This window comes from Sphingomonas prati (assembly GCF_014643515.1).
In the GTDB taxonomy this organism is placed as follows: Bacteria; Pseudomonadota; Alphaproteobacteria; order Sphingomonadales; family Sphingomonadaceae; genus Sphingomonas_R; species Sphingomonas_R prati.
Genome location: NZ_BMJP01000001.1, coordinates 1 through 115,343, shown reverse-complemented (window position 1 = coordinate 115,343; position 115,343 = coordinate 1). Strand labels below are relative to the sequence as shown.

Below are 115,343 nucleotides of genomic sequence, written 5' to 3'. Positions count from 1 at the left end.
CAGGCGCTGGATCGCTGGCGCGACTTTATCGGACGAGAATGGGCGATCGAGCCTTGCGACAGTGCTTCGCAAGGCCCTTCCCCGCTGAATATCGAAGGGTTCTGACGACCATATGAGCGACAACGAAAAGCCGAAGCTTGGTATGCGCGCACCGCTTGGTGTCCGCCGCACGGTCGAAACGGGCAAGGTGAAGCAGAGCTTCAGCCATGGCCGTTCCAACACCGTGGTGGTGGAGGTCAAGAAGGCGCGCGTGTTCCGCAAGCCCGGCGAGGCGGAGCCTGTGGTCGAGCAGGCGGCACCCGAACCCGTGGCGGCACCCGAAGTGGTGGCCGCGCCGGCGCCGGTCGCGGCACCCGTTGCGGCACCTGCCCCTGCACCGGAGCCCGTTGCGGCCCCGGTCGCCGAGCCTGTCGCCGAGGCACCTGCCCCGGTCGCCGAGGCGGCACCCGAGGCGCCCGCCGCGGCACCGGCCTTCCCGCCGCCGCGTGCCTTCACGCCGGTTGCCAAGCCCGTGCCGACGCCGCCCCCGGCGCCTGCTCCCGTGGTCGAAGCCGCGCCGGAGCCGGTCGCGGCACCCGAGCCGACGCCTGCACCGAAGCCGGTGACCGCAACCCCGCGCCGTGCCCCCGCCCCCGTGCGGACCCCAGCGCGTCAGGCGGCCCCCGCCCGCAACCCGGGTAACGACCTGCTCAGCCGGCAGGAACGCCAGGCCAAGCTGCTGCGCGAGGCCGAAGAGGCCCGCATGACGGCGCTGGAGGAAGCGCGCCGTCGCGAGGATCGTCTGCGTGCCGAGGCCGCGGAAGAAGAGAAGCGCCGGATCGAGCAGAACAAGCTGGCGGCCGAGAACCCGACGGCGGCCCCTGCCCCCGCCGCGGCACCGGCCGCCCCGGCGGCTGCCGCAGCCGCGCCAACCGGCGAAGCCGCGCAGGCCGAAGCCGGTGCGGATGGGCGTTTCCCGCCGCCGCGTCGCTTCACGCCGCTGCCGACCGCACCGCGTCCGGCCGCAAAGCCCGTGTCGCGCGAAAAGAATGCCGACGAGCGTCGCCAGTCGGGCAAGCTGACCGTCACGCGCGCTCTGGACGATGGTGCCAGCGCCCGCACCCGCTCGCTCGCCGCGCTGAAGCGCAGCCGCGAGAAGGCCAAGGGGTCGGGCAACAGCGGTCCGTCGATCAAGCAGGTTCGCGACGTGAACGTGCCGGAAGCGATCACCGTGCAGGAACTGGCGAACCGCATGGCGGAACGCGGGGCCGACCTGGTCAAGGCGCTGTTCAAGATGGGCATGCCCGTCACGATCACGCAGACGATCGACCAGGATACGGCGGAGCTGCTGGTCACCGAGTTCGGCCACAACATCAACCGCGTGTCGGACAGCGACATCGACCTGACGAGCCACGAGGAAGTCGATTCCGACGACACGCAGGTCACGCGTCCGCCGGTCGTCACGATCATGGGCCATGTCGATCACGGCAAGACCTCGCTGCTCGACGCGCTGCGCGGTGCGAACGTCGCATCGGGCGAAGCGGGCGGGATCACCCAGCATATCGGCGCCTATCAGGTGACAGTGAAGTCGGGGAACAAGATCACGTTCCTCGACACGCCGGGCCATGAAGCGTTCAGTGACATGCGTGCGCGCGGCGCCAACATCACCGACATCGTCGTGCTGGTGGTGGCCGGCGACGACGGCATGCGGCCGCAGACGATCGAGGCGATCAGCCATGTTCGCGCCGCGGGCGTGCCGATGATCGTGGCGATCAACAAGATGGACAAGCCGGGTTCGGATGCGTCCAAGATCCGCCAGGCGCTGCTGCAGTACGACGTGCAGGTCGAGGAAATGGGCGGCGACGTCCAGGACGTGGAGGTTTCCGCGACCAAGAAGACCGGGCTGGAGGAGCTGATCGACAAGATCGAGCTGCAGGCCGACTTGCTCGAACTGCGTGCCAACCCGGATCGTCCGGCCGAGGGTACCGTGGTGGAAGCGACGCTCGACAAGGGCCGTGGTGCGGTTGCGACCGTCTTGGTCGGGCGCGGCACGCTGCGCGTCGGCGACATCTTCGTGGTGGGTGCCGAGAGCGGCAAGGTCCGCGCGCTGATCGACGACAAGGGCAAGAACGTGAAGCTCGCGCTTCCGTCGATGCCGGTGCAGGTGCTGGGTCTGACCGGCGTGCCGTCGGCGGGTGATCCGCTGTCGGTGGTCGAGAATGAGGCGCGTGCGCGTGAAGTCGCGGATTACCGTGCCAGCGTGATCCAGCAGAAGCGGACCACGTCGGCCCCGGCCAATCTCGAGACGATGTTCTCGGCACTCCGCGAAAAGCAGGCGCAGCAGTTCCCGCTGGTCGTCAAGGCGGATGCGCAGGGCTCGGTCGAAGCGATCGTGGCATCGCTCAACAAGATCTCGACTGACCTCATCCAGGTCCGGATCCTGCATTCGGGCGTGGGCGGCATCACCGAAAGCGACGTGTCGCTGGCGGCGGCGTCGCGTGCCCCGATCATCGGGTTCAACGTGCGTGCGAACAGCAAGGCACGCGAACTGGCGACGCGGGACGGCGTGGCGCTCAAATATTACGACGTCATCTACGACCTGCTGGACGAGATCCGCGCCGCGATGGCCGGGCAGCTTGGGCCGGAGTATCTGGAGCATGTCGTCGGTCGTGCCGAAATCCGCGAGGTCTTCTCGGCGGGCAAGCATGGCAAGGCAGCGGGTCTGCTCGTGGTCGAAGGCTATATCCGCCAGAAGCTGCGTGCCCGCGTGCTGCGCGACGACGTCATCATCTACAACGGGTCGATCTCGTCGCTCCGCCGGTTCAAGGACGACGTGCCGGAAGTGCGCGCAGGTCTGGAGTGCGGTATCACGATCGAAGGGTCGACCGACATCAAGGCGGGCGACATCGTCGAGACGTTCGAGGTCGAAGAGCGCGAACGCACGCTGTAAGCGCTTCGCGTTTGCCGCTCTGTTCCGTCCGTCATCCCGGTTGCCGGGATGACGGACGAATGGTGTCCGGCTAGATGGGGGTCATGCTCAAGCGTGATCCCGTCACCCTGCTTGCCCGGATCGCGTTCGCGCCGATCCACCTGTTGTTCAGCGGGATGATGATCCTGATGACGCTGCTGATGCCCCCGCGGCGTCACGACTGACTGGAGTACCGCCATGCGCCCCACCGAAACATCCGAAGGCCGGTCGGTCCGGGCGCTCCGCGTGGGCGAACAGGTGCGCCATGCGCTGTCCGAGGTGCTGATGCGCGGCGACGTGCATGACGACGTGCTGACCAAGCACAGCATTTCGGTAACCGAGGTGCGGATGTCCCCCGACCTGCGCCACGCGACCGCGTTCGTGAAGACGCTGGGCGAGGCGGACGAGGCGGTGATCCTGAAGGCGCTGCGCACCAACACCGCCTATCTCCAGAGCGAAGTCGCGCGCCGCGTGAACGCACGGTTCGCGGCGAAGCTGAAGTTCCTGTCGGACGAAAGCTTCGACGAAGGCAGCCATATCGATGCACTGCTGCGTGACCCCCATATTGCCCGAGACTTGGGGTCCGATTGACCGGTTCACTGGTAAGACGTATCTTACCAATATGAACGCGCGCACCAGATTGTCGTCGAAGGGACAGATCGTCATTCCGAAGGACATTCGGGATGCACTGCAACTCGAACCTGGCGAGTTCCTCGACATTGTTCGGGAGGGCCGCCGCATCGTCCTGCAGGCCGCCGAGCCGGCGCGCGGGAAGATCAGCTACGCGGAGTTCCGGCGGCGCATACCGCGGCATGAAGGTCCGGCGGTGACGATCGAGGAAATGAACTCTGCGGTCGACGCCATGTTCACGGCGAAGGGCCGCGAATGAGGTCTGTCGATACGAATGTCGTCCTGCGGCTGATCGTCGCGGATGACAAGGCTCAGGTGCGCGAGGTCCAGACGCTCCTACAGAACGAGGTTCTGCACGTTTCGCTGACCGTCCTGATCGAGGTCGAATGGGTCCTGCGGAGCGCCTATGGCTGGAGGCGAGAGCGGACGGCCGAGGTTCTGACGGTGCTGACCGATCTGGACGGCCTGGATGTCGAGGAAGCCGCGATGGTTCGCTGGGCGGCGGGCCGCCTCGCCGAAGGTGCAGACTTCGCGGACATGATCCATCTGGTCGCGGCGCGCCACATGAGCGGCTTCGTAACGTTCGACCGGTCGCTGGCACGCGGAGCCGGCGAAGACGCCCCCCTGCCTGTCGAAACATTGGGCGTGTCCTGATGGCGAAGCTGTATTTCTACTACGCGTCGATGAATGCGGGGAAGTCGACGATCCTGTTGCAGTCGAGCTTTAATTATCGCGAGCGGGGGTTGGAGACGATGTTGTTCACCGCGGCGCTGGATGACCGGTACGCGGCCGGGATGATTACGTCGCGGATCGGGTTGTGCGCGCCCGCCATGACGTTCGATCGCGAGACCGCGATCCGCGCGTGTGTCGAGGCGCAGCATGCGGCGACCCCGCTCGCCTGCGTGCTGGTGGACGAGGCGCAGTTTTTGACGCGGGCGCAGGTTCTGGAGTTGGCGCAGGTTTGCGACGAGGTCGGGATACCGGTACTCGCCTACGGGCTACGCACCGATTTTCGGGGGGAGTTGTTCGAGGGGAGCGCGCATCTGCTCGCGCTGGCGGACACGCTGACCGAGATCAAGGCGATCTGCGCGTGTGGGCGGAAGGCGACGATGAACCTGCGCGTCGATGCGGGCGGGCGCGGGGTGCGCGACGGGGATCAGACCGAGATCGGCGGGAACGATCGCTATGTCGCGCTGTGCCGGCGCCATTATATGGAGCAAAGCCGTGCAGGCTGACCTGAACCGCCTTATCGAGCCGATCGATGCGCCCGGGCTGCATCTTGAACAGCTGGAGGACGCGCACCGCGAACCGCTCCGCGCGCTGTGCCCCGCGGACGATCCGGTATGGGACATCTATCCGGTGTCCTACGCGCCGGACCGGTTCGACGAGAGTTTCGCCGCGATGCGCGCCGATCAGGGGCGGCGGCCGTTCGCGCTGTTCGCCGATGGCGTCATGGTCGGCATGTCGGGTTATCTGAACATCAGCATCGCGAACCGTGCGGTGGACATCGGCGGCACTTACTTGACGCCGGCGGCGCGTGGGACCGGGCTGAACCGGCGGATCAAGCATCTGCTCATCGGCCGTGCGATCGAGGCGGGCTTTCACCGGATCGCGTTCCGTGTCGACCTGCGCAACGGCCGGTCGATGGCGGCGGTCGAGAAGCTGGGCGCAGTGCGGGAGGGCGTGTTGCGGCGCGAGCGGATTACCTGGACCGGCCACGTCCGCGACACCGCGGTCTATTCGATCCTGGCGGACGAGTGGTCGCCTTCGTGAACGGCTGGCTGGTGATCGACAAGCCGCTCGGCCCCGGATCGACGCAGATCGTGTCGGCGGTGAAGCGGGCGCTGCGAAGCGGCGGCTATGCGAAGGTGAAGGTGGGCCATGGCGGCACGCTCGACCCGCTGGCCACAGGCGTGCTGCCGATCGCGCTGGGCGAGGCGACGAAGCTGGCCGGGCGGATGCTCGATGCGGACAAGGCGTACGACTTCACGATCGCGTTTGGGACGGCGACCGATACGATCGATCTGGAGGGCAAGGTCGTTGCGACGTCCGACGTGCGGCCGACTTTGCCTGAGTTGCTGGCGGTGCTGCCGCGCTTTACCGGGCCGATCGAGCAGGTGCCGCCGGCGTATAGTGCGATCAAGATCGACGGGGAGCGCGCCTATGATCGGGCGCGGGCGGGCGAGACGTTCGAGATCAAGACGCGTGGCGTTACTGTGCATGCGCTCGAGGTTGTGGCTCCGCCTGAGGGTGCCTCGACTGCGCTCGGGATGGACGGGGTTGAGGGACTATCGGAGATCAGTCTCACCGCGCGTGTGTCGAAGGGCACTTATATCCGGAGCCTCGCGCGGGACATTGCCGAGGCGCTCGGGACCGTCGGCCATGTCACCATGCTCAGGCGCACCAAGGCCGGGCCGTTCGTGCTGGGTCAGGCGATATCGCTGGACAAACTGGCCGATCTGGGACAGGACCGCGCCGTGCATCATGCACTCCTGCCGTTGACGGCGGGGCTGGACGACATCCCGGCCTTTTCCGTCACCCCCGATCAGGCAGGTGCGCTCCGCCAGGGGCGCAAGCTGATCGGGATCGCCGTACCACCCGGCCTGCACCTCGCGCTCGACGCCGGCACCCCCGTGGCGCTGGTCGAACAGGGCGAAAGCGGGATACGGGTCGTGCGCGGTTTCAATTTAGTCGATGTCGAGGACATAGCATGACGATCACCGCAGAACGCAAGACCGCCCTCATCGCCGAACATGGCCGCAGCGAAGGCGACACGGGCAGCCCCGAGGTCCAGATTTCGATCCTGACCGAGCGGATCGTCAACCTGACCGAGCATTTCAAGGGCCACGCGAAGGACAACCACTCCCGCCGCGGCCTGCTGATGATGGTGAACAACCGTCGCAGCCTGCTCGATTACCTGAAGAAGAAGGATGCGCAGCGCTACACCGATCTCATCGGCAAGCTCGGCCTCCGCAAGTAAGGAAAAGGCGCCGAAAGGCGCCTTTTTCATATCCCCGCGGCATGCGGGGATCCAGTTCCACGGTCGATCGGAACTACCGCCTACGCGGGGTACGGACGACCGCAGATAGGACGAACGGCAATCCGGCCATCGTCCACAGGGGGCCCCCTGGGCATCCCGAACCGCGCGGGCCGGTCATCGTCCGCACCGACCCAAATGGGGTCGGATAGAGGCCCCGGCCGCATCGGGCGTGCCGGAAATCCTGAGGAAACCGAATGTTCGATATCCAGAAGAGCGAAATCCAGTGGGGCGGCCAGACGCTGACCCTGGAAACGGGCCGCGTTGCCCGCCAGGCCGACGGCGCGGTCCTCGCGACGCTCGGCGAGACGGTCGTGCTGTGCGCGGTCACCGCCGCCAAGTCGGTCAAGGACGGGCAGGACTTCTTCCCGCTCACCGTCCACTACCAGGAAAAGTACAGCGCCGCCGGCCGCATCCCGGGTGGCTTCTTCAAGCGTGAGCGTGGCGCCACCGAGAAGGAAACGCTGACCAGCCGCCTGATCGATCGTCCGATCCGCCCGCTGTTCCCGGAAGGTTTTTACAACGAAATCAACGTCATCTGCCAGGTTCTGAGCTATGACGGCGAGAACGAGCCCGACATCCTGGCGATGATCGCCGCGTCGGCCGCGCTCACCATTTCCGGCCTGCCCTTCATGGGTCCGATCGGCTGCGCCCGCGTCGGTTACAAGGACGGCGAGTACATCCTCAACCCGTCGAACGAGGCGATCAAGGACAGCGATCTGGACCTGATCGTCGCCGCCACGCATGGCGCGGTGATGATGGTCGAGTCCGAAGCAAAGGAGCTGTCGGAAGACGTCATGCTCGGTGCCGTCGTGTTCGCACACGACGCCAGCCGGCTGGTCATCGACGGCATCATCGATCTGGCCGAAAAGGCCGCGAAGGATCCGTGGGAGCTGCCGGTTGCTGAGGACGCGAGCGACCTGAAGAAGCAGGTCAAGAAGCTGATCGGCAATGGGCTCGAAAAGGCCTACAAGCTGACCGGCAAGGCTGACCGCGTCGCCGCGATCGCCGAAGCCAAGAAGGCGATGCACGAGCATTTCAAGGATGCCGATGCACTGACGCGCCTGAAAGCGAACAAGCTGGGCAAGAAGCTGGAAGGCGACATCGTCCGCACGGCGATCCTGAAGGAAGGCCGCCGCATCGACGGACGCGACACGAAGACCGTGCGCCCGATCGAATCGATGGTCCACTTCCTGCCGCGCGCGCATGGCTCGGCACTTTTCACCCGCGGCGAGACGCAGTCGATCGTCACCACGACGCTCGGCACCGCCGATGCGGAGCAGATGATCGACGGCCTGAACGGGCTGCATTACGAGCGCTTCATGCTGCACTACAACTTCCCGCCCTACTCGGTCGGTGAAGTCGGCCGCTTCGGCGCGCCCGGCCGTCGCGAGATCGGCCACGGGAAGCTCGCCTGGCGCGCGCTGAACCCGGTCCTGCCGACCAAGGAAGAGTTCCCGTACACGATCCGCGTGCTGTCCGACATCACGGAGAGCAACGGCTCCTCGTCGATGGCGACGGTCTGCGGCGGTTCGCTGGCGATGATGGATGCGGGCGTTCCGCTGAAGCGTCCGGTGTCCGGCATCGCGATGGGCCTGATCCTGGAAGGCAAGGACTTCGCCGTGATCTCCGACATCCTCGGCGACGAGGATCATCTCGGCGACATGGACTTCAAGGTCGCTGGCACGTCCGAGGGCATCACCAGCCTGCAGATGGACATCAAGATCGCCGGCATCACCGAGGAGATCATGAAGGTCGCGCTCGCGCAGGCGCATGAGGGCCGTGCCCATATCCTGGAGGAGATGGCCAAGGCGCTCGACACCACCCGGACCGAGCTGTCGGCGCACGCGCCGCGGATCGAGACGATGACGGTGCCCAAGGAGAAGATCCGCGAGATCATCGGCACCGGCGGCAAGGTGATCCGCGAGATCGTCGCCACCACCGGCGCGAAGGTCGACATCGAGGACGACGGCACGATCAAGATCGCATCGTCCGACCCCGAGAAGATCGCGGCCGCGCGCAAGTGGATCGAAGGCATCACGCTGGAAGCCGAGATTGGCAAGATCTACGACGGCAAGGTCGTTAACCTGGTCGACTTCGGCGCGTTCGTGAACTTCATGGGCGGCAAGGACGGTCTGGTCCATGTGTCCGAGATCAAGAACGAGCGGGTGGCCAAGGTCTCCGACGTGCTGTCCGAAGGGCAGGACGTGAAGGTCAAGGTCCTCGAGATCGACCAGCGCGGCAAGGTGCGCCTGTCGATGCGCGTCGTCGATCAGGAAACCGGTGCCGAGCTGGAGGACACCCGTCCGCCGCGCGAAGCCGGCGACCGTCCGGATCGCGGCCCGCGCCGTGAAGGCGGCGGTGGCGGTGGCGACCGTGATGGTGGCCGTGGCCCGCGTGGCGGCGGTGGCGGCGGCGACCGCAACGATCGCGGCCCGCGTGGCGGCGGCGGCGGCGACCGTGGTGGCGACCGTGGCCCGCGCCGCGACCGCAACGACGGCGACCGTCCGGATCGCGGCGGCAGCAACGAAGAGACGACCTTCGCACCCGCGTTCCTGACGCGCGAAGACTGATCTTCGTCAGCCTTGCTACGAAGCGAAAGGGGGTCCCGCGGGGCCCCCTTTTTTGTGTTCGCGGCTTGTGGCCTTACCGATCTAGAAGCGCGTCTTAACGGTCAGGCCGTAGGTGCGCGGATCGGCGGGTTGGCCAACGATCAGGCCGGTGCTGCCCGACTGGGTGGCGAGGATGTCGTAATAGTTCTTGTCGAGCGCGTTGCGGACCCAGCCGAACACGTCCCAGCCCTCCGCCACACGCGCGCCCGCGCGGAAGTTCGCGACCGCGTAGCCCGCGATGTCGGTGTAGGCGGAGCGCGAGGGATTGGACGAGAATTTCGAGCGGTAGTTGCCGTCGAACGCCGCGTAGACCTGCCCCTCCCGCCCGAAGAACCTCGCCGGGATGTTGTATTCCGCGCCGTAGGAGGCGGCCCATTTCGAGATGCCGGGCAACCACTGGCCGGAGATGTCGCAGTTGGCGGGGCTGAGGCCACCGGGCGTGCCGGGGGCGCTGGGCGTCTGGCCGGCGGTGACCGTCGTGCCGCCGGACAGTTCGGGCGGGCACGGGGCGTCGACGAACTTGACGTACTCGTGATCGGTGAAGGCGCCGCTGGCATAGACGGTCAGCCGCTCGCTCGGCCGCATGAAGAAATCCGCCTCGATCCCGCGGACCCGGACTTTGTCGGCGTTGGCGAGGTAGCCGCGCAGCACGCCGAGCTGGCCGTTGGTGACGGTGGCCTGATAATTGCCGATCTCGGTCCAGAAGGCGGCCAGGTTGAACGTCGCGCGGCGATCGAACAGCTGGGTCTTGAGGCCGAGTTCGTAATGGTTGACGTTCTCGGGCTTCACCGTCTGGGTGGCGAGGATCGGGCGGTTGTTCGCATCAAGCGGCAGGCCAGCGAGGTTGATGCCGCCGGACTTGAAGCTCTTCGCATAGGTCGCGTAGCCGAGCACATCCCGCGCGAATTCGTAAGAGGCGGTGAAGTCGCCCGACACGTTCCAGTCGGCGAATTTCGGATTGTAGCTTTGCGGCGGCAGCGTCGCGCACTGATCGCGCAGGATCGTGTTGGTCGACGGGATGACAGTGCAGTCGATCGCGACCCCCTGCCCGTTCGTCACGACCGAGACATAGTTGCCGGACTTCCGGTCGTAATTGACGCGCAGGCCGGGTTGCAGCTTCAGCCGGTCGGTGACCTTCCAGCTGACCTGCCCGAACGCGGCGAGGCTGGTGGATTTGAACAGGATGTCGTTGGACGAGGTCAGGCCGTTCAGCACCGCGGGGTTGTTCGCGTTCGCGCTGGTCGGGTTGAGCAGCCAGCGGCTGGCGGCGGCGCCCTGTTCCTGCACGCCGGTGGTGTGCTGTTCCTGGTGATAGGCGAACAGGCCGGCGACATAGTCGATGCGGTCGCCCGACACGGCGTAGCGCAGTTCTTGCGAATATTGGTCCTGCTTCGACGGGTTGTTCGACCGTGTCGTGATCGGCAGGCCGGTGAAGTCGCGGTCGTTGGACGGCTGCCAGTTCCAGAAGCGCCAGGCGGAGACCGAGGTCAGCGTGCCCGGCCCGACATCCCATTCCGCGCGCAGCGAGGCACCACCGATCTCCTGGAACGCGTCGAGTGGCGTGTCGAGATCGGTCACCCGGTCGAACGCGTTGGTGCTGGGCGGGGCATAGCCTAACGCGGCGGCGAGGCCGGCGAACTGGCGGTTGAGCGGGCGTTGCGTGGCGCCGGTCCGGACGTAGATCTGCGCACAACATTCCGGGTTCTGGCGGTTATAGTCGCCGGAGAGCGTGAGCTTCAGCGCGTCGGTCGCGCGCCAGAGAAGTGAGCCGCGGAAGCCGAGATTGTCCTGTTCGTTGACGCGCCGGCCGCTGGTGACGTTGTAGATCGTGCCTTTGCGCTCGGTGGTCGAGGCCGCGAGGCGGATCGCGAGTGTGTCGGCGATCAGCGGGCCGGAGACCGATGCCTTGGCCTGGACGAAGCCGAGATTGCCGACGGTGGCCTCGGCGCGGCCCTCATATTCGAAACTGGGGGCGCGCGTGGTGATGTTGATCGCGCCGGCGGTGGTGTTCTTGCCGTAGAGCGTGCCCTGCGGCCCGCGCAGCACCTCGACCTGTTCGACGTCGAGAAAGTCAAACGTCGCAGCCGCGATGCGGCTGTTGTAGACCTGGTCGATATAGACGCCGACGCCCTGTTCGATGCCGTCATTGGTGAGGCCGAACGGCGCGCCGAGCCCGCGGATGTTGGCGGCGGAGTTGCGCGGGTTGGTCGAATAGAATTGCAGCGACGGCTGTAGCTGGGTGAGCTTGGCGACGTTGAAGCTGCCGGTGGCCTCCAGCGCGCGCGCGTCGACGACCGAGATGGCGAGCGGGACACTCTGCACATTCTCGCTGCGGCGGCGGGCGGTGACGAGGATGTCGAGCGGGTTGGGCGTGGTTGCGTCCGGGGTTGCCGCGGATGGTGTCGGTGCGGCTGGTTCAGTGGTGACCGGTTGCGCGGCGGAGGCTGGCTGGGCGAACGCGGTGAGTGCCGAGCCGGCGCAAAGGATGGTTCGGAATGTCATGGTAGGCCCCCTGGTCATACACGCAGCGTGACCCGCCCCCCGTCACGGCCCGACGTCGTGAGGGGAGCGGGTCGGAGGCAAACGGCCTCCGGAAGAGATGATGGCATCATTCACAACCGGATTGGTAGAGATAAAAGTTTGCGGGGAGAAAATCGGCATTGTCGACGGTGTTTGGGCCTTGCGCGTCGTTGATCCGCACTCAGTGGCAATGTCAGTTCCCGCCCCGTCCCGGTTGAAGCATGGTCGCTCCTCATCGCCACGGCCTGCCTCCTATGATGCAGGCGCAGCTCCCTTCATGCCCAACCATCCAGACCGGGCGACCACCGCCCGCACCATCTGATGGCAACAATTCGGGGCCGATCGCCGTAGCAGTCCTGCGATAACGACTATCCTCGACGCCCCCAACCTGTACCCTGTCCCCTCCATGCGCACGGGGGGACACAGGCCATGACGACATTCGCACGCAGCTGGCGACACGGCACTGCCGCACTCGCGCTCGCCGCCGCCGGCGTGACTGCCACGCCAGCCGCCACGCAGCCGACCGTCGTCAAATCCAGCCCCGACGGCGCGCTGCTCCCGACCTCCGTCGATCAGGCCACCGGCCGCATCCTGCTGACTCTGCCCGCGCCCGCCGCGGACGGCACGATGGGCCGATTCCTTTATTCCGCCACGCTCAAGACCGGGCTCGGCTCCGCGCCGATCCGGCTCGACCACGGCATGCTGTCGCCGACGCAGTTGCTGGCCTTCCGCCGGCTGGGCCGGAAGATCGCGGTCGTGTTCGAAAACCCGCGCTACACCGCGGCCGGCGGCCCCGACATCGCCCGCGGCGTGCGTGAAAGCTTCCCGACCAGCCTGATCGAACTCGTCGATATCGTCGCAACCACGCCCGCCGGCGGCGTCACGATCGACATCGCCCCGCTCCTCACCCACGACGTCCTCAACATCGCCGGCGCGCTGAACGAACAGGCCAAGGGCTTCAAGCTCGTCGACGCGCTCAGCGCCGCCGACCCCGCCTCGGTCCGGGTCTTTCCCGACAACATCGAACTGGAGGCGGTCCAGACCTACGCCTCCGATAGTCCGGGGGACGAGGTCGACACCATTGCCCCCGACGGTCGCCAGGTCAGCTTCACCGTCCACCACTCGCTCGTCCGGCTGCCCGCACCGGGCTTCGTGCCGCGGCGGTTCGACATCCGCTCCGGCGCGCACGCGACGCAGGTCTATGATTTCGGCACGCCGCTCGGCGACGATATCCTGCTGCAACATGCCAACCACTTCCGGCTGGAGAAGCTCGATCCCGCCGCCGCCCGCTCGCGCGTCCGCAAACCGATCGTCTTCTACATCGACAACAGCGCGCCGGAACCGATCCGCACAGCGCTGGCCGAAGGCGTCGCGTGGTGGAACCAGGCGTTCGACGCGGCGGGCTATATCGACGCGTTCCAGGTCCGCATCCTGCCGCCCGGCGTCGATCCGCAGGACGTCCGCTACAACATCGTCAACTGGACGGAGCGCCAGACGCGCAGCTGGTCCTATGGCGGCGGCGTCATCGACCCGCGCACGGGAGAGATCATCAAGGGCAATGTCGTGCTCGAAGGGTTGCGCCTGCGCCAGGACATCATCCTGTTCGAGGCGCTCGTCGGGGCGAACCAGACCGGCACCAACGGCCCGAACGACCCGATCCGCGTCTCGCTCGACCGCATCCGCCAACTCGGCGCGCACGAGGTCGGCCACGCGATCGGCTTCGTCCACAATTTCGCCGCGAGTACGCAGGACCGCACCTCGGTCATGGACTATCCCTTCGCGCGCATGACGCTGAAGGACGGCCGGATCGACCTGTCGGACGCGTACGCGACGGGCATCGGCACTTGGGACAAATACACCGTCGACTGGCTCTACGGACAGCCCAAGCCGGGCGTCGACGTGAACGCGGACGCCGCGCGGAAGGCCGCCGCCGCATCGAACCTGCGCTTCCTGACCGACATCGACGGTCGCTCCAGCGATCTCGCCGTCCCGAACGACAATCTCTGGACGGAGGGCGCGGACGAGGCCCCCGACCTGACCCAGATGATGGCCGTCCGCCGCGTCGCGCTCGCCAACTTCGGCCCCGGCGTCCTCCGCGCGGGCGAACCGCTCGCCAACCTCCGCCGCAAGTTCGTCCCCGTCTGGCTGCTCCACCGGTACGAGATCGCCGCGGTCGGCAAGCTGATCGGCGGCGTCGACTACAGCTACGCGGTCGCGGGCGGCGGCAGCCCCGAACCGACCCCCGCCGCGGCCGACAAGCAATCCGCGGCCCTCGACGCGCTGCTCGCCACGCTGTCCGAACGCGAACTCGCCATCCCCGGCCCGCTCGCGCTTATGCTCTCGTCCGGCGTCAACGGCCGCGCCGATCCGCAGTTCGATACGGAGGTGTTCGGCAACGCCGGTGGCGCGGTGTTCGACCCGCTGGTCGCCGCCGACGTCGCGGCACAGGTGACGCTCGAAACGCTGCTCGCCCCCAGCCGACTGACGCGTGTCCGGCTCCAGCATGACCGCAACCCAGCGCTGCTCGGGCTCGACGACCTGCTCGACCGCCTGACCCGCGCCGCGATCGACGATCGCCGCACCGCGGTCGGCCGCCGCGTCGCGCATCGCACGATCATGACGATGGCCCGCACCGCGCGCGATCCCGTCACCTCGATCGACGTCGCCGCTATCCTCGACGGCCGCCTTACGGCGCTGGCCGATCGGTTCGCCACCGCCAAGGGCACCGACGAAGACGCCGCCTGGTCGCGCAGCATCGCCGCCACCCTGCGCGACGACGACGCCCTCATGCGCGAAATCGGCAAGGGCGGCCGCGCCGTGCCCGCGATCCCCCCCGGCATGCCGATCTGATCCGGCGGTCTTGGCGGCAACCGTCGCAGGCGATAAAGAGACCGGGACAAGCCATAAATGGCATTCCAGGGGGAGACTATTGATGACCGACGCACCTCGCCGCGCCTTGGCCCGCACCACGCTTGGCGGCGCCGCCCTCGCCTGCCTCGCCGTTGCGTCCGCGGCCGGTGCGCAGACCACCAATAACGCCCCCACCGCCGCCGCGGCGCGGACCGACGGTCCCGCCGCGCGCCCCTGGATGAACGCCACGCTGACCCCGGACGCGCGCGTCGACCTGCTGCTGAAGGAGATGACGCTCGACGAGAAGCTCCAACTCACCTTCGGCTATTTCGCAACCAGCGCCGACTGGCTGAAAACGCCGACCAAGAACTGGGCCTATCCCAAGGACGGCTTGCCCGGATCGGCCGGCATCGTCCCCGGCATCCCGCGGCTCGGCATCCCCAACCAGTGGCAGACCGACGCCGGTGTCGGCGTCGCCAGCCAGCGCGGGCCGACGCCGCGGCTGCGCACCTCGCTGCCGGCCGGCATCGCCACCGCCGCCACCTGGAACCCGGAGGTCGCCGAGGCCGGCGGCGCGATGATCGGGAACGAGGCGCATCTCTCGGGCTTCAACATCATGCTCGCGGGCGGGATGAACCTGCTCCGCGAACCGCGTAACGGCCGCAACTTCGAATATGGCGGCGAGGATCCGCTGCTCGCCGGCGTCATCACGGGGCACGAGATCAAGGGCATCCAGTCGCAGCACGTCGTGTCGACGATGAAGCATTATGCCTTCAACGGTCAGGAGACGAACCGCTTCACGATGGACCACCGCATCGGCGAACAGGCCGCGCGCCAGTCCGACCTGCTGGCGTTCCAGATCGCCAACGAGGTCGGCCAGCCCGGCTCGGTCATGTGCGCCTACAACCGCGTCAACGGCGCATACGCGTGCGAAAACAACTGGTTGCTCAACACCGTGCTGAAGACCGACTGGGGCTTCAAGGGCTATGTCATGTCCGATTGGGGCGCGACCCACTCGACCAGCGAGGCGGCCAACGCCGGGCTCGACCAGCAATCCGGCTGGGCGTTCGATCGCAGCGCCTATTTCGCCGACGCACTGCGCGAAGCGGTCAACAACGGCCATGTGACCGAGGCCCGCGCCAACGACATGGCGCGCCGTGTGCTGTGGGGGATGGTCTCGGTCGGTGCGCTCGACACGCCGGTGCAGGGCGACCGCGCGACGACGATCGACTATGCCGCCCACGCCGCCGTGACCCGCACCGATGCCGAGGAAGGCATCGTCCTCCTCAAGAACACGCCCGGCCTGCTGCCGCTGGCCAAGACCGCCCGATCGATCCTGCTGATCGGCGCGCATGCCGATCTCGGCGTGCTGTCGGGCGGCGGTTCGTCTCAGGTCTATTCTTACAACGCGCCCACCAACGGCCTCGTCGTGCCGGATGCCTACCCCAGCGGCTTCCCCGGTCCCAAGCTCTACCACGCCTCCTCGCCGATGAAGGCTTTGCAGGCGCGCACGAGCGCCACCGTCACCTATCTCGACGGCAAGGACGTCGCCGCCGCCACCGCTGCGGCGCGCAAGGCCGATGTCGTGATCGTGTTCGGCGAACAGTGGACCGGTGAATCGCTCGACGTGCCGGACCTCAACCTGCCGGACAAGCAGGACGCGCTGATCGCCGCCGTGGCCCGCGCCAACCGCAAGACGGTCGTCGTGCTCGAAACCGGCGGCCCCGTGCTCATGCCCTGGCTGTCGAACGTCGGTGCGGTGCTGGAGGCGTGGTATCCGGGCACCGCCGGCGGCGAGGCGATCGCCCGCGTCCTGACCGGAGAGGTGAACCCGTCCGGCCACCTCCCCGCCACCTTCCCCGCCTCCGTCGCGCAACTTCCGCGTCCGAAGCTGGAGGGCGATCCCAAGCTCGACCGCGACGCGCACCCGATGGGCAATTACGACATCGAGGGTGCGGCGATCGGCTACAAATGGTTCGACCGGACCGGCGCGAAACCGCTGTTCCCGTTCGGCTACGGCCTGTCCTACACCAGCTTCGCCATGAGCGGGCTGGCCGCCTCGCCCGACGGCAAGACCGTCAAGGCCAGCTTCCAGGTCCGCAACACCGGCGCGGTGGCCGGCAAGACCGTCGCGCAGCTCTACGTTGCCGGTGCCGGCTGGGAAGCCCCCAAGCGCCTCGGCGGCTTCCGCAAGGTCGCGCTGGCTCCCGGCGCCAACGAAACGGTATCGCTGACCATCGACCCCCGCCTGCTCGCCACCTACGACACCACCACCCACGGCTGGCGCATCGCGGCGGGCGACTACAAGGTCATGCTCGCGACGTCGGCAAACGACGTGGTCCAGACCGCCACCGTCCGCCTGGCCGCGCAGACGCTGGACAAAGCGGGCAAGTAACCCCGCCCCCGCCCGCCAACGTGCCCCGGCGAAGGCCGGGGCCTAGGTGCAACAGCATGTCGATAAACAGAAGGGCGGGATGAGTGTCAGGCAGCTAGGTCGGCGAACTCAAGCCAACCTCCAACCCCGTTTGGTTCGAGCTTGTCGAGAACTCCCCGCCGTTCTCGACAAGCTCGAACCAAACGGAACTGTACGTATCCCCAAAAAACCGCTCCTCCTGAGTAGCTGAGCGAAGCCGAAGACCCGTATCGAAGGACGGGTCCCACCCGCCGTATCAATCCCCGCCAGACATCAGAACCCTAAGCAGCCCCCGAATACCCGGCCAACCTGAGCGCACCGTCCAGCGTATCGCCCAGCGGCGCGCTCAACCGCGCAACCGTCCGCGCGCGCAACCACGGACTCATCCGCGGTGCCAGACCGCCCACCAGCGTACACCGCGCAACCCCGCGTTCGAAGATCGTCTCGATGAACCGCTCGATATGGCTTGCCGCCTGTTCCACGATCGACCGGGCGATCGGGTCGTTCGCCTCGGCATAATCCATCACCAGCGGCGCGAACATGCCGTAATCGCGCGGCGTCGCCTGATCCATCCAGGCGATCGCCCGCGCCGTGTCATGCTCGAACTGCTCGGTCACCGCCGCGCTCAACGGCGTCTTGCGCGTCCGCCCGTCGAGCGCCCGCAACGCATGCCGCATCGCGCTCAGCCCCAGCGCCGCCGCACTCCCCTCGTCCGAAATCGGAAAGCCGTAGCCGCCGATCGTGAAGTCCTCCCCATCGATCCGCAGCTTCGCCGCGCTCCCCGTCCCGATGATCAGGATCGCCCCGTCCTGCCCGCCATGCGCGCCCAGATTGGCGATCTGCGCATCGGTCGCGAACGCCACCGATGCGAAGCCGAAGTCGCGCGCCTCCAGCGCCGCCCGCATCCCCATCCGCGTGATCCCGGCAATGCCCATACCCGCGCGGATCGTGGCGCGCTCCACCTCCGACAATCCCGCCTCGTCGATCGCCTGCCCCGCTGTCGCCATCAGCGTCGCGTACAGCGCCTCGATCCCGATCCCGGCATTCGCCGCCCCCGCGCGACCCTGCCCGATCACGCGCCCGTCCGCGTCGACCAACCGCGCCCGGCAATTACTGCCCCCCGCATCGATGCCGATATAATAGGTCATGCCGGATCTCCCTCCACGGTCGCGTCCTGCCAGCCGCGCCCACGCGCCGTCTGGCCGATGCCGGGGTTCAACTGGTTGCGCGGATCGATCCCGCGATAGAAATCGGCCAGCGCCGGCCGCGCCACGTACAGATGCCCGACATTATGCTCGGCCGGGTATTGCGCGCCACGCGCATCGAGCAGCGCCCACACCGCATGCTCGAACGCCAGCGGATCGGTCCCCTTCCGCACGACATAATCCTGATGAAACACGTGGCAGAAGAAGTGCCCGTAATACAGCGCATGGACCACCTGGCTTTCCAGCTCCGCGGGCAAGGTCTCGACCCACTCCCGCGTATTGCGCGGCAACGCCACGTCCAGTGCCACGATATCCTCGACCTCCGCGCCGTGCACCGCGCGATACCGCACCGCCGCCCCCGCCGCGACGAAGCGGTGCAGGAACGCCTTCGCACCCTCCGCCTCCGTACAGACGAAATGGTCCGCCACCGCATCGCCCGGAAACAGCCGCGCCAGCAACGCCCGAGCTGGCCCGACCTGCTCGCGCGGCACCTTCAGGATCAGGTGATGGCCGAACCGCTCGCGGTACGCCCGCATCCGCGGCGGCAGGTGATCGGGCAGGAACCGCCCCGCCCATTGCATCACCCGGTCGCTCAGCCCCTCGCGCAGCCGATCGACCCGCGCCTTGGCCGCGAACAACGCCGGCAACCGGTCCGTCCCGAGCCGCTCGATCGCCACGAACATGTCGCGGCCATAACGGTCCGCCACGTCGAACGCCGTCCGGTCCATATACTCGCCCGCGATCGGCAACGTGTCGAAATCGCGCAGCATCGTGCGGCGCAGCTCGGTCAGCCGGTCCGGGTCGTTCGTCCCGATGTAGAAGCTCGTCGTGCCCTCTTCTCGCACAAACGTGTCCAGCCGCACCGCGAACACGATCAGCTTGCCGGCACTCCCCGCCGCCTCGAACAGACACCGCGGATCGGCATTGAACCGCGCCGGCGCAGCGCTGTCGATCTCGCGGACATGCGCGGCATAGCCGTGATCATGCGCCCAGCGATCGTCCGCCGCCGCCACATCCGCATCATCCAACTGCCACGCATCGAGCCGCCCGAGGACCGTCTCCGGCGCATCGCCGAGCGCGATGCCGAGATGGTTCACCAGCCGCAACACCCCGTCCGGCCCTACCTGTCCGAACAGCGCCAGCTGCGTAAAAGCCGGCCCGCGCCGGATCAGCGCACCGCCCGAATTGTTGCACACCCCCCCGATCACCGACGCGCCCAGGCACGACGACCCGATCACCGAATGCGGCTCCCGCCCATAAGGCCGCAACGCCTGTTCCAGCCCGTACAGCGTCGTCCCCGGCAGCGCGACGACCTGCTCACCCCCGCGGATCACATGCAGCCCGGCCAGCCGGGTCGTGCTGATCAGCACCAGCCCGCCGGGATAGTCCCCGCCATCCGGCGTCGATCCACCGGTCAGCCCGGTATTCGCCGCCTGCACGATGATCGACACGTCCGCCGCCACGCACGCCTGCGCCACGCGCCACAGCTCGACCAGGCTCCCCGGCCGCACCACCGCGATCACCGCCCCGTCGCCGGTCCGGTATCCCTTCCGATACCGCGCCGTCGCCCGATCCTTGGTCAGCACATGCCGCCGCCCGACCAGCCTACGCAGCGCGATCACAAGCTGCGTCTCGCGGAGGGTCGGGCCGGTCACCTTACTGCGTCTGCACTTCGTCGTCGGTCATCAGGTCGTCCCCGTCCAGCCAGCGCACGATCTCGCGCGCCGCCGAATGATCGATCCCCACATAACGCGCCCGCAACCGATCGCGCCGCGCACCCAGCCGATCGAGCCCGACATCCTGCAACGCGGGCAGATCCTGCTGCAACAGTTCCACAAACGCATCGCCCAGCAAAGCCCGCGCCGCCACCCCGAACGCCGCGCCATAGGCATAATCGTCACCTTGCACGTACAACATCGGCAACGTCAGCGCGGGCAGGCACCCGAGATGGGCCTGGATCGTCGGGTTGATCGCATGCCCGGACAGATGCGCCGCGATCCCCGCCGGCCGCCCGCTGAATGCCCGCAGGTGCAGGAACCGCGACATCCGCGCACCGTCGTTGACCGGATAATTGTCCCACAGGCACACCGGCCGCCCCAGCTCCGCCGCCACCCGCGCCAGATGCCCGCTGCCGATCTCGCGCGAACACACCTCCTCGCCGGTCCAGTACACCTGCACCGCCGGGTCCAGCCCACGCCCCAGATCGCGCAAATAGTCGCGAGGCCGCACCCCGAACACGACGTCCAGCACCGGATCGTCGGAATAATAGGTCGGGCAGGTATAGACCCGCGTCGCGCGCGTGCGTCCTGCGCAGAAGTTTACGACCTCCACCTGCCGCGCCGCCAGTTCAGGCATGTCGCCGCGCAGATCGTCGAACAGCACCGCCAGATCGTCGATCCCGATCGCATCCAGGTCCGCGATCCGCCGCGCCAGGTCCACGCGCACCTCGGCGTCGAACGGATGGGTCGCCCCGACCGGCGTGATCGCCATGCCGAACCGCATTCCCGCCGCGCGCACCTCGGCCGACAACCGGACCAGCGCCTCGGTCTCCGCCGCATCATGCCCGACCCGCCACGTCCGCCGCAGCGCCCGATCGCCCTTCGGACCATAATGGTAGAACGCATAACCCGCCCCGGCCAACGTCGCGACGACATGGCTTCGCTCGGCCACGCTCCAGACCCGCCCGAACCGCCCCTCGATCATCCCCAGTTCGGGCGCGCGCACCGTCATACGCGGTGGTCCATAGAATGGCCCGCGATCCACGTCGCGCACACCTGCCGCTCCGCATCGATATGAACCAAGTCGGCGCGCAGCCCCGCCGCGATCGTCCCGGTCTCATCGTCGATCCGCAGGAATCGCGCCGGATTGCCGCTCGCCATCCGCGACGCGTCGACGATGTCGCATCCCAGCATATCCATCGCATTGCGCAACGCATCGACCATCGTCAGCGCGGAGCCCGCCAGCGTCCCGTCCGGCCCGCGACAGGTCCCGTCGACCACCCGGATCGCCTGCCCCATCAGCGTGAACGCATCGCGCGTCCCGCCCACCGGCGGCATCGCATCGGTCACCAGCATCGCGCCCGCGATCCCCCGCGCCAGCAACGCGACGCGCAATGCGGCGGGGTGGACATGCAGCCCATCGACAATCAGCCCAAAATGGCTCGCGCGATCCTCCAGCGCCGCGCCCACCATCCCCGGCGCCCGGCTGCCGAACTGCGTCATCGCGTTGAACAGATGCGTGAACCCGGCCAGCCCCTCGCACAGCGCCGCCCGCGTCTCATCATAGTCCGCCACGCTATGCCCGGCGCACACCAGCACACCCTCATCAGCCAGTGCCCGCACGGTCCCCGCCGCCGCCAACTCCGGCGCCAGCGTCACGATCCGCCGCCCGCGCGTCGGTGCAGAAAGCCGCGCCACCGCCTCGGCATCGATTACAGCGAACCGCGCGGCGTCGTGGATGCCCTTGCGCGCCACGTTCAAATGCGGCCCCTCGATATGCAGACCCAATACGCCTGGCACTCGCTCCGCCAACGCCGCCTCGCCCGCCGCGATCGCCGCATCGACGACATCCGGATAATCGCTGATCAGCGTCGGCAAGATCCCCGTCGTCCCGAACCGGCGATGCGCCGCCGCGATCGTCCGGATACCCGCCACGCTCGGCTCGTCGTTGAACAGCACGTCGCCGCCGCCATTGACCTGAGTATCGATGAAGCCCGGCAGCAGCCAACCGCGGTCCAGCGCCTGCACGACGCACCTCGCCGGCAACGCATCGACCGGCACCAGACCGGCGATCCGCGCCCCGTCCAGCAGCAGCGCCCGATCCTCGACCACCCGATCCGCCAGGACGATCCGCGCACCGACAAGAGCCTGCATCATAGCGTCCGGGTCACCTTATTCAGATGCGGCGGGCTGTCCGGGTCGTGCCCGCGCGCCAGCGATAACGCGTTCGCCAGCCCATAGAAACTCTGGATCTGCGCGATCGCGCCCAGCACTGGATGCACGTCTGTTCGGGACGGCAGCACAAGCTGCGCCGCCGTGACATCGTCAGCATGCCCCGCCGCGATCACCGTCGCCCCGCGCGCCGCAAAGTCCGCCAGCCGCTCCGCCAACCCCGTCCGCGCCACGTCGAGCGGCGCCAGCGCCAGCACCGGATCGCCGCGCCCGACCAGCGTCATCGGCCCATGGGCCACCTCCGCAATGCTGAACGCCTCAGCATGCAGCCCGGACGTCTCCTTCAGCTTCAGCGCCGCCTCCCCCGCGATCGGCAAAGTCGGCCCGCGTCCGATCACCAGCATCTCGTTCGCCTCGCGCAGCGGCTCCACCGCCGCGCTCCAGTCCGCATCGGCCGCCGCGGTCAGCACGTCGCCGGTCGTCTCCAGCGCCGCCAGCAACGCCGCATCCTCGCTCCATTCCGCGACCAGATGCGTCAGCGCAACCAGCGTGCAGACGAAGCTCTTCGTTGCCGCAACGCTCGTCTCGGCCCCGGCATGCACCGGGATCACGATCTCCGCCAACTCCGCCAGCGGCGACGCGGCATCGTTCACCACCGCGACAATGACAGCCCCCTGCGCGCGCGCATCCTCCGCCGCCGCGAGCAGATCGGGACTCCGCCCGGACTGCGAAATCGCGATCAGCGGCGCCCCGCGAAACCGCGGCGATGTCGCGCGATACAACGACCCGATCGACGGCGCATGGCTCAGCGTCGGCATCTGCCCATGCGTTTCGAGCAGGAACTTCGCGAACGCCCCCGCCTGATCCGAACTGCCCCGCGCCAGCGTCGCGGCGAACGGCGGCGCCAGCGCGCGCAACCGTCGTCCGGCCTCGCGCATGAGCGACGCGTTCAGGCGCAGCTGCTCGACGCAGCGCTGCGGCGCTTCCCGCGCCTCGCGCGCCATCTGCGTCGCGCTGCCTGTCTCGCTCGAAATCATGCGATGACTACAGACCAGTTCACGGACCATGACAAGTGGCATTAGAATGGTTTTGTCATTCCGATCGGTTATGATACGCCGTCCGCAGTTACGGTGTCGGAGGGCATGACGATGCTGACGGTCGATCTGACGATCTGCGACGGACCCGGCCCGGTCAACGAGGATGTCGTCGGCCATCACCGCGATGCCGCCTGGGTCATCGACGGCGCGACAGGCGTCGGCGCCGCCCTGCTGGAAAGCCCGAGCGACGCCGCCTGGCTGGCCCAAACCGCCAGCGACTTCATCGTCGAAGGCCTGACCGAAGATCCGGCACAACCGACTCGCGACCTGCTCCACACGGTCATCACCCGGTGCGCCACCGCGCTGGCGTCCGCACAGCGTCGCACCGCCGATGGGCCGCATGAGTTGCCGTCCGCCGCGTTCGCCATGGTCCGCATCCTGAACGACCGGGCGGAAATCACCACGTTGGCCGATTGCCATGTCGCCGCGGTCGACGACAGCGGCACCGCCCGCCTGTACGGCGAATCCCCGCTCGGCGCCATCGAAGCCCGTACACTCGCGACCGTCAGGGCAATCCGCGCCGCAAACCCCGACATCGCGCCCGACGCGCTCAGGGCGTTGCTGCTGCCCGTCCTGCGCAAAAACCGCCGGATGCTGAACCGCGACGGCGGCTACTGGGCGCTCGGCACCGAACCGGCGGCGGCCGATCATCTCTGGCAGACCACCCTACCGCTCCGCCCCGGTCAGCGTTTCGCGATTGCCAGCGACGGCTTCCTCCGCCCGGTCGAACTGTTCGACACGGCAACCCCGGCCGACCTCCTCGCCATCGCCTCATCCGCTGACGCGACGCGCTGGCTTGACCAACTCCGCGATCGCGAGCGGCAAGTCGATCGAGACGACCCCCACACACGGGTCAAGATGCATGACGACGCCAGCCTCCTCGTCTGCACATGGAACGGCGCCCGAGAATGTTACCAATATAATACCGAAATTTGACAGACATATTTAGATCGGAAAGGCTCGACCCAAATGGCAAACCAACCCGGCCCCGAGCGACATGGTGCCAAACCAACGAAACCGAGGATCGGACGATCGTGAATACCGAAGCGCCTGACCCTCGCTACCGCGAACTCGACCTCTGGCCGACCGAACTCGCGGTCGCCGCGATGCTGGAGGGACAGCTGGCCGCCATCGCCGCCGTTCAGTCGCAGACGGCGGCGATCGCCAACGCCGCCGACGCGGCCGCCCTACGGCTCGGCGCGACGGGGCGGCTCGTCTTCGTCGGGGCGGGCACGTCCGGCCGGCTGGCGGTGCAGGACGGGACCGAGCTTTACCCCACCTTCGGCTGGCCGATGGACCGTATGATCTTCCTGATGGCCGGCGGCACGGGTGCGCTGACGCAGCCTTATGAGGGTGCGGAGGACGACATCACCGCCGCCGCGGGCGACATCGATGGCTGCGCGATCGGCACGTCGGACGTCGTGATCGGCGTCGCCGCCAGCGGGCGCACGCCCTACACCGTCGCCGCGATCGATCGGGCGCGCGCCGCCGGCGCCCTCACCATCGCCGTCGCGAACAACCCCGGCACCGCGCTCACCGCCAGCGCCGACCATGCACTGATCGCGGTCACCGGCAGCGAGATCGTCGCCGGATCGACCCGTATGAAGGCCGGCACCGCACAGAAGGCGATGCTCAACCTGCTGTCCACCGCCATCATGATCCGGCTGGGGCTGATCTATGAAGGCCGCATGGTCGCCATGCGGATCTCCAACGCCAAGCTCCTCGAACGCGGCCGTCTCATGGTCCGTGATATCGCCGGGGTGGACGACGACGTCGCGGCACGAGCGCTCGAAGCGGCCGGCCATGACATCCGTCGCGGCGTCCTGGTCGCGCTCGGCCATTCGGTCAACGATGCCACCAAACTGCTCGACGATCATGGCGGCAACCTCCGCACGGCGCTCGAGGGATTGGACCGGGCATGACGACGATGCGCGAAATCGCCTGGACCCGCGAAGGCGAAGGCACACCGCTCTACCTGCAACTCGCGCGCAGTCTGCGCGACCATATCAGCGGCGGCGGCATCGATCCGGGCAGCGCGCTTCCCTCCGAACGCGACCTGAGCGAGATCGCCGGCCTGTCGCGCGTCACGGTGCGCAAGGGGATCAAGCAGCTGATCGACGAGGGTGTGCTGATCCGCAAGCAGGGCTCCGGCACCTTCGTCGCGCGCCGGATCGAGGCGCGCGGTGCTCGGCTCAACAGCCTCAGCGACGATATCCGGTCCCGCGGCGAGGAACCCGGCGTCGTCTGGATCTACCGCTCCTACGCCCGCCCGACGGAGGAGGAGGCCGCCGCGCTGGCCGTGCCCGCCACCACCCGCGTCGCCCGGCTCGGCCGTGTCCGGCTCGTCGGCGGCGAACCGCTCGCAATCGAACATGCCGTCATCCCCGCGGACTATATGCCCGATCTCGATGCGCTCCAAGACTCGCTGTACCAGGCGCTCGAAACGCACGGCTTCCGCCCCACGTCCGGCACGCAGCGCGTCCGCGCCTCGCTCGCGACGCAGACCGAGGCCGGCATCCTGTGCATCGAACCGAACAGCGCGGTCCTGCGCATCGAACGCAGCACCCGCATCCCGGACGGCCGCACCGTCGAATTCACCCGCTCGGTCTACCGCGGCGACCGCTACGAATTCGTCACGGAGCTGAACGAGATTTGAGGGGGCTCCATAAGCCCGCCCATCCCGGGACAAGTTGAGGGCCCCCTAGAGCGAAGCCGAGAAGCTCGCAAACCTACACTCCAACCTCGTTCGGTTCGAGCCTGTCGAGAACGCCGCGCCACGTTCTCGACAAGCTCGAACCGAACGGAGGTGGAGTTCACCTCCCGCGAACTCTCACCGTGTCGCCATCCGGATCCCCACCCGGAACGCCCGCCCCAACAGGTCGCTGTAGGTCGAGTTCGCCGACAACCCGCCCTCCGGCAACAACAGCGGATCGCGATCGAACAAGTTGGTCACGTTGAGGAACAGCTGTCCGTCGCCCTTCCCCGCCAGGTCCACCTTCGTGGTCAGGTTGAGGTCCGCGTAAAACAGCCCCGGCGCGCTGTTGTCGTCGATCGTCGGGAACTGCGCCACTTCCGCCGCGGTCCGCCCGACCGGGCAGTCGGTCTGGCACTCGATATAGGTGTTGGCATAGGTGCCCGAGCTGATCCCGCGCCCCGTCGCGGTGATCGAGAAGGTCGGCAGGTCGACCGTCCCCGAGACGCGGTAGAGCCACTTCGGCGTCCCGCCATTGCCGTTCTGCCCGACCAGGTCGACCGGGATCGCCACGCCGCTGTCGACGATATTGTCGATGTAGCGCGTCGCCATGCCGCGCATCGTCAGCGTCGCGTCGCTGTCCGCGAACACACGGTCAAGCGGCAAGCTGTACGTCGCGTCGAAATCGATGCCGCGGTTGGTCACCTTGCTGAAATTGAACGGGCTGGCGCGGAAGAACAGCTCGCGGTCGCCCGTCGGATCGGGGCCGAACGCGGCGCAGAACTCCTGTCGCCCCTCCGCACAGCGATCGATGATGTCCTGCGCGAAATACTGCCCGATCGCATCGCGCAGCTTGATCTCATACGCGTCGACCGACATCGAGAAACCGGGCAGGAACCGCGGTTGCAGCACGACGCCGATGTTCGTTGAATTGGCCTTCTCCGGCCGCAGGTCCAGGTTGCCCGTCGTTGTCTCGCGGAACGTCACGCCCGTCCGCGCCGGCTGCGTTCGGTTGTCGGTCAGCGTGTTGGTGCGCGACGTGCCGGCCTGGAACAGCTCGCTCAGGTTCGGCGCGCGGATATCGCGCGACCGCGTGGCGCGGAACCGGATGTCCGGGATCGGTTGCCACGTGGCACCCACCTTCCACGTCGTGACATAGCCCGACGTCGAATAATCCGTGCCGCGCACCGCCCCGTTGAACTCGATCCCCGCGCCCAGCGGCACGACCGTTTCGAGATACGCTTCCTTGACGTTGTACTGCCCGAACGTCGGCAGGAAATTGCCCACCGACCAGCCCGTCTGGAACTCGGTCGGCACATAGCCGGATACTTCTTCCTTCCGGTACTCGCCGCCTACCGCGACGCTGACGTCGCCGGCCCAGGTCGCGAACGGCGTCACCGACAGGTTCACGCCGGCCACCGTCTGCTGCAGCTTCTGGTCGCGATACGGATCGCCCAGCACATAATCGATCGCCGCCTGGCTCGCCACGCCGGTGCCCAGCCGGTTCAGCGGCGCACATCCGTTGGTCGGCGCGGTCAGGCTCGACCGGCACACGATCGTGCCCGCCGGCACGCCCAGCGCGTTGCCGGCCGGCGCGAACACCGCGTCGTTCGCATTGTTCACTCGCGCGACGTTCTGGATGTCGCGCAGCTGTTCGTGCGTGTTGGTCTCGCCATATTGGCCGTACGCGTTCCAGATCGCCTTCTTGCCGAACAACTGGAAATCGCCCTCCGCGCCGATCGCATAACGCTGCACGTCGCGCTGGTTGTTGTTCTTGCGGTACGGCAGGTCGACCGCGGTCGTACCCAACGTCACCGACGTGATGCCCGCCAGTTGCGCGGCCCCCAGCGCGTTGATCAGATACGCGTTGTCGCGTTGCAGGACGGTCGTCGTCGACAGCTGCGGCCCGGCGTTGAACAGCGACTTCTGCCAGTTGTACGATCCTTCGGCGAACACCTCGATCCACGGCGCCAGTTCGTAGCTGACCCGCCCGAACGCACCGCGCCGGTCGTCGTCCGCGTCCAGCCCGATGTTGCGGTTGTTGTCCGCCAGCGCCCAGTCACCGCCGGTCGTCAGCGACGGCGCGGTCGCCCCGGTCAGCGTCGCGGTGTTGACCGTGCCGTAGTTGAACTGGTTCACCGAACCGCCCTGGCCGAAATAGATGCCGCGCAGCCGGTTGGCGGTGCCGCCCGCCGAATTGACGATGATCCCGCCGGGCAACGCGTTGGCGGTGCCTGTGTTGCTCCGCACCAGGTTCTGCGGCAGGCCGTTCGTGTTGGTGTAGGCTGGGTTGGCGATCGTCCGGAACCCGCCCTGGTTCCAGTCGCGATCCACCTGGAAGATGCCGTCGCGCCGTGCAATCTCGCCGCTCAGCAGGATGTGTCCACGCCCCTCGGCAAAGGACTTGCCCGCCGCGATGTTGACCGACGTGTTGAACCCGTCGCCGCGCTCCGTCATGCCGGTGTCGGCCGACAGCTTCAGCCCCTCATATTTCTTGTCGAGCACGAAGTTCACGACACCCGCCACCGCGTCCGACCCGTAGGCCGCCGATGCGCCGCCGGTCACGATCTCCACGCTCTTGATCAGCGCCTGCGGGAATGTGTTGACGTCGACCAGCCCGGTCACCGTCGACCCGACCGACCGCCGCCCGTCGAGCAGCACCAGCGTCCGGATCTCGCCCAGCGCACGCAGGTTCAGCGCGTTGATCCCCGACAGCCCCGAACTGATCGCGAGCCGCGAATTGGACGGCCGCGTGCTGCCCGCGACGGACGGGATCTGGTTGACGAAATCGGCGATGTTGTTGGTCGGCGACGAATTCTGGATTTCGGCCTGGGTCAGAATGTTGAGCGGCGTCGGCGCGGAATAACCGTCGCGCGCCACACGTGTGCCGGTGACCGTGACCTCATCGCTCGACGGATCCGGTGCCGTGGTCGTCACCGGGGCCGCCGGTTCGGCCTGCGCTTCGGGGGCCGGGCCGGTCTGCGCGGCTGCGGGTGTCGCGAAACAGACCGCGATCGCCAGGGTCGCCAGGCTGGAAAAACCCGCGAGCGTGCTCGCCCGACATGCCGAATAGCGCCGCTCTGTTCCGAAAACTGTCATGATTTCCCCCGATACGCCCGTGTACCAGCTGGCCGTTACCGCGCCCGCTGCTGTCGCCCCCTGCGTTCCTGCCGATCCGGTCATCCTGTTCCTTTGGGAACATGCCGCCGATCGTGCCGGAAACCCGAACCTGCGCGGTGGGGAGGACGGGCGTCAAGGGCTTCCCCGCATCGATCGCTGCATCAAACCATAGCCCACGATTATGGCCGCCTCGCCATCGCCGCGCTTATGGTCCAGAACGACGTCCGACATAGCGCGGTCGCGACACCGCGCACCTGGCCTCCCGCGGGTCCACAGCAGGGGAAATGCCCATGATCGACCGTCGCGCATTTCTCTGCGGGTCCGCCGCCACGGTAGCGCTGGCCGGCACGCTCTCCGCTGCGCCTGCCCACGCGACACTCCCCGGTCTCGATGCCCCGATCGAGATCGTCGACGACATCTACGGCGTGCCGCACATCCGCGCCGCGTCAATCCCGGACGCCTTCTTCGGGCAGGGCTATGTCGTCGCGCGCGACCGGCTGTTCCAGATCGATCTTGGCCACCGCCGCGAACTGGGGCGGATGGCGGAGGTCTACGGTGCCGACTTCGCGCGGTTCGATGCGGTCGCGCGGCTGTTCCACTACCGCGGCGATCTGGACGCCGAACTCGCGCGCATCGACGCCAACGTGCTGGCCTGCGCGCGCGCCTATGTGGCCGGCATCAACGCGCGCATCGACGAACTCGCCGCCGACCCGGCACTCCTCCCGCTCGAATATCGCATCCTCGACGTCGCGCCGATGAAGTGGGACGTCCGTGAACTCGTCCTCGCCCGCGGCGCAGCGATCGGCAACGCGGACGACGAGGTCCGCCGCGCACAGCTCGCCGCACTCGGCCTGCTCCATCTCGACGCGGTTGTTGCTCCGCTCCGCCCCGCCTGGCCGATGCACGTCCCGCCGGGACTGAACTATTCCAAAGTGTCCCCCGCCGATCTCGGCGTCCTGCGCCAGGGTGGCCTCCCGTTCGGCCCCGGCACGCCGACCGAGCCGATCGACACGCAGGCCGAACGCGCCAACGCCGGCAGCAATGCCTGGACGATCGCGCCCGCCCGCTCCGCCACCGGCCGGCCGATCCTGGCCAACGATCCGCATCTCGGCATCGGCGGCTTCGGCCCGCGCCACGTCGCGCACCTCACTGCGCCGGGGCTCGACGTGATCGGCGGCGGCGCGCCCGGCCTGCCCGGCATCATGCAGGGTCACACCGATCGCTTCGCCTTCGGCCGCACCAATTTCCATATCGATCAGGAGGATCTGTTCGTCCTCGACCTCGATCCGCAGAACCCCGAACGCTACCGCCACGCCGGCGGCTGGGCGCGCTTAACGACGGTCGAGGACAGCATCGCGGTCAAGGACGCCCCACCCCGCACCGTCCCGCTGCGCTATGCGGCGATGGGCCCCGTCGTGATGCACGATCCGGCGAACCACCGCGCCACCGTGCTCGCCTCGGTCGCGATGCAGCCCGGCGGGGCAGGATCGTTCGCGATGATCGCGATCAACCTGGCGCAGGACTGGGCGTCGCTGCAGCAGGCGTTCCGCATCCACCCGTCGCCCACCAACTTCCATTATGCCGATACGGACGGCAACACCGGCTGGCAGGCGATCGGCTTCGCCCCCATCCGCCGCACCGGCGACGGTCTGCTCCCCGTCCCCGGCGACGGCCGCTACGACTGGACCGGCTTGCGCAAGCACACCGATCTGCCCAGCGAATACAACCCCGCCAAGGGCTGGTTCGCGTCCGCCAACCAGAACAACCTGCCGCCCGGCTGGCCGCGCGACCGCATACCGGCCTTCTCGTTCCGCGACACCTACCGCTACGACCGCATCGCCAGCGTGCTGGCGCGGCAGGACAGTCACAGCCTGGCCGACAGCGTCGCGCTCCAGCAGGACCGTTTCTCCACCCCCGCCCGACAACTCGTCACGCTCCTGCCGCCACGCCCCTCCCCCGCCGCCGACCTGCTGCGCGGCTGGGACGGCAACCTGACCGCCGACAGCGCCCCCGCCGCCCTCTTCCATATCCTGTGGCGGAATCTCGGCACCCGCGTTCTCGCTCTGATCGTGCCGGACCGCGCCAAGCCGCTCGTGACGGAAATCGCCCCCACCATCCTGCTCGGCGTCCTCGCCCACCCCGACACCCGGCTCGGCCCCGATCCCGTCGCCGCGCGCGACGCGCTGTTCGATGCCGCGCTCGCCGCCGCCTGGGCTACCGCGCAGGACCTGCTCGGCCCCGATCCGGCCAAATGGCGCTGGGGCACACTTCACCAGGTCCGAATCGCCCACCCGCTGTCGCGCGTCCCCGCGATCGCCGCCGCCTTCCCGCCGATCGAGGGCGAAGGGTCGGGCGGCGACAGCTTCACCGTCGGCGCGCGCTGGCTGGGCAACGGCCCCGGCTGGGGCGTCGGCGGCGGGGCGAGCTACGCGCAGGTCGTTGATGTCGGCGCGTGGGACAACTCGCTCTTCATCAACCTGCCCGGCCAGTCCAACGACCCGCGCTCCGCCCACTACCGCGACCAATACGCCCCGTGGATCGCCGGCCGCATGCTGCCCATGCTGTTCAGCCACGCCGCGGTCGACGCCCACCGCGCCGCCCGCACCACGCTCGGCGGACCACGTCAACGCAAGGGAACCCGCCGATGAACGCCCTCCTGCTCACCGCCCTCGCCCTCGCCGCGCCCACCGCGCCTCAAGTCGATGTCGTGATCCGCGGCGGTACGCTCTATTCCGGCGCGGACGCCGCCCCGATCACCGGCGATGTCGAGATTAGCGGCGACCGCATCGTCTATGTCGGCCCCACCCGCCGCACGGCGGCCGCCCGGGTCATCGATGCGAAGGGCCAGATCGTCGCCCCCGGCTTCATCGACGCGCACACCCACCCGGACACCTACATCCGCTCCCCCGACGCGAAGCAACGCCTCAACCTGCCGTGGCTCGCGCAAGGCGTCGCGACCATCGTCATGGGAGTCGACGGCGGCGGCACGCCAGACGTGGCGCAGGACGCGCGCACGCTCACCGCCGCCGGCGTCGGCACCAACCTCGTGCCCTTCGTCGGCTTCGGCGCGATCCGCGGCCGCGTGCTTGGCCAGGACGACCGCGCCCCCACCGCCCCCGAACTCGCGCAGGAAAAGGCGCTGGCAGCCAAAGCGATGTGCGAAGGCGCCACTGGCCTGTCCACCGGACTGTTCTACGCACCGCAAAGCTATGCCAAGACCGACGAGGTCATTGCCGTGGCACGCGAGGCCGGCAGCCGCGGCGGCATGTACGACACCCATCAGCGGGACGAATCGAACTACACGATCGGCCTGATCGGATCGACCAAGGAAGCGATCGAGATCGGCCGGCAGGCGAAGATGCCGGTCCACTTCGCCCATCTGAAGGCGCTCGGCGTCGACCTTCAAGGCCAGGCCCCGCAACTGATCGCCACCATCGCTGCCGCCCGCGCCGCGGGGCAGGACGTCACCGCCGATCAATATCCGTGGCTTGCCTCGGGCTCCAGCGTGGACGCCTCGCTCCTGCCGCGCTGGGCCAGCGACGGCGGCTACCGGAAGCTGATCGCCCGGTTCGACGATCCCGCCACGCTCGCCCGGATCAAGGTCGAGATGGTCGAAAATCTCCGCCGGCGGGGCGGCAAGGAGTCCATCCTGCTGACCAGCGAGGGCATGCCCTGGACCGGCCGGACGCTCGGCCAGATGGCAACCGCCTGGAACACCGATCCGATCGACGCCGCGATCCGCATCATGCGCGTCGCGAACAAGGACGGCACCGAACCAGCCGGCGTTGGCGTCGCCAGCTTCAACATGGCCGACCGCGACGTCGATCTGCTGATGCAGCAGCCCTGGATCGTCACCAGTTCCGACGGATCGGACGGCCACCCGCGCCAGTACGCGACCTTCCCGCGCAAATATCAGACCTATGTCCGCGAACGGAAAGTCATCACGCTGCGCGACTTCATCCGCCGCTCGACCGGCCTCACCGCCGACATGTACCGCATCGAGCACCGCGGCTACCTCCGCGCGGGCTATTATGCTGACGTCGTCGTCTTCGACCCGACCGGCTACGCGCCCCGCGCCGACTATGTGCATCCGCGCGTGCCCAGCGTGGGGGTGAAGGCACTGTTCGTGAACGGCAAGCTCGCGTTGCAGGACGGGGCCACCACCGGCACCGCCGCGGGCCGCGTCCTGCTCCGCCCCACTCCTGCCAACTGCCCAGCGCCCTGACCCGGCATAGCCCGACGTTATGGCGCGCGGCACGAGCATGATGCGCGAACACCGGGCGGCGCATCCTATGTCGGAGACCAACCCCTCCGTTGCAGGTGCGCGATGATCCCCGGTCCCTTCCTCCTGTATCTCGGCCATGTCAGCGACGCGGTCGGCATCAAGACCTCGCGCGGCCTGGCCGCCTTCCGGGCGGCGGACTGCCTTGGTGAATGGCGGCATGACGATTGCCCGCTGACGCTCGATCTGCCGCGTATGGATGCGGCCGCAGCCCGCGCTGCCGGTGCCCGTACGCTGGTGCTCGGCATCGCCAATGCCGGCGGGCGGATGAGCCCCGCTCTTATCGACGATGCGCTCGCAGCGATCGCCGCGGGGCTGAACGTCGCATCCGGCCTGCACCAGCGGCTGCGCGACGAACCCCGTCTCGTCCGCGCTGCAGCCGCCGCCGGCGTGACGTTGTTCGATGTCCGTGATCCACCCGCCGACCTGCCCATCGGCACCGGCCTGCCGCGCGCGGGCAACCGCCTGCTGACCGTCGGCACCGACTGTTCAGTCGGCAAGATGTACGCCACGCTCGCCCTGCGCGATGCGCTGCACGCCCGCGGCATCGCCGCGGACTTCCGCGCCACGGGCCAGACCGGCATCCTGATCGCCGGCTCCGGCGTCCCCGTCGACGCGGTCGTTGCCGATTTCATCTCGGGCGCGATCGAGCAGCTCACCCCCGCGCGCCACGACGCCGGCTGGGACCTGATCGAGGGCCAGGGATCGCTCTTCCACCCCTCCTTCGCCGGCGTCTCGACCGGCCTGCTCCACGGCGCGCAGCCCCGCGCGCTCGTCCTCTGCCACGACCCGTCGCGCGCCCACATGCGCGGCCTGCCGCACTACCAGCTCCCTTCGGTCACCGACTGCCTCGCCGCCAACCTGTCCGTCGGCCGGCTGACCAGCCCGGCCGTGCAGGCGGTCGGCATCGCGCTCAATACGGTCGCGCTCGACGAAGCCGATGCACGACGGCTATGTTCCGAAGTCGCGGACACCCACGGCCTGCCCTGCACCGATCCCTACCGGTTCGGGGCGGATCCGATCATCGACTGGATGCTGACATGCTGCGACGCCTCGAAGCCCGCCACGACCGTTTCGGCCTGAGCACCCCGTTCCGCATCTCGCGCGGGGTGAAGAGCGCAGCCGACGTCGTCACCGTCACGATCGCGCAGGGCACGCTAGTCGGCCGCGGCGAGGCGGTTCCCTACGCGCGCTACGGCGAGACGATCGAGGGCGCACTCGCCGCGATCGCTTCGGTCACCCCCCTGCTTCAGAAAGGAGCCGGCCGCGCCGAACTGCTCCGTATCATGCCTGCCGGCGCGGCGCGCAACGCGGTCGACGGCGCCTTGTGGGATCTCGACGCGCAACTCGCCGGCACCACGGTCGCGGCGCTGGCCGGCCTGTCCGAACCCACGTCCGTCGCATCGGCGATCACCATCGGCCTTGACGCGCCTGATGCGATGGCCACCGCCGCCGTCCGCGTCGCCGACGTCCCGCTGCTGAAGATCAAGGTCGACCGTGACCATGCCGCCGCGCAGATTGCCGCCGTCCGCGCGGCCGCCCCCGCCCCGCGCCTGATCGTCGACCCGAACGAAAGCTGGTCGATCGACGAGGTCACCGGCCTGCAGGACTTGCTCGTCGACTACCGCGTCGATCTGCTCGAACAGCCACTCCCCGCCGACGCCGACGGCGCACTTACCGGGTTCGCGTCGCGCGTGCCGATCTGTGCCGATGAATCGCTCCACACCGCCGCCGATCTCGATGCGCTCGCCGGCCGCTACACCGTCGTCAACGTGAAGCTCGACAAGACTGGCGGCTTGACCGAAGCGCTGATGCTTGCCGATACCGCGGAGCGGAAGGGGTTCGGGCTGATGGTGGGGTGCATGGTCTGTTCGTCGCTCGGCATCGCGCCTGCGCTGCTGCTCGCCGGCCGCGCCGCGTTCGTCGATCTCGACGGGCCGCTCTGGCTTGCAGAGGATCGCCGCGGCGGCGTCACCGATCATGCCGGCATGCTCTCCCCACCTGCGCCGGGTTTCTGGGGCACCCCGACTTGAGGCTGCTGCGGGGCTGGTTCACGATTCCGCTGTGGAAGCGGGTGGTCGCCGGGCTCCTGATCGGCATCGCGCTCGGCCTGCTCTGGCCCGCCGGGGCCGCCGCGATCCGGCTGGTCGGCGACCTGTTCGTGCGGCTGATCAAGATGCTCGTCGTGCCCGTGGTGCTCGTCACCATCGCGGCCGGCATCTCCTCGCTCGGCGATCCGCGCCGGCTGGGCAGCATCGGCGGGCGCACCGTCGGCTGGTTCGCGTTCACCACGCTCCTCGCCGTCTCGATCGGCATGACGTTCGGCCTCGTCCTGCGCCCCGGCGAGGGCATCGCGCTCGCCGGCATCGCCCCGCATGTCCTGGGGCCGCCCGTCTCGCCCGCCGACCAGTTGCTCGGCATCGTGCCCACCAACATCGTCGACGCCTTGGCCAAGGGCGACATGCTCGCCATCATCTTCGTCGCGATCCTGCTCGGCGTCGGCAGCGTGGTGTCGGGCGATGCCGGCAAGCCCGTCGTCGCGCTGCTGCAATCCGCCGCCGCCGTCCTGCTCCAGATCGTCCGTATCGTGATGGAGGCGACCCCGTTCGGCGTGCTCGCGCTCATCGCCGGCGCGGTCGCGGGCGGCGGCATGGCGGTGTTCGTCAATGTCGGCTGGCTGGCACTCTGCGTCGTGCTCGCCTCGCTCGTCCAGATGTTTCTCGTCCACGCGCTGCTGATCGTGGCCGTCGCGCGACTCCCGGTCGCGCGCTTCTTCCGCGGCATCGTCGATGCGCTGGCGGTCGCCTTCTCCACCGCCTCATCGTCCGCTACGCTGCCCGTCGCGCTCCGCGTCGCGCAGGACAATCTCGGTATCGCCCGCCCGATCGCCTCCACCGTCCTTCCGCTCGGCGCCAGCATCGGGAAAGACGGCACCGCCATGTATGTCGGCCTTCTCGGCCAGTTCGCGTTGCAGGCGCTCGGCATCGTCCCCGACGCCGGCATGCTAAGCATCATGCTGCTCACCGGCGCACTCGCCGCGTTCGGCACCGCGCCGGTTCCCTCCGCCTCCCTCTTCATGCTCGCCGCGATGCTGTCCGCGGTCGGCGTCGGCGCGGAACAGACCGCACTCGTCGTCGGCCTCGTCCTGCCGTTCGACCGGCTGCTCGACATGACCCGCACCGTCCCGTCCGCCTCGGCCAACCTGACCGTCGCCACGCTCGTCGCGCGCGCCGAACATGGCCTCGACGAAGCACGCTACAGGGGCACATCACCGGCATGAATCTGCGCCACATCGAAATCTTCCACGCGGTCTACGTCAACGGATCGGTCAGCGCCGCCGCCCGCGCGCTCCACATCTCGCAGCCATCGGTGTCGAAGACGCTGCGCCATGCCGAGACCCTCCTCGGCTTCGAACTGTTCCAGCGCACCAACAGCCGGCTCGTGCCCACGGAAGACGCGCACGCATTGTTCGGCGACGTCGCCAACATCCAGGAACGGGTGCGCGCACTGCGCGAGGCGGGCCGCAACCTGCGCGCCGGTGCGGGCACCACGCTCCGCATCTCCGCACTCCCCAGCCTCGCACTCGGCGCGCTGCCGACCGCGGTGTCACGCTTCCTGAAGATCCGCCCCGATGTCCGGTTCGATCTCCAGACCGTCCATCACGACGACCTCCTCCGCAAGCTCTACGAACGCGAAACCGACATCGCGATCGCAGCCGAGGTTCCACGCGGTGCCCCGCTCGGCCAGGTCTGGCTGGGCGAGGGCGAACTGGTCGTACTCTACCGCGAGGAGGACATGCCCGACGCCCCACCCCGGCTCGAACTGGCGCAACTCGTCGGCCGGCCATTCATCACGCTCGCCGCCAGCGGCCCGATTGGCCAGCTGTTCAGCACCGAACTCGAACGGCTGGCGCTCGACCTGGACGAGGTCGCGTCGGCGCGCACCTTCTACATCGCCGCCGCCTTGGTCCGCGCTGGCGTCGGCCTGACCGTCGTCGACAGCTTCACCGCCGATGCGTCGATCGCCCCCGGCCTCGCGGTTCGCTCGCTGAAACCCCCGCTCACCTTCGACGTCCACGCCATGCACCTGCTCGACCGCCCACCCAGTGCGCTCGCCAGCGAGTTCCTCGCGCTGCTCAGCGACGTGATCGAGGCCCCATGATGCGCCTCCTCCTCGCGCTCGCTCCGCTGCTGCTTGTCGCCGCCAGCCCGCCCGATCCGGTCGCGCAAGCGCTCGCCACCGCCGGCCCCGGCACGCGCATCGGTCTTGTCGTGGCCGACGACACGGGTCGCGAGATCGTCACGATCCGCCCCGACGACCGCTTCGTCCCCGCCTCCAATACCAAGATGTTCACCACCGCCGCCGCTTTCGCGCTGCTCGATACGCAAGGCCCGGACGCCACCGGCGGCGCGACCGTCCGGCTGGAGGGCCAGGACGTCGTGTTGACCGGCCACGGCGACGCCCGCCTGTCGAGCGCGGCAGACTGCGTCACCGACTGCCTGATCGACCTCGCCCGCGCGGTCGCCGCGAAGACCCGCACGGTCCACGACGTGATCGGTGACGACAGCGCGTTTCCCGACGAACGCTGGCCACTCGGCATGAGCTGGAACAACATGCCCTCCCGCTCCGGCACCGCTGTCTCCGCGCTCAACATCGACGACAATGTCATGACCGTCACCATCGCCCCCGCCACTCCCGGCGCGGCCCCGACGATCGCCGGCGACGGCTATTACCGCATCGTCAACCGCGCCACGACCGCCGGAACGATCGCGGCGCTCTCGGTCACCCGCGCCCCCGGCGACGACACGCTTCGCATTACTGGCACAATCCCCGCCGGCAGCTCACCCGAAACGCTCACCGCCGGCCTCGACGACCCCACCCACCGCGCCGCCTGGCGGCTCGCAGCCCTGCTCCGCACGCTCGGCGTCCGCGTCACCGGCACCATCGCCACGCGCCACCGCCCGCTCTCCCCGAGCGACGATCCCGCGGTCCGGGGGACCGCCCCCGCCCCGCACGCTCCCGCGCAACCGGTCCTGGCCCGCCTCACCCCGCCGCCACTCGCCGACGATCTGCGCACGACCAATAAGGTCAGCCAGAACCTCCACGCCGAACTGCTGCTCCGCCGCGTCGGCGCGGTCACCGGAACCGGATCGGTCGCCGACGGCCGCGCCGCGGTTGTCAGGCTGCTCGACACCGCCGCCGTCCCGCGCTGGACCTACGATTTCGCGGACGGCTCGGGCATGTCGAACTATAACCGCCTCACCCCGCGCGCCGCGGTCCGCTTCCTCCGCTGGACGCAGACCCAGCCCTGGGGCGCGTCCTGGCGCACCACCCTCCCGATCGGCGGCACCGACGGCACGCTCGCCCGCCGCTTCCGCGGCACCGCGCTGGAAGGCAGGATCTTCGCCAAGACCGGTACGCTCAACGCCGCAAGCGCGCTCTCCGGCTTCCTCACCACCGCCCGTGGCCGAACGCTCACCTTCTCCGCGCTGGCCAACGACATGCCGAGCGACGCCTCCGCCACGGCCGCGATCGACCGCGCGCTGCTAGCCCTCGCCGCCGCCCACTAGGCCCGATCCCAGAGCAGCCACCAGCGCGTCCCCGGTCGCCGGTCGCAGCGTGAAGATGCCGCTATCGAAATGCCGGGTCGGGTGCACCCGGTTGGTCAGCAGCGTCCAAGCCACCCCCCGATCGAAATCCACCCACAATCCCGTGCCCGTAAACCCGGTATGCCCGATCGTCGTCGCCGAGCACGCCTGGCCCCCGGACCAGCCCGGATAGCGGATCTCCCACCCGGCGGTCCGGTGCCCCTCGACCGGCGTCCGGATCGCCGCCAGCATCTTTGGCGTCGCCCCGCTCCCGTCGAGCAGCCCCTGCGCGTAGCCCAGCACTCCGTCGACCGTCCCGAACAGCCCGGCATGCCCGGTCCGCCCGCCCATCGCGGCGCAATTCTCGTCATGCACCTCGCCCGACAGCACGCGCCCGCGCCACTGGCAAAACTCAGTCGCGACCGCCGGTCCAGGCGGCGGCCCCCAGCTCAGCCCGTCGCCCAGCGGCAACGCATCCAAGCCCGCGCCGGTCAACCGCTCGACCGCGATCCCGAGCAGAATGAAGTTGATATCCGAATAGACTGGCGGCCCATGCCGCCACTCCCGCTGCAGCACGAACGCGCGCAGCCGTGCCGGATCGTCACCATAGGTATAGATCGGCTCGACCGCGGGCAGGAACGTCCGGTGGACCAGGCAGTCGCGGAACGTCAGCCGCCGCTCCGCCGCCCCCCCCACGTCATATTGTCGCAAATCCGGGATTGCGTCGGTCAGCGGCTGATCGAGGTCGATCCGCCCCTCCTCTGCCAGCCGCAGCACGAACGTCGTCGTCGCGATCACCTTGCTCACCGACGCCAGGTCGAACCAGTGGTCCGCGGTCAGCGGCTCCGGCACCGGCAGGCGCTGCGCCAGTCCGGCCACGCGCACCGCCCGCGCGCCGTCCGCCGTGACGATCCCCAGCACCGCACCGGGGATCCGCCCGTCCGCGACATGCGCCGCGGCCGCCCCGAACGCCGCATCGGCTACCGCTTCCAGATCGCGCATCATGCCTCTTCGCTCCGCGCCCTGACACGCGACAGCGCGGGCACGAACAGGATTGCCGCCAGGCTCACCACGCCCGACAGCAGGAAGAAGCCGTCATAGCCGATGGATCCCACCATCGCGCCGCCCGCCCCGGCCAGAAGGCGCGGCAACAGAAAGGCAAAACCGGTCAGGAATGCATATTGCGCCCCCGGATAGCGCGGGTTCACTAGCAGCGAGAAATAGACGACGAACACCGCCCCGGCGAACCCGTTGCCGAACTGGTCCGCCGCGGTCGCGATATACAGCAACCCCTCATCCACCCGCTGATGCGCCAGCCAGACGAACCCGAAATTGCCGATCGCCGCGACCACCGCGCCCACCGCCAGCGCCCACGCCATCGGCCGCTTCGCCGCCATCAGCCCGCCCAGCCCGACGCCCAACACGCTTGCGCCCAGCGCCACCAGGCTGTCTGCCCGCCCGATCTGCGTCAGCGAATAGCCCAGCTCCTTGATCATCGGCTTCGACAGGTTGAGCGCCAGCACGTCGCCCATCCGGTACAGCGACACGAACACCATCAGCAGGATCGCGGCGTAGCCGTAGCGCCAGAAGAAATCGACATAAGGCCCCAGCGCCGTCGACGTCCGCAGCGCCGAGTCCGCCCGCGACCGCCGGATCCGCGGGAGCGCGATCGCCATCGCCACGAATGGCAGCATGCACATCCCCAGCACCCACGGCGTCACGTTGCTGCCCGCGTCGATCCCCGCTTGCGCCGCGATTGCCAGCAGCACCCAGCCGACCGCGGCGGTCACCGCGAGCGCGCCGCCCAAGATTACCGCACTCGCGATCAGCCCGGTCGTCAGCGCCGCGACACGCCCGCCGGTCCCGTCGGCATCCGCGCGCATCGCCACCAGGATCGGAAAAGGCAGCAACGCCGCCGCCGCGATCAGCAGATAGGCCAGCGCCCAGCCGCCGACTGCCGCGATCAGCAGCGCCCCGCTGCCCGCCGCGACCATCGCGCTGCGATATCCCCACAGGTTCGCCGCGACGATCGGCCCCTGCTGCTCCTGCGAGGGATACAGCTCGATCCGCCACGCATCGGCCGCCACTTCCAGCGTCGTCGTCCAGAATGCGAGCAGCACCGCGAACAACGCCGTCACCGCCAGGTTCGCATCGTCCGACGTCGCCGCCATCGCGATCATCGCGCTGAAAATGCCTAGCTGAGCCAGCATGATCCACCCGCGCCGCTTGCCCCAGTAGCGCCCGAACCCGGGGATATCGTACCGGTCGAGCAACGGCGCCCACACGAACTTCAGCGTCGGCAGCAACTGCACCCAGGCGAAGAACCCCAGCACCGTCAGCGCCACGCCGTGCGCCTGCAACCGCAGCACCAGCACGGTCGAGAACATGTAGAACGGCAAGCCCGCGGCGAACCCGAGCAGGCCGTACAGCAACATGCCGCGCCGGTCGGTCGCGGGCTTCGCGATATCGTCGGAATGAACCGCGGTCGCGGCAAGATCGGTCATGGCGGCTCCGCACATCGCAATCCTCGAGCGTCGGGGCATCCCGCCCGCCAGTCAAGCGACCGATCACCCGCGGTTATGCCCGGATAACACCGCGGCATGCCGGCCGCGGAACCACTCGACCCACACGGCGGCATGAACCTTCGTCACATGCCGATTGTTCGCCTGTAGTCGTTCGGCACCATAAGCGGGGCCCATCAGTTCGCGCCGCCCGCAAAACCCAAGGATCATCGCATGTCCGTTTCGTCCCGCGTCGCCATCGTCGGTGCCGGCAATGTCGGCGCCACCGCCGCCTACGCGCTGATGCTTCGCGGCCTGTTCTCCGAGATCGTGATCATCGACAAGGACGCGGACCGTGCGGTGGCGGAGGCGACAGACATCGCGGACGCCAACGCCATCGCCCGCCCCGCGCGTATCTGGGCCGGCGACTATGCCGATGCGCGGTCCGCCGACATCCTCGTCCTCACCGCCGGCGCCGCCACGCACGGCGACGAAACCCGCACCTCGATCGCCACGAAGAGCGCCGCGATCGTCCGCGCCTGCATCGCCGACGCGATGGGCGCCGGGTTCGACGGCGTGCTCGTCGTGTCGTCCAACCCGGTCGACGCCATGACGCAGGTCGCGCAAGCCGCATCCGACCTGCCGCCCGAACGGGTGATCGGCACCGGCACGCTGCTCGACAGCAACCGCTTCCGCAAGCGCATCGCACAACAGCTCGGGGTCGCCCCCGGCGCGGTCGATGCGATGGTCCTCGGCGAACATGGCGACAGCGAGGTCGTGGCCTATTCCACCGTCCGGATCGGCGGCCTCACGCTCGACGCGTATCTGGGCAAACAAACGTTCGACCGGGCCGCGATCGCCCACGACGTGATGCGCGCCGGCTATGCGATCAACCACGGCAAGGGCTACACATCGTTCGGCGTCGCCAGCGCCATCGTGCGGATCTGCGAAGCGGTCCAGCGCGACGAACGCGTCGTGCTCCCGGTTGGAACCCGAGTGACCGGCCAGTACGGCATCGACGACGTCTATCTCAGCCTCCCCTGCCTGATCGGTGCAACCGGCGTGCTGCGCGTCCTGACGCCGGACCTGTCCGCGGACGAACGCACCGCGCTCCTCGCCTCGGCCGACACGCTGCGCGAAACGCTCGCCGGGATCGACTGATGGACGCCGTCGCCGCCGCGGTCGAACGCGCCCTGACGCAGGATCCGCAGCAGGACGCGGACTTCCCCGCCGAAACGCTGGCGCAGGCGATCGCGAGCGGCGGCGAAACGCTCAACGCGCTCTTCTACACCGCCGCCGGCCGTGGCCCACATTCCACGGTCCTGCTGCTCCACGGGCTGCCGGGCAACGAACAGAATGTCGATCTCGCCCAGTCGCTCCGCCGCGCCGGCTGGAACGTCCTGACCTTCCACTATCGCGGATCGTGGGGCAGCCCCGGCGCCTTCTCGTTCGCCAACTGCATCGCCGATGCGCTGACCGTCCACGACTGGCTCCGCGACGCGACCGCCCTGCACATCGACCCGAACGCGCTGGTCGTCATCGGCCACAGCATGGGCGGCTTCATCGCCGCACACGTCGCCGCCAACCGCCCGACCGTCCGCGCCGTCGCGCTGATCTCCGCCGCCGACCTCGGCAGCGCGTTCGGCGAACTGCCGAAGGAGAAAGCGGTCGAAGTCGTCGACGAGAATGTCGGCACAAGCAGAGGACTGCAAATCCTCGCACGTACGTCGCCCGAAGCCCTTGCAGCGGAAGCCGCCTCGCACTCGGACGATCTCCACCTGCGAAACTACGCCCCCGCACTCGCAGACCGCCCGCTCCTGCTCTGCACATCGGACGACGGCTTCACCCCCGGCAGCGACGCCCTCGCCTCCGCCATGAAAAATGCGACCGGGACCATGTCCCGATCGCATCTTAAGACCGATCACAGCTACTCGGATCACCGTCTCGCGTTGCAACGCGTGGTGCTCGGCTGGCTGCTGTCGATCACGCTCTAGGGACCGCGCCGCCAGGGCGCGGTCCCCGTCCGATCAGCGGACCGAACCGCGACGGAACATGTTGACGATCGCCAGCAGGATGATCGCACCGACCAGCGAGATCAGGATCGACTGGATGTTCAGCGCGCCGTCCATGATCGATGCACCGCCGAAGAACGGCGTGATGATGAAGCCGGCGAGCACCGCGCCGACGATCCCGACGACGATGTTGAGGAAGATGCCCTGCTGGCCATCGGTCCGCATGATCATGCTGGCGACCCAGCCGATGATGCCGCCGACGATGAGAAGGATGATGAGGTTCATGGTATTGCTCCTGTTTGGGTATTGGTACAGCAGCATCAACAGACCGTGACGCCGGGAAGTTCAGTTTCGTTCGACGAGCGGAATTTGGGGGTTAGTACAGAGACACCAACTCGATTGGTGCATCCGCCCCGCTGGGGTACGGAACCCCGCCCCCCGTCCCGCGCTTGGTCTCCATGACCAAGTCCCAGCCAAAGCCGCTCCACGCGCTCACGCTTCACCATCTGGAGCAGTTGATGACCGGCCTGCTGGAGGGCGTCATCCTGATGGACCCGACCGGCACGATCCTGAGCGCCAACCCTGCCGCACTCCGCATGCACGGCGTGAAGGAACTCGCCGATCTCGGCGCGACGGTCGACGACTACGCCACCCGCTTCGCGCTGCGCTACCGCGACCATCACAACCTCCACCGCCGCGACTATCCGCTCACCCGCCTGCTCGCCGGTGAAAGCTTCCCCGACCTGATCGTCGAGGTGTCCCCCGTCGGCGCGGACGAGCCACGCTGGGTCCACCAGGTCCGCGACATCGTCATGGACCAGGACGGCGGCGAACCCGACTGTCTCGGCCTCGTCATCAACGACGTCACCGAACGGTTCGATGCGGAGGACCGGTTCGAGGCGATGTTCCACGCCAACCCCGCCCCCGCACTCATCATCCGCGTCGCCGACCAGCGCTACGTCCTGGTCAACCAGGGTTTCCTTGACCTGTCCGGCTATGACCGCGACCAGATCGTCGGCAAGACGCTGTTCGATTTCGACTTCCTCGATCAGGTCGATCGCAAGGCCTATGTGAAGGACCGCGTGGCGAATGGTCGCACCGTGCCACAGCTCGAGGCCGAGCTCCCGCTCGCCGGCGGCGATCGCACGCTCGTCGTCCTCGCCGGCCAACCGATCGAGGTCGCGAACGAGGACTGCCTGCTCTTCACCTTCGCCGATCTGGAACCACGCCGGCAGGCCGAACGCGCCCTCCAGGCCAGCGAACGGCACTTTGTCTCGGTCTTCGAAATGGCCCCCGTTGCGATGGTCGTGACGCAGGGCGACGACAACCGCATCACGCAGGTCAACACCGCCTTTACCGCGCTCACCGGCTACGACGCGCCGTCCGTCATCGGCCGCGTCGCCGATGATCTCCACCTCTGGAACGACGCCGCGCAACGCCGCACGCTGGAACAGGGTATCCGCGACCATGGCGGCTTCCGTGCGCACGACGTCCGGCTACTTCACCGCAACGGCGCGACGGCGGACTGCCTCGTCTCCGCCGAGCGGATCAGCGTCGACGGCGCGCCCTGCGTGCTGTGGCTCTATCAGGACATATCCACCCGCCGCCGCGGCGAACTCGAACTGGTCGAAGCGATCGAGGCGGTGATGAAGGACGCCAACTGGCTGAGCCGATCGATCATGGACAAGCTCGCCACGCTGCGGAACCCGCGCGGCACCGCCGCTGCCGCCCCGCCGACCGACCTCAGCAAGCGCGAGCGCGAAGTGCTCGATTTGATCTGTCAGGATCTCGACGACGCCGCGATCGCCGACAAGCTCGGCCTATCGCGGAACACGGTGCGCAACCATGTCGCGCGGCTCTATGCCAAGATCGGCGTCAACCGCCGCAGCGCCGCCATCGTCTGGGCGCACGAACGCGGCGTCGGTGCCTGAACCCGAGCCGGGCGGGCGACGTCTGTCGACCAACCCATGCTAAGGTTTCGTCAACGAAAAGGCGCTACTGACTCGGCCGCAGGCAAATAGGCCGGCCGACTGTTTGATAGTGGCTTTAATCTCGTGGGATCCTTGATCGAACTCCAGAACGTCATCCTGGAGATGATCGCGAAGGGTAAGACGCTGGAACGCACCGCGGTGCGGCTCTGCGTCGAGGTCGAACGCCTGCTGCCCGGCGTGGTCTGCTCGGTCATGACCGTCGATGGCGACGACACGCTTCACCCGCTCGCCGCGCCCAGCCTGCCGGACGACTATCCACGCCAGTTCGACGGTGTCGCGGTTGGTCTCGACTCCGGGTCGTGCGGCGCCGCCGCGTATCTCCGCACCGGCGTCACCACGATCGACATCGCGACCGATCCGCACTGGCACCGCTACCGGCATCTGTCGCTTCCGCTCGGCCTGCTAGCCTGCTGGTCCAGCCCCATCCTGAACGGACTGGGCGACGCGATCGGAACCTTCACGCTCTACTATCGCGACCGCCGCGGGCCGAGCGATGCGGAACAGGACGTCGTCGCGCATTGTCTGCATCTCAGCGCCATCGCGATCGAACGGCACCAGCGGGTCGTCGAGCATGAACGCCGCGCCTTCACCGATGCACTGACGAACCTCAACAACCGCGCAGCATTCGACGCCGCCCTGCGCCATCTGCGTTGCGACGTGCCCGGCGCCTGGGGCCTGCTCGTCATCGACCTCGACAATCTGAAGATCGCCAACGACATCTTCGGTCATGCCACCGGCGACTGCATGTTGCAGATCGCGAGCAAACGGATTTCCGAGGCGGTCCACCCGGACCGCGCCTTCCGGCTCGGCGGCGATGAATTTGCCGTCATCCTCCAGTCGCCGGACGCGCTGTCCGACCTTGCCCAAACGGCCGAGCGTATCTTGGCCGTCCTGGTCCGCCCCGCCGATTGCGGCGGCAACATCGTCGTGCCGCGCGGCACGATCGGCGGCGCGCTGGTCGCCACGGACGATCCGACCCCGCAACAGGTCCACCAGAATGCCGATTTCGCACTGTACCATGCCAAGGAAAGCTGCCGCGGTGCCTTCGTGCGCTTCTGGCCGGGGCTCGGGACCAGCATCACGCGCCGCCTCACCGCCATTCAGGACGTCGATCTGGCGCTGCGCGAGGGCCGGATCGAAGCCTATTACCAGCCGATCGTCCGGCTCGACACGCTGGAGATCGTCGGGCTGGAGGCGCTGTGCCGCATGCGGGTCGATGACCGGATCGTCCCGGCTGCACTGTTCCACGAGGCCACCACCGACGTCCACATCGCCACCGAATTGACCGCGCGGATGATGGCGCTGGTCGCCGCCGACGTGCGGGGCTGGCTCGATCTCGGCATTCCGATCCAGCATGTCGGCATCAACGTGTCGTCCGCCGACATTCATGGCCGCGTCGATCAGGTGCTGGAGGCGGCGTTCCACGCCCACGCCGTCCCACTGAAGCACGTGATCCTCGAAGTCACCGAATCGGTCTATATGGGCCACGGCGACCACGTCACCGAACGCGCGATCAAGGCGCTCCGGTCAAAGGGCCTGCGCGTGGCGCTCGACGATTTCGGTACCGGCTTCGCCTCGCTCACCCACCTCCTGACCGTGCCCGTCGACATCATCAAGATCGACAAGAGCTTTGTTGATCGGCTCCACCCCGGCGACGGCAGCATGGCGATCGTCGAAGGGCTGATCCGCATCGCGGGGCAGCTCAACATCCGGGTTGTCGCCGAAGGGATCGAGACCGAGGATCAGGCACAGCTCCTGAGATCGATGGGATGCGTTCTGGGGCAGGGCTATCTCTTCTCGCGTGCAGTCGATCGCACGACCATCACCACGCTGCTGCTCGACTGTTCGCAACCCGCCGGAAACGAGCCCTCGCTCAAAAAGCTCCTGCCCTCCGCCGAACGCCGCGACTAACCGCGCTCAGCCCTTCGCCGCGGCCGCCGCCAGTTCCTCCAGGTCGAGGTCGCGTTCGAGGTCGTGCAGGATCTCGTCGTCGATCTGACCGTCCCGGTGCATCCGGACCAGCGCCGCCCGGCCCGCATCGACCGCGGCGATGATTGTGTCGAAATGGCTGTCGATCGCCGCCGTGCGCTCCTCCGCCGTGCCCTCGAAACTGTCGGACGCCGTCGCCCGCGTCCGATAGCGGCGTAGCAGTTGCGGGTGCAGCTCGCGGCCGTCCTCTGAAAAGGCCAGCCCCTCCACCGCCGCCAGCTGCGCCTTGTAGACCGCGTTCTCCGCCGCCTGCAGGTCGAGCGGCGGCGCGGCCGGATCGACATCGTCCTTGCCCGCCATCCGGATGACGAGCCCGAGCGACGTCCCCTGCAACAGCACGGTGACCAGGATCACCGCGAACGCCGTCACCAGCATCATGTCGCGCCCCGGCATCGTGTCGGGCAGCGACAGCGCGACCGCCAGCGTCACCACGCCGCGCATCCCCGCCCAGCTCATGATCAGCGCCGATCCCGCCCCGAGCGGCCGGACCCCGCTCCAGCCGAACCGGCGCAGCAGGATCAGCACGCCGTCCACGCCGAACACCCACAGGAACCGCGCGACGATCACCGCTAGTACGATCAGCAGCACCGGCCCAGCCATCGTGTCGAATACGACACCCACGCCCCCGACCCGGTCGAGCACCCCGCGCAGCGAAAAGCCGATCAGCATGAACACCGCCGCTTCCATCAGGAACACCAGTACCTGCCAGAACGCATGCGCGCGCAACCGCACGCTCGCCGCGAACACGACATGCTGGTACCAGCCGCAGGTCAGCCCGGCGGCCACCGTCGCGATCACACCCGACACATCGAGCATCTCGCCCGCGATATAGGCGGACCAGCACACCAGTACCGTCGCCACGATCATCAGGTGATCGTCGCCCAGCCGCCGCAGCAACAGCACCCACAGCGCCCCGATCGCCCCGCCGACCGCGATCCCGCCCACGACGAGCAGGACGAAACTGCCCGCCGCCTCACTCAGACTGAAACTGCCGGTCAGCATCGCCGCCACCGCGAACCGGAACAGCACCAGCCCGGCGGCATCGTTCAGCAGGCTCTCGCCCTCCAGCAACGTCGACAGCCGGCGCGGCAGCTTCACCCGCTGCAACACGGCACGCGCCGACACCGCATCGGGTGGCGACACGATCGCGCCGAGCGCCGCGCACGCCGCCCAGGGCAGCGCCGGCATCAGCAGCTTGGCGACCACCGCCACGACCGCGGTCGTGAAGAACACCGCCCCAACCGCCAGCGACAGGATGCCCGCAATATGCCGCCGGAACGACGCCAGCGCGGTGAACCACGCCCCGTCCATCAGCAGTGGCGGCAGGAAGATGACCAGCACCAGTTCCGGATCGATCGCCACCGTCGGCAAACCCGGCACGAACGCCAGCGCCCCGCCACCGGTCAGCAGGGCCACCGCGGGCGGCAGCGCCAGTCGCCGCGCGACATAATGCAGCGCCAGCACCGCCAGGAACATCGCGATGATCAGCTCGAAATTCTCTACCGGGTCCATATCATCGTCCCGATCGTTCACCGAAGCGCCCGCCTTGCATGCACGGGCACCGCGGGCAACCCTTCCCACCCCGGCAAGCCGCCGCTAGCGCGACCGCCGCTTGGCCGGGCGCGCGACGACCGCTTCGGCCGCTTCCAGCTTCTGCCAGCGCTCGAACCGCTCGATGGTCAGGGTGCCCTCCGCGATCGCAGCACGCACCGCACAGCCCGGCTCCTTGCCGTGCGAACAGTCCGAGAAGCGGCAATCCTGCGCCACCAGCGCGAAATCGTCGAACACCTCGGCGATGCCGCCCGCCGCCTCCGTCAGTTGCAACTCGCGCATCCCCGGCAAGTCGAGCAGCCAGCCGCCCAGCGCCAGCCGGTGCATTTCCCGCACCGTCGTGGTGTGCCGGCCGGTGCCGTCATGCGCACGGATCGCCTGCGTCGCGATGCTGTCCGACCCGCGCAGCGTGTTGACCAGCGTGGACTTGCCCACCCCGGACGATCCGAGGAACGCCACCGTCTTGCCTGGCCCGCACCATGTCGCCAGCCGCGCGACGCTTGCCGGATCGCGCCCGTCGACCGGCTCGACCAGCAATCCCGGTTCGATCGCGCGCGCCGCCGCCACGAACCCGTCCACGTCGTCGGTCAGGTCGGTCTTGGTCAGCACCACCACCGGATGCACGCCCACCTCGCGCGCCAGCACCAGATAGCGTTCGAGCCGTGCGACGCTGAAATCCTGGTTGCACGATGCGACGATGAACACCGTGTCGACATTCGCAGCGATCATCTGCTCCTTGCGCGGATCACCCGGCGCGCGCCGCTTGAACAGGTTCATCCGCCCCAACACGCGGAGCGGCAGCTGCGACGCGCCGTCGATCAGCAACCAGTCGCCCACCGTCGGATGATCGTCGCCCGGCGCGGCCCCCGGGATCGACGGTGCCACGAACCCGCGCGATCCCGCCCCCGCCACCGCGATCTTGCCGCGATGCACCGACATCACCCGGACCGGATGGCAGTAATCAGCCTCGTCGTCCGAAACCTGCGCAGCGAAATGCGCGTTCCAGCCAAGCTCGTCCAGCGTCTCGTCGGTCGTTTCCATAAAATGCGCGCGCATCCTTCATCGCGACCGTTCCGCGGTCACGTGCCGATATGGGCCAAGCGCCCCACGAAAGCACCTGCCCTCACTGATAGTGCGCGACATTCTCGAACCCGTCGTTCGTCTTGGCCATGCGGATCAGCTTGCGCACGAACGTCCGGACATGCCGGTCGAACCGCGTGTCGTCATACACGCCGCGCCAGACATAGTCGTCGCGCTCCAGCAACGCCCGCAATTCGCCCGCGAACGCCTGCTGGTCGTCCACCGCGGGCTTCCCCTTTAACAGCGTGCAGACCATCTCCTCGGCAGTCGCCTTGTCGCAATCGTCCTGCTGCGCCCGCCCGCCGCGTTCGGCCGAAACCTGCTCCGCCCGCGCCGCGACGACGCGCTTCTCCAGCCAGATCCGGACGATGCCGCCGTCCCACGCCTTTGCCGCCACGACCACCGCGATCCTCCGTTCCGAACGCCGCACTGTCCGCGGACGTCTACAGGCTCGCCTAGGGCCGATCCCGGCCGCGCGCTACCCGAACTCGGCCCGCCGCTCGTCCGGCCGAGCCGGCGCGCCGATGCTGTCCGCGATGATCCACGTCCGCGTACCCACCCCGCGGCGCAGCTTCAGCCCGCAGATCCGGCATCGCGCGCGCTTCACGCCCGCATCGTCGATCTGCGCCTTTCCCGGCGAATGACGGTGATCACAATTGGACTGGGCGCACGGCATAGGTAAATCCGTCGTTAAGGAAGCCCCCCGATTGCCGCGACCGCATGTCTGCCAGATTGCACGCGAGGCCTGCGCGCCCGCCGCGTAAATCGGCGCCGGACCTACGCCGGACGGTCGCGCCGCGCGGGCAGCATGACGGTCGCGATCACGCCGCCGTCGGGATGGTTCAGCACCGTCACTTCCCCGCCATGCGCGCGCACGATCCCACGCACGCTCGCCAGGCCCAGCCCCACGCCCCCCGTCTCGCGGTTGCGCGACCGTTCGCCGCGGAAAAACGGCTCGAACACCCGTTCCAGGTCCTCCGCCGGAATGCCCGGTCCATGGTCCCGCACACGGATCTCGGTCGCGCCCTCGACCTCGGCCAGCTCGACCGTGGCATCCTGCGCGTACCGCAGCGCATTGCCGATCAGGTTGTTCAGCACCGCCCGCAACGAGATGGGATCGCCTTCCACGACCAGCTTCGGTCCCGACACGATCGTCACGTCGCCGCCGCCATCGACGAAATCGTCCACCACCGCCTCGGCCAACGATCGCAGGTCCAGCCGTCGCCGCGCGCTCGGTTCGCTGACGTCGCGGACATAATCCGTCGCGGCGGAGATCATCGCGTCCATCTCCGCGATCGCCCGCTCGCAGGCCGGGCGATACTGCGCCGGCAACCGCTCCATCTGCAACGCCAGCCGCATCAGCGGCGTGCGCAGGTCGTGCGCCACCGCGCCGATCATGATCGTCCGGTCCTCGACATAACCTTTCAACCGGCGCTGCATCTCGTTGAACGCCTTGGCCGCATGCGCGATCTCGGGCGGTCCCTCCAGCGGCACCGGCGCGCCGCGCGGGTCCTGCCCCAGCCGCTCGGCCGCCTCCGCAAACAGCGTGATCGGTCGCGCCACCCACCGCGTCAGCAGCCAGGCAAAGCCGATCGCCGCCAGCAGCGATGCGACGATTAGCGCCAGCGCCCCGATCCGCCACCGTTCGAACCCGGTCCGCACCGGTTGCGCGGACAGCCAGCTGCCGTCGCCGCGCCGCACCGCGACGCTGAACCCGCCGAGCAGGATCTCCTGCCGCACGTCCGGCCGCCGCATCCGCCCCGGGCCGAACAGCGGCCCGTCCGGCCGCGGGCTCGGCACGCCGGCGATCCGAACCCGCTCGACCGGCACCGCCAGCTGCCGCGCGATCGCCTTGCGCAGCGTCACGGTACGGGCATTGTCTTCGTTGCGCGCCGTGGCCGCCGGCGTCACGACGATCTGGCCGGCCGGGTCCCCGCCGCGCCGCAGCGCCTCGGCGACCTGCTCCACCGTATAGATGCGAGGCAATGGCGGCCCGATCAGCACGACGAACGCGATGTTCAGCAGCTGCACCGCCCCGACGCACGCCAGCACGATCGTGAACATCCGCAGGTACAGCGGCGTCGTGATCCGACGCTCCGCCATCACCCCCGCCGGACATGGGGTACGAACAGATACCCCTCGTTCTTCACGGTGCGGATCAACTCGTCACCCGGACAGCGCAGCTTGCGGCGCAGCCGGCTGACCTGCACGTCCACCGCCCGGTCGAACGCCTCGCTGTCCGGACCGCGCGCGAATTGCAGCAGCTGGTCGCGCGACAGCACCCGCCGCGGCCGCTCGACCATCGCGCGCAGCAAAGCGAATTCGCCGTCCGTAAGCTGCACCAGCACGCCGTCCGGATCGGTCAGCTCATGCGCCGCGATGTCGATCCGCCACGCGTCGAAGACATAGGCCTCGCCGACCGCCCCCGACGCCCCGCCGCGCGACCGCAACGCGGCCCGCACGGTCGCCAGCACCTCTCGCGCGCTGCAAGGCTTGGCCAGATAATGGCTCGCCCCGGTCTCCAGCCCCTTGATCCGGTCATGCTCGCGGCCAAGCGCGCTCAGCAGCACGACCGGCGGCCCGCCGCGATCCGCCAGCCGGCGACATGCCGACAGCCCATCCTCGCCCGGCATCATGACGTCCAGCAGGATCAGGTCGACCGTTTCGCGCGCCAGTGCCGCATCCATCTCGCCCGCATCCTTGCAGGTCCGCGCCCGGTATCCGCGCGACGCGAGATGCTCGGCCAGCAAGGTGCGAATCTCGGCATCGTCGTCGACGATCAGGATGACGCTCTGCGCATCGGCTCCCGCACTGCTGTCCGCGCCCACCATCGTTTCCGTCCGCACGCGCGTCCCCACCGGTCAAGCCGCCGCGCCATGCGCCGCTGTTATGCCGATATCATAGCCACCGGTGTTGCCGCCATGTGTCTGCCACGCCCGACATGTCCATGCAGCCTGCAACGCCGGACATCCCCCGGACACATGCCCCCGCCACGTGCGGCCCGGTGACAACGAACAAGGACTTTGCAACCATGCGAACCATCACCACCACCTTGGCCGCGGCAGCGATGATGCTGCTGGCCACCCCCAGCCTCGCCCAGCGCGCGCCAGACCGCGACGAAGGCCGCACGACCCAGACGCGCGGCAACGACAACGCCGGGTCGCGAAACGATCGCAACCAGTCCTCGCGCGGCGGCAAGGCCACCCAGGCGCGCAACACCGGGCGCGGGAACAGCGCGCACCAGACGTCCTGCATGCGGCGCTACGCGTCCTACGACAAGCGGACCGACACCTTCGCACCCGGCCGCGGCAAACCCCGCCAGCGCTGCCGCGGCTAAGCGGACGACACGGTCGCCGGACGGTCATCCCGTCCAGCGACCGTCGTCACCTACCGCTGATTTCTTCGACTAATGCACCGATCCAGTCCCGCTATTGATCCTGTTCATCGACCACGATCTTCGACCGCATCACCCGTCGCGTCCGACTTCGCGGCTATCCTGACCCGGATCGGCTGCACCTGGCCGCGACCCGCTCCGTCCGTGAACGAACCAGTCGATCTCCGCACAGTGTCGTATAACTGAAAGGGATCCGGCCTACCGCCGTCCAGCATGCGGACCTCCACCCTGCAAGCCTGCGTGCCGCCCGGCATTGCGACGACGTCGTTCGGCATCCGGTTGGCTTACTCCGGCGGCAATCTTGGCAAGTCGGTCGTCTGGTCCGCGTTTGAAAGCTTTCTGCTGTTCTACCTCGTCCGGTTCGCCGGGCTCGATCCGCTCGTCGCGGGTGGCCTGCTCGCGATCTTGATGTTCGCGGCAGCGGGCGCAGACGTCGTCGTCGCCTATTTTGCCGATCGCCATGGCCGGCCCGACGCGCTCGCCCGGCTGATCCTGCTTGGCGCGCCGCTGGGCGGAATCGGCTTCTGGCTGATCTTCGCGGCGCGGCTGGACGGGCCCGCGATCGTCGCGGCGGTCATCCTGTGCCGGGTCGGCTATTCGCTCTGCGACATCGGTCACAACACGCTGCTCGTCCGCGTCGCGACCAGCCCGCGCGACGCCACCAGCGTGTCAGGCCTGCGCATGATCTTCAGCGCGGCCGGCACTGCCATCGTGGGCCTGGCATCCGCCCACATCCTGTCGATCGCCGATCCGAGTGATCAACGCGCCGCTTTCGCCGGCTGCGCGCTGGCCGGCGGCGCACTCTACATCGCGACGCTGATGGCCGCGGCATGGGCGACCCGCGGCATCCCCGCGCCACGGACCGCCACCCGCCGCATCGGCCCGGCCGCCATGCTGTCCGCGCTCTGGCACACGCCCGCCTACCGCCGCCTGCTCTCGCTGGTCGCGGTACAGGTCGCGCTGGTCCCGATGTTCGCGCGCGCGCTCCCGTTCTTCGGCTTCGCGGTCCATGGCGACCCCGGCTGGGGCGGCTCGGCGCTGCTCGTCATCACCATCGCGCAGGCCAGTTCGCTCCCCGCCTGGATTATGCTCGGCCGCGCACTTCCGCCGCAGTCGACGCTGACCGCCGCGAACATGCTCATGATCGTCGCCATGCTTCTGCTGGTGACACTGCCACAAGCCGGCCCCGTCCCCCTCGCGCTGATCGGCATCGCGCAGGCCGGCATGAACATCGCGATCTGGGCGCTGCTCGCCACCAGCATCCGGACCGGCATGGCGGCCGGCAGCACGGCAGAGGCGCTCCCCATGGGCCTGTTCCTCGCAGTGGTGAAGGGCGCCACCGGCATCGGCAACCTCCTGTTCGCCAGCGCGATCGCCGGCCATGACTGGCACTGCACGAGCTGCGCGCCCTCAACTTCGTTCCTGCTCGCCGCGATCGGCCTGCCCTTGCTCGGCTGCGTAGCGATATTGGCGATGAACAGCGGACCGCCCTATAAGCGTACGACATGAAGACGCTCGCGGCCCTCGCCCTCATCCCGATCGCGCTGGCCACAAGCGTATCCGCCCAGACGACCGCCACGCGAGTCACCAAGGTCGCCCGCACCGCCACCACGCCGGAGGACCTCTACGGCCCGCTCTACCGCGCCGTCGAACTCGCCCGCGTCTTCCCGGACAGCAAGACCTTCGCCGACATGATCCCGCGCGACCCGCCGTCCGCGATCCTGACCGCCTACCGCGCCGAAAACCCGCAAGGCCGCACCGCGCTCGTCGCCTTCGTCGCGCGCCATTTCCGCACCGCGTCCGAAACCGCCCAGCGCAAACTGGTCATGCGCGACCATATTAAGGCGCTCTGGCCCGTCCTCGCCAAGCCCCCCATGGCGGTCCCGACCGGCAGCTCGCTGATCCCGCTCCCACAGGCCTATGTCGTCGCCGGCGGCCGCTATCAGGAGATGTATTACTGGGACAGCTACTTCACGATGCTGGGCCTGAAAGCCGACGGCGAAACCGCGCTTATTGAATCGATGCTCGCCAATTTTGTCTCGCTCGTCGAGCGCTACGGCCACGTCCCCAACGGCACGCGGACCTATTATCTCAGCCGGTCGCAGCCGCCGTTCCTCGCGCTCATGATGGACCTGTCGACCGTCCGCGATCCCGCGACCGATGCACGCCGGCTGGCCGCACTCAAGGCCGAACATGCGTATTGGATGGCCGGCACGACCTGCATCGACGCGACGGGCGCCTGCCAGCATGTCGTGCGGATGCCGGACGGCAGCCTGCTCAACCGCTACTGGGACGCGCGCGACACCCCCCGCGACGAATCCTATGCGGAGGATGTCGCCACGACCGCCGCCGCCGGCCGCCCGGTCAACCGCGACCTGCGCGCCGGTGCCGAAAGCGGCTGGGACTATAGTTCCCGGTGGCTGCGCGATGGCCGCACGCTCGCCACCATACACACGCTCGACATCGTACCTGTCGATCTCAACAGCCTGCTCTGGACGCTCGAAACCGCGATCGCCCGGCGCTGCACCGCGGCCGGCGACACCGCCTGCGCCGCCGACTACGCAAGCCGCGCCGCCGCCCGCAAGGTTGCGATCGCGAAATATCTCTGGTCAGCAGCCGAGCGCCGCTTCGTCGACTGGGACCGCAGCACGCGCCGCCCAACCCCGTCGGTCAGCGCCGCCATGCTCTACCCGCTATTCAGCGGCCTCGCGACGCCGGATCAGGCGACCGCCACCGCGAACCTCGTCAAAACCCGGCTGCTCGGCACCGGCGGCCTGCGCACCACGACCGTCCGCACCGGGCAACAGTGGGACGAACCCAATGGCTGGGCACCGCTCGTCTGGATCGCCGTCGGTGGCCTCGACCGCTACGGCAAGACCGCACTCGCCGACCGCGTCGCTCGCCGCTGGATCGCGACCGTGTCGGGCTTCTATGCCTGCACCGGCCGCATGGTGGAGAAATACGACGTCGAAAGCGGCAAGGCCGGCGGCGGCGGCGAATATCCCGTGCAGGACGGTTTCGGCTGGACCAACGGCGTCACCCGCGCCCTGCTCGATCGCCCCGCGGTGGCCGACGCGGAAGCCACCACCTGCGCCAACCCGGCTCGGGCCACCACGAAGCCGAAATAGCCCGTCCCTGCGTAGCGGTGGGCAAAGCCGCGACAGCGCGCTATCGTCCGGCGGACCGGCTGACGGAGGCGACACGATGATCGGACGTTCGACCCTTGGCGCGATCCGCCGGCGACTGGGCCGCGCCCGGTCGTCCGCGATCAGCCTCGCGTCCCCGCGCGGCACGATCGACACGGACCTTGCGCCCGGCCATCCGCTGCTCCCGTCGCTTCCCGCCGCGCGTGCCTACAACGCCGCCCGCTCGGCGGAGGCGGGCAAGGCGATCCGCGATGGCAACCGCATCGTCAACTTTCACATCGCGCTGGATCTGGTCGCGAAGCTGCCGGCCGGCGATTATGCCGAACTCGGCACCTATCGCGGCATGACCGCCTCGGTCATCTGGCCGCGCATGGCCGCCGGCAGCACGCTCTACTGTTTCGACACGTTCGAAGGGTTCGACCAGCGTGATCTCGGCGACGACCGGCTGGCCCAGCCGCTGGAAAAATCCGCGTTCCGCGATACCAGCCTGGATATCGTCCGCGCGCGGATCTCGAACGGCAACGACGCCGGGCTGGCATTCCGCGTCGGCTTTTTCCCGGACACGTTCGCCGGTCTCGAACAGAAGCGGTTTCGCTTCGTCCATATCGACATGGATCTGGCCGACCCGATCCGATCGGCACTCGCGATGTTCTGGCCCCGCATGGTCGATGGTGGCATCATCCTGGTCCATGACTATCGGTCGAAACGCTATCCGATGGCGGCCGAGGCAGTGGACGAGTTCTTCGCGCAACGCGGCATCGTGGCCTGGCCACTGAACGACCGGCTCGGCACGGCGATGATCATGCGCCATCCGAACATGCCCGACTGACCGGGGCAAACGCTCGCGGTCAGGCGAACATCGCCTCGAACGTCGCCTCGTCCACCACGTCACCGCCGCGCGCATGCAGGTACCGCCACATCGGCCGCCACAGCGTCGCGTCCGGCCGCACCGGCGCCAGGAACCGCGGCAGCGACGCATCGACAATCGCATCGCCCTCCGCCCCCGGTTTCTCCCCGCTCGCGCCGTACCAGATTGCGCGCGCCGTCGCCGGATTGCCGCGCAGCTCCGGCGTGACGACGTCGAGCGCCGCGACCAGCATGGCGATCGCCTCCCGCACCTCCGCCGACGCATCCGCCGCCCCGATCAGCTCCAGTGCGGAAAAGTTCGGAATACCCGCCTCCGCCGTGGTGACCAGCTCGGTATCGAGCCCGCGGACACGCGCCGAAACCCCCTCCACATTGGCAAAGGCGAGCCACGCGCCGTCATAGCCCGCGACCAGATTGTCGACATGCGCGAAACCCGCCGGCTCGATCACGATCCGCCCGCCGTCCACGGCCAGCCCGCGCTGCGTCAGCCAGCCTGCCAAGATATCGCGGCACAGCTGGTCGGTCGTCGGGTTCGACACCGGCGACGCGATCCGCACGCCCTCCCCCGCCGCAAGCCGATCGAGCGCGTCGCGCTGCATCAGCACGCCGCCGTCGGTCGCGAAGAAGCAGCCATGCGACACCAGCCGCAGGTCGCGCTGCTCGACCAAATGGAGCGGTTCGTTCACCACCAGCTCGACCGCGCCGTCCGCCAGCGCGACGAAGCCGTCATAATGATCGTCCGGCACCACCAGTTCGACGTCCAGCCCGTCGCCACGCAGGAGATCCCGCGCTGCGATCAGCGGCAGATGATCGGGGTTGAGATACCATTCGAGGGCGACGCGAAGTTTCATAACGCATCGGTGGCGAGTTGCCGAACCATAGTCAACGCGCCCCCCCGAAGGGCTGCGACCCAAGCGCGCCGAAAGGATGACGTCCCGCCGTCACCCAGTCCCCCGAACCGTCCGCCGCCCGGCTTGCGGACCGGCCCACGCGGGCGCATCTTCACCGGATAATGTGGAAGAGGATGCTGATCGGCGCCGCGCTGTTCGCCGCGCCCGCCCAGGCGCTACAGACGACGGATCGCCCGACCGCGGCATCCGCCCTGCCCCCGGCTGCGCCCGATCCCGCCGCACTCGATCCAGCGGCACCCGCCTCCGTCGATCCGCTGGCGATCACCGCGCTCGACCTGCGCATGACCGTCCCGGTTTCGATCGGCGGCGGCGCGCCGTGGCCGTTCATCATCGATACCGGCGCGGAACGCACGGTGGTGTCGGGCGAACTCGTCCGCCGGCTCCGCCTGACGCCCGGTCCGGTGCGCCGCGTCCTCACGATGGCCGGCACGACGCTGGCACCGACCGCTTTGCTCCCCGGCCTGCGCGTCGGCAAGCTCGACAGCCTGCCGATCGAGGCACCGGTCTTCGCGCGCGCCAATCTGGGTGCGATCGGCATGCTTGGCATCGACGCGCTGCAGGGGCAGAAAGTCGCGATCGATTTCGTCTCCGACACCATGACGCTGGCCCCGTCCGGCAAACGCCGCCGCCCGTCGGCGCGTCGCGACGAGATCGTGATCGTCGCGAAATCGCTCTACGGACAGCTAATCGTCACCGACGCCCGCTGGCGCGGCCGCCGGATCGCGGTGGTCATCGACACCGGCTCGCCCGTCACGGTCGCGAACCTCGCGTTGCTCCGGATCGCACGCAAGCCACCGCCGTCGCTTGGCACCATGACGCTGATCGCGGCCAGCGGCGTCGCGATCCCGGCCAACGCCTATCTGCTCGACCGGGTCGAGATCGGCGGCGTCAGCCTGCTCGGCGTCTCCGTCGCGGTGGCGGAGGTCGCGCCGTTCCGCCGCTTCGGCCTCTCGGACCGCCCCGCGCTATTGCTCGGCATGGAAACGCTCCGCCTGTTCCGCGCCGTCGACATCGACTTCGCGAACCGCACCATCGTGCTCAAGCTGTCACGCTAGGGACGGCGCCTGCGCCGCATCAGCGCACCCGCTCCAGCACCAGCCGCGCACCATCGTACCAGCCGAACTCGATCCGCTCACCCACCACCGCCAGCCGCAGATCGGGCGGCCCGAACGCGCCCTCGCGACAGGTCACCGCCGCGTCCGCCTCCAGCCGCGGTCCGGTACAGACATCGCTGAAGAACCCCGCCTTGCGCGGTCGCCACGCCAGCCGGTCCGCACCGATATCGAGCACCGCACCCATGTCCGCCGGGTCATTCTGGTCCAGCGCATGGACGCCGGCGGTGTCGGCACGCACCGTGGTCACCCGCCACGCACCACCAGCGCCCCCAGCGACAACCGTTGCGGCGGCACGGGGCTGACCGCCACCGCCGGCGAGGGCGAGGGCGAACCATCACACCCCGCCAGCAACGCGCCACAAGCCGACGCCGCCAGCAGCAGTCCGGCCAGCCCGCGCCCGACGCCGCCACTAAGCAACCGCCCCACCCTCGCCGCGGACCAGCGCCACCCCGCTCCAGTCGACACGCCGCGTGGCATACATCACGCCGGCCAGCGCACCGAACAGCAGCACCGATCCGATCAGCAGCGAATACGCCTCCAGGCTCAGCAGCACGTACAGCACCGCATACAACCCGCCGAGCAGCGCCGCGACCACCCCGGCGCGCCGCCAGCTGTGCAGGATCGCGGCGGAATAACTGCCGATCAGCGCGACGATCGCCGCCGCCGCGACCACATATGCGCCCAGGAACCCGATCACTTCCGACAGCGCCAGCAACAGGACGAAGAACAGCACCAATCCCGCACCAATCAGCAGATACGCCACCCCCGGCACCGGCGCCCCGCCGATGATGTCGAACATCAGCAACGCGAGGAACGTAAACCCGATGAACATGAACCCGTATTTCGTCGCGCGGTTGACCTGCGAATAAAGGTTGATCGGGTCGAGCAGCCCGATCGTCACCGCATCCGCCGTCCCCATCGCCTGCTCGCCGATCGTCACGACCGGACGGTTCAGCGCCAGATTGCCGATCTGCCAGGTTGCTGGGAACGCCCCCGCGCCCGCCGCCCGGTTGGGCAGGAACGCCCCGCTGAACGACGGGTGCGGCCAGTCCGACTGCGCCTCGATCGTCGTCTGTTCGGCCGACGGCAGGAACGACAGCGCATCGCTGCCGCGCAGGTCGAACGCGACATCGAACGCCAGCGCGCCATCCGCACCCACCCCGCCGGCCAGCGGCCCGCGCGCGGTAAACCCGCTATTCGCCGTCACGTTCAGGCTCGATCCGGGGATCAGCGGCAGCGGCCGCCCGTTCGCGCGGATCGCCGGGCGCGATCCGGCCAGCCCCTTGGCGTTGCTGATCCCGACGCGGATCTCCGCCTCGGCCATCCGCACGCTGTCGGCCGGGATGTTCAGCGCGGCGAAGTCCGGCAGGCGGAACGCCCCGCCGATCGACACATGCGTGCGGTACACCACCGCCTCGTATATCGAACGCCGCCGCCGTTCCGCCGCGATCCGCGACCGGAACGCCACGCGCGTCGGCGCCACGAACAGCAGCTCCTCCTGCCGCTCGGTCCGCCGCACGGTGCGGCCGTTGTCGGTCGTCTCGCGCACCACCGCCCGGCTGAACGGGATGACCAGATACGGCCCCGCAATCGTCTGCGGTCCGCCCCACCCTTCGACGATCGACATGCGCGCGGTCTGCGACTGCCCCTCACGATCGTAGACGAGCAGATATGTCGCGAACAACGGCACCGCCAGCAAAAGACCCATCAGGATCGTCATTGTCAGCTTGCGCGCCGGCGTTCGGGGCCTCGGTTGCGCTGCGGTCGTCCCAATCATCCGTCACCCCCAAGCGGTCGCGGTGGTCCGACCCGGTCGGCCGTCGTCGCGTAAGGCCTTATTGGTTCGGCTCCGCCATCCGTCAAACATTACCATCCGAAAACGACTTACTCTGCCGGAACGGCCGGATCGTCACCGGGTTGACCGATACGACAGGCAATACTGTCGAACAATCGGAAGGGGATAGTATGCGGACCTTTATGATCACGACGCTCGCGGCACTGGCGCTGGCCGGCACGACGCCGGTCCTGGCGCAGAGCCTGAAGCTGAAGGAAGCATTCGCCAACGACCGGACGAAGGTCGCCGAACTGGCGGCGCAGACGAATGCGGCCTGTGGCACCAGCATCCGTTTCTCGGTCGATTACTCTTCCTATTCGCAGCTACTCGCCGACGACAACAATCAGAACCCCTGGGCCTATATGGCCAACGCCACCGACGCGCTGAAGCGTGTCTGCCAGAGCGACGACGGCAAGCAGGCCGTCCAGTCCAAGATCAAGAGCGTCGTCGTGTCGAACGGCGCCGAAGAGTCCGAAACGCTGACGAACGGCACGTTCCACTACACCGTGCCCTATGCCGGCCACTCGCCGCGCACCGTCATCGAATGGCTCCAGTCGAACCTCTGATCGCCCTCGCGTGGACGGCGGTGCGTGGTGCCGCCGTTCACGTCCATGACAGCGCCGGCGCGGCACCGGCACGCACTCTCAAGGAGGCCGCCCATGAACCGCACCGTCAAGTTCGTCCTGATCGTCGTGCTGGTGTCCGGCGCCACGTCGTTCCTGCTGACCGCCATCACCGGCGGCGCCCCGAGCACGACCAGCCCGGCGTTCATCGGCACGATCTTCGGCATGTCGGCCGGGTTCGGCTATCTGCTGTTCAGCAACAATCGCAAGGTGGTGCTGGCCGACGACGCCACCCGCCGCGCGGCGCTCGCCGAACAGGCGCTCGCCCCCGGCACCGCCCGTTTGCTCGTGGTGCGCGAAAGCAAGGTCGGCATGCTGGCCGGCGTGGTGAGGTCGACGGCAGGGTCCTGACGTAACTCAAGAGCCCGCGCTTCGCCGTCCTGCCCGTCGCCCCCGGCCATCACGATTGCGTCGCCATCGCTCAGGGCAAGCGCACCGCGGTCCTGTCGATCGACGCGGACGCCGGGACCATGACGGTCCTGCGGATCACGGCCGGCCTCGGCGGGATCAGACTGACCCGAGAGGACGACGCCCCGGCACTCCGCGCCTCGCTCGCCCGGGTCGCCATGGTCCGGCCCGACGCGTCTGCCGTCCCGCGGGTCGGCGCCTCCACGATCTGAGTTCGACACCCCTTGGCCTAGCCAACCGACAATCGTGTCGCCACGCCTTGCGGCCACGCCGCGCTTGGGCAAGCATGCCTGCAAAGGGGACCATCCATGATCAAGGCACTTCTCATCGCGCTCGCCGCGACCGTCGCAGCACCGGCGCTCGCGCAGCCCAAGCCCGCTGCCACCACCTACATCCACGCCGGCACCTTGCTCGACCGCCCCGGCCAGGCGCCGCGCGGCAACACCACGATCATCGTGCGCGACGGCAAGGTGGCGGAACTGCGCGCAGGCTTCGTCGCACCGGAACAGGGCGCGAGGCTGGTCGACCTGCGCAACGCCTTCGTCATGCCCGGCATGGTCGACATGCACGTCCACCTCTGGGGCATCGGCGGCGATCCGCTGCGCGCCCGGCTGGAGGCGCTCAACCGCGACCGGTTCGATGACGAGATGACCGCCGTCGCCAATGCGAAGACGACGCTCGACGCGGGCTTCACCTCGGTCCGCGATCTCGGTGGCGACCCGCGCGGTATCCGCGCGCTCCGCGACGCGATCGACGCCGGCACGGTCGAGGGGCCGACCATCACCAATGCGGGCGAAATGATCTCCGTCACCGGCGGTCACGGCGACGGCGGCAACGGCCTGCCCGAGGAGTTCGCCGACATGATCCATAGCAAAGAGGTCAACCTCTGCGACGGCCCCGACGATTGCCGCCGCGCGGTGCGCGCACAGGTCGCACTCGGCGCGCGCGTTATCAAGTTCGCCGCGACCGGCGGCGTGCTGTCGAACGTCAGCGGCGGGCTCGGCCGCGCCATGACGCCGGAGGAGATGCGCGCCATCATCGACACCGCCCACACGCTCGGCCGCAAGGTCGCAGCACACAGCCATGCGACCGAGGGCACGCGCGCCGCGCTGGAGGCCGGCGTCGACTCTATCGAACACGGCACCTTCCTCGATGCGGACACGATCCGGCTGTTCAAGACCAAGGGTGCCTGGCTCGTCCCGACCGAGATCGCGCCCGTCGCGGCACTCGCCCAGGCCCGCGGCGGCGCACTGCCCCCCGCCACCATCGTGAAGGCGGAGGCCGCCGCCGCCGCCATGGCCGACAGCCACCGCCGCGCCTATGCCGCCGGGGTGAAGGTCGCGTTCGGCACCGACACCGGCGTGTCGAAGCACGGCGACAACGCGACCGAGTTCGCGCTCCTCGTCCGCAACGGCCTCACCCCGGCGCAGGCGATCGCCGCCGCGACCGTCGGCGCCGCAGACCTGCTCGGCCGCGACGACATCGGCACGCTCGTCCCGGGCAAGACCGCCGACATCATCGCCGTCACCGGCTCCCCGTTGCAGGACGTCACCCGGCTCGAGCATGTCGATTTCGTCATGCATCGCGGTACGGTCACAAAGCGCGCCATGCCTGGCACCTGACGCCTAAAATGCCGGCGGACGCCCCAGCACTAGCGTCCGCCGGACCGCCGCATCGGCATCGCGTCGATCGCCTCCGCCAGCACCGCCGAGGACAGCGGACGCGAACTCCGCAGCTTCACGCCACCATCCTTGCCGATCAGGACCGCGCCGAACCCGCTCGCGGGCAGCCCGTAGCGACGCCGCAGCGAAGCCGCCCGATCCGCCGCGCCCACGACCCGTTCGCCGACCACCTCGACGACGCTCAGATCACGCGCCTCGCCCTCCGCTTTCCAGCGCGCAACGACGCGGCGCTGCTCGGCCAGCATCGCATCATCCGCCGCCGACGCACTGACCAGCAACACGCGCCGCTCCCACTGCATCGCGGCGATGGTCATCGGCGCCATCGCCATCAGGGGCAGCGCGGCAAGCAGGACGAACGGATTCATGCCGGATGAAACGCGTTGCCTCCCGGATCGTATCCGCGCCGTGCCGGCTACTTCGCCACACCAAGCTGTTGCAGCATGAACGCCTGCCATTCGGCGTTTTGGCGGAACCGTTCGAACCGGCCCGTCTTGCCGCCGTGCCCGGCCTCCATATTGACGCGGAAGAGCAGCGGGTTCCGATCCGTCTTTATCTCGCGCAACTTGGCGACCCATTTGGTCGGTTCGTAATATTGGACCTGGCTGTCCCACAATCCGGTCCCGACATACATCGCCGGATATGCCTTCGCGCGAACATTGTCGTACGGCGAATAGCTGAGCATATAGTCGTAATAGGGCTTCTGCGCCGGATTGCCCCACTCGTCATATTCGAACGTGGTCAGCGGGATCGACGCGTCCAGCATCGTGGTCACCACGTCCACGAACGGCACCTGCGCGATGATCAGCTTATAGTCGGCCGGCGCCATGTTCGCGACACCACCCATCAGCAGGCCGCCCGCACTGCCGCCCATCGCCGCGACCCGATCCTTCGCCGCATATTTCTGCGCGACCAGATAGCGCGTCACGTCGATGAAGTCGGTGAAGCTGTTCTTCTTGTTCAGCAGATGGCCGGCATCGTACCAGCCGCGCCCCATCTCCTGCCCCCCGCGGATATGCGCGATCGCATAGACGAAGCCGCGGTCGAGCAACCCGATCCGCCCCGGATCGACCGCCGGGTCGGTGGAGAAACCGTAGCTGCCATAGGCATATTGGAACAGCGGCGCGGTCCCGTCGCGCTTGGTGCCGCGCTTGTAGACCAGCGACACGGGGACCCGCGTCCCGTCTCGCGCCGGCGCCCACACCCGTTCCGTCACGTACCGCGCCGGATCATATCCCGGCACCGGCGCGACCTTCAGCACGCGGCGCTCGCCGGTCTTCGCATTGACCTCGTAGGTCGTGGTCGGCGTGACGAGCGAACCATAGGTATAGCGCACCCACGGCGTCGCGGGCTCCTCGTTCACCGCCAGTTCCATCGTGTATGCCGGCTCGTCCGCCGTCACCGCCTGCGACTTGCCCGCATCGTCGAGCAGCCGGATCATGCGGTTTCCGCCCTCGCGCTGGTCGATCGCGACATAGCCCTCGAACGGCTTGAAATCCTCGATGAACACCGTGTCGCTGGCTGGCGTCAGGTCGCGCCACGCGGCCACACCCTTGGCCAGATCGGCGTCGGCCACGGTGACCAGCTTGAAATTCTTCGCATCCCGGTTCGTCCGGACGATCCACCGTGTGCCGAGATGGTCGGCGGTATATTTGAACTCGCGTGCTCGCGGGGCCAGCAGGCGGAACGCGGCGGGCGACAGCGGAGCCGCACCACCGATCGGCGCACAACGCTGCTCGTTGCTGACCGTACTGTTCAGCGTGATGCACGCGAACTGATCGTCCGTGGTCCGGCCGATCCCCATGTTGAACGTGTCGTCCTTCTCCTCGTACACCAGCGTGTCACGCGCTGCCGGCGTACCCAGCACATGCGCTTTCACCCGGTATCCGCGCAGCGTCACCGGGTCCTTTTCGATATAGAGGATCGTCTTGTCGTCCGCCCACACCAGGTTCGGTTCGATATTCGTGATCGTATCGGCCGTCTCGCGCCCGGTCGCGATGTCCTTGACCTTCAAACCATATTGCCGGCGCCCCACGACGTCCTCAGCCCACGCGACGCGGCGGTTGTCCGGGCTGACCTGCCACCCGCTCAGCGAGAAGAAGCTGTGCCCCTTGGCCATCACCGGCTGATCGAACAATCGCTCGGCCGGCACGGTCACCGTCCCCTTGCGCCGCTCGATCACCGGATAGTCCGCCCCGGCGGCAAAGCGCGACGCGTACCAGTAACCGTTCTTCAAATAGGGGACGGTCCCGTCATCCTGTTTCACATGCGCGACCGTCTCGTCGTACAGCGTCTTTTCCAGCGGCTTCAGTTTGGCGAGCTGCGCATCGGCATAAGCGTTTTCCGCCTTGAGATAGGCGAGCATCTCCGGGTTCTTCCGCGTGTCGTCGCGCAGCCAGTAATAATCGTCGCGCCGCGCACCGTTCGGCGACGTCACCTCGAACGGCCGCTTGGCGACCCGCGGCGGTGCCGCACCGTCAGTAGCCGCCGGCTGAGCGGATGCGCTACCCGCCAGAACAAGCGCCGCCCCGGTCGACAGCATCCACCGTGTCAACGTCCGGGTCCGTTCGTACACATTGCTCTCCATCAGAAACGCGTGTTCAGGCCGACGAAGAAGAACCGCCCGGCCGCCGACACCGGATAGGCGGCGTTGGTGATATACGGCTTCGTGTCGGTCAGGTTGTTCACCCCCACATAAACGCTCCGTTCGCGGCCCAGATCAACCGTTGCGGTCACGTCGTGGACGAATTTCTCCTTTGCGATGCCCGCGGCGCCGAACTGCTGGTCGCGCGTTTCGATCGACACCGGCGCCAGCGACTGCTCGCCGATATATTGCAGGCGGTAGCTCAGCGAGACCGCGCCATGCCCGATCGTCGCCGATCCGACACCCGCCCATTCCGGCGCGCCCAGCTCGCCCAGCCCGGGGTTCACCAGCGACGGATCGCTCGGATCGAAGAACCGGTCGATCTTGTCCACCCAGGTCGCCGTGACGTTCAGGCCGATCCGCGTATTCCCGAACCGGTGGCTGTATGCCGCCGACATGTCGACGCCCGCGGTTTCGATCCGCCCGAAATTCAGCTGCGTCTGTTCCAGGAAGTTCAACCCCAGATAGGTTGGCGACGCGGGGTTGCGGTTGCGCGTGAACAGCCCGCAATATTGGTTGTCCAGGCTGCTGTTGTCGTAGCAGCTGTTGACGATGTCCTGCGCGGAGACCGCCGCGATCGCGTTGTCGATGCGGATGTTGTAGTAATCGGCGCTCAGCGTCAGGCCGGGGATGAAGCGCGGCTGCACCACCATGCCCGCGGTCCAGGTCGTCGCGGTTTCCTCGCGCAGGTCCGGATTGCCGCCCGACGTGCCGGAGAAGCGCGCGGTCAGCGGATCGCTATACCCCGCCGGCAGACCGTCCGCACGGCAGTTGGCGATCCGGTTCTGCGCCGTCGAAACACCGGCCGCGACGAGCGAGTCGAGCGTCGACTGCTCGCACGGGTCGGCCGGCCGGAACACGGCCCCTTGCGCGGGCGAGAACAGTTCGAAGATGTTCGGCGCGCGCACCGCCTTGGCGTAACTGCCGCGGATCTTCACGTCGCGGATCGGCGCATAGATCCCGTTGACGTTCCAGGTGAACGTATTGCCCACCGTGGAATAGCGCGAGAAACGCGCCGCCCCGCCGATCCGCAGCTCGTCGGCGAACCGGACCTTGGTGAGCAGCGGGATCGCGACCTCGCCGAACGCCTCATACACGTCGAACTTCCCGCCCGCGTTCAAAGTGCGCGACGTCGGGTCGAACGTCAGTGACTGGTTGTCGGACACGTCGCCGACGAACGTCCCCTCCGCCCCCGCGGCCGAACCGCTCGGCAACAGGCCGAGCACCAGCGGGTCGAACGTCGACCGGCTGCGTTCCTGGCGATACTCGCCGCCCGCGAACACGCGCACCGGCTCCCCGCCCGGCAAGGTCAGGAACGCGCCGGTGTCCGCAGTCAGCTGCGCACTGGCGACGATCTGTTCCAGCCGCGACCGGTTGACGGTCCGCTGCGTGATGAAGTTCACCGCGTCCGCGCTCAGCGAATTGACGCCGTTCAGGATGTTTGCCGGCTTGCAGGTGCCGTCGCCCGGCGTGAACGAGTAAAAGCCCGGGTCGGCCGCCGGGAACGGGCTGGTCGGTGGAGCCACCGCGCTGATGTCGGACCGGCAGATCGGCGTGCCGTTCGGCCCGGTCACGACATCCAGCGCCGCGAACAACCGGTCGGTCAGCACGCTGTTCGAATTGATCTGCTTCTGGTCCGTCCGGCCGTAATTGCCGCTGACCTCGTAGCTCAGATGCGGGGTCAACGCACCGCGCACGCCGCCCACGACGCGGTAGGTATCGCGATTGTTGCGCTGCGACGCCGGCCCCAGATCGAGGAAGTCGCGCGACACCAGCAACCCGCCCGCCTCGTCCGCGTCGGCCCGCAACGCGTCCGGAATATACGGGTTGTCGGGCGCGATCGTCAGCGTGTCGTAGAATGTGTTGTACGGGTTCTGCGAGAACGTCTCGGTCCGCGCATATTTCGCCTCGCCGAACAGGATGGCGGCGGGCGCAATCTCGAACTTGCCGAGCAGGTTCGCATTGTAGCGCCGCGACCGTGGGATCAACGATGCAGCGTTCGCGGTCTCGACGGCCCCGTCGCCGCCATATTGGTTGGTCGATGTCGAAATGACGCCGTCCTGGAACGGCCGCACGCCGCCGCCCTCGGTCGACACGTAACAGCCGCCGAACGCGGTGCCGATATAGGACTGGCTGCAATCCGCGACGCCGTTGCCGTCCACGTCCGCGTTGAACGGCGCGAAATCGTTGCGGAAGATCAGCCCTGCGTTCGAACTGATCGCGAACGTCGGATAACGCCCGATCGCCAGCGTCGGCGCGCCGTCCGTCCGCCCGATCAGCGCCTGTTCCGCGGCGGTCAGCGTCGGCGCGGCCCCGAACGCCGCGGCATAGTCCGCCGCGAAATCCGCCGCGTCCGGGATCGACGATCCGGTCGGATAGGATCCGTTGGCCAGGCTGTAGAAACGCTGGAAATTCGGCGTCGCGGCACTGATGTCGCCCGACTGGAAGCGCAGCGCCGGGTTACCGTAGCTCAGCCCGGCATTCGCCTTGCCGTTGTCCCGCGTCGCCGAACGGTCGCCATATTGGATTTCCTGATCATTGGCATAGGACCCCGAAAACGTGATGTTGCCGCGCCCCTCGGCGAAGTTCCGGCCGACCAGTCCCTCGACCACGAACGTCCGCCCGTCGCCCTTGTCGGACACGCCCATCTGCGACCGCAGCGACATGCCGTCATAATCGTCCTTCAGCTTGAAGTTCACGACGCCGGTCACCGCGTCCGCGCCGTACACCGCGGATGCGCCGCCGGTCAGCACCTCGACGCTGTCGATCAACTGGCTCGGGATCGTTGCGATATCCACCGCCTGCGTGCCGGTGACGCCCGAGACGTGACGCCGGCCGTTCACCAGCACCAGCGTCCGGTTCGCGCCCAGCCCGCGCAGGTCGAGCGTCGCCTGACCGACGCCGCCGCTGCTGCTGCCGCTGCCGCTGCCGCGATCGATCGAGTCCGCAACGGTCTGCGACGAAATCAGCGCAGGGATCTCGCGCAGGGTTTCGGCAATGTCGTTCTGCCCGGTCTTGCGCAGTTCGTCCGCGCTGATGCTGACGACCGGCGATGCGGAAACCGAATTCGGGTTCGACGCCAGCCGCGATCCGGTCACGACGACCTCCTCCCCCGATGTCGCCTCCGCCAGCGCCGGGTCGGCCGCGGTCTGCGCGATGCCGGACGACGCCCAGCAGAGCCCGATCGCCAGCGCGAACGGTGCGGTCGCGTTTCTGAGCTGTCGCTGTGTAACGTCGAACATTGCCAATCCCCCGAATGGTGCACTGCACACAAACTTCCCGCAATTATCGGTCACGTCAATCGGGTGTCATGAAACATTCAAATTGTTGCACTACGGCATCACGTTCGGTTCCAACCACGGCGGTCTCATGCTGCGGGGCAGCGGCCGATTTCCGGCGGACACCAATCCCGCGCATTCGGACCGGCTCGGGCAGCGCCCTTGTGCTTAACCGCAATCATATTGGCATCGCCCCGCCGGTCGGCTAAGTCCGCGGGTGGAGCCGTTTATCGGCTCCATCGATCGCACCGGTGCCCGAAAGGGCTTGAAAGGGAATGCGGTGCGGGGTCTCGGCCCCAAATCCGCGGCTGTCCCTGCAACTGTAAGCGGCGAGCGAAGGACACATGACCTGCCGGTCCACCGGCGGTCGGTCACTGGACCGGGCATCCGTCCGATCCGGGAAGGCCGTGACCCAAGCGACGACCCGTGAGCCAGGAGACCTGCCGGCGTGTGGTCGCTCTTGCCTTGGTCCAGGGGATGGCCGCGGCACGGTGTTCCGTCTGAGCGACGAAGTCCATGCGGCCGGGGCCGCATCGGTGCGGGACACGGGCGTTCACCAAGCGCCGTCCGATGTCGCGCGCCGGCCGTATCACGGCCCCGACCGCCCGGTTGTCGCGCGCTTGGGCGAAGGAACATCATGGCCGCTCTCCCTCCCGCTTTGGGCAAGGTTCCCGTCACGATCGTCACCGGCTTCCTCGGCGCCGGCAAGACGACGCTCATCAGCCACCTGATCCGCAACGCGGGCGGCCGTCGCCTCGCGATCGTCGTCAACGAATTCGGCACGCTCGGCATCGACGGCGACATCCTGAAGGGCTGCGCGATCCCCGACTGCCCCGCGGAAAACGTCGTTGAACTGGCAAACGGCTGCATCTGCTGCACCGTCGCGGACGACTTCATCCCCACCGTCGAACATCTCCTCGCGCTTGATCCACGCCCCGACCACATCGTCATCGAAACCTCCGGCCTCGCCCTCCCCAAGCCGCTGCTGAAGGCGTTCGACTGGCCCGCGATCCGCTCACGCATCACGGTCGACGGCGTCATCGCGCTGGCCGATGCGGAGGCGGTCGCCGCCGGCCGCTTCGCCACCGATGTCGCCGCACTCGACGCGCAGCGCGCCGCCGATCCCGGCATCGATCATGAAACCCCGCTGGCCGAAGTGTTCGAAGACCAGCTCGCCTGCGCCGATCTCGTCCTGCTGACCAAGGGTGACCTTGCCGGCGCGGAAGGCCTCGCCGCCGCCCGCGCGACGATCGCCGCCACCGCGCCGCGCCCCGTGCCGGTCGTGGAACTGGTCGACGGCATCATCGACGCTTCGGTCATCCTCGGCCTCGACGCCGCGGCCGAAGACGACATCGCCGCCCGCCCCTCGCATCACGATGGCGAGGAGGAGCATGAACATGACGATTTCGACAGCCTCGTCCACGAAAGCTGCGAGATCGACGATCCCGCCACGCTCGTCACCCGGATCGAGGGCCTCGCCCGCAGCGCCGACGTGCTGCGCGTGAAGGGTTATGCCGCCGTCCGCGGCAAGCCGATGCGGCTGCTCGTCCAGGCGGTCGGCGCCCGCGTCCGCGTCCAGTACGACCGCCCCTGGCGCCCCGACGAGGCGCGTGTGACCCGGCTCGTCGTCATAGCCGAACATGACCGCATCGACCCCGCCGTCATCGGAGCGGCACTGGCCGGCTGACGCCACCATGCACGTCATCTTCCGCGAAAATCACGGGATCGAGGAAAGCGCCACCCCGCGCGACCTCGGTCACAGTGCGGCCGACCTCGTCATGCTGTCCTTCTCCGACAGCGATCTTGGGGCGTTCGCGGCCGGCTGGCATGCGGCGATGGCGGACGGTACGCCGCTCCCGTCGCTGCGCCTCGCCAACCTCGCCGATCTCGCCCACCCGCTGTCGGTCGACACCTATCTCGCACGCACGCTGGCGCACGCGAAGGCGATCCTGATCCGCCTGATCGGCGGGCGCTCCTACTGGCCCTATGGCTTGCAACAGGTCGCCGCCCTGGCCCGCAACCGCGGCATCGCGCTCGTCGTGCTCGCCGCCGACGGCCGCACCGATGCGCCGCTGGAGGCCGTCTCGACCGTCCCCGCCGCCGCCGTTCGCCGGCTCGCGATGCTCTGCGACACCGGCGGCGCGCTCGCCGCCCGCGCCGCGCTCACCGAACTCGCGCACGCCGCCGGGCTGGTCGCCGGCTCAGTCCCGGCATCGATCGCGGTCGCCCCGGTCGGCGGCTGGGCACCCGCCACCGGCATCACCTGCCCGGCCGCGATGCTGCTGACCAGCACGCGTCCGCGGATCGTGCTGACCTTCTACCGCTCCTACCTGCTCGCCGCTGATACCGATCCGATCGCGGCCCTCCACGCTGCCTTCGTCGCGCGCGGCTACGACGTCGTCGCGCTGTTCGCCCCCTCGCTGAAGGGCGCACCAGGCGACTGGCTGCGGCGCTGGATCGCCGCACTCGCCCCCGCCGCGATCGTCAACGCCACCGCCTTCTCCGCGCGCGGCGCGGACGACGCCACCCCGCTCGACGTCGCCGGCGTCCCCGTCTTTCAGGTCGCGATCGCCACCTCCGACCGCCGCGCCTGGGCCGACGCCACCCGCGGGTTATCGGCGGCAGACCTCGCGATGCACGTCGTCCTGCCCGAGGTCGACGGCCGCCTGTTCGCCGGCATCGCCAGCTTCAAGGACGCCGCAACCCACGATCCCGCGCTCGAATACACCCGCCGCGCCCACCGCGCCGACCCGGCCCGCATCGCCGCCATCGCGGATCGCGTCCACGGTTGGGTCCGCCTCGGCACCACCCCCGCCGCCGACCGCCGCGTGGCACTCGTCCTGTCCACCTATCCGGGCAAGGCATGGCAGATGGCCCACGCAGTAGGCCTCGACGCGCTCGCTTCGGCAGAAGCCATGCTGACCGACCTCGCGGACGCCGGCTACACCGTCGGGGACGGCGAACCGCTGTCCAACGCACTGGCGCAGGACACCATCGCCTGGCCACTCACCGCCTACAAAACCGCTCTCGCCACGCTACCGACAACCCTGCGCGACGATCTCCACACCGCCTGGGGAGACCCCAAAACCGACCCCGCCGTCACCGACGAAGCGATCTACTTCCCCGCCGTCCGCCGCGGCAACATCCTCATCGCGCTCCAACCCGAACGCGGCACGCCCGAAACCCGCGGCGACGAGTATCACGACCTCGCCCGCACCCCCCGCCACGCCTTCGTTGGCTTCTACCTCTGGCTCCGCGCGCAAGCGACAGAAGCGCTCGTCCACGTCGGCGCGCACGGCACGCTCGAATGGCTCCCCGGCAAGTCGGTCGCGCTGTCCGACGACTGCTGGCCCGAAGCCCTCGTCGGCCCGCTCCCAGTCCTCTACCCGTTCATCGTCAACGATCCGGGCGAGGCCGCGCAGGCCAAACGCCGGATCGGCGCCGTCACGCTCGGCCACCTCCCACCGCCACAGGTCGCCGCCGGCCCCGGCGCGGGCCTCGGCCGGCTCGAGGCGCTGCTCGACGAATTTTCCACCGCCGACGGGCTCGACCCCGCCCGCCGCGACCGGTTGCAGGGCGACATCGCAGAAGAAGCCGCCGCGCTCGGCCTCACCTCCGAACTCGACCTCGCCGGTGCCGCCAGCCCGGTCGACGCGGTCACCCGGATCGACGCCTTCGTCTGCGACGTGAAGGCCAGCCGGTTCGGCGACGGCCTGCACATCTACGGCCGCGCGGACTGCGGCATGGCCGAACGCGACGGGCTGCTCGCCGGTCTCGCCGGCCGCCGCGTCCCCCCCGGCCCCGCCGGTTCCCCCTGGCGCGGGCGATCGGACGTCCTGCCCACCGGCCGCAACCTCTACACCATCGATCCGCGCGCCATCCCCTCGCGCTCGGCCCACCTCCAGGGCCAGCGCCTCGCCGACGAACTGGTCCGCCAGCATCTCCAGGACCAGGGCGACTATCCCCGCGGCCTCGTCGTCGATCTCTGGGGATCCGCCACGATGCGCACCGCGGGCGAGGAGTTCGCCATGGCGCTCCACCTGCTCGGCGCCGCCCCCGTCTGGGACGTCGGGTCGGACCGCGTGACCGGCGTCGAAATCCTGCCGCTCGCCCTGATGGACCGACCGCGGATCGACGTCACGCTGCGCATCTCCGGCCTGTTCCGCGACAGCTTCCCCACGCTCTGCAGCATGTTCGGCCAGGCGGTCCGCGCACTCTGCGCCCGCGACGAACCGGCCGACTGGAACCCGTTCGCCGGCCGCACCCCCGCCGCACGCGTCTACGGCCCCGCCCCCGGCCGCTACGGGCTCGGCATGGGCGACGCCGCCGACACCTACACCGACGCCGCCCGCACCGCGGCCGGCGAGGCGTGGCTCTCCGCCTCCTCGCACGCCTTCGACGACGCTGGCGAGGGCACCAGCCGCGCCGACCCCAGCGGCCTGCGCGACCGGGTCGCCGCCGCCGACGCCTTCGTCCACCCGCAGGATCTCCCCGAAACCGACCTGCTGCTCGCCGCCGACTATGCCGCGCACGAAGCCGGCTTCGCCGCCGCACAGGCCATCACCGGCGGCAACGCAGCGCTTTACCACCTCGACGCCCGCGACCCCGACCGCCCCCGCGCGCGGCCGTTGCGCGAAGAAATCGCCCGCGTCGTCCGCGGCCGCGCGGCGCAACCCGCCTGGATCGCCGGCATGATGCGCCACGGCTACCGTGGGGCGGCCGAAATTGCCGCCACGCTCGATCATCTCGGCAGCTTCGCGCACCTCGCGCAAATCGTCTCGCCCGAACTGATCGACCTCTACCACGACGCCACGCTCGGCGACGACGCGGTCCGCGTCTTCCTCGCCACGGCCAATCCCGCGGCGCTGGCCGCGATGGAGGCGCGCTTCGCCGCCCTCCACCACAGCGGCCTCTGGCCGACGCGCCGCAACGCGATCGTCGCCTCGCTGGTCCCCGCCGCATGACCGAAGCCGCCCAGATCCGCGGCTGGTGCCCCACCCCGTGGCGTCCGATGCAGGCCGGCGACGGCCTGCTGATCCGCGTCCGCCCACCCCTCGCCCGCCTCACCCGCGAGCAGGCGAAGGCGCTCTGCGACGTCGCGCTCACGCACGGCAACGGCGAACTCGACATCACCAACCGCGCCGCCATCCAGATCCGCGGCGTCGGCCCCGACTGGCAGCCTGCACTCGTGCCCCTGATCGCCGCCGGCCTCGTCGCGCCCGACCCGGCCGAGGACATGAGCCCCGCGCTCCTCATCGCCCCCGACTGGCGGCCTGGCGATGACACCCACCGCATCGCGCTCGCGCTCCAGTCGGCCGACCTGCCCCCGCTCCCCGGAAAGTTCGGCATCGCCATCGACGCCGGCCCCACCGCCACGCTCACCGAAGACCCCGCCGACATCCGCATAGAACGCGCCACCGACGGCGTCCTCATCCTCCGCGCAGACGGCCGCCCCACCGGCGTGCCCGTCACCCCGGGCCAGGAAGTCGAAGCCGTCCACGCGCTCGCCGACTGGTTCCTCGCAACCGGCGGCGCAGCATCCGGCCGCATGTCGAAGCACCACGCCCCGCTCCCCGACTGGGCAATCGGCACCCACCACCCGGCCCGCGCAAGCGAAGAACTCCGTCCCGGCCCCCACAAGCTCGGCACCGTCATCGCCCTCCCGTTCGGTCGCATCTCCGCCGCCACGCTGGCCGATATCCTATCCGACAAAGCGGTGGCCGCAATCCGCGTCACCCCCTGGCGGCTCCTGATCGTCGAAGGCCCCGTCGCAGACCACCATGCCCATGCGGACCCGCTCCGCGGCATAGACGCCTGCGTCGGCGCCCCCGCCTGCCCGCAGGCGACCGTTGCCACCCGCCCGCTCGCGCTCCGCCTCGCCCCACTCGTCAAAGGCAGCCTCCACGTCTCCGGCTGCGCCAAGGGGTGCGCCCGCGCCCGCGCCGCCGACACAGTTCTGACCGGTCGCGACGGCCGCTTCGATCTCGCCCGCAACGCCCGCGCCGGCGACGCCCCCATGCTCACCGACCTCACCCCAGACGCGCTCCTCGCCCGTTTCGAAAGCCCCCGCATGCCGCATGTCTACGAAACCGACGGGGCCGCGATCTACCGCCGCTCCTTCGCCATCATCCGGTCCGAGGCGGACCTCGCGCGCTTCTCCGCCGACGAAGAACCCGTCGCGGTCCGGATGATCCACGCCGCCGGCCTGGTCGAACTCGCCTCCCGCATCCGCTTCTCGCCCGGCTTCGCGGCCGCCGCCCGCGCAGCCCTGATCGCCGGCGCGCCGATCCTGTGCGACGCGCGGATGGTGAGCGAGGGCATCACCCGCGCCCGCTTGCCCGCCGACAATCCCGTCATCTGCACGCTCAACCTGCCCGACGTACCGGCTCTCGCCGCCGGCATGGGCACCACCCGCTCCGCCGCCGCGCTCGAACATTGGCGGCCGCATCTGGCCGGCGCGGTGGTCGCGATCGGCAACGCGCCGACCGCCTTGTTCCACCTGCTCGACATGCTCGCCGACCCCAGCTGCCCGCGCCCCGCCGCGATCATCGGCTGCCCGGTCGGCTTCGTCGGCGCGGTGGAATCGAAGGACGCGCTCTGGGCCGAACAGCCCGTCCCCTGCACGATCGTCCAGGGCCGCCCCGGCGGCAGCGCAATCACCGTCGCCGCGGTCAACGCGCTCGCCAGCCGCGCCGAATGACCGACACGTCTCCCCCTCTCGGCACCGTCCACGGCGTGGGCCTCGGCCCCGGTGCCGCGGACCTCATGAGCGTCCGCGCCGACCGCCTCGTCCGCGGCGCGCGCCACCTCGCCTTCTTCCGCAAGAAAGGCCGCTCGGGCCACGCCCGCCGCCTGGTCGAGGGCATGCTCCACGCCGATGTCCTCGAATACCCGATGGACTACCCCGTCACGACCGAGATCGCCGTCACCGATCCGGCCTATAACGAACGACTGAGCGCCTTCTACGCGGACTGCACCCGCCACATCGCGACGCTCGCGGCGGCGGGCGAGGATGTCGTCGTGCTGTGCGAGGGCGACCCGTTCTTTTACGGTTCGTTCATGCACCTCCACAGCCGGCTGAAGGGCCAGGTCCCGGTCGCGGTCGTGCCCGGCATCACCGGCATGTCCGGCGCCTGGACGGCCAGCGACCTGCCGATCAGCTGGGGCGACGACGTCCTGACCATCGCCACCGCAACCATGCCCGAAGAGGAACTGACTCGCCGCATCCGCGACACCGACGCGCTGGTCGTGATGAAGATCGGCCGCCACATGGCCAAACTCCGCCGCGCCGTCGCCACCGCCGGACGGACGGGCGAGGCCTGGCTCGTCGAACATGCCGCCATGCCCGAACAGCGTGTGCTGCGGCTGAAGGACGCCGGCGACACCGCCCCCTATTTCGCGATCCTGCTGATCCACGGCCAAGGCCGGCGGCCATGAATAGCGCGTCGGCGGCCATGACCGGCACGCTCTCCATCGCTGGCCTCGGCCCCGGCGATCCGAACCTGGTCACGCCCGAAGTCACCGCCGCACTCGCACAGGCGACCGACGTCATCGGCTACGTCCCCTATGTCGCACGCGTCGCGCCGCGCCCCGGCCTCACGCTCCACCCCTCCGACAACCGCGTCGAACGCGACCGCGCCGCGCACGCGCTCCGCCTCGCCAGCGAGGGCGCACACGTCGTCATCGTCTCGTCCGGCGACCCCGGCGTGTTCGCGATGGCGTCCGCGGTGTTCGAGGTGGTCGAGGCCGGCCCCGCGGAGTGGCGCTCGCTCGACATCCGCGTCCTGCCCGGCATCACCGCGATGCTTGCGGCCAGCGCGCGGGCCGGTGCCCCGCTCGGCCACGACTTCTGCACGATCAACCTGTCCGACAACCTGAAGCCCTGGCCGCTCATCGCCCGCCGCATCGCGCTGGCGGCGGAGGCGGACTTCGCAATCGCCTTCTACAACCCACGCTCGAACGCCCGCCCCGACACGCTCGATGCAGCCCTCGCGGTCCTGCGCGAAACCTACGCAGACGCCCGCCTTGTCCTGTTCGCCCGTGCTGTCTCGACCCCCGAAGAACAGCTCCGCATCGTCCCCCTGCCCGAAGCGCGCGGCGACATGGCCGACATGCGCACCGTCGTCATCGTCGGGTCCAGCCGCACCCGCATGATCGACCGCCCCGGGGCCGCGCCCTACCTCTACACCCCCCGGTCGGCCGCATGACCCAGCCAGTCCATCACCTCGCCAACGCTTTCCACCTCGACGCGCGGCGGCAGCCAAGGCCGGTCGATCATCACCACCGGCACACCCAGCGCCCGCGCCGCCGCCAGCTTGGCCGACGCGCCGTCCCCGCCGGCATTCTTGCACACCACCAGCTCGGTCCCGTGCGCCCGCATCAGCGCTGTATCGCCCGCCACCGTGAACGGCCCGCGATCCACCACCAGATCATACAACGGCAACGCGGGAGCCACCTCCGGCCGATCGACGAAGCGCAACAGATACTGATGCTGCGGCCGCGCCGCGAATGCATCGACATGCATCCGCCCCAGCGCCAGCATCACGCGCCGCCCCACCCCGTCCAGCGCCGCCACCGCCCCGGCAATATCGGCCACCCGCGTCCAGCGATCACCCGCGCCGGGCGCCCAGGCCGGCCGGGTCAGCGCAACCAGTGGCACACCGACCTCCGCACTGGCCGCAACCGCGTTCGCACTCATTCGCGCCGCGAACGGGTGCGTCGCATCGACCAGATGCGTCACCCCCTCAGCGCGCAGATAGTCCGCCAGCCCCGCGATCCCGCCATACCCGCCGACCCGCACCGCCACCGGCTGCGCCCGCGGATGCGCGGTGCGCCCGGCATAGCTCAACGTCGCGCGCAGCCCCGCCGCCGCGACCGCAGCGGCCAGCGCGCTCGCCTCGCTCGTCCCACCCAGAATCAGAATGTTCGACATGGTTGAGCGTCAAGACCCCTGGCTGACCATCGTCGGCATCGGCGAGGATGGACCCGCGGGCCTCTCCGAAGCAAGCCGCGCCGCACTGGCCAGGGCTGAACGCGTCGTCGGCGCGCCCCGCCACCTGGCGCTGTTGCCCGACCTGACCTGCCCGACCGAACCCTGGCCCGTCCCGTTCGAACAGGGCGTAGCCGCCCTCCTCGCCCGCCGCGGCGAGCGCGTGGTCATGCTCGCCTCGGGCGACCCCTTCTGGTTCGGCGCGGGCGGCACGCTCGCCCGCCACCTCGCGCCCGGCGAATGGATCGCGCACCCCGCCCCCTCCACCTTCGCCCACGCCGCCGCCCGGCTCGGCTGGCGGCTGGAGGACACCGCCTGCCTCGGCCTCCACGCCGCCCCCTTCACCCGCCTCCGCCCGCTGCTCGCCCCCGGCGTCCGCGCGATCGTCCTCGTCCGCGACGGTCCCGCCGCCGCCGCACTGGCCGGCTATGTCGCAGGCGAAGGCTTCGGTCCCTCGACAGTGACCGTGCTGGAATCCCTCGGCGGCCCCAACGAGCGCATCCGCCATGCCCAGGCGCAGAACTTCGCTTTCGAAGACATCGCCCACCCGGTCGCCATCGGCATCGCGATCGCCGGCGACGGCCCGGTCATGCCGCAAACATCAGGCCTCCAAGACGACTGGTTCGCCCACGACGGCCAACTCACCAAGCGCCCGGTCCGCGCGCTCACCCTCTCCGCGCTCGCCCCGCGCCCCGGCGAACTGCTCTGGGACGTCGGCGCCGGCTCCGGCTCGATCGCGATCGAATGGCTGCTCGCCCACCCCACAACGAGCGCGCTCGCCTTCGAACGCGACCCCGTCCGCGCCGCCCGTGCCCGCGCCAACGCCGCAAGGCTCGGCGTCGACCGCCTGACCTACGTCGAAGGGGCCGCCCCGATCATCCTCGCCGACCATCCGCCCCCCGCCGCAGTCTTCGTCGGCGGCGGCCTGTCGGAAACCCTGCTGACCACGCTGACCAACCTCCCCCATCCCACCCGCCTCGTCGCCAACGCCGTCACGCTCGAATCCGAAGCGCTGCTCGCCCGCTGGCACGCCACCAAGGGCGGCACCCTGCTCCGCATCGAACTGGCGGAAGCGACCCCGCTCGGCACCCGCCGCGGCTGGCGCGCCAGCTACCCGGTCGTCCAGTGGAGCGTCATCTTATGATCGTCGCCGGCTTCGGCTACCGCAGCGGCGCCACCCCGGCCTCGCTCCGCGCCGCGCTGGTGGCGTGCGGAACGACGCCCACCGCCCTCGCCGCCCCCGCAGACAAGCTCGCCACCCTCGCCCCGCTCGCGGTTGAACTCGGGCTCCCGCTAATCCCGATCTCCCCCGCCGTACTCACCGCCACCGAAACCCACACCCAATCCCCCGCCAGCCTCGCGGCACGCGACACCGGCAGCGTCGCGGAGGCCTCCGCGCTCGCCGCCGCCGGCCCCGGCGCACAACTCCTGATCCCGCGCCGCATCAGCCCCGATCGCATGGCCACCTGCGCCATTGCCCAAGGAACGACCGCATGACCGTCCACTTCATCGGCGCCGGCCCCGGCGCGCCAGACCTCCTGACCCTCCGCGGTCGCGACCTCATCGCCACCTCGCCCGTCTGCCTCTACGCCGGATCGCTCGTGCCCTCAGCACTGCTCGACCATTGCCCGCCCGGCGCGCGCATCGTGAACACCGCCCCGCTCTCGCTCGACGAGATCATGGCGGAGATCGCCGCCGCCCACGCCGCCGGCCACGACATCGCCCGGCTCCATTCCGGCGACCTGTCGATCTGGTCCGCGATGGGCGAGCAGCTCCGCCGGCTCCGCGCGCTCGGCATCCCGTTCGATATCACCCCGGGCGTCCCGGCCTTCGCCGCCGCCGCCGCCGCGCTAGAGGCAGAACTCACGCTCCCCGGCCTCGCCCAGTCGGTCGTCCTCACCCGCACCCCCGGCCGGGCCAGCGCCATGCCCCCCGCCGAAACGCTCACCGCATTCGCTGCGACCGGCGCGACACTCGCCATCCACCTCTCGATCCACCGGCTGGCCGACGTCGTGGCCGACCTCTCACCCCATTACGGCGCGGACTGCCCCGTCGCGATCGTCTGGCGCGCTAGCTGGCCGGAGCAACGCATCGTCCGCGGCACGCTCGCCACGATCGTCGCCGCCGCATTAGACGGCCCCGGCCGCACCGGCCTCATCCTCGTCGGCCGCGTGCTGGCGGCCGAGGATTTCGACGAGAGCAGCCTCTACGCGACCGGCTATGACCGCCGCTTCCGTCCGCAGACCGCGGACTCGCCCTTCGCGGGCCCATCGGACGACGCCGCATGACCACCCCCGGCCTCATGATCGCCGCCCCCGCCTCGGGCACCGGCAAGACCACCGTGATGCTCGGCCTGCTGCGCGCACTCCGCGATGCCGGCGTCGCGGTGCAACCGTACAAGAGCGGCCCCGACTATATCGACCCCGCCTTCCACCACGCCGCCAGCGGCCGCCTGTCCTACAATCTCGACAGCTGGTCGATGCCCGCACCGCTGCTCGACGGCCTCGCCACCCACGCCGCCGATGCAGACCTCGCGCTGGCCGAAGGATCGATGGGCCTGTTCGACGGCGTCGCCCGCCCCGGCGCCACCGGCAACGGCGCCAGTGCGGACATCGCCCGCCGCATGGCCTGGCCCGTCGTGCTGGTCATCGACGTGTCCGGCCAGGCGCAGTCCGCCGCCGCCACCGCACTCGGCTTCGCGCGCTATGACCCGAGCGTCCGGATCGCCGGCGTCATCCTCAACGGCGTCGCCAGCCCGCGGCACGACCGGCTCGCCCGCGCCGGCATGGACGCGGTCGGCCTCCCCGTGTTCGGGTCGCTCCCGCGCCGCGCCGACCTGAGCCTGCCCGAACGCCATCTCGGCCTCGTCCAGGCGCTCGAACATCCCGACCTCGAAGCCAAGATCGCCGCCTACGCCGACTTCCTGCGCGACCACGTCGACCTCGCCGCGATCCAGGCCGCCGCCGCTGCGACCGACGCCCCACCCACCGCGCCCCACAACATCGTCCCCCCGGCACAGCGCATCGCCCTCGCCCGCGACGCCGCCTTCTCCTTCACCTACCCGCACCTCCTAGACGGCTGGCGCGCGGCGGGGGCGGAGATCCTGCCCTTCTCCCCGCTCGCCGACGAAGCACCCGACCCCAGCGCCGACCTCGTCTGGCTGCCCGGCGGCTATCCCGAACTCCACGCCGGCCGGCTCGCCGCGGCGGACCGGTTCCGCGCCGCCCTCACCGCCCATGCCGCCGCCGGCCGCCCGGTCCACGGCGAATGCGGCGGCTACATGGCACTCGGCGCCGCGCTTACCGACAAGGATGGAACGCAGCACCGCATGATGGAACTCCTGGGCTTGGTCACCAGCTATGCGCAGCGCCGCATGCACCTCGGCTACCGCCGCGCGACACTCCTCGCCCCGGTCGGATCGCTCGCCACAGGCACGCACCTCGCCGGCCACGAATTCCACTATTCGACGATCCTCGATCAACCCGATGCCCCGCTGGCGGAGGTCACCGATGCGGAGGACACCATCCTTGCTGACACCGGATCCTGGCGCGGCTCCGTGTCGGGCACCTTCTTCCATCTGATCGCCAGCGGCCGATGACCGGCTTCGTTTCGTTCGTCGGCTCCGGCCCCGGCGACCCAGAACTGCTCACGCTGAAGGCGGTCGACCGGCTCGCCCGCGCCGACGTCGTGCTGTTCGACGATCTGTCCGCCGGCCCGGTCCTGACCCACGTCCGCCCCGGCGCGGCCCTAGTCGCGGTCGGCAAGCGCGCCGGCCGCCCTTCGCCGACACAACACACCGTCTCGACCCTGCTCGTCGAACACGCGCTCACCGGCGGCCGCGTCGTGCGTCTCAAATCGGGCGACGCCGGCATGTTCGGCCGGCTGGAGGAGGAGATCCTCGCTCTCCGCGCCGCCGACATCGCGTTCGAGGTGATCCCCGGCATCAGCGCCGCCTTCGCCGCCGCCGCTGCTGCCGCCATCCCGCTCACCCGCCGGCTGAGCGCCCGCCGCGTCCAGTTCCTGACCGGCCACGATGTCACCGGCACGCTGCCCGAGGCACGCAACATGGCCGCACTCGCCGATCCCGCCGCCACCACCGTCGTGTTCATGCCGAAACGCACCTTCCCCGCGCTCGCGGCCGATCTCCTCGCGCACGGCCTGCCGCCCGAAACCCCCGCGCTGCTCGCCGAAAATATTGGCCACCCGGACCAGCGGCTGACCCACGGCACCGTCGCCACGATCGCTGCCAGCCTCGCCGCCGGTTTCTCGGACGCCCCCGCGCTGATCCTTTACGGCCCGCTGATGGACGCGCCATGATCGACCTGCACCTCATCGGCATCGGCACTGGCAACCCCGACCACCTGACCCGCGCGGCCGAGGCGGCGATGCGCGCTGCCGACCTCATCCTCCTCCCCCGCAAACGCGCCGATACCGCCGATCTCTACAACCTCCGCCGCGCGCTCTGCGACGCGGTCCTCACCCCCAACACCCGCGTCGTCGCCTTCGACCTCCCCGTGCGCGACGCCGCCGCGGGCTACCTGACCGGCGTCCGCGCCTGGCACGCCGCGATCGCCGACGCCTGGGCCACGCAGATCGCCACACACTTGCCCGGGGGGGGCCGGCTAGCCCTTCTCGTCTGGGGCGACCCCTCGCTCTACGACAGCACGCTCCGCATCGCCGCGCGGTTGCGGGCCGGCGGCTTGGAACTGCGCGTCACCGTCGTACCCGGCATCACCAGCCTCCAGGCGCTAACCGCCGCACACGCCATTCCGTTGAACGACCTAGGCGCGCCCGTCCTGATCACCACCGGACGGCAACTGGCAACGCGCGGCTGGCCCACCGACGCCACCACGGTCGCCGTCATGCTCGACGGCGAAGGCGCCTTCGCCAAGCTCGATCCGACGGACACGCAGATCTGGTGGAGCGCCTATCTCGGCATGCCGCAACAGGCGCTGCTCGCCGGCCCGCTCGCCGAAACCGGCCCGGCGATCCTCGCCCGCCGCTCAGAATTGCGCGCAGACCATGGCTGGATCATGGACTGCTACCTCCTCCGCCGCACCCCCGCATGACGCAGGCACCCATCTTCGACACCCACTTCGCCGAACGGTTCGACCAACTGCTCGACTGGCGCCGCGACGTCCGCCACTTCCGCACCGACCCGCTGCCCCCCCGCACACTCGACACGCTTCTCCACGCAGCCTCCCGCGCCCCCTCGGTCGGCAACTCCCAACCCTGGCGCTTCGTCCGCCTCCGCACTCCGCAACTCCGCGATACTCTCGCCGCCCACGTCGACGATGCAAACCAGGCCGCCGCCGCCGCAATCACCGACCCGGACCGCCGCGCGCACTACGCCAAGCTCAAACTCCACGGCCTGCGCGAGGCCCCCGACCTGCTCGCCGTCTTTTCGGACGAAACCCCCGCCGCCGGCCACGGCCTCGGCCGCGCGACGATGGCCGAAACGCTGCGCTACTCCACCGTCATGGCGATCCACACGCTCTGGCTGGCGGCGCGCATCCGCGGCATCGGCGTCGGCTGGGTCTCGATCCTCGATCCCGCCGCGGTCACCGCGATGATCGACGTGCCCGCAGACTGGACGCTCGTCGCCCTCCTCTGCATCGGCTACCCGGCCGAGCCATCGGACATCCCCGAACTCGAACGCCGCGACTGGCAGGCGCGCGAATCCCTGGCCGATCGCATCCTCGACCGCTGAACGGCCTCAACCCTCCCGCAGCCCCTGCAACCGCCACCGCCCGTTGGACGACAGCACAGTCTGCGACAACGGTCCCACATCGATCGCCATCGCCGCCGCCGCGGGCAGCCCGATCGAATGGACGAGCACCGCTCGCACCACCATGGCGTGCGTCACCGCCAGCACCGTACCGTCAGCGTCACACAACCCGTCCAGCCAGGGCGCGACCCGCGCCACCACATCGGCCAACGTCTCACCCCCCGGCGCACCCGCCTCCGGCGCGGCGAGCCACCGCATCAACCCGGCCGGCTCGATCTCCGCAAAACCCTTCCCCCGCCAATCCCCATGATCGATGTCGGCCAGCGCAGGCTCGACCACCGCATCCAGCCCGATCAGCTCCGCCGTCTCGACCGCCGCCCGCCCCGGGCTCACGAAACACCGCGACGGCACCGGCCCATCGATCACCACCGCCCCCGCCTTCGCCCGTCCGCCGTCGTCCAGCGGCTCGTCCGGATCGGCAAAGCCCCCCACCCGCGCCGACGCGGTGCCACCGGCACACAGCAGGATGAGACGGACGGACATGCAACCCTTCCCCTACGGTTGACGCGCAACCAGGCAAGCCCCAAGGTAACCACATCGGAGCCGGGCGGGAAGCCGGTCCAATTCCGGCGCGGTCGCGCCACTGTGATCGACGGGCCTCCCGTCGAAAGCCAGACCCCGCCCGGCACCACCACCCCCGCACCGGGCGCGTCATCCCGGCAGGAGCACGACATCATGGCCAGCAAGACTGCTGTCTTCGACGACACTCGCCCGATCGGCACCATCCCCGCGATCCCGCTGGCCGACATCGCCCCCTGGGCCGTGTTCGCTTCCGTCGTGGCGCTGATCCTGCTCTACCTCGTCAGCACCGAACAGGGCGCGTTCGCGCTGTTCCAGGGCACGTACGTCCACGAATTCGTGCATGACGGCCGCCACCTGCTCGGCTTCCCCTGCCACTGACGCCCACGATCATGACCAGACATCTGCTCTGGCGGGGGATGCTCGCCGGCCTGATCGGTGCATTCGTCGCCGCCACCTTCGCGCTGCTGTTCGCCGAACCGCGGATCGACGCCGCCATCGCGCTGGAGGCCGCGCACGCGATGCCCGGCATGGCCGAACCCGAACTCGTCAGCCGCGCGACGCAGAAGGGGTTCGGCCTCTACACCGCGATGATGCTCTACGGCACCGCACTCGGCGGGCTGCTCGCGATCCTGTTTGCCGCGCTCCACGGCCGGGTCGGGCGCACCAGCCCGCGCGGTCTGGCGCTCATGCTAGGCCTCGTCGCGTTCCTCGTCATCGTGCTCGTGCCCGCGATCAAGTACCCGCCCACCCCGCCCGCGGTCGGCCTGCATGAAACCGTCCGGATGCGGACCGGCGCCTTCTTCGCGATGCTCACGTTGTCGGTCGCCGCGGCCACCGCCGCGTTCATGGCATACCGCCGCATCGCGACGCAGCAGCCGCTCGATCGCCTGCTGATCGCCATCGGCCTCTACATCGCCGTCGTTGCACTCCTCCAACTCCTGCTCCCGAAGATCGACGAGGTCCCGGCCGATTTCCCCGCCACGCTCCTTTGGCAGTTCCGCCTCGCGTCGATCGGGACGCAGGGCGTCTTCTGGCTCGTCACCGCCGACTTGTTCGGGCGCCTGGTCGAACCCCGTCTGTCGGCAACGACGCTCCGTTCGTGGCAGGTCGCATCATGAAGATCGTCCCCGCCGCCGACGGTCCCGCCATCGTCGCCTGCAACACCTGCCGCTACACCGCCAACACGCGCGACAACCAAGACGGCCAGCGCGGCGGCGCGCAGCTGGTCGCCGCATTGCGCGAGGTCCAAGCCGAGGACCCGACGTTCGCCGGCGTCGCGGTGCAGGAAATGCCCTGCCTGTTCGCCTGCGCGGACTTTTGCACCATTCACCTGCGCGCGCCCGGCAAGGTCGGCTACGTCCTCGGCCGGTTCGCCCCCGACGCGGACGCCGCCCGCGCGATCCTCGACTATGCGATCCTCTACGCCACGAGCGAAACGGGGCAGGTCCCGTTCAAGCAATGGCCCGCCGGGGTAAAGGGTCACTTCATCACCCGCACCCCACCCGCCGGCGCCCTGGTCGAGTAGGTCACCGGGCAAAGCTCAGTCGTTGCGCGCGATCCGGTACGGCCCCGCCCGCACGGCCATCTGCCGGCCTTTCCAGCTCAACCGAACCGTCCCCGCGTCCACAAGCGCATCGACAGCCGCGTGCACCACCGGCATGAACTCGCGCCAGTCCCCCGCCGCGTCCGGCGCTACCGTCTTGGCCAGATTGCGCGCGACCTCACTCGGGCAGATCGTCGCACCCGGCGCGCGGGCAGCCAGCAGCTTCAGCGTCGCCCCTCGTACATCCATCGCCACGGCTCCGTCCCCATCGTTTCGCGAAGCACTGCAACGCTAGGCTGTCTGCAGCGTCCGCGTGCCAGCCGGTATGACAAACGATGCCCCCGACCGAACGATGCTATCCCGGTTTGACCTGTCGTGCGTCATCCGCATGTCGACGCGCAGCTCGGACCGATCGATCTCGATCCGCACCCACCCGCTGTGCTGTACCTCGTGAAAACGAACATGCGGATTATTACGCCCGACATCGCCGAACCGTCCGGCCGGCGGCGGTGCGGCAGCGATCGCCGACGTCACGATTTCGCTCCCGACCGCCGCGTTATCGACACCCGTCAGGTCGTTGGCCCAGAACGAATGGACATCACCGCTGAGCACCACTGGGCTCACGACCGCGGGCTGCTGCATGTCCTGCAACAACCGGGTTCGGTTCGCGGCATAGCCGTCCCATTGATCGCTGAACGTCGCCTTCCGCGCACCATCCAGCCAGAGCGGCGCGAAAAACACCTGCTGCGCGATCATCGTCCACGGCCGCTGCTCACGCGTCAGCCGATTGGATAGCCAACGCTCTTGCGCCGCCCCCATGATCGTCCGCGCCGGCAGCGCCGCCCCCACACAACCGTCGATGCGGATGTTGCGTGCCACGTCCGGCGCGGCGCAAGGCGGTGTGCTCCGATATTGCCGCGTGTCGAGGACCGACAGCGATGCCAGATCGCCCCAGTCCGCCGCACGATACAACCTCGGCTCCCGCCGGCCACGCCACAAGCTCGGCCGGATCGGCATATGTTCGAAATACGCCTGATACGCCGCCGCCCGGCGCAACCCGAACACCGCGGGCGGCAGACCCTCGCGGTTGGCGAGGCTGGCATAGTCGTTCAGGACCTCGTGATCGTCCCAGGTGACGATCCACGGACAGGCCCGGTGCGCCGCCTGAAGGTCCGAGTCCGTCTTGTACAGCGCGTGGCGCCGTCGGTACCCGTCCAGGTCGCGCGGTTCGGCCGATCCGAACGCCCGGACGCGCGGCAGGTCCGGGTAGCTTTGCTCGTATATATAGTCGCCCAGCTGGACGATCAGGTCCGGGTCGGCCGCAACGATGTCGCGATACGCGCCGAACCACGCCTGTTCCCAGTGTTGGCACGACGTGACCGCCAGCCGCAACCGGTCGGCAACCTTCGGCGCGGTCACCGCCCGCCCGGTCGGACTGGTCGCGCCGAGCGCATGAAAACGATACCAGTAAGGCCGCCCTGCAGGCAGATCGGCGATCTCGACATGCACGGCATGCGCACGTTCCGGATGCGCTCCACCCCGTCCTCGCCGCACGATCGTCCGGAACTGCGGATCAGTGGCGATCTCGTACTGGACGACAACGGCCGCCGCGGCCAATCGCTCGGCACGCGGGCCGACCAGCCGCGTCCACAGCACGAAACCATCTGTCGTGGGATCGCCGCTCGCCACGCCGAGGGCGAACGGATCGGCGTCGGCACGCGCAAAGGCGTCGACCGCAACAAGCGGTGCCGCCGCCAACGCCGCCATCGCTTTCAGCAGCGCGCGGCGATGCCAGGGTTCCTCGAAGATCATCGCGCCCCCGCTATGACAACCGCGTGACGGATTGGTGACGAAACCGCCGTCGTCTGGCCGTAGCGCCACCGCGACATGAACGACGCGGGCGCCTTCAGGCCCGATGGCAGCACGCCGCGTAGCCCCCCTGACGGACCACAACGCGTCAGGGAAAGGATGACGCCGCTCCCCGAAGGTCGTACCGGGGGCGGCATGAAGAATACGCCGACCACGCCAGACGCCGCTGACCGACCGGTGCGCTGGGTCGAGCGGTTTCCTGTGGCACGCGACCGTCCGATACTCGGGGGGGTCGCGACCGTCGCCATCGTTGCCGCGGCGTGGGCGCTCCGCATTGTTGCGGACCCGCTGCTTCCGCCCGGTTTTCCCTATGTCACCTTCTTCCCGGCGGTGATCGTCACGTCGTTCGTCTTCGGCGTACGGTTGGGCGCGGTGTCCGCGATCATCTGCGGGTTGCTGGCCTGGTTTTTCTTCATTCCGCCGATCCACGCGTTCATCATTACGCAACAGGCGGGGATCGCGCTCGCTTTCTACGTCTTCGTCGTCGCGACCGATCTCTCACTCGTCCATTGGATGCAGACCGCCAACCGCCAGCTCGCGCGCGAACGTGAGACGAACCGCGCGCTGGCCGACACGCGTGAGCTTCTGTTCCGCGAATTGCAGCACCGCGTCTCGAACAACCTGCAGGTCGCGGCCGCCCTCCTGTCGATGCAGAAACGCCAGCTCGCCGATCCCGGCGCGAAGGCGGCGCTGAACGAGGCGAGCGCCCGGCTCGCGCTGATTGGGCGGATCAGCCGGCAACTCTACGATCCGTCGGGCGCCGCGCAGCCGGTCGTCCCCTTCCTGGCCGAACTCTGCCGTGACGTAGTCGAGGCGAGCGGCCGCAGCGACATCGCGCTCGACGTGGCCGGCGACGTCGATCTGCGCCTGCAACCCGACGCCGCCGTGCCAACCGCGCTGATCGTTGCGGAGGCGGTCGCCAACGCGGTCGAGCACGGCTTTGCCGCCGAACGCGCCGGTCGGATCGAGATCATGGTCGGCCGCGGTCCGGACGGCAGTCTTACGATACTTGTCCAGGACGACGGCCACGGCCTGCCCGCCGACTTCCGGGCGGACAACACGACCAGCCTCGGCCTCCAGATCGCCACGACTCTGGCGCGCGGACAATCGGGCAGTTTCCGGCTGCACTCCGACACGGGTACGACTGCCACCCTCTCCCTCCCCGCGCATCTCCTCGCCACCGAGGACTGACGCAACACGCACGCACGGCTCCGATCCCGTCCGGCTGCGTTCAGGATGGATTATCGAGGGGAACCGTCATCGCCACCTTCATGTTCGCCACCGGCATCGAGAACAGCGTCCCCACGATCAACGGCGGCCGCACGCGGATCGACGAGATGGAAAGCTGCGGCCATTACCGCCGCTGGCGCGATGACTTCGCGCTCGTCCAGGACATGGGCATAGGCTATCTCCGCTTCGGTCCGCCGATCCACAGGACTTGGCTCGCCGCCGACCGCTACGACTGGGAATTCGCCGACCTGACGTTCGCCGATCTGAAGCAACGCAACATCGTTCCGATCGTCGACCTCTGCCACTTCGGCGTGCCCGACTGGATTGGAAACTTCCAGAACCCGGACTTTCCCGGACTGTTCGGCGCCTATGCCGCGGCGTTTGCGGACACCCCGGTCAACGAGATGTACGTCTGTGCCACCTTTTCCGGCCGCTACGGCTGGTGGAACGAGCAACTGCGCAGCGACCAGGGCTTCGTCACCGCGCTCAAGCATCTAGTGAAGGCCAATGTGCTGGCCATGCAGGCGATCCTCAAACGGCAGCCCGATGCCATCTTCATCCAGAGCGAGTCCTCCGAATATTTCCACGCCGAAAGTCCCGCCGCGATCCGCCCGGCGGAACTAATGAATTCGCAGCGTTTCCTGTCGCTCGACCTCAACTATGGTCGCCGCGTCGATTCAGAAATGTACGAATATCTGCTCGATAACGGCATGAAGCGGGACGAATATCACTTCTTCCTGCACAACCGCCTGAAACAGCACTGCATCATGGGCAACGACTATTATGTCACGAACGAACATCGCGTCGCGGCGGACGGCTCAACCCAGGCGTCGGGCGAAATTTTCGGCTACAGCGAGATTACCCGCCAGTATCACGACCGCTACCGCCTGCCGGTGATGCACACCGAAACGAACCTGAACCAGGGCCCGCTCGACACCGAGTCCGTCGACTGGCTGTGGAAACAGTGGGCGAACGTGCTGCGTGTCCGGAACGACGGCGTGCCGGTCGTCGGCTTCACCTGGTACTCCCTCACCGACCAGATCGACTGGGACACCGCGCTTCGCGAGCAGAACGGCCACGTCAATCCGCTCGGCCTGTTCGATCTCGACCGCAACATCCGGCCCGTCGGCACGGCCTTCAAGAAGCTGATCGGTCAATGGCGCGATGTGCTGCCAACACAGAGCTTGTGCCTCACGGTGCCGGTGGTCATGCCCGACGAAACCGACGACATTCATACACACCGCCAGACGACGCGCGCCCGCGCCGTGAACATGGCCGGGCATGACGCCCCCGGCCAAATAGCGACAACGACTGGATAGTTTCGCGCCGGCTATCGTTCAGGCAGTCTCTAAACATCGTCTCGGGGCTAACATGACCAGGATCGCGCTCGTCGCCGGCGCCGGCGGCATCATTGGCAAGGCGTTGCTGGAAGAGATCGCACGCACCCCGGGGTGGCGCGGTGTCGCATTGTCCCGGAGCAAGGGTGATGTCGTCGCCGACCTCAGCGATGCCGCCGCAACGCGCGAGGCCCTGGCCGGCGCGCGCGACGTCACGCACCTCTTCTACGCGGCCTACGGTCCCGGCGGCGGACTGGCGGAGGAAGACCGACGCAACTCGGCCATGCTGCGCAACCTCCTTGAGGGGCTGGAGGCCGTCGGCGCGCCGATCGAACGGACAGTGCTGTACCAGGGCGCAAAGGTTTATGGCGTCCATCTCGGCCCGGTCACGACACCCTTCTACGAAGACGAAAACCCGCGCCCGATCGGCCCCAATTTCTACTTCACGCAGGAACGCGAGCTGAAGGATCGGCGCGCAGCCGGCGGTCCCGAATGGTCGATTCTGCGGCCCGATGTCGTGGTCGGCGACGCCCCCGGAAACGCCATGAACATCGCAACCGTCATCGGCGCCTATGCCGCACTTACCGCCGCCGACGGCGCCGCGTTCCGCTTTCCCGGCTCGCGCCATACCTATGACGGCACGCTGGCGCAGGTGACCGATGCCCACGCGCTGGCCCGCGCAAGCCTCTGGGCGGCCACGTCCGATAGGGCGGTGGGTCAGGCGTTCAACTATGTCCACCCGCCCTTCCGCTGGCGCCGCGTCTGGGAGAAGGTCGCACGGCATTTCGACCTCACGCTCGGCGAACCGATCCCGTTCGAGCTTGCCGCCCACATGCCGTCGCTGGAGCAGCTTTGGCGGCAGATCGCGACGGGCCTCGTCCAACCCGACTACGCCAAGGCGGTCGGATGGAGCTTCGGCGACTTCGTCTTCCGAACAGAGGCGGACGTCGTATCCGACATGACCAAGATCCGGCTCGCCGGCTTCAGCGACGATCGCGATCCCGTCGACGCCCTGATCCGCGCGATCGAGCGGCAGCAGGTGGCGGGCGTCATCCCACGGATCGGTTGAATTACACCGAAGATCGCGCCAGTCCTTGACGTGCAGCGGACAGTCATCACAACCTCACCCCCGACACCGGTCAACGGGTGCAAACAGGAGAGGTCATGACCGTCACTTCCCGCCTGCCCCAGCGATGGGCCCGCCAAGCGAGGGCCGCCCTCCCGCTTGCGCTTCTGTTCGCGTCGCCCGCTGCCGCGCAATTGCACGCGGACGACCCGACCGTCCACGAATATACGTTGCGCAACGCGACCGGCATGACGGTCCGCTTCCTCGATCTCGGCGCGACGATCACCGCGGTGGAGGTGCCCGATCGACGGGGTAAAAGCGCCAACGTCGTGCTCGGCTACGGCTCCACCGGCGAATATCGCACGAAGAACACCAAGAACGGCTTCGGCGCCGCGATCGGTCGCTATGCCGGTCGCATCGCCAACGCCCGGTTTCCACTCGACGGCCAAACCTACCGGTTGCGTCCGAACCTCGGGCCGCATGCGCTCCACGGCGGCGTCGGGCCGGGCTTCGACCAGCGCGTCTGGCAGGTCCGGCGCTTTCGCGAGGGCAAGGTTGACGCCGCCGCCCTGACGTTTGTCAGCCCGGACGGAGACCAGGGCTTCCCCGGCACACTGACCGTCACGATCACCTACCGGCTGCTCCACGACAACGCGCTACGCATCGACTATACAGCGCGCACGACGAAGCCGACCGTCCTCAACCTCACCAACCACAGCTATTTCAACCTTGCGGGCGGCGGCTCGATCGCCACGCAACGGCTGCGCATCGCCGCGACCCGTTGGGTGGAGACGGACGAGGTCGGCATCCCCACCGGGCGCCTGGCCCCCGTGGCGGGCACCCCGCTCGATTTCCGGACGGACCATACGATCGGCGAACGGATCGATCACGAGGGCCCACCGATGAGCGGCCCCGGCGGATATAATCATGCCTGGATCGTCGCGCCCGCCATGCGTGCGACACCCCGGCCCACGCTTTGGATGTGCGACCCGGCCTCAGGCCGCACGCTGACGGTGGAAACGACCGAGCCATCGGTCCAGCTCTACACCGGCGACTATATCGACGGTCGTGACGTCGACGCGCTCGGCCGCCCGATCCGCCCGCGTGACGGCATTGCGATTGAGACGCAGGGCTTCGCCGATGCGCCCAACCACCCGAAATTCCCCTCTACCCGGCTCGACCCCGGAAAGACGTTCCGATCGACGACGATCTACCGCTTCGGCGCGAACTGACCGGCGACCCGCGCTTCCACCGTTCGTCTCCGCTCAGTTCTTGTCCTGGATCCGCTTCGCCAACAGCGTCGCGAACGCCAGCCACGCAACGAACGGCACCGCCGTCGCGGCCGCCGTCCGGTCGACCTTCGATGCCGCCGCGGCATAGCCGACGCCGGTCACGACCATCGCTGCCGATGCGGCCGTACTCGCGCCCAGCGCCTTGCGACGGAAGAACAGCTCCGTCCAGCCGCCGACCATCGCGGTGTTGAGCAGCCACAGACCGACCGCCAGATTGCGCGCGTCGCTGCCCGGATGCCGCATCAGCCGGTAGCCGCCCACCGCAAGCCCCGTCTCCAGCACCGGCCATACTGCGCCGAACGCCGCATCCGGCGGCGTATAGGCCGGTTTGTCGAGCCGCTTGTACCAGCGCCGAATGCCGGGGTGCGACGGATCGGGCGCATTGCGCCGGCCGAGCGCGGCACTCGCGCCCAGCACGACGGCCACGACCGCGAACGCAGCCGGACGGGAGAGGCCAGTTCGCCGGTCTGCGGCGGCGGCAATATCGGTCATGTCCATTCACCCTCTAGCGGACCTGAGAGGCCCGACGACCAAGCGCGGCGGCGCCGCCGACGTTCCGGTCATCCCGCCGTCATTTTCCGCCATCCTCCTCGCGAATGTTCGGAAAGCTGTAGGCCGACGGCGCATCCTCGAACGTCCCGCGCGCGAAGATCGCCACGTCCCCGTCGACGACCTCCTGCTTCGCCCACATGTCCCAGCCGATGTGAATGAAATCCGGTGGCCCGAACAGGCACAGCGCGCGGCGATATTCGTCACCGCGAAACCCGACATAATGAACCGCGGGCCTCCGCGTCCCGGTCATGACCATCCTCCGTCGCACGCCAACCCGGGCCCATCTCCATGTCGCCCGCGAATGGAATACGGGTTTAACCCACCCCCACTCCCCCCTATCTACCCGCGACCAGGGGGAACTCCATGCCAGAACCGATCCTCGCCGTCGCCGGCGTGTCAAAGACGTACAAGGGCGGCTTTACCGCGCTCCATCACGTCGATCTGACGATCAACAAGGGCGAGATTTTCGCGCTGCTCGGCCCGAACGGTGCGGGCAAGACCACGCTGATCAGCATCATCTGCGGCATCGTCACGCCGTCGACCGGCACGATCCACGTCGCCGGCCACGACGCGCTGACCGACTACAAGGCCGCACGCCGCCGCATCGGCCTGGTGCCGCAGGAACTGTCGGTCGACATGTTCGAAACCGTGCTGGCCACGGTCACCTTCTCGCGCCGCCTGTTCGGCCGCTCGGGTCACAGCGCCTACATTGAGCAGGTGCTGCGCGACCTGTCGCTGTGGGATAAGCGCGACGCCAAGATCATGGAATTGTCCGGCGGCATGAAGCGCCGCGTGCTGATCGCCAAGGCGCTCGCCCACGAACCCGAGATCCTGTTCCTCGACGAACCCACCGCGGGCGTCGACGTCGCGTTGCGGCGTGACATGTGGAAGCTCGTCCACCGCCTGCGCGAACGCGGCACGACGATCATCCTGACGACGCACTATATCGAGGAAGCTGAGGAGATGGCCGACCGCGTCGGCGTCATCAACCAGGGCAAGCTGCTGCTCGTCGACGACAAGGCGGCACTGATGCAGAAGCTCGGCAAGCGCGAGCTCGATCTGACGCTGGTCGATCCGCTCGACGCGGTACCCGCCGGGCTCGAACGCTGGCAGCTTGACCTGCTGAACGACGGCAAGACATTGCGCTATGTCTTTGATTCGACCGAGGAGCATACCGGCATCCCGTCGCTGCTGCGCGAACTGGCCGACCGGCATATCGCGTTCAAGGATCTAGAAACATCTAAGTCCAGTCTCGAAGACATCTTTGTCGATCTGGTGAGGGAACGGGCATGAACCTTCACGGCATATGGGCGATTTATCGCTTCGAAATGGCCCGCTCGCTGCGCACCCTGTGGCAGAGCCTCGTCGGGCCGGTGCTGACGACCAGCCTCTATTTCATCGTCTTCGGCGGCGCGATCGGCAGCCGGATGCAGGCCGTCGACGGCGTCGGCTACGGCAGCTTCATCGTCCCCGGCCTCATCATGCTGTCGCTGCTGACGCAGAGCGTCGGCAACGCGTCGATCGGTATCTATTTCCCGAAATTCACCGGCACGATCTTCGAACTGCTGTCCGCACCCGTTTCGCCGATGGAACTGGTGCTCGGCTATGTCGGCGCGGCCGCGACCAAATCGGTCGTGCTCGGCGTCATCATCCTCGCCACCTCGGCGTTCTTCGTCCCCATCCAGGTGCTGCATCCCGTCGCGATGGTCGCGTTCCTGCTGCTCACGTCGATCGCGTTCAGCCTGTTCGGCTTCATCCTCGGCATCTGGGCAAAGAGCTTCGAGCAGCTGAACTTCGTGCCCATGCTGCTCATCACCCCGCTGACGTTCCTCGGCGGCAGCTTCTACTCGATCGACATGCTGCCGCAGCCGTGGCGGACGGTCAGCCTGTTCAACCCGGTCGTCTACCTCGTCAGCGGCTTCCGCTGGAGCTTCTTCGGCAAGGGCGACGTCGACATCGCGATCAGCTTGGCCGTGACGCTGGGTTTCCTGGTCGCCTGCCTCGCGATCATCGCCTGGATCTTCAAGAGCGGCTGGCGGCTCAAGAACTGAGCCAACTCATCGGCTAAGAACCGGGCGACCCTACGCTGCCGCCCGGCACCCACGTCATCGGCCACAGCCGCGGCTCCGCCTGGTCGGCATTTTCGGCGCCCTTCATGATGGACAACAAAGTGCGGCCAAGCGCTTCACCGAGATCGCCAAGTGCGACCTCGAAGCAGGCAAGCGCCGGATCGAGTGCCGCGCAGGCCGGCGTCATCCGCTGCCCGATCACCGCCATGTCCCGGCCGGGCGCCAATCCTACCGCGCGCAGGCTCGCATAGACGCCCACCGGTCCGGCCTCGCTCATGACGAAGATCGCGGTCGGCCTGCGCTCCAGTGCAAGAAATGCCGTCGTCGCCGCCGCACATTGCGCAACGTTGACGCGGCCGACGTGGATCAGGTCCGGATCCACCGCCAAACCGGCGTTGCGCAACGCGGCTTCGTATCGTGCCGTGACGATATGGCTGAAATTGACGTTCGGCCCCGACGTGATGATCGCGATCCGTTCATGACCGGCCGCTAGGAACTGCGCCATCGCGACGTCAACCATCCCCTCGAAATCGAGGTCGATGCTCGGATAGTCCGCCACGACCCCGCTGCGTCCCAGCGTAACGAAGGGCGCGCCACGCGACGCCAGTAACGCGATGCGCGCATCGTCGCGCCCGGTCGCGGCGAGGATCCACGCGTCGGCGATCCCGCGGCTCAGGTGCCGTTGCAGTACGGCGAGCGCATCCTGCTCCGCCCGCGCGAGCAGCACGACGAGTTCGAGCCCCGCCGCCTCGATCACCGTCTGCACGCCGGCCAACACCGCCAGGAAGAACGGATCGCCGAACATGATGCTGTCGGGCGCCAGTGGCAGAATGAATGCCACGGTACTGGTCCGCTTCCGCCGCAAGGACCGACCGGCCTGGTTCGGCGAATATCCCAGCGCTTGTGCCGCTTCGGTCACCCGCGCCCGCGTCGCCGCGCTGACGTCCGCCTGCCCGTTCAACGCGCGCGACACCGTCCCGATCGACAGGTTCAGGTGGGCGGCAAGGGCACGAATATCGATGAAATCAGCTCCAGTTGGACGGTCGCCGTCCACAGACCTTGACAGCTTGGTCGCCGCCAATACAGTCCCGTAAACGTTTACGATCATCAAGGGGAGGGGCGCAGATGATTGCGTACAGGATCGCGCATTTCGGTCGCGCCGCGGCGGTCATTGCCCTCGCCGCCGCCGGCCCGGCGCTCGCCGCCGACCCGACCGGCCTCGACGCCAACGGCCACCTCCTCACGGCGCCAGGCGCGACATCGTCCGGGTTCGGCTACACCCGCCTCGCAAACGGCGTTCAGGTCCGGCTTGGCGGTGTTACGAAAAACATCATCTTCTACGCTCCTGACACGGTCCGCGTGAACGCCACCCTCGGCCGCAACTACTGGACCGCGCGCAGCCTCGTCGTGACCTCTGCCCCCGCAACGGTGCCGTTCACCCTCAGCGAAACCGCAACCGCGCTCATCCTCACGACCGCAAAGCTGCGCGTCGAGATCGCGAGGGCGACCGGTGCCGCACGCTTCCTTGGTTCGAACGGCCGGCTCTACACCGAGGAGAAACCGGACGCGCCGCAAACGCTCAAGCTGACGACGATCTCCAACGCCCCGACCTACGAGGCCCGGAACGATCTCGTCCTGCGCCCCGACGAGGCGCTCTACGGCTTCGGCTTCACCGGCGACGACACCAGCAACCGCCGCGGGAAGAACCTGCTGCTCGTCCAGACCAACGTCGGCATCATCATCCCGGTCATGATGTCCTCACGCCGCTACGGCATCCTGTGGGACACCTATTCACAGATGCGGTTCAAGGACGACGCCGGCGACGCCTCGCTCTGGGCGGAAAGCGCCCCCGGCGGCGTCGACTATTATGTTATGGCCGGCGACACGCCCGACGGGGTCGTCGCCGCCTATCGCACGCTGACCGGACAGGCGCCGATGTACCCGAAACAGGCATTCGGCCTGTTCATGAGCAAGGAGCGCTACAAGACGCAGGCGGAACTCCTGAAGGTCGCTCAGACGTTTCGCAAGGATCGCTTCCCGCTCGATTACATCGTGCAGGACTGGCAATATTGGGGGTCGGACAAGGACGGCAGCTGGAGCGGGATGACCTGGGATCCCGTCCGCTATCCCGACCCGGACGGCATGGCGCGCGACGTCCATGCGCTCAACATGAAACTGATGGTGTCGATCTGGCCGTCGGTCGGCAACGACACTGCGCTTGCGCATGAACTCGACGCGCACAAGCTGCGCTTCGAACCGCTCCACTGGATCTCCAAAAAGGCGCGCGTCTACGACGCCTACAGCCCGCTCGGCCGGCAAATCTACTTCAAGCACATCAAGTCCGGGCTGCTCGACAAGGGCGTCGACGCGCTATGGATGGACGGGACCGAGATCGAGGTAAGCAGCGCGATGTGGAACGCGCAGGATAATATCCGCGACACCAAGGCACTCGGCTCCAACGCACTCGGCGACTTCACCCGCTATCTGAACCCCTACTCGCTCGTCACGACGCAGGGCACTTATGACGGGCAGCGCGCGACGTCCGACAAGCGCGTCTTCACCCTCACGCGCTCCGGCTGGGCCGGCGCGCAGCGGACTGGGGCCGCCTCGTGGAGCGGCGACATCTACGCCAGCTGGAAGACGTTGAAGCAGCAGGTAGCAGGCGGCATCGACGTCACCGTCACCGGCAACCCCTACTGGACGCAGGATACCGGCGGCTTCTTCGTCGCGGATTTCCCCGGCGGCGAGAAGAACGCCGCGTGGCGCGAGCTTTACGCCCGCTGGCTGCAATTTTCGGCGTTCAACCCGATCATGCGCATCCACGGCACCAACGTCGAACGCGAACCTTATCTGTTCAAGACGCTCGATCCCGCCGTCTACGGCTCGCTCCTCGCCAGCACGCAACTCCGCTACCGGCTGCTCCCCTATATCTACGGCCTGAGCTGGAAGGTCACGTCGGACAGCTACACGCTGATGCGTCCGCTGATGATGGACTTCCCGGACGATCGGGCGACGGACACGATCGACGACAGCTTCATGTTCGGCCCGGCGTTCCTCGTCCATCCCGTCACGCGCGCGATGTACAATCTGCTGCCCCCGCCCGCGACGACGATCCCCACGCAATATCTGCGTACTGCGGACGACCGGCCCGGCCTCGCGCTGCAATATTTCGACGGCGAGGCGTTCGAGACGCCGCGCGGCAAGGTCGTCGACGAGACGATCGACCACACCTGGCCCGACCCGCCGCTCGCTGAAATCCCGGGTGGATTGTCGTCGCTCCAGCATTTCTCCGCCCGCTGGACCGGCACGCTGATCGCGCCGAAGGACGGGGAATATGAACTCGGCGTCGCGGGCAATGACGGCTTCCGCCTGTTCCTCGGTGGCGAACAGGTTGTCGACGACTGGGCGCCCGGGTCCGAACGCTACCGCAGCGTCAAACGCGTCCTGAAGAAGGGCGAGCGCCTCGCCGTCCGCATCGACTATCATCAGGCCGACGGCAATCGCGTGCTGCGCCTCGCCTGGCGCCGGCCCGCCGATCTGCTGCGGACCGCGGCACTGGCCAGCGCACCGCGCGACCTGACGACGCGGACCTATCTACCGAAAGGGGCCGACTGGTACGATTTCTGGACGAACGCCCGTCATCGTGGTGGCGAGACGGTCGCCCGCGAAACGCCGCTCGACATCCTGCCGCTCTACGTGCGGGCCGGCTCGATCGTCCCGATGGGTCCGGTGCTGCAATATGCGACCGAGCGCCCGGACGCGCCGTACGACATCCGGATCTACCCCGGTGCCGACGCCCGCTTCACGCTCTACGAAGACGACAACGAAACCTACGCCTATGACAAGGGGCAGCGCGCCACCTACGATCTCGACTGGAACGAGGCGAGCCGCACGCTGACGATCGGCGCGCGACAGGGCAGTTACCCGGGCATGATCCGGCAACGCACGCTGAACGTCGTGCTCATGGGCAGTGCGGCGCGCACCCCGAAACGCGTGACATATTCCGGCCAGCGCACCACCGTGCGCTTCTGAACGGGCCGACCGGAGAGGATGACGATGAACCGACTATCATGCGCAGCGGCCCTGTTCGCCATCGCGGCGCCGCTTGCCGTGGCCCACGCCGACAATCCGATCATCCAGACCCGTTTCACCGCCGATCCCGCGCCGCTGGTGCATGACGGCGTCGTCTATCTCTACACCAGCCATGACGAGGACGATGCCGACGGGTTCAAGATGCTTGATTGGCGGCTTTACAGTTCGACCGACATGGCGAATTGGACGGATCGCGGCGTCGTCGCCTCGCTCGAGACCTTTCCCTGGGCGGTGCAGACCAACGACGCCTGGGCGCCGCAGGTCATCGAACGCGCCGGCAAATTCTACCTCTACGCGCCCATCAGCATCGCGGGGAAACCCAAGAACGTCATCGCGGTGGCGGTCGCCGACACGCCGGCCGGGCCATTCAAGGACGCACTCGGCAAACCGCTGATCGCGCCCGCCGCCGACAATATCGACCCGACGGTGTGGATCGACGACGACGGCCAGGCCTATCTCTACTGGGGAAATCCCGACCTGTGGTACGTCAAGCTGAACAAGAACATGATATCCTACGCCGGCCCGATCACGAAGCTCGAACCGCGCATCACCGATTATCAGGAAGGCCCGTGGTTCTACAAGCGCAAGGGCCATTATTACATGGCATTCGCCTCGACCTGCTGCTCCGAAGGGATCGGCTACGCGATGAGCACCAAGCCGACCGGACCGTGGACCTACAAGGGCCCCATCATGGATCACGACACGCGCGCGACCGGCAACCATCCCGGCATCGTCGACTATAAGGGCGGCTCCTACGTCTTCGGGTTCAGCTACGAACATAATTTCGCGCTGACGCCGATCCATCACGAACGCCGCTCGGTCTCGGTCGCCAAGTTCGACTACAACGCCGACGGGACCATCCCCAACCTCCATTGGTGGGACAAGGTCAGCGCGCCGCAGATCGGCACGCTCGATCCCTACAAGCGGGTCGAGGCGGAGACGATCGCCTGGACCTCGCGGATCAAGCGCGACCGCGACCGGCCCTATGACTGGGCGATGGGCGTGACGACCGCCCAGGACGACCGCACCGGCGTCTATGTGACGCGCGCCACCGACCGCAGCTACATCAAGGTGGCCGGGGTCGATTTCGGCAAGACGGGTGCCCGCACCTTCACCGCGACCGTCGCCAATGCCAAACCCGACGCCACCATCGAACTGCACGCCGACGCGGTCGATGGCCCCCTGCTGGGCACGGTACAGGCCGGCCCGTCCGCTGCCGCCGCACGGTGGCAGGACCGGACAGCCGCCGTCTCCGGCGCGACCGGGCGACACGATCTTTACATGGTGTTCCGCGGCAAGGGCGACGATAGCCTGATCGACGTCGATTCCTGGCGGTTCAACCGCTGAGGTGGCGAGGCAACGAGAGGTGGGCATGACTTTCCGCAAGACCGCACGCGCCGGATCGTTCGTCCGTGCCATGATGACCGCCCTGCTCGTCACGGCGATGCCCGCGGTGCAGGCGGCGCCGAAGACCAAATCCCATCTCGATCTTGACGCGATCGCGCAGCAGCGGTTCGGCAACGACGCCGCCTGGTACCGCGACCGCATCCCGTTCTTCCAGTCGTCCGACCCGATGCTCGACCAGGTCTATTATTATCGCTGGCAGATCGTCCGCGCGCATCAGCGCGATCTGGGCAAGCTCGGCTACATCACGACCGAGTTCGCGGACGATGTCAGCTGGCAGCGTGAACCCTATGCCAGCCTGAACGACGCGACCGGTTTCCACCTGAACGAACTGCGCTGGCTGAACGACCGGCGGTTCGCGGCGGACTATATCGACTATATGTACGATCAGGGCGGCAACAACCGCCACTTTACCGACTATATGGCCGACTCCGTCTGGAGCCGGTACCTGGTCGACGGAGACCAGGCCGCGGTCCTTGCCCATGTCCCCGCCATGCGGACATTGTACGACGCGTGGTTCGATCATTTCGACTGGTCGAAGAACCTCTACTGGGTCGAACCGCTGCTCGACGCGACCGAATATACCATCTCGTCGATCGACGCCTCGGGCGGCAAGGACGGGTTCCGCGGGGGCGAGGCGTTCCGCCCGTCGGTCAACGCCTACATGTTCGCCAACGCCCGCGCGCTGTCCGCCATGACCGCGCTGTCCGGCGATCCGAAGGCATCCGCCGATTATGCCGGCCGCGCCGCCGCCATCAAGCAGCGCGTGCAGGAAAGCCTCTGGAACCCGCAGTTCCAGCACTTCACCGACCGCTATCAGGTCACCAACGCGCACGTGAAATACTGGAACCCGATCCGCGGGCGCGAGCTGGTCGGCTATGTCCCATGGACGTTCGACCTGCCGGACGACGACGCGCGCTACAGCGCCGCCTGGACGCACATCCTGAAACCAGACGAACTCGCCGGTCCCGCCGGCCTGCGCACGGTCGAGCCCAGTTACGAACATTATATGCGGCAATATCGCTACGAAGGCACCAGTCGCGAATGCCAGTGGAACGGCCCGGTCTGGCCGTTCCAGACGACGCAGGTGCTGGCCGGCATGGCCAACCTGCTCGACCACTATAGTCAGTCGGTCGTCACCCGCGCCGACTTCCTCCGCCTGCTCCGCCAATATGCGCAGATGCATTTTCAGGGCGATCGCCTCGATCTGGAGGAGGATTATGACCCCGCCACGGGCAAGCCGATCGTCGGGCTGGCCCGCAGCCACCATTATTTCCATTCGGGTTTCAACGACCTGATCATGACCGGCGTCGTCGGCATCCGCCCCCGCGCAGACGACGTGCTGGAGATCAATCCGCTGCTGACCGCGCCCGGCACCGGCGCGCCGATCCGCTGGTTCCGCGCCGAACGGATTCCCTATCACGGCCACCTCGTGTCGGTGACCTACGACGCCGACGGCCGCCACTACGGACAGGGCGCGGGCCTCCGCGTCGACGTGGACGGCCGTGAGGCGGGGCGCAGCGCCAAGCTGACCCGCCTGACGATCCCGCTCCAGCGAACCCAGAACGCCCCGGTCGCGCGCGACATCAACCGGGCGGCGCAGATCGAACGCGGCGGCTTCCCCAAACTGACCGCATCGAGCGGCGCGGATGCCGAAACGATGCATGACGCGGTCGATGGTCGGACCTGGTTCTTCCCGGAACTGGTCAACGGCTGGTCACCGGCAACGACGGCGAGCGAGCAATGGTTCGCGATCGATCTAGGCCAGCCTGCCACGCTGGCCCGTGCGGAACTGGCATTCTTCGCCGACGGCAAGCAGTTCGCCGCACCCACCGCTTATCGCCTCCAGGTCCTTCGCGGCGAGACGTGGGAGGACCTGCCTGCCCAGGCCGAAGCGCCGGTCGCCAACGGCATCACCAATGTCCGCTGGTCCCCGACCGCGGCGCAGAAACTGCGCCTCGTCCTCGTCCAGCCCGCGGGCCGGTCCGTCCGACTGGTGGAGATGAAACTCTTCTAGCCCGACGGCCGCGACCGTCATCTGCGATTAATCTACCTGCCGGTACAGAAATCGGTTGACGCAACCGCAGCGCAGGAATACCGAGCGGTACAGAACTCGCGGTGGTAGGCTTGCAGGACGACTCGTCCTCATACTCTCCCAGCTCTTCATCTGGTGGCGGCGCTCGGCTCCGCTTTTGGTGAGGATCAGTCGCGGCCAACAGGATCGATCGGGCGAACAATCATGGCCTATGTCGCTTTTGCCGAAAACGACACCGTCGCTGCGCTTCCGGATTGGCCGACCGCGCGCCGACCGATAACGGCCTTGCCCACCGGTCATGCGCTGGCACGGGTCAAGCCGGCACCGGATCGCCACACATCCGAAGCGACGCCGCCCGCGCGCGGTACGTCCCGGGCCACGCATGTCGCAACGACCCGTGCATCGGTAGCAAAGGGTCTTCCGTTCGCGGCAGCACTGACCCTTGCCATCAAGCATGTCGCGGAATGGCTCGGCGGCGACTGGCTGATCGCGACCGTGCTGGTGCTCGTGCTGGCGCTGTTCCTCGTCCCGTTCGCACCGCGTTCGATGGGTGACGCCCGGCGCCCGCAACGACGTTGAGCGCACAGCCTCGACCATCCGTTGAGTCAGCTCCTGTCTGCTGACACCATGGAGTGGCAGTCTTTGCGTGATCGCGGTTGAACTGACCAGCAGCGGTTATCCGATCGGCCCCGCTGTCTATCGAGACAGACTTGCGGGCGACACCGATGCAATCGCGGGATGCCATCCGCGTCGCACAGCGGAGATCAGCGTCGAAATCCGTCGCGACATCGACTTAGGTGGTCTCGGTCCGCGGATCCGCGAAAGTAACCAACCGAAGCCCCTCACCTTAGGGCGTTCGTTCGGATCAGATCGCCGCGACATCGGCCTTTACGATGCGGACGCGGCGAAATACCCAGGCCCTTCACCGGCGGTCGGGGCATGAACCGTATGCGTGGTTCAAGGGGGGCGCAGCATGAGGATGACCAGACGTGCGACGCTTCTGGCGGGGGTAGCGATCCTGACCGCGGCGGCGGGCTGCGCCACCCGGCGGCCATTCGCGCGCGGGGCGATCGGCCGGGCTTCCACCACCGGCTTCGTCACGGTGGACCGTCTCGGTTTCCGCCGCAACGGGCGGCCCTATCGCTATGCCGGCGCCAACATCTGGTACAGTGCATGGCTGGGTGCGGACACAGCCTATGGCGACCGCGCTCGAATGACACGCGAACTGGACCGGTTGCAGGCGCTCGGCATCCGCAACCTGCGCATTCTCGGTTCGGCCGAACTGTCGCCTCTCAAGAACTCGATCACCCCCGGCTTCCGGGATGCGAGCGCACGCTATGACGAGGCCCTGCTCGCGGGCCTCGACTGGACGCTGTCCGAACTGGCAAAGCGGGACATGAGCGCCGTCCTCTACCTCACCAATTTCTGGGAATGGTCGGGCGGCATGATGACATACCTGTCCTGGGTCAATGGCGGGCGTTTCATCAACATGAACGATCCGGCGCATCCTTGGCCGGAGTTTCCGGACTGGAACGCTGCCTTCTATTCCAGCCGGCCGGCGCAGGCCCGTTACCGCGACTACATCCGCGCGGTTGTCACCCGCACCAACGGCGTCACCGGCGTCCGCTATGCCGACGACCCGACGATCATGGCCTGGCAGCTCGCCAACGAACCGCGCCCCGGCGGATCCGAAACAGTGGCCCTCGCCAACCTGCCGCGCTTCTACCGCTGGATCGACGAGACCGCGCGCTTCATCAAAACGCTCGATCCGCTCCATCTCGTCTCCACCGGCTCGGAAGGGCTGAAGGGGTCGATCGAGCGCGAGGAGATCGTGCTGGCCGCGCACCGGCCGGCCTCGATCGACTATCTCACGGCGCACATCTGGCCGAACAACTGGAGCTGGATGGACGCGGGCAGCCTCGCCGCAACCTATGACGCCGGTGCCGCCCGGGTCGCGGACTATATCGCCGCGCACGTCCGCCTAGCGCACACGCTGGGAAAGCCGCTGGTGATCGAGGAGTTCGGTTACCCGCGCGACGGGCAGAACGCCTATGATCCGTCGATCACGACCACCTACAAGGACCGATTCTACCGTCAGGTCTACGCCGCGATCGAAGCGGACATTACCGCCGGCGGGCCGCTGTCCGGGTCCAATTTCTGGGCCTGGAACGGCGAAGCGCGTGCCGCCCACGCCGACCACCGCTTCCGGCGCGGCGACCTCGCTTACATGGGCGACCCGCCGCACGAGCCGCAGGGCTGGTACGGCGTCTTCGACAGCGACATCGCGACGCAGGCGGCGATCCGTGCCCACGCGGCCGCCATCGCACGGCCGTGACGAGACCGAAGCAATGAGCAACGTCTGGGGTTTTACAGCTGCCGCTGGCAAACGAACCGCTTCACGCACGTGCCCGGCAAGACGGACTTCATGCCCTTGATGACCGCGGCAAGCGACGACTTGGTCCCAACCATGCTGATCCGCCCATAACGGACGTGGAGTACCAAGCGGCGATTCAGCGCGTCGCGTAATAACGGGCGAGGTCGTCGATGCTCGCTTCGGGAAGGCGGCGGGCGATGGTCGGCATGATGTCGGGGGATTTGCGTGCATCGACGACGCCCTTCTCGCCACGGAAGGCGTGGAGGCGAGCAGCGAGGTAGGCGGCCTTCTGACCGTCCAGCCGGGGATAGTCGGCACGGCCACGCATACCGTGACAACTGGCGCAGGCCGGCACGTTCAGCGACGATATGCCCCGCCCCACGATCCGGGCCGCATCGGCCAGATCGCCGGTTGCGTCGCGCGCGGTAGCGGCAGCCGGGACCACCGGGCGTGGCATTGCGGCGTAGAGCGTGGCGAGGCCGCGCATGGTGGGGGCGTCGATGCGCGCGGCGGCGGACTGCATCACGCCGCTGTGGCGCCGGCCGGTGGCGTAGTCGCGCAGCGCCGCCTCGAGATAGGCGGCCTTCTGTCCGGCGAGCACGGGGACGTCCGGGCCGCGACCCTGTCCATCCGCGCCGTGGCAGCGTGCGCAGTCGGGCACCGCGTCGGCGACCTGGCGCACCGTGCCGGTGTTGATCCGGCCGCCGGGGCCGTAGGCGAGCGCGCGATAGGTTTCGGGCGTCATGGCGGGCAGCCGGCGGACGAAGGCGGCCATGCGGCGGACCTCGTCGTCGCGGTCCTGCACCGGCCAGGCGGGCATGCCGCTGAACTTCACGCCGTGTTTCAGGATCCAGAACAGCTGTTCGTCGGTCCAGTCGCGCGCGTTGACGGCCAGGTCCGGTGCGGGCGGGGTGGCGGCCTGCATGACGGGGGAGGGGCGTTCGCCGGGCGCGCCGTGGCAGACAGAGCATTGCCCCGCGAAATGGCCGGCGGCCGATGCGAGGCCGGTCGTATCGGTGGCGGGCGCATCCACCGTCAGTGCGGCATGGGTGCGGACCGACTTGCGCATCACCCAGTGGAGGAACCAGTCGGTGACCGCCCAGTGGCCGGTCGAGGCCCCGACGTTGATGGCGCCCGACCAGCCGATGCCGAGCCCGAGCAACGCGGCCGCGACGATCGCCAGCAGGGTCCGTCGCCATGTGATGCGGATCGTCATGCCTTTCCCCGTTCCGTCCTGAGCAGCCCGCCCAGCATAGTCAGCCCACCGGTCAGATAGCTGCCCGCGCCGACGAGCAGCATCACGACGCCGCCGATCTGCTGATCCGCCAGCGCATTGCCGCCCCCGTGGAGGTGGACGGCGAACAGCGGGCGCGGGGCGAGCGCGATGAGCGCGCCGAGCAACGTCATGTGCATCGACGTGAGGAGCAGCGCGATCACGCCGGCCGCGCGCCGATCGCCCTGCGCACCGCCGAGGCAGGCGGACCAGAGCAGGACACCAGCCACCAGGAACATCGCCTGTTCCAGCAGCGCCACCGCCGCGGACCCGTCCGCCAGCGTGCGGAGCGCGGGCAGGTGCCAGCCCCACACGACGAGCAGTTCGACCACCGACATCGGCAGCGGCTGGACCCAGCGCGCGTGAGCGGGATCGTGCGGGCCGCCGGCGATGCCGATCGCGATCAGCGGTGCGGCGACCGCGACGACGGCCATGTGCGCGGCCATGTGCCCGGTCATGCCGCTGGGCGCGAGCGCGAGCGCCCAGGCGAGCGGGACGATCGCACCCCCTGCGACGAGCGCCGCGCGCCTCACCGGCAATCCGTGAAAACGAGTGCGGGGGCCGCCACGAACAGCACCGAGACGAAGCTGAGCCCGGCCAGCAGCAGGGTCGCATAGGCGATGAAGCGCAGCCGGTCCGGCCCGGTGCTGGCATTGTGCGGCGGTGGATCGCCCTCCGTCCGCGACTGTGCCCAGGCGATGTAGCCCGACGCGACGATCGGGATGAGGGCCACGACGGTCGCGACCGCGATGCCGATCCGGATGTCGCCGATCGTCTCGGTCGGGCCACGCTTGGCACAGCGGACCGCGGCCCAGACGTAGCAGAACAGGAAATGCAGCGCCCAGACCGTCGGCGGGACGGCGAGCGTCCACAGCGTCGCCTTCAGCCGGGCGGCGCGGCGGTTGAGCCCGCCGATCATGCGACACCCGGGAAGAAGGCGATGAGCGGGAAGGTGATGACCGCGCTGAGCGCAAAAAAATGCTGGTACACGGTGATGTTGCGGACGTCGGCGTCATGGACCGGGTCCATCCGCCCGAACAGGCTGCGTGCCAGCGTATAGAGCTGCATGATCGCGGACAGCGCGGCATGTGCGGCGACCCAGATTACCAGCACCCAGACGATCGCGGGATAGACGTGGAGCACGGGGTCGAGTCCGCTGAACCACGGCCCGGCCAGCGCCGCCAGCCCGCCGCCGATCGACGCCGCGGCCCCCAGCGCCAGCGCGATCCGCGCGATCCCGACGCCGCCGCGCGCGTTGGTTTCGCGCGCCAGGATCGTCAGCGCCCAGCCGGCGAGGATCAGCCCGAGCGCCATCATCGGCCAGAACACGCCGGGCCCGGCGAGGCCCGGCGTTGGCGGCGGCGGAAAATCGGCATGGATCGTCCAGAAGAAGAAATAGCCGAAGATCAGGCTGGCAAAGGCGGTGGCGTCGCCCGTCATGGTGATGAACATCGCCCACCAGCCGGGCGCGGTCGGACCGGACGCGTAAAGCGGCACGGTGATGCCGTGGCCGATCGGCTTCTCCGGCTTCTCCGGGATCTCGCCCGTGCCGGTCCACAGCCACCACAGGATGACGCCGAGCGCGAGCACGCCGCTGACCAGCGCCGACCAGTAGAGATGGTAGGTGGTGAGGATGAACACACCGCCGAGCGTGACGGCCGCGAGCATCGGCTTGATCGACGGGCCGCCGAGCCGGATGACCTGGAGCGGGCGCGCGTCGAGCACGGTGGTGATGATCGATTCGCGGCGGCCCTCCTCCGCATCGGGCAGGAAATAGCGGCCCTCGTCGATGTTGCGGACGAAGTTCGGCTGATCCCAGATCGGGTAGCGGCTCTCGATCAGCGGGACCGAGCGGATGCCCCAGTCCTCGCTGTCCGCCTTCTGCGTCCATTCGAGCGTACCGGCATCCCACGGATTGCGCCGCGCCAGCGGCCGCCAGGGGGAGCGGAACAGATCCGCCACCAGTACCGCGACGCCGGCCGCGAACAGGAACGCGCCGACGGTGGAGAGCAGGTTCAACCCGTCCACCCCGAGCGAGGACTGATAGGTCTGTACGCGACGCGGCATGCCCATCAGCCCGGTCCAGTGCATCGGCAGGAAGGTGACGTTCATGCCGACGAACATCATCCAGAACGCGGTGCGCCCCATCCGGTCCGACAGTTTCTTGCCAGTGACGAGGGGCCAGTAATAATAGAGCCCGCCGAACAGCGGCATCACCGTGCCGCCGATCAGCACGTAATGGAGGTGGGCGACGATGAAATAGGTGTCGTGCGCCTGCCAGTCGAACGGTGCCACCGCGACCATCACGCCGGTCAGCCCGCCGATCACGAAGATGGCGAGCGAGCCCGCGGCATAGAGCATCGGCGTGGACCACACGACGCGGCCGGCCCAGATGGTGGCGATGAACACGAAGATCTGCACCGCGGTTGGGATCGCCACCGCCTCGGACGCGGCCGAGAAGAAGCCGAGCGAGATGTTGGGCAGCCCGGTGGCGAACATGTGGTGGACCCACAGGCCGAAGCTGAGGAACCCGGTGCCAACCGCGGCGAGCACGATCCAGGGATAGCCGACGACGTGGCGCCGGGCGAAGGTCGGCACCACCATCGCGAAGATCGCGATCGACGGCAGGAACACGATGTAGACCTCCGGATGGCCGAAGATCCAGAACAGGTGCTGCCAGAGCAGCGGATCGCCGCCGCGCGTCGCATCGAAGAACGGCCAGTCGAGCAGCCGTTCCATTTCGAACAGGATGTCGCCGGCGATCAGCGGCGGGAAGGCGAACAGGATCATCACCGCGACGACCAGGATGTACCAGGCGTAGAGCGGCATCAGGTTGAGCCGCATGCCCGGCGGCCGGCATTTCAGAACGCCGACGATCAGTTCGACCGCCGCGGCGATCGACGACACCTCGATGAAGCTCAGCCCCAGCATCCAGATATCGGCGCCCAGCCCGGACAGCGCCGGATCCGTGGTGAGCGGCGGGTACATGAACCAGCCGCCATCGGGCGCGGCATCGAAGAAGATCGATCCCGACACGAACACCCCGCCGATCAGGAACGACCAGTATCCGAACGCCGACAGCCGCGGGAACGGCAGGTCGCGCGCGCCGAGCAGTTGCGGCAGGATCAGGATCGACACCGCTTCGAACATCGGCACGGCGAACAGGAACATCATCATCGACCCGTGCAGCGTGAACAGCTGGTTGAAGGTCGATGCGCTGACGAGGTCGTTGTCGGGCACCGCCAGCTGCGCCCGGATCAGCAGCGCGAGCAGCCCGGCGAACAGCATGAAGCCGAAGGCGGTGGCGGTGTACCAGTTGCCGACGCGGTTGTTGTTCGTGTCCGTCCAGCGCAGGAACAGGCCCATCGGCGGCGCCCAGGTGGCGCGCAGCCGATCCTCCTGGCCTTTCCGGACCGCGGGGTCGTTCTGGTCGGGTGCGGTCATTTCGGTTCCAGCAGGTAGGCGGCGATGGCGCGGGCCTCCGCGTCGGACATCTCGGCGAAGCGCGGCATCAGGACGCCGGCCTTCACCGATTGCGGATTGCGGATGAAGGCGGCGAGCGTCGCCGGGTTCAGCGGGAGCGTGGCGGCGGCGAGGCTGCGGCGTTGCGGGAGGAGGGTCAGGTCCGGACCGATCCGTCCACCCGCGCCGCGGATCGCATGGCAGCCGGCACAGCCGTAGCTGGTGTATAGCGCCTGGCCAGATGGGGCTGCCCCTTCCGTTCCCCGGCGCAGGCCGGGGCCTGGGTGAAGCGGTGGCGTCAAGGCCCCGGCCTGCGCCGGGGAACTGAGCCGGGTCGGGGTCCGCGCCTGCACCAGCCACGCATCGAACGCGCGCGGTTCCATCGCGACCACGTCGAACGCCATCTTCGCATGCGCCAGGCCGCAAAACTCGGTGCATTGGCCGCGGTACGTCCCGGCCTTCGTCGCGCGGACGACGAGCGTGTTGGTCCGCCCGGGGATCATGTCGACCTTGCCCGCGAGGCCCGGGACCCAGAAGCTGTGGATGACGTCCGGACTGGTCAGCAGGATGCGGACGGTGCGGCCGACGGGGACGCGGACGAGGTTGGCGTCTTCCACCGGCGGGGCCCCGGTCGGGCGGTACTGGACCCGCCACCAGAATTGTTCGCCGCCGACCGCGATGGTCAGGTCGTTCGGCGCCACGGGCAGCTGGCGCATCATCGGCAACGCGGTGATGAGCAGCCCGAACAGGATGATCGTCGGCCCGATCGCACCGGCCCACAGGATCAGCGACATGCCGCCGCTATGGCTGAGCGACCCTTCCGGCGCGCGGACGGCGCGGACGACGAGGGCGGCGACCGCGACCGAGATCAGCACCGCGCCGGCGACCATGACCCAGGTCAGCCGGGCGGTGGCCGCCGCCTCCACCCCGAACGGCGACATGGCGGACTGGACCCCTGCGCAGCCGGACAGCAGCAAGGTGACGGGCAGTGCGGCAAGGCGCAGTGTACGTTCGAGGTTCGGCCCACCGGTCCGGCGGGCGCATTCATCGCTCGTCATCGGGTCCCCGTTGCATTCGACCTGTTCTCTGACGTTCGTCTTTCCGGCACCGGCGGCCGCTGTCAACACGCTGGAGCTACTACGCATGGGAGTACATCCAGCGTGGCGCCCTGCCGATCCGTCCACTCTGGCTGCCGACACGCAGCACCAAAGCCGGCGCTGGCAGGCACGTCCCCCCTCCCCCAGCCGCGGAACTCTTCGCATGCAGTTTGGGAGGCGCCAGCAGACTGCCGTATCGCTGAACCCGGCAGATTACGCTACGCACGACCGATTGGCGCCACAATAGCGTGCGAACCACCAAAGCCCCGAACTGCCAAACCGACTGACCTTCCGGCTGGTAGCGGTACCAGCTTTGCGCTAGCCTCCGAAAAAACTACGTCGGGAGGATGACGAAATGGGCAAAAGCCTGGAACTGGTACTGGCTCTGCTGCTGTCGAGCACGGTGACGCCGCTGGCCGCCGCCCAACCCGTCCCGGGCACGCTCGGCGACACTGCCGCGACACCCGAAGTGCGCGCGCAAGACATCGTGTCGCGCATGACGCTGGAGGAAAAGGCGGCGCAGCTCGGCCATACGGCCCCCGCGATCCCGCGCCTCGGGGTGCCGGAGTATAATTGGTGGAACGAAGGGCTTCACGGCGTCGCACGTGCCGGCATCGCGACCGTTTTCCCGCAGGCGATCGGCATGGCCGCGACCTGGGACACCGCGTTGCTCGCCAAGGTCGGCAATACCGTCGCGACCGAGTTCCGCGCCAAATTCCTCGAACGCCGGTTGCCAGACGGCGGCAGCGAATTCTACCGCGGCCTGACGGTCTGGTCGCCTAACATCAACATCTTCCGCGATCCGCGCTGGGGCCGCGGCCAGGAAACCTATGGCGAGGACCCGTATCTGTCCGGGCGGCTCGGCATCGCCTACATCGCGGGCCTACAGGGCAACGACCCCCGCATCTTCAAGGTGATCGCGACATCCAAGCATTTCGCGGTGCACAGCGGCCCGGAAAGCAATCGCCACCGCGAAGACGTCTACCCCAACCCCTATGACCTCGAGGACACCTACCTGCCCGCCTTCCGCGCGACCGTGACGGAGGGCAAGGTGCAGTCGGTGATGTGCGTGTACAACGCCGTCAACGGCGTGCCGGGCTGCGCCAGCACGATGCTGATGGACGATATCCTCCGCAAGAGCTGGGGGTTCGGCGGTTATGTCGTGTCCGATTGCGGGGCCGCGGCGAATATTTACCGGCCCGATGCGCTGCACTATACCAAGACCGCGCCGGAAGGCGTCGCGGTCGGCATCAAGGCGGGCATGGACCTGATCTGCGGCGATTATCGCAACAAGATGACGACCGACGCGGACAGCATCGTCACCGCGGTTAAGACCGGGCTCCTGCCGCAGGCAACGGTCGATCGCGCGCTGGAGCGGTTATTCGTCGCGCGCGTCCGGCTCGGGCTGTTTGATCCGAAGCTGCCCTTCGCAGAGATCACCGCGAAGGATTACGACACGCCCGCCCATCACGCGATGTCGCGCAAGATGGCCGAAGAATCGATGGTCTTGTTGAAGAACGACGGCGGCCTGCTGCCGATCAAGGGCGATCCGCGGACGATCGCGGTGATCGGCCCTAACGCCGACAGCATCGACGCACTGGTCGGCAATTATTACGGCACGCCGTCCAAACCCGTCACAGTCCTCGACGGTATCCGCGCACGCTATCCGAAGGCGAAGATCGTTTATGCGCAGGGCACGGGGCTGATCGGGCCGGCCGAAGTGCCGGTGCCGGACGCCGCACTGTGCGTCGATGCGGCCTGCGCGACCAAGGGGTTGAAGGCCGAGTATTTCGCCGGCACGGACCTCGCCGGCCCCGCAACGCGGACCGAAACCCTGCCCAACGCGCGGCTCGACTGGAGCGGCGACCGCGAAACCTCGGCGCGCTGGACGGGCACGCTCGTCGCGCCGACAAGCGGTTCCTACGGCTTCCGCTTCGCCAGCGAGAATGGCTACCGGGTGTTCGTCGGTGACAAGCTGGTTGTTGACGAATGGGGCGTGGGCGATGCGCCGTCGATCCTGACCGGCACGATCACACTGGAAAAGGGGCGGCGCTATCCGATCCGCGTCGAAGGCGTCCAGCGCGGCGCGCGCAGTTCGCAACAGCTCGTCTGGAGCATCCCCGGCGCGGGCGGAGACGACGCCGTCGCGGCGGCAAAGGCCGCTGACCTGACGATATTCGTCGGCGGCCTCTCGGCACGGATCGAGGGTGAGGAGATGAGGGTGCAGGCCCCCGGTTTCGCCGGCGGTGATCGCACCAGCCTGGATCTGCCGGCACCGCAGCAGGCGCTGCTCGACCGCCTCACCGCAACCGGCAAGCCGCTCGTCCTGGTGCTGATGAACGGCAGCGCGCTTGCCGTGAACCGCGCCGACAAGACCGTGCCGGCGATCGTCGAGGCCTGGTATCCTGGCGGCGAAGGCGGCCATGCGGTGGCCGGAATGCTGGCGGGCGATTTCAGCCCCGCGGGCCGCCTGCCGGTGACCTTCTACAAATCGGCCGACCAGTTGCCCGCCTTCACCGACTACAGCATGAAGGGCCGGACCTACCGCTACTTCGCCGGCGAAACGCTGTACCCGTTCGGCCACGGCCTGAGCTACACGCGCTTCGCCTACGCTGCGCCGACGCTGTCGACGACGCGGGTCGGCGCGGACGGCAAGGTGAATGTGTCGGTGACGATCAGCAATGTCGGCGCACGCGACGGCGACGAGGTCGTGCAGCTCTACGTCGCGCATCCGGGCGCACAGAACGCCCCGATCCGATCGCTCGCCCGGTTCGAACGCGTTCACCTGAAGAAGGGCGAGACGCGGCGCGTGAGCTTCACGCTTGATGCACGCGCGCTCAGCCTGGTTGACGCCAAGGGCGTGCGGCGTCTGACGCCGGGAACGGTCAAGCTCTGGATCGGCGGCGGGCAACCCGGTGGTCGCGGGGGGCTTCCGTCGGTGGCCGGCGTGGCGACCGAATTGAAGGTCGACGGGCAAGCGATGCTGCCGCGGTAACCCCCTTGGTCGGGCGGCAACGCGAGCGAGGACGCCAATGGTATCACCGCTGGCATCGGTGCCGTCCGGTCGGCAGTGACAGGTCATGGGCGTTAGATCGGGACCGACCATCCCGATCCGACGAACAACGCCTGGAAGTTTACGCTGTGGCTCAAGAGCAGTGTTCACCCGAAGGCGGAACAGTCGTTAGTTTCGGCCATCGCCCGCTGCGGACACTTGGGTCTAGCCGCCCCACGCGGAACGCTGAAGACCAACGCCTCAGTCGTGGGGGCTGCAGCGAAGCAGCCCCCCTTCCCAACCTCTGCTATCAGAAGCGGAAGCTCGCCGTGACCGCGGCGACGTGCGAATTGAACCGGTCGCCGCTGCGCCGGAAATCGGTACCGTCGGTGTTCACCAGAACGAACGGATTGTTCGCCGGCGACGTGCCGCGCGACGTCCGGACATTGTA

At 68.5% G+C, this 115,343-nt stretch carries 98 protein-coding genes, 1 pseudogene and 1 riboswitch (1 of these 100 running past the window's edge); of the genes and pseudogenes, 64 read left to right on the top strand and 35 right to left on the bottom strand.

The window, feature by feature from the left end:
* The 10 genes from IEX50_RS00490 to pnp all read left to right on the top strand — a co-directional run.
* Window positions 1-105, top strand: the end of a protein-coding gene (locus tag IEX50_RS00490; protein ID WP_229673546.1) for a DUF448 domain-containing protein. The gene continues 612 nt to the left of window position 1, outside the view; the window shows 105 of its 717 coding nt (coding positions 613-717); its start codon lies off the left edge, out of view; it ends in the stop codon at window positions 103-105.
* 7 nt (window positions 106-112) lie between these two features.
* The gene (gene infB, locus IEX50_RS00485) at window positions 113-2,929 is read left to right on the top strand and encodes a translation initiation factor IF-2 (protein ID WP_157177510.1); all 2,817 of its coding nucleotides are present in this window, start codon (window positions 113-115) and stop codon (window positions 2,927-2,929) included.
* Window positions 2,930-3,145: 216 nt separating this feature from the next.
* Entirely contained in the window at window positions 3,146-3,538 is a 393-nt protein-coding gene (gene rbfA / locus IEX50_RS00480) for a 30S ribosome-binding factor RbfA (RefSeq protein ID WP_157177509.1), read from the top strand.
* Between the two features lie 31 nt (window positions 3,539-3,569).
* Complete coding sequence (locus tag IEX50_RS00475) at window positions 3,570-3,836, top strand: AbrB/MazE/SpoVT family DNA-binding domain-containing protein (protein WP_157177508.1); 267 nt, start codon at window positions 3,570-3,572, stop codon at window positions 3,834-3,836.
* Entirely contained in the window at window positions 3,833-4,231 is a 399-nt protein-coding gene (locus tag IEX50_RS00470; RefSeq protein WP_157177507.1) for a type II toxin-antitoxin system VapC family toxin, read from the top strand. The genes IEX50_RS00475 and IEX50_RS00470 overlap by 4 nt, the downstream gene beginning before the upstream one ends.
* Window positions 4,231-4,812 (top strand): thymidine kinase, encoded by a 582-nt coding sequence (locus IEX50_RS00465; RefSeq protein ID WP_157177506.1) that lies wholly within the window; start codon window positions 4,231-4,233, stop codon window positions 4,810-4,812. The genes IEX50_RS00470 and IEX50_RS00465 overlap by 1 nt, the downstream gene beginning before the upstream one ends.
* On the top strand, window positions 4,802-5,350 hold the full coding sequence (locus tag IEX50_RS17335; RefSeq protein ID WP_229673544.1) for a GNAT family N-acetyltransferase: 549 nt from the start codon (window positions 4,802-4,804) through the stop codon (window positions 5,348-5,350). The genes IEX50_RS00465 and IEX50_RS17335 overlap by 11 nt, the downstream gene beginning before the upstream one ends.
* Complete coding sequence (gene truB / locus IEX50_RS00460) at window positions 5,347-6,291, top strand: tRNA pseudouridine(55) synthase TruB (protein ID WP_229673744.1); 945 nt, start codon at window positions 5,347-5,349, stop codon at window positions 6,289-6,291. The genes IEX50_RS17335 and truB overlap by 4 nt, the downstream gene beginning before the upstream one ends.
* Window positions 6,288-6,557, top strand: coding sequence for a 30S ribosomal protein S15 (gene rpsO / locus IEX50_RS00455; RefSeq protein WP_076068233.1), 270 nt, complete (start codon window positions 6,288-6,290; stop codon window positions 6,555-6,557). The genes truB and rpsO overlap by 4 nt, the downstream gene beginning before the upstream one ends.
* 254 nt (window positions 6,558-6,811) lie before the next feature.
* The gene (gene pnp / locus IEX50_RS00450; protein WP_157177504.1) at window positions 6,812-9,187 is read left to right on the top strand and encodes a polyribonucleotide nucleotidyltransferase; all 2,376 of its coding nucleotides are present in this window, start codon (window positions 6,812-6,814) and stop codon (window positions 9,185-9,187) included.
* 81 nt (window positions 9,188-9,268) lie between these two features.
* Here the strand turns inward: pnp and IEX50_RS00445 are convergent, their stop codons facing one another.
* A complete protein-coding gene (locus IEX50_RS00445) occupies window positions 9,269-11,728 on the bottom strand; it encodes a TonB-dependent receptor (protein WP_157177503.1) in 2,460 nt (819 codons plus the stop codon).
* 447 nt (window positions 11,729-12,175) lie between these two features.
* Between IEX50_RS00445 and IEX50_RS00440 the strand changes: the two genes are divergently transcribed.
* On the top strand, window positions 12,176-14,596 hold the full coding sequence (locus tag IEX50_RS00440) for a zinc-dependent metalloprotease (protein ID WP_157177502.1): 2,421 nt from the start codon (window positions 12,176-12,178) through the stop codon (window positions 14,594-14,596).
* Window positions 14,597-14,678: 82 nt separating this feature from the next.
* Window positions 14,679-16,991, top strand: a complete 2,313-nt coding sequence (locus tag IEX50_RS00435) for a glycoside hydrolase family 3 C-terminal domain-containing protein (RefSeq protein WP_157177501.1) — start codon at window positions 14,679-14,681, stop codon at window positions 16,989-16,991.
* 299 nt (window positions 16,992-17,290) lie between these two features.
* On the opposite strand, the gene IEX50_RS00430 is transcribed toward IEX50_RS00435, so the two are convergent.
* Genes IEX50_RS00430 through IEX50_RS00410 form a run of 5 tightly spaced genes read right to left on the bottom strand, consistent with a single transcriptional unit; the run spans window position 17,291 to window position 23,141 of the window.
* Complete coding sequence (locus IEX50_RS00430) at window positions 17,291-18,157, bottom strand: glucosamine kinase nucleotide-binding domain-containing protein (RefSeq protein WP_157177500.1); 867 nt, start codon at window positions 18,155-18,157, stop codon at window positions 17,291-17,293.
* Window positions 18,154-19,869 (bottom strand): D-lactate dehydrogenase, encoded by a 1,716-nt coding sequence (dld, locus tag IEX50_RS00425; RefSeq protein WP_157177499.1) that lies wholly within the window; start codon window positions 19,867-19,869, stop codon window positions 18,154-18,156. Before dld ends, IEX50_RS00430 begins: the two co-directional genes overlap by 4 nt.
* Before the next feature lies 1 nt (window position 19,870).
* Window positions 19,871-20,944 carry a beta-N-acetylglucosaminidase domain-containing protein gene (locus IEX50_RS00420; RefSeq protein WP_157177498.1) on the bottom strand — a complete coding sequence of 358 codons (1,074 nt, stop codon included), beginning with the start codon at window positions 20,942-20,944 and terminating at the stop codon, window positions 19,871-19,873.
* Window positions 20,941-22,089 carry an N-acetylglucosamine-6-phosphate deacetylase gene (gene nagA / locus IEX50_RS00415; RefSeq protein WP_157177497.1) on the bottom strand — a complete coding sequence of 383 codons (1,149 nt, stop codon included), beginning with the start codon at window positions 22,087-22,089 and terminating at the stop codon, window positions 20,941-20,943. The genes IEX50_RS00420 and nagA overlap by 4 nt, the downstream gene beginning before the upstream one ends.
* Window positions 22,086-23,141 (bottom strand): SIS domain-containing protein, encoded by a 1,056-nt coding sequence (locus tag IEX50_RS00410; RefSeq protein ID WP_229673542.1) that lies wholly within the window; start codon window positions 23,139-23,141, stop codon window positions 22,086-22,088. Before IEX50_RS00410 ends, nagA begins: the two co-directional genes overlap by 4 nt.
* Window positions 23,142-23,252: 111 nt before the next feature.
* Here IEX50_RS00410 and IEX50_RS00405 point away from each other — a divergent pair, with 111 nt between their 5' ends.
* The 3 genes from IEX50_RS00405 (at window position 23,253) to IEX50_RS00395 (ending at window position 25,857) form a co-directional block, all read left to right on the top strand.
* Window positions 23,253-24,137: a protein phosphatase 2C domain-containing protein gene (locus IEX50_RS00405; protein WP_157177664.1), complete on the top strand. Its 885-nt coding sequence runs from the start codon at window positions 23,253-23,255 to the stop codon at window positions 24,135-24,137.
* A 98-nt stretch (window positions 24,138-24,235) separates the two neighbouring features.
* A complete protein-coding gene (locus IEX50_RS00400; RefSeq protein WP_184075092.1) occupies window positions 24,236-25,123 on the top strand; it encodes an N-acetylmuramic acid 6-phosphate etherase in 888 nt (295 codons plus the stop codon).
* Window positions 25,124-25,128: 5 nt separating this feature from the next.
* The gene (locus tag IEX50_RS00395) at window positions 25,129-25,857 is read left to right on the top strand and encodes a GntR family transcriptional regulator (RefSeq protein ID WP_157177662.1); all 729 of its coding nucleotides are present in this window, start codon (window positions 25,129-25,131) and stop codon (window positions 25,855-25,857) included.
* Window positions 25,858-26,031: 174 nt separating this feature from the next.
* On the opposite strand, the gene IEX50_RS00390 is transcribed toward IEX50_RS00395, so the two are convergent.
* Complete coding sequence (locus IEX50_RS00390; protein ID WP_157177496.1) at window positions 26,032-28,992, bottom strand: TonB-dependent receptor plug domain-containing protein; 2,961 nt, start codon at window positions 28,990-28,992, stop codon at window positions 26,032-26,034.
* 311 nt (window positions 28,993-29,303) lie between these two features.
* Between IEX50_RS00390 and IEX50_RS00385 the strand changes: the two genes are divergently transcribed.
* The 7 genes from IEX50_RS00385 to dacB all read left to right on the top strand — a co-directional run bounded on the left by IEX50_RS00385 (window position 29,304) and on the right by dacB (window position 38,865).
* Window positions 29,304-31,661: a penicillin acylase family protein gene (locus IEX50_RS00385; RefSeq protein WP_157177494.1), complete on the top strand. Its 2,358-nt coding sequence runs from the start codon at window positions 29,304-29,306 to the stop codon at window positions 31,659-31,661.
* A complete protein-coding gene (locus tag IEX50_RS00380; RefSeq protein ID WP_157177493.1) occupies window positions 31,658-33,238 on the top strand; it encodes an N-acyl-D-amino-acid deacylase family protein in 1,581 nt (526 codons plus the stop codon). The genes IEX50_RS00385 and IEX50_RS00380 overlap by 4 nt, the downstream gene beginning before the upstream one ends.
* A 102-nt stretch (window positions 33,239-33,340) precedes the next feature.
* Window positions 33,341-34,378 (top strand): N-acetyltransferase DgcN, encoded by a 1,038-nt coding sequence (gene dgcN / locus IEX50_RS00375; RefSeq protein ID WP_157177492.1) that lies wholly within the window; start codon window positions 33,341-33,343, stop codon window positions 34,376-34,378.
* Window positions 34,336-35,328: an N-acetyl-D-Glu racemase DgcA gene (dgcA, locus tag IEX50_RS00370; protein WP_157177491.1), complete on the top strand. Its 993-nt coding sequence runs from the start codon at window positions 34,336-34,338 to the stop codon at window positions 35,326-35,328. Before dgcN ends, dgcA begins: the two co-directional genes overlap by 43 nt.
* A complete protein-coding gene (locus IEX50_RS00365; RefSeq protein WP_157177490.1) occupies window positions 35,325-36,575 on the top strand; it encodes a dicarboxylate/amino acid:cation symporter in 1,251 nt (416 codons plus the stop codon). Before dgcA ends, IEX50_RS00365 begins: the two co-directional genes overlap by 4 nt.
* Complete coding sequence (locus IEX50_RS00360; RefSeq protein WP_157177489.1) at window positions 36,572-37,456, top strand: LysR family transcriptional regulator; 885 nt, start codon at window positions 36,572-36,574, stop codon at window positions 37,454-37,456. Before IEX50_RS00365 ends, IEX50_RS00360 begins: the two co-directional genes overlap by 4 nt.
* Entirely contained in the window at window positions 37,456-38,865 is a 1,410-nt protein-coding gene (gene dacB, locus IEX50_RS00355; RefSeq protein ID WP_229673541.1) for a D-alanyl-D-alanine carboxypeptidase/D-alanyl-D-alanine endopeptidase, read from the top strand. Before IEX50_RS00360 ends, dacB begins: the two co-directional genes overlap by 1 nt.
* On the opposite strand, the gene IEX50_RS00350 is transcribed toward dacB, so the two are convergent.
* Together IEX50_RS00350 and IEX50_RS00345 are read right to left on the bottom strand one after the other, a co-directional pair.
* Window positions 38,842-39,885, bottom strand: coding sequence for a serine hydrolase domain-containing protein (locus IEX50_RS00350; RefSeq protein ID WP_157177661.1), 1,044 nt, complete (start codon window positions 39,883-39,885; stop codon window positions 38,842-38,844). The two genes, dacB and IEX50_RS00350, sit on opposite strands and share 24 nt — an antisense overlap.
* Window positions 39,885-41,387: an MFS transporter gene (locus IEX50_RS00345; protein ID WP_229673540.1), complete on the bottom strand. Its 1,503-nt coding sequence runs from the start codon at window positions 41,385-41,387 to the stop codon at window positions 39,885-39,887. The genes IEX50_RS00350 and IEX50_RS00345 overlap by 1 nt, the downstream gene beginning before the upstream one ends.
* Before the next feature lie 231 nt (window positions 41,388-41,618).
* On the opposite strand from IEX50_RS00345, the gene IEX50_RS00340 reads away from it, so the two are divergent.
* Window positions 41,619-42,545: an L-lactate dehydrogenase gene (locus IEX50_RS00340; RefSeq protein ID WP_157177487.1), complete on the top strand. Its 927-nt coding sequence runs from the start codon at window positions 41,619-41,621 to the stop codon at window positions 42,543-42,545.
* Complete coding sequence (locus IEX50_RS00335) at window positions 42,545-43,378, top strand: alpha/beta hydrolase family protein (protein WP_157177486.1); 834 nt, start codon at window positions 42,545-42,547, stop codon at window positions 43,376-43,378. The genes IEX50_RS00340 and IEX50_RS00335 overlap by 1 nt, the downstream gene beginning before the upstream one ends.
* Window positions 43,379-43,411: 33 nt before the next feature.
* Here the strand turns inward: IEX50_RS00335 and IEX50_RS00330 are convergent, their stop codons facing one another.
* Window positions 43,412-43,681, bottom strand: coding sequence for a GlsB/YeaQ/YmgE family stress response membrane protein (locus tag IEX50_RS00330; RefSeq protein WP_157177485.1), 270 nt, complete (start codon window positions 43,679-43,681; stop codon window positions 43,412-43,414).
* A 173-nt stretch (window positions 43,682-43,854) separates the two neighbouring features.
* On the opposite strand from IEX50_RS00330, the gene IEX50_RS00325 reads away from it, so the two are divergent.
* On the top strand, window positions 43,855-45,327 hold the full coding sequence (locus IEX50_RS00325) for a PAS domain S-box protein (protein ID WP_157177484.1): 1,473 nt from the start codon (window positions 43,855-43,857) through the stop codon (window positions 45,325-45,327).
* A gap of 123 nt (window positions 45,328-45,450) precedes the next feature.
* A complete protein-coding gene (locus IEX50_RS00320) occupies window positions 45,451-47,298 on the top strand; it encodes a putative bifunctional diguanylate cyclase/phosphodiesterase (RefSeq protein ID WP_229673539.1) in 1,848 nt (615 codons plus the stop codon).
* A 6-nt stretch (window positions 47,299-47,304) separates the two neighbouring features.
* On the opposite strand, the gene IEX50_RS00315 is transcribed toward IEX50_RS00320, so the two are convergent.
* The 6 genes from IEX50_RS00315 to IEX50_RS00295 form a co-directional block, all read right to left on the bottom strand.
* Complete coding sequence (locus tag IEX50_RS00315) at window positions 47,305-48,888, bottom strand: Na+/H+ antiporter (protein ID WP_157177482.1); 1,584 nt, start codon at window positions 48,886-48,888, stop codon at window positions 47,305-47,307.
* A gap of 84 nt (window positions 48,889-48,972) precedes the next feature.
* Window positions 48,973-49,968: a ribosome small subunit-dependent GTPase A gene (gene rsgA / locus IEX50_RS00310; protein ID WP_157177481.1), complete on the bottom strand. Its 996-nt coding sequence runs from the start codon at window positions 49,966-49,968 to the stop codon at window positions 48,973-48,975.
* 82 nt (window positions 49,969-50,050) lie between these two features.
* Window positions 50,051-50,410, bottom strand: a complete 360-nt coding sequence (locus IEX50_RS00305) for a hypothetical protein (protein WP_184075094.1) — start codon at window positions 50,408-50,410, stop codon at window positions 50,051-50,053.
* A gap of 75 nt (window positions 50,411-50,485) precedes the next feature.
* Window positions 50,486-50,614: a hypothetical protein gene (locus IEX50_RS17625; protein WP_260160465.1), complete on the bottom strand. Its 129-nt coding sequence runs from the start codon at window positions 50,612-50,614 to the stop codon at window positions 50,486-50,488.
* Between the two features lie 170 nt (window positions 50,615-50,784).
* Entirely contained in the window at window positions 50,785-52,110 is a 1,326-nt protein-coding gene (locus IEX50_RS00300) for an ATP-binding protein (protein ID WP_157177480.1), read from the bottom strand.
* A complete protein-coding gene (locus IEX50_RS00295) occupies window positions 52,110-52,838 on the bottom strand; it encodes a response regulator (RefSeq protein ID WP_157177658.1) in 729 nt (242 codons plus the stop codon). The genes IEX50_RS00300 and IEX50_RS00295 overlap by 1 nt, the downstream gene beginning before the upstream one ends.
* Window positions 52,839-53,038: 200 nt before the next feature.
* Between IEX50_RS00295 and IEX50_RS00290 the strand changes: the two genes are divergently transcribed.
* From IEX50_RS00290 to IEX50_RS00275, 4 genes are all read left to right on the top strand, one after another.
* A complete protein-coding gene (locus IEX50_RS00290) occupies window positions 53,039-53,344 on the top strand; it encodes a BA14K family protein (RefSeq protein ID WP_157177479.1) in 306 nt (101 codons plus the stop codon).
* 270 nt (window positions 53,345-53,614) lie between these two features.
* Window positions 53,615-54,910, top strand: a complete 1,296-nt coding sequence (locus IEX50_RS00285) for an MFS transporter (RefSeq protein WP_157177478.1) — start codon at window positions 53,615-53,617, stop codon at window positions 54,908-54,910.
* Entirely contained in the window at window positions 54,907-56,529 is a 1,623-nt protein-coding gene (gene treF, locus IEX50_RS00280) for an alpha,alpha-trehalase TreF (RefSeq protein WP_157177477.1), read from the top strand. The genes IEX50_RS00285 and treF overlap by 4 nt, the downstream gene beginning before the upstream one ends.
* A gap of 76 nt (window positions 56,530-56,605) precedes the next feature.
* Window positions 56,606-57,376: a class I SAM-dependent methyltransferase gene (locus IEX50_RS00275; RefSeq protein WP_157177476.1), complete on the top strand. Its 771-nt coding sequence runs from the start codon at window positions 56,606-56,608 to the stop codon at window positions 57,374-57,376.
* 19 nt (window positions 57,377-57,395) lie between these two features.
* Here the strand turns inward: IEX50_RS00275 and IEX50_RS00270 are convergent, their stop codons facing one another.
* Window positions 57,396-58,265 carry an ABC transporter substrate-binding protein gene (locus tag IEX50_RS00270; RefSeq protein WP_157177475.1) on the bottom strand — a complete coding sequence of 290 codons (870 nt, stop codon included), beginning with the start codon at window positions 58,263-58,265 and terminating at the stop codon, window positions 57,396-57,398.
* A 173-nt stretch (window positions 58,266-58,438) separates the two neighbouring features.
* Between IEX50_RS00270 and IEX50_RS00265 the strand changes: the two genes are divergently transcribed.
* Complete coding sequence (locus IEX50_RS00265) at window positions 58,439-59,380, top strand: aspartyl protease family protein (protein ID WP_184075096.1); 942 nt, start codon at window positions 58,439-58,441, stop codon at window positions 59,378-59,380.
* Between the two features lie 19 nt (window positions 59,381-59,399).
* On the opposite strand, the gene IEX50_RS00260 is transcribed toward IEX50_RS00265, so the two are convergent.
* From IEX50_RS00260 to creD, 3 genes are read right to left on the bottom strand one after another with little or no spacing between them, the layout of a single operon-like run.
* On the bottom strand, window positions 59,400-59,678 hold the full coding sequence (locus tag IEX50_RS00260) for a hypothetical protein (RefSeq protein WP_157177473.1): 279 nt from the start codon (window positions 59,676-59,678) through the stop codon (window positions 59,400-59,402).
* A gap of 5 nt (window positions 59,679-59,683) precedes the next feature.
* Window positions 59,684-59,857 carry a hypothetical protein gene (locus IEX50_RS00255; RefSeq protein WP_157177472.1) on the bottom strand — a complete coding sequence of 58 codons (174 nt, stop codon included), beginning with the start codon at window positions 59,855-59,857 and terminating at the stop codon, window positions 59,684-59,686.
* The gene (gene creD / locus IEX50_RS00250; RefSeq protein WP_157177471.1) at window positions 59,850-61,217 is read right to left on the bottom strand and encodes a cell envelope integrity protein CreD; all 1,368 of its coding nucleotides are present in this window, start codon (window positions 61,215-61,217) and stop codon (window positions 59,850-59,852) included. The genes IEX50_RS00255 and creD overlap by 8 nt, the downstream gene beginning before the upstream one ends.
* 188 nt (window positions 61,218-61,405) lie before the next feature.
* Between creD and IEX50_RS00245 the strand changes: the two genes are divergently transcribed.
* The 4 genes from IEX50_RS00245 (at window position 61,406) to IEX50_RS00230 (ending at window position 63,927) form a co-directional block, all read left to right on the top strand.
* Window positions 61,406-61,840 carry a hypothetical protein gene (locus IEX50_RS00245; protein ID WP_157177470.1) on the top strand — a complete coding sequence of 145 codons (435 nt, stop codon included), beginning with the start codon at window positions 61,406-61,408 and terminating at the stop codon, window positions 61,838-61,840.
* A gap of 93 nt (window positions 61,841-61,933) precedes the next feature.
* Window positions 61,934-62,248: a hypothetical protein gene (locus IEX50_RS00240; RefSeq protein ID WP_157177469.1), complete on the top strand. Its 315-nt coding sequence runs from the start codon at window positions 61,934-61,936 to the stop codon at window positions 62,246-62,248.
* A 119-nt stretch (window positions 62,249-62,367) separates the two neighbouring features.
* On the top strand, window positions 62,368-62,517 hold the full coding sequence (locus IEX50_RS00235) for a hypothetical protein (protein WP_157177468.1): 150 nt from the start codon (window positions 62,368-62,370) through the stop codon (window positions 62,515-62,517).
* Between the two features lie 96 nt (window positions 62,518-62,613).
* The gene (locus tag IEX50_RS00230) at window positions 62,614-63,927 is read left to right on the top strand and encodes a metal-dependent hydrolase family protein (protein WP_157177467.1); all 1,314 of its coding nucleotides are present in this window, start codon (window positions 62,614-62,616) and stop codon (window positions 63,925-63,927) included.
* Window positions 63,928-63,956: 29 nt separating this feature from the next.
* Here IEX50_RS00230 and IEX50_RS00225 read toward each other — a convergent pair whose 3' ends face one another.
* The 3 genes from IEX50_RS00225 to IEX50_RS00215 are packed head-to-tail and all read right to left on the bottom strand — an operon-like array spanning window position 63,957 to window position 69,870.
* A complete protein-coding gene (locus IEX50_RS00225; RefSeq protein ID WP_157177466.1) occupies window positions 63,957-64,352 on the bottom strand; it encodes a DUF4174 domain-containing protein in 396 nt (131 codons plus the stop codon).
* A gap of 47 nt (window positions 64,353-64,399) precedes the next feature.
* On the bottom strand, window positions 64,400-66,559 hold the full coding sequence (locus IEX50_RS00220; RefSeq protein ID WP_229673537.1) for a S9 family peptidase: 2,160 nt from the start codon (window positions 66,557-66,559) through the stop codon (window positions 64,400-64,402).
* 11 nt (window positions 66,560-66,570) lie between these two features.
* Window positions 66,571-69,870 (bottom strand): TonB-dependent receptor domain-containing protein, encoded by a 3,300-nt coding sequence (locus IEX50_RS00215; protein ID WP_157177465.1) that lies wholly within the window; start codon window positions 69,868-69,870, stop codon window positions 66,571-66,573.
* A 270-nt stretch (window positions 69,871-70,140) separates the two neighbouring features.
* A riboswitch (cobalamin riboswitch) is annotated at window positions 70,141-70,368 on the top strand.
* Between the two features lie 175 nt (window positions 70,369-70,543).
* On the opposite strand from IEX50_RS00215, the gene cobW reads away from it, so the two are divergent.
* The 6 genes and pseudogenes from cobW (at window position 70,544) to cobJ (ending at window position 78,113) form a co-directional block, all read left to right on the top strand.
* Window positions 70,544-71,593, top strand: coding sequence for a cobalamin biosynthesis protein CobW (cobW, locus tag IEX50_RS00210; RefSeq protein ID WP_157177464.1), 1,050 nt, complete (start codon window positions 70,544-70,546; stop codon window positions 71,591-71,593).
* 7 nt (window positions 71,594-71,600) lie between these two features.
* Window positions 71,601-74,870, top strand: a complete 3,270-nt coding sequence (cobN, locus tag IEX50_RS00205; protein WP_157177656.1) for a cobaltochelatase subunit CobN — start codon at window positions 71,601-71,603, stop codon at window positions 74,868-74,870.
* Window positions 74,867-75,082, top strand: a pseudogene (locus IEX50_RS17710) (ferredoxin-like domain-containing protein); the annotation flags it as partial. The gene cobN and the pseudogene IEX50_RS17710, both read left to right, overlap by 4 nt.
* 894 nt (window positions 75,083-75,976) lie before the next feature.
* A complete protein-coding gene (locus tag IEX50_RS00195; protein ID WP_157177655.1) occupies window positions 75,977-76,606 on the top strand; it encodes a precorrin-8X methylmutase in 630 nt (209 codons plus the stop codon).
* A complete protein-coding gene (gene cobI / locus IEX50_RS00190; protein ID WP_157177463.1) occupies window positions 76,603-77,343 on the top strand; it encodes a precorrin-2 C(20)-methyltransferase in 741 nt (246 codons plus the stop codon). The genes IEX50_RS00195 and cobI overlap by 4 nt, the downstream gene beginning before the upstream one ends.
* A gap of 17 nt (window positions 77,344-77,360) precedes the next feature.
* Window positions 77,361-78,113, top strand: coding sequence for a precorrin-3B C(17)-methyltransferase (gene cobJ, locus IEX50_RS00185; protein ID WP_157177653.1), 753 nt, complete (start codon window positions 77,361-77,363; stop codon window positions 78,111-78,113).
* On the opposite strand, the gene IEX50_RS00180 is transcribed toward cobJ, so the two are convergent.
* Entirely contained in the window at window positions 78,089-78,838 is a 750-nt protein-coding gene (locus tag IEX50_RS00180; RefSeq protein WP_157177462.1) for a cobalt-precorrin-6A reductase, read from the bottom strand. The genes cobJ and IEX50_RS00180 overlap by 25 nt on opposite strands.
* Between IEX50_RS00180 and cbiE the strand changes: the two genes are divergently transcribed.
* From cbiE to bluB, 7 genes are read left to right on the top strand one after another with little or no spacing between them, the layout of a single operon-like run.
* Entirely contained in the window at window positions 78,837-80,039 is a 1,203-nt protein-coding gene (gene cbiE, locus IEX50_RS00175; protein WP_157177461.1) for a precorrin-6y C5,15-methyltransferase (decarboxylating) subunit CbiE, read from the top strand. The genes IEX50_RS00180 and cbiE overlap by 2 nt on opposite strands.
* Window positions 80,036-80,392 carry a cobalamin biosynthesis protein gene (locus IEX50_RS00170; RefSeq protein WP_157177654.1) on the top strand — a complete coding sequence of 119 codons (357 nt, stop codon included), beginning with the start codon at window positions 80,036-80,038 and terminating at the stop codon, window positions 80,390-80,392. The genes cbiE and IEX50_RS00170 overlap by 4 nt, the downstream gene beginning before the upstream one ends.
* Entirely contained in the window at window positions 80,389-81,183 is a 795-nt protein-coding gene (gene cobM, locus IEX50_RS00165; protein ID WP_157177460.1) for a precorrin-4 C(11)-methyltransferase, read from the top strand. Before IEX50_RS00170 ends, cobM begins: the two co-directional genes overlap by 4 nt.
* Window positions 81,180-82,493 (top strand): cobyrinic acid a,c-diamide synthase CobB, encoded by a 1,314-nt coding sequence (locus tag IEX50_RS00160; RefSeq protein ID WP_157177459.1) that lies wholly within the window; start codon window positions 81,180-81,182, stop codon window positions 82,491-82,493. Before cobM ends, IEX50_RS00160 begins: the two co-directional genes overlap by 4 nt.
* Window positions 82,490-83,212, top strand: coding sequence for a uroporphyrinogen-III C-methyltransferase (gene cobA, locus IEX50_RS00155; protein WP_157177458.1), 723 nt, complete (start codon window positions 82,490-82,492; stop codon window positions 83,210-83,212). The genes IEX50_RS00160 and cobA overlap by 4 nt, the downstream gene beginning before the upstream one ends.
* Window positions 83,209-83,964 (top strand): precorrin-6A synthase (deacetylating), encoded by a 756-nt coding sequence (gene cobF / locus IEX50_RS00150; protein WP_157177457.1) that lies wholly within the window; start codon window positions 83,209-83,211, stop codon window positions 83,962-83,964. The genes cobA and cobF overlap by 4 nt, the downstream gene beginning before the upstream one ends.
* The gene (bluB, locus tag IEX50_RS00145) at window positions 83,961-84,605 is read left to right on the top strand and encodes a 5,6-dimethylbenzimidazole synthase (protein WP_157177456.1); all 645 of its coding nucleotides are present in this window, start codon (window positions 83,961-83,963) and stop codon (window positions 84,603-84,605) included. Before cobF ends, bluB begins: the two co-directional genes overlap by 4 nt.
* 6 nt (window positions 84,606-84,611) lie before the next feature.
* Here bluB and IEX50_RS00140 read toward each other — a convergent pair whose 3' ends face one another.
* Window positions 84,612-85,166, bottom strand: a complete 555-nt coding sequence (locus IEX50_RS00140) for a histidine phosphatase family protein (RefSeq protein WP_157177455.1) — start codon at window positions 85,164-85,166, stop codon at window positions 84,612-84,614.
* A gap of 102 nt (window positions 85,167-85,268) precedes the next feature.
* On the opposite strand from IEX50_RS00140, the gene IEX50_RS00135 reads away from it, so the two are divergent.
* From IEX50_RS00135 to IEX50_RS00125, 3 genes are read left to right on the top strand one after another with little or no spacing between them, the layout of a single operon-like run.
* Window positions 85,269-85,583: a CbtB domain-containing protein gene (locus IEX50_RS00135; RefSeq protein WP_229673536.1), complete on the top strand. Its 315-nt coding sequence runs from the start codon at window positions 85,269-85,271 to the stop codon at window positions 85,581-85,583.
* Between the two features lie 11 nt (window positions 85,584-85,594).
* Window positions 85,595-86,323, top strand: a complete 729-nt coding sequence (locus IEX50_RS00130; protein WP_157177453.1) for a CbtA family protein — start codon at window positions 85,595-85,597, stop codon at window positions 86,321-86,323.
* Window positions 86,320-86,730 carry a DUF1636 domain-containing protein gene (locus IEX50_RS00125; protein WP_157177452.1) on the top strand — a complete coding sequence of 137 codons (411 nt, stop codon included), beginning with the start codon at window positions 86,320-86,322 and terminating at the stop codon, window positions 86,728-86,730. The genes IEX50_RS00130 and IEX50_RS00125 overlap by 4 nt, the downstream gene beginning before the upstream one ends.
* Window positions 86,731-86,745: 15 nt before the next feature.
* On the opposite strand, the gene IEX50_RS00120 is transcribed toward IEX50_RS00125, so the two are convergent.
* Complete coding sequence (locus IEX50_RS00120; protein ID WP_157177451.1) at window positions 86,746-86,997, bottom strand: DUF3253 domain-containing protein; 252 nt, start codon at window positions 86,995-86,997, stop codon at window positions 86,746-86,748.
* Between the two features lie 42 nt (window positions 86,998-87,039).
* Entirely contained in the window at window positions 87,040-88,560 is a 1,521-nt protein-coding gene (locus tag IEX50_RS00115; RefSeq protein ID WP_157177450.1) for an alkaline phosphatase D family protein, read from the bottom strand.
* Window positions 88,561-88,752: 192 nt separating this feature from the next.
* Between IEX50_RS00115 and IEX50_RS00110 the strand changes: the two genes are divergently transcribed.
* From IEX50_RS00110 to IEX50_RS00095, 4 genes are all read left to right on the top strand, one after another.
* Window positions 88,753-89,808, top strand: coding sequence for a sensor histidine kinase (locus tag IEX50_RS00110; protein WP_157177449.1), 1,056 nt, complete (start codon window positions 88,753-88,755; stop codon window positions 89,806-89,808).
* Between the two features lie 80 nt (window positions 89,809-89,888).
* On the top strand, window positions 89,889-91,166 hold the full coding sequence (locus IEX50_RS00105; RefSeq protein ID WP_157177448.1) for a glycoside hydrolase family 1 protein: 1,278 nt from the start codon (window positions 89,889-89,891) through the stop codon (window positions 91,164-91,166).
* 52 nt (window positions 91,167-91,218) lie between these two features.
* Complete coding sequence (locus IEX50_RS00100) at window positions 91,219-92,253, top strand: NAD-dependent epimerase/dehydratase family protein (protein ID WP_157177447.1); 1,035 nt, start codon at window positions 91,219-91,221, stop codon at window positions 92,251-92,253.
* A gap of 95 nt (window positions 92,254-92,348) precedes the next feature.
* Entirely contained in the window at window positions 92,349-93,482 is a 1,134-nt protein-coding gene (locus IEX50_RS00095) for an aldose epimerase family protein (protein ID WP_157177446.1), read from the top strand.
* 33 nt (window positions 93,483-93,515) lie between these two features.
* Here the strand turns inward: IEX50_RS00095 and IEX50_RS00090 are convergent, their stop codons facing one another.
* Window positions 93,516-94,034 carry a TspO/MBR family protein gene (locus IEX50_RS00090; RefSeq protein WP_157177445.1) on the bottom strand — a complete coding sequence of 173 codons (519 nt, stop codon included), beginning with the start codon at window positions 94,032-94,034 and terminating at the stop codon, window positions 93,516-93,518.
* Window positions 94,035-94,113: 79 nt separating this feature from the next.
* Complete coding sequence (locus IEX50_RS00085) at window positions 94,114-94,344, bottom strand: hypothetical protein (protein ID WP_157177444.1); 231 nt, start codon at window positions 94,342-94,344, stop codon at window positions 94,114-94,116.
* A 113-nt stretch (window positions 94,345-94,457) separates the two neighbouring features.
* Here IEX50_RS00085 and IEX50_RS00080 point away from each other — a divergent pair, with 113 nt between their 5' ends.
* Together IEX50_RS00080 and IEX50_RS00075 are read left to right on the top strand one after the other, a co-directional pair.
* The gene (locus IEX50_RS00080) at window positions 94,458-95,387 is read left to right on the top strand and encodes an ABC transporter ATP-binding protein (RefSeq protein ID WP_157177443.1); all 930 of its coding nucleotides are present in this window, start codon (window positions 94,458-94,460) and stop codon (window positions 95,385-95,387) included.
* Window positions 95,384-96,145: an ABC transporter permease gene (locus tag IEX50_RS00075; protein WP_157177442.1), complete on the top strand. Its 762-nt coding sequence runs from the start codon at window positions 95,384-95,386 to the stop codon at window positions 96,143-96,145. The genes IEX50_RS00080 and IEX50_RS00075 overlap by 4 nt, the downstream gene beginning before the upstream one ends.
* Before the next feature lie 13 nt (window positions 96,146-96,158).
* Here IEX50_RS00075 and IEX50_RS00070 read toward each other — a convergent pair whose 3' ends face one another.
* Window positions 96,159-97,271 carry a LacI family DNA-binding transcriptional regulator gene (locus tag IEX50_RS00070; RefSeq protein WP_157177441.1) on the bottom strand — a complete coding sequence of 371 codons (1,113 nt, stop codon included), beginning with the start codon at window positions 97,269-97,271 and terminating at the stop codon, window positions 96,159-96,161.
* 17 nt (window positions 97,272-97,288) lie between these two features.
* Between IEX50_RS00070 and IEX50_RS00065 the strand changes: the two genes are divergently transcribed.
* The 6 genes from IEX50_RS00065 to IEX50_RS00040 all read left to right on the top strand — a co-directional run bounded on the left by IEX50_RS00065 (window position 97,289) and on the right by IEX50_RS00040 (window position 106,029).
* Complete coding sequence (locus IEX50_RS00065) at window positions 97,289-100,195, top strand: TIM-barrel domain-containing protein (RefSeq protein WP_157177440.1); 2,907 nt, start codon at window positions 97,289-97,291, stop codon at window positions 100,193-100,195.
* Between the two features lie 24 nt (window positions 100,196-100,219).
* A complete protein-coding gene (locus IEX50_RS00060; protein ID WP_198350718.1) occupies window positions 100,220-101,602 on the top strand; it encodes a glycoside hydrolase family 43 protein in 1,383 nt (460 codons plus the stop codon).
* 25 nt (window positions 101,603-101,627) lie between these two features.
* Window positions 101,628-103,676 carry an MGH1-like glycoside hydrolase domain-containing protein gene (locus IEX50_RS00055; protein WP_229673534.1) on the top strand — a complete coding sequence of 683 codons (2,049 nt, stop codon included), beginning with the start codon at window positions 101,628-101,630 and terminating at the stop codon, window positions 103,674-103,676.
* A 153-nt stretch (window positions 103,677-103,829) separates the two neighbouring features.
* A complete protein-coding gene (locus IEX50_RS00050) occupies window positions 103,830-104,273 on the top strand; it encodes a hypothetical protein (protein WP_188699406.1) in 444 nt (147 codons plus the stop codon).
* A 67-nt stretch (window positions 104,274-104,340) separates the two neighbouring features.
* The gene (locus tag IEX50_RS00045; protein ID WP_157177437.1) at window positions 104,341-104,637 is read left to right on the top strand and encodes a hypothetical protein; all 297 of its coding nucleotides are present in this window, start codon (window positions 104,341-104,343) and stop codon (window positions 104,635-104,637) included.
* 30 nt (window positions 104,638-104,667) lie between these two features.
* Window positions 104,668-106,029, top strand: a complete 1,362-nt coding sequence (locus tag IEX50_RS00040) for a glycoside hydrolase 5 family protein (RefSeq protein WP_157177436.1) — start codon at window positions 104,668-104,670, stop codon at window positions 106,027-106,029.
* A gap of 175 nt (window positions 106,030-106,204) precedes the next feature.
* Here the strand turns inward: IEX50_RS00040 and IEX50_RS00035 are convergent, their stop codons facing one another.
* From IEX50_RS00035 to coxB, 5 genes are read right to left on the bottom strand one after another with little or no spacing between them, the layout of a single operon-like run.
* A complete protein-coding gene (locus IEX50_RS00035) occupies window positions 106,205-107,284 on the bottom strand; it encodes a c-type cytochrome (protein WP_157177435.1) in 1,080 nt (359 codons plus the stop codon).
* Window positions 107,281-107,874, bottom strand: a complete 594-nt coding sequence (locus tag IEX50_RS00030) for a cytochrome c oxidase assembly protein (RefSeq protein WP_157177434.1) — start codon at window positions 107,872-107,874, stop codon at window positions 107,281-107,283. The genes IEX50_RS00035 and IEX50_RS00030 overlap by 4 nt, the downstream gene beginning before the upstream one ends.
* Window positions 107,871-108,260 (bottom strand): hypothetical protein, encoded by a 390-nt coding sequence (locus IEX50_RS00025; RefSeq protein ID WP_157177433.1) that lies wholly within the window; start codon window positions 108,258-108,260, stop codon window positions 107,871-107,873. The genes IEX50_RS00030 and IEX50_RS00025 overlap by 4 nt, the downstream gene beginning before the upstream one ends.
* Window positions 108,257-110,785: a cytochrome c oxidase subunit I gene (gene ctaD / locus IEX50_RS00020; protein WP_157177432.1), complete on the bottom strand. Its 2,529-nt coding sequence runs from the start codon at window positions 110,783-110,785 to the stop codon at window positions 108,257-108,259. The genes IEX50_RS00025 and ctaD overlap by 4 nt, the downstream gene beginning before the upstream one ends.
* Complete coding sequence (coxB, locus tag IEX50_RS00015) at window positions 110,782-111,861, bottom strand: cytochrome c oxidase subunit II (RefSeq protein ID WP_157177431.1); 1,080 nt, start codon at window positions 111,859-111,861, stop codon at window positions 110,782-110,784. Before coxB ends, ctaD begins: the two co-directional genes overlap by 4 nt.
* A 394-nt stretch (window positions 111,862-112,255) precedes the next feature.
* Between coxB and IEX50_RS00010 the strand changes: the two genes are divergently transcribed.
* Window positions 112,256-114,895, top strand: a complete 2,640-nt coding sequence (locus IEX50_RS00010) for a glycoside hydrolase family 3 protein (protein ID WP_157177430.1) — start codon at window positions 112,256-112,258, stop codon at window positions 114,893-114,895.
* Window positions 114,896-115,343: the final 448 nt, after the last annotated feature.

Excerpts from the sequence above, each read along its gene's own strand:
- IEX50_RS00275 (WP_157177476.1), top strand. The coding sequence starts at position 56,606 with ATGATCGGACGTTCGACCCTTGGCGCGATCCGCCGGCGACTGGGCCGC.
- cobA (WP_157177458.1), top strand. The coding sequence starts at position 82,490 with ATGACCGGCTTCGTTTCGTTCGTCGGCTCCGGCCCCGGCGACCCAGAA.
- IEX50_RS00140 (WP_157177455.1), bottom strand. The coding sequence starts at position 85,166 with ATGTCCGTCCGTCTCATCCTGCTGTGTGCCGGTGGCACCGCGTCGGCG.
- IEX50_RS00385 (WP_157177494.1), top strand. The coding sequence starts at position 29,304 with ATGATCGACCGTCGCGCATTTCTCTGCGGGTCCGCCGCCACGGTAGCG.
- IEX50_RS00345 (WP_229673540.1), bottom strand. The coding sequence starts at position 41,387 with ATGACCGATCTTGCCGCGACCGCGGTTCATTCCGACGATATCGCGAAG.
- IEX50_RS00110 (WP_157177449.1), top strand. The coding sequence starts at position 88,753 with ATGAAGAATACGCCGACCACGCCAGACGCCGCTGACCGACCGGTGCGC.
- rbfA (WP_157177509.1), top strand. The coding sequence starts at position 3,146 with ATGCGCCCCACCGAAACATCCGAAGGCCGGTCGGTCCGGGCGCTCCGC.
- IEX50_RS00300 (WP_157177480.1), bottom strand. The coding sequence starts at position 52,110 with ATGGCGGAGCGTCGGATCACGACGCCGCTGTACCTGCGGATGTTCACG.
- IEX50_RS00075 (WP_157177442.1), top strand. The coding sequence starts at position 95,384 with ATGAACCTTCACGGCATATGGGCGATTTATCGCTTCGAAATGGCCCGC.
- IEX50_RS00245 (WP_157177470.1), top strand. The coding sequence starts at position 61,406 with ATGCGGACCTTTATGATCACGACGCTCGCGGCACTGGCGCTGGCCGGC.
- IEX50_RS00380 (WP_157177493.1), top strand. The coding sequence starts at position 31,658 with ATGAACGCCCTCCTGCTCACCGCCCTCGCCCTCGCCGCGCCCACCGCG.
- IEX50_RS00180 (WP_157177462.1), bottom strand. The coding sequence starts at position 78,838 with ATGTCGAACATTCTGATTCTGGGTGGGACGAGCGAGGCGAGCGCGCTG.
- IEX50_RS00070 (WP_157177441.1), bottom strand. The coding sequence starts at position 97,271 with ATGATCGTAAACGTTTACGGGACTGTATTGGCGGCGACCAAGCTGTCA.
- rsgA (WP_157177481.1), bottom strand. The coding sequence starts at position 49,968 with ATGGAAACGACCGACGAGACGCTGGACGAGCTTGGCTGGAACGCGCAT.
- IEX50_RS00295 (WP_157177658.1), bottom strand. The coding sequence starts at position 52,838 with ATGGTGGGCGCGGACAGCAGTGCGGGAGCCGATGCGCAGAGCGTCATC.
- IEX50_RS00360 (WP_157177489.1), top strand. The coding sequence starts at position 36,572 with ATGAATCTGCGCCACATCGAAATCTTCCACGCGGTCTACGTCAACGGA.
- creD (WP_157177471.1), bottom strand. The coding sequence starts at position 61,217 with ATGATTGGGACGACCGCAGCGCAACCGAGGCCCCGAACGCCGGCGCGC.
- IEX50_RS00085 (WP_157177444.1), bottom strand. The coding sequence starts at position 94,344 with ATGACCGGGACGCGGAGGCCCGCGGTTCATTATGTCGGGTTTCGCGGT.
- IEX50_RS00240 (WP_157177469.1), top strand. The coding sequence starts at position 61,934 with ATGAACCGCACCGTCAAGTTCGTCCTGATCGTCGTGCTGGTGTCCGGC.
- IEX50_RS00395 (WP_157177662.1), top strand. The coding sequence starts at position 25,129 with ATGCGCGAAATCGCCTGGACCCGCGAAGGCGAAGGCACACCGCTCTAC.
- IEX50_RS00475 (WP_157177508.1), top strand. The coding sequence starts at position 3,570 with ATGAACGCGCGCACCAGATTGTCGTCGAAGGGACAGATCGTCATTCCG.
- IEX50_RS00010 (WP_157177430.1), top strand. The coding sequence starts at position 112,256 with ATGGGCAAAAGCCTGGAACTGGTACTGGCTCTGCTGCTGTCGAGCACG.
- IEX50_RS00225 (WP_157177466.1), bottom strand. The coding sequence starts at position 64,352 with ATGAATCCGTTCGTCCTGCTTGCCGCGCTGCCCCTGATGGCGATGGCG.
- cbiE (WP_157177461.1), top strand. The coding sequence starts at position 78,837 with ATGGTTGAGCGTCAAGACCCCTGGCTGACCATCGTCGGCATCGGCGAG.
- IEX50_RS00290 (WP_157177479.1), top strand. The coding sequence starts at position 53,039 with ATGCGAACCATCACCACCACCTTGGCCGCGGCAGCGATGATGCTGCTG.
- rpsO (WP_076068233.1), top strand. The coding sequence starts at position 6,288 with ATGACGATCACCGCAGAACGCAAGACCGCCCTCATCGCCGAACATGGC.
- IEX50_RS00445 (WP_157177503.1), bottom strand. The coding sequence starts at position 11,728 with ATGACATTCCGAACCATCCTTTGCGCCGGCTCGGCACTCACCGCGTTC.
- IEX50_RS00035 (WP_157177435.1), bottom strand. The coding sequence starts at position 107,284 with ATGACGATCCGCATCACATGGCGACGGACCCTGCTGGCGATCGTCGCG.
- IEX50_RS00405 (WP_157177664.1), top strand. The coding sequence starts at position 23,253 with ATGCTGACGGTCGATCTGACGATCTGCGACGGACCCGGCCCGGTCAAC.
- IEX50_RS00040 (WP_157177436.1), top strand. The coding sequence starts at position 104,668 with ATGAGGATGACCAGACGTGCGACGCTTCTGGCGGGGGTAGCGATCCTG.
- IEX50_RS00170 (WP_157177654.1), top strand. The coding sequence starts at position 80,036 with ATGATCGTCGCCGGCTTCGGCTACCGCAGCGGCGCCACCCCGGCCTCG.
- IEX50_RS00215 (WP_157177465.1), bottom strand. The coding sequence starts at position 69,870 with ATGTTCGACGTTACACAGCGACAGCTCAGAAACGCGACCGCACCGTTC.
- IEX50_RS00130 (WP_157177453.1), top strand. The coding sequence starts at position 85,595 with ATGACCAGACATCTGCTCTGGCGGGGGATGCTCGCCGGCCTGATCGGT.
- IEX50_RS00440 (WP_157177502.1), top strand. The coding sequence starts at position 12,176 with ATGACGACATTCGCACGCAGCTGGCGACACGGCACTGCCGCACTCGCG.
- cobJ (WP_157177653.1), top strand. The coding sequence starts at position 77,361 with ATGACCGGCACGCTCTCCATCGCTGGCCTCGGCCCCGGCGATCCGAAC.
- IEX50_RS00390 (WP_157177496.1), bottom strand. The coding sequence starts at position 28,992 with ATGACAGTTTTCGGAACAGAGCGGCGCTATTCGGCATGTCGGGCGAGC.
- infB (WP_157177510.1), top strand. The coding sequence starts at position 113 with ATGAGCGACAACGAAAAGCCGAAGCTTGGTATGCGCGCACCGCTTGGT.
- cobF (WP_157177457.1), top strand. The coding sequence starts at position 83,209 with ATGATCGACCTGCACCTCATCGGCATCGGCACTGGCAACCCCGACCAC.
- bluB (WP_157177456.1), top strand. The coding sequence starts at position 83,961 with ATGACGCAGGCACCCATCTTCGACACCCACTTCGCCGAACGGTTCGAC.
- IEX50_RS00325 (WP_157177484.1), top strand. The coding sequence starts at position 43,855 with ATGACCAAGTCCCAGCCAAAGCCGCTCCACGCGCTCACGCTTCACCAT.
- IEX50_RS00465 (WP_157177506.1), top strand. The coding sequence starts at position 4,231 with ATGGCGAAGCTGTATTTCTACTACGCGTCGATGAATGCGGGGAAGTCG.
- IEX50_RS00105 (WP_157177448.1), top strand. The coding sequence starts at position 89,889 with ATGTTCGCCACCGGCATCGAGAACAGCGTCCCCACGATCAACGGCGGC.
- nagA (WP_157177497.1), bottom strand. The coding sequence starts at position 22,089 with ATGATGCAGGCTCTTGTCGGTGCGCGGATCGTCCTGGCGGATCGGGTG.
- treF (WP_157177477.1), top strand. The coding sequence starts at position 54,907 with ATGAAGACGCTCGCGGCCCTCGCCCTCATCCCGATCGCGCTGGCCACA.
- IEX50_RS00270 (WP_157177475.1), bottom strand. The coding sequence starts at position 58,265 with ATGAAACTTCGCGTCGCCCTCGAATGGTATCTCAACCCCGATCATCTG.
- cobI (WP_157177463.1), top strand. The coding sequence starts at position 76,603 with ATGACCGACACGTCTCCCCCTCTCGGCACCGTCCACGGCGTGGGCCTC.
- dgcA (WP_157177491.1), top strand. The coding sequence starts at position 34,336 with ATGCTGCGACGCCTCGAAGCCCGCCACGACCGTTTCGGCCTGAGCACC.
- IEX50_RS00335 (WP_157177486.1), top strand. The coding sequence starts at position 42,545 with ATGGACGCCGTCGCCGCCGCGGTCGAACGCGCCCTGACGCAGGATCCG.
- IEX50_RS00230 (WP_157177467.1), top strand. The coding sequence starts at position 62,614 with ATGATCAAGGCACTTCTCATCGCGCTCGCCGCGACCGTCGCAGCACCG.
- IEX50_RS00340 (WP_157177487.1), top strand. The coding sequence starts at position 41,619 with ATGTCCGTTTCGTCCCGCGTCGCCATCGTCGGTGCCGGCAATGTCGGC.
- IEX50_RS00235 (WP_157177468.1), top strand. The coding sequence starts at position 62,368 with ATGACGGTCCTGCGGATCACGGCCGGCCTCGGCGGGATCAGACTGACC.
- IEX50_RS00120 (WP_157177451.1), bottom strand. The coding sequence starts at position 86,997 with ATGGATGTACGAGGGGCGACGCTGAAGCTGCTGGCTGCCCGCGCGCCG.
- cobW (WP_157177464.1), top strand. The coding sequence starts at position 70,544 with ATGGCCGCTCTCCCTCCCGCTTTGGGCAAGGTTCCCGTCACGATCGTC.
- IEX50_RS00080 (WP_157177443.1), top strand. The coding sequence starts at position 94,458 with ATGCCAGAACCGATCCTCGCCGTCGCCGGCGTGTCAAAGACGTACAAG.
- dgcN (WP_157177492.1), top strand. The coding sequence starts at position 33,341 with ATGATCCCCGGTCCCTTCCTCCTGTATCTCGGCCATGTCAGCGACGCG.
- IEX50_RS00055 (WP_229673534.1), top strand. The coding sequence starts at position 101,628 with ATGACTTTCCGCAAGACCGCACGCGCCGGATCGTTCGTCCGTGCCATG.
- IEX50_RS00060 (WP_198350718.1), top strand. The coding sequence starts at position 100,220 with ATGAACCGACTATCATGCGCAGCGGCCCTGTTCGCCATCGCGGCGCCG.
- IEX50_RS00315 (WP_157177482.1), bottom strand. The coding sequence starts at position 48,888 with ATGGACCCGGTAGAGAATTTCGAGCTGATCATCGCGATGTTCCTGGCG.
- coxB (WP_157177431.1), bottom strand. The coding sequence starts at position 111,861 with ATGACGAGCGATGAATGCGCCCGCCGGACCGGTGGGCCGAACCTCGAA.
- IEX50_RS00100 (WP_157177447.1), top strand. The coding sequence starts at position 91,219 with ATGACCAGGATCGCGCTCGTCGCCGGCGCCGGCGGCATCATTGGCAAG.
- IEX50_RS00090 (WP_157177445.1), bottom strand. The coding sequence starts at position 94,034 with ATGACCGATATTGCCGCCGCCGCAGACCGGCGAACTGGCCTCTCCCGT.
- IEX50_RS00125 (WP_157177452.1), top strand. The coding sequence starts at position 86,320 with ATGAAGATCGTCCCCGCCGCCGACGGTCCCGCCATCGTCGCCTGCAAC.
- IEX50_RS00435 (WP_157177501.1), top strand. The coding sequence starts at position 14,679 with ATGACCGACGCACCTCGCCGCGCCTTGGCCCGCACCACGCTTGGCGGC.
- pnp (WP_157177504.1), top strand. The coding sequence starts at position 6,812 with ATGTTCGATATCCAGAAGAGCGAAATCCAGTGGGGCGGCCAGACGCTG.
- IEX50_RS00065 (WP_157177440.1), top strand. The coding sequence starts at position 97,289 with ATGATTGCGTACAGGATCGCGCATTTCGGTCGCGCCGCGGCGGTCATT.
- IEX50_RS00025 (WP_157177433.1), bottom strand. The coding sequence starts at position 108,260 with ATGATCGGCGGGCTCAACCGCCGCGCCGCCCGGCTGAAGGCGACGCTG.
- ctaD (WP_157177432.1), bottom strand. The coding sequence starts at position 110,785 with ATGACCGCACCCGACCAGAACGACCCCGCGGTCCGGAAAGGCCAGGAG.
- IEX50_RS00095 (WP_157177446.1), top strand. The coding sequence starts at position 92,349 with ATGACCGTCACTTCCCGCCTGCCCCAGCGATGGGCCCGCCAAGCGAGG.
- IEX50_RS00420 (WP_157177498.1), bottom strand. The coding sequence starts at position 20,944 with ATGACGGTGCGCGCGCCCGAACTGGGGATGATCGAGGGGCGGTTCGGG.
- IEX50_RS00350 (WP_157177661.1), bottom strand. The coding sequence starts at position 39,885 with ATGCGCGATCTGGAAGCGGTAGCCGATGCGGCGTTCGGGGCGGCCGCG.
- dacB (WP_229673541.1), top strand. The coding sequence starts at position 37,456 with ATGCGCCTCCTCCTCGCGCTCGCTCCGCTGCTGCTTGTCGCCGCCAGC.
- IEX50_RS00160 (WP_157177459.1), top strand. The coding sequence starts at position 81,180 with ATGACCACCCCCGGCCTCATGATCGCCGCCCCCGCCTCGGGCACCGGC.
- IEX50_RS00115 (WP_157177450.1), bottom strand. The coding sequence starts at position 88,560 with ATGATCTTCGAGGAACCCTGGCATCGCCGCGCGCTGCTGAAAGCGATG.
- IEX50_RS00265 (WP_184075096.1), top strand. The coding sequence starts at position 58,439 with ATGCTGATCGGCGCCGCGCTGTTCGCCGCGCCCGCCCAGGCGCTACAG.
- IEX50_RS00285 (WP_157177478.1), top strand. The coding sequence starts at position 53,615 with ATGCGGACCTCCACCCTGCAAGCCTGCGTGCCGCCCGGCATTGCGACG.
- IEX50_RS00195 (WP_157177655.1), top strand. The coding sequence starts at position 75,977 with ATGCCGCATGTCTACGAAACCGACGGGGCCGCGATCTACCGCCGCTCC.
- IEX50_RS00330 (WP_157177485.1), bottom strand. The coding sequence starts at position 43,681 with ATGAACCTCATCATCCTTCTCATCGTCGGCGGCATCATCGGCTGGGTC.
- IEX50_RS00410 (WP_229673542.1), bottom strand. The coding sequence starts at position 23,141 with ATGATTTCGAGCGAGACAGGCAGCGCGACGCAGATGGCGCGCGAGGCG.
- IEX50_RS00430 (WP_157177500.1), bottom strand. The coding sequence starts at position 18,157 with ATGACCTATTATATCGGCATCGATGCGGGGGGCAGTAATTGCCGGGCG.
- cobM (WP_157177460.1), top strand. The coding sequence starts at position 80,389 with ATGACCGTCCACTTCATCGGCGCCGGCCCCGGCGCGCCAGACCTCCTG.
- IEX50_RS00470 (WP_157177507.1), top strand. The coding sequence starts at position 3,833 with ATGAGGTCTGTCGATACGAATGTCGTCCTGCGGCTGATCGTCGCGGAT.
- cobN (WP_157177656.1), top strand. The coding sequence starts at position 71,601 with ATGCACGTCATCTTCCGCGAAAATCACGGGATCGAGGAAAGCGCCACC.